The following is a 110052-nucleotide window of genomic DNA, read 5'->3' as shown; positions in this document are numbered from 1 at the left end:
CCTTCGCCGCCTACAATGCCGGCCGCGGCAGCGTGAAGAAGTGGATCGAGCGCTATGGCGACCCGCGCGATCCCAAGGTCGACGCGGTCGACTGGGTCGAGCTGATTCCGTTCTCGGAGACGCGGAACTACGTCCAGCGGATCATGGAGAACCTGCAGGTCTACCGTGCCCGCTTCGGCGGCGGCACCAGATTGCAGATCGACGCCGACCTGCGCCGCGGCGCCAGCCTGGAATGACCAGGCGCCGGCCGGTTTTCAACAGCCTAGCGAAGGGCCACGGTTAGCTCTGCGCCGACATCGGTCTAACTTATTGTTATAGCTTGCGTTTCCTGCACTCACCCGAACCATCGCACCGGAATCGGCGCGGACTATAAAGGCTCAGCGCCCGCTCCCGGGCCGCCTGCGGCGGAGCTGCCACCAAATCACCTTGCCACAAACTGAATCTGCCGCTTGCGGCTTAGCGCCCTCTCGGGCATATCGGCGCCATTGGAGACGTGGCCGAGTGGCTGAAGGCGGCGGTTTGCTAAACCGTTATAGGCTTGTAAAGGCCTATCGAGGGTTCGAATCCCTCCGTCTCCGCCAGCCAGCCTTTCGGATATTGACCAGGACGGCCCGTGCAGTGTCTGCCGATCGGCTGCCGCTGATATTCGACCTAGCTTCGTTCCATGGTTCGCTAGCCGCCAGAGCCTCCCTGGCTCGAACCGGTAGTCACCTCCGCGTGAATGAAACACCATTTCCGGTGCGTTGAAGCGAGCGCGAAACAAACAGCGCGCAGCATCCCATGAGTTTTTCATCACCTGAATATTTCCGGAGTAAAGCCATGCAGCAGGACAGTGGCATTCAATTCCAGGATATCGACCAGGTTTTGCGTAACGCCCAGCTTCGCCGATCCGCCGATCTAGGTCCCTTGTTACGGCAGCGCTTCTCATCCGAGGCAGGCAAGCTTGTCATCGCAACTTCGCTGGCTTGCATAGTAGTCGTGCTGGCGATCGCTGCCGCCCCGCGGCCCGTCTCGAGCGCTGCGCTTGGGAGCGATTGGCAATGCAGCAAGGCAGCGTTTGTCTTGACGACCTGTCGCCAAACCGATCCCGCGCGCTCATAGCAAGCGGCCTCGTCGTTCAGGGAACGTTGCCCTGAGCCCGGCGTTGCGTAGGCGGCGACGGCACGTTCGCGAGGGCAACCGGTCCCCTCGTCGACCGAACGATGTCGACGCAATGCCGCAACTGGCGAAACCATCTATCCGGCGACACCGTAGCTGGACAGCCGGCCGCATTCTTCCATTTTGGTCCTGTGGGCCGGCTGAGGCCGTTCGGTCGATCCCAGTCACGAACGGCCTCACTTTTGAGCCCATCAATGAAATGCGTCAGCGGCTACGCGATCGATAAACGAGCCTTGAGGATTGAGGTGATCGTGGCGGCTGGCGGAGCCACGGAGCCGGATGAGGGTTAGAGCCGAGGTAGAAGTCGCAGCTTCCCCTCGGCTTGATTATTTGGCATCAAACAATCATGAAGCCCGCACGAAGTATCCGCCGGCTGGTCGAGATCGGGCTGAAGGCGAAGAAATAAGATGGATGGCCCGAGTCGCGGTCTCAGGTTAGCGCTCTGCTTCGCACTGGCGATTGTCCTGCCTGCTGCTCAGACGCCGCCAACAGTGCATTCGCGGGACGCGCGTCGTGTGGTTGACAAGGAATGTCGCGATGTCTTGCCCGCGCAGGCAAAGATACAGGCATGCCTCAACCTGCTGAGCGATCGGCGGCTGTCGACTGCCTATATTGCGCCGATCAACAGCGAAATATCGAGCACCTTCCAAAGCCTGCGGGACTACGACAACGCCATCAAATACAAGAAGATCGAAATTGAACGCGCACAGAGCGCGGCGAAGCAGCCTGCTTCTTCGGCCGACGCACTTCCTGCAAGTTTCGGCGCGATGTCTCAACGTTACACGGAGCTCGGAACACTCCAGGCGCTCAATCGCCTGGCCAACATCGACAGTCGATCGGATGAAGCGCGCCGAGGCGCCACTGAGGAGCAAGGCAACTACACCCTGGCGCTTCAGTACAACCCGATGAACTACAGGGCATATCGATACCGGGCTGAAATTCACAGCCTGTTCTGCGACAGCGCGTCTGCCTCTCAGGACATGGAGGCAGCGGTCAGGTTTGCGGACGAATCCGGAGATCAGAACGCCGCTCGAGACTACAAGCGCGTCACGCTCAGCGCTTGCATTCCGGCTTGGCGCCGAGAATAGCAGGACCCATCAGACTTACGCCCCGACCGTATTCTTACGGACCCGCTCCTGGCAGGCGACTTGCGATGTATCCGTGAATAGTTCGGCGCCAGCTGTTCGCGGCGTACCGAACTCGGACATTCGGAGCACGCACATGAACATGCATCATCGTTTTGAGACAGCTCGCGCAAGCACGGGACGAGAGTCGACGGTTGCGAAGATGCTGTCCGATCTTGTCCTGGCCTGCCAGCAGATCGAAGCCGACATCGCGACCGAAGAAGCGCGCGCGGGAATCTATGACCGATCGGACGCAAGGTATCCGACCCTGGCAAGGTCGCTCAATGAGCGGTACGACAATCTCAAGGGAACCATCGCCATGCTCGAAAAGCGTGTCACTGAGCGATCTCAGCACAAGTTGGTTACCGACGGGGCATAGCGCGATCCTTCGACCAACCTTCTGTTCGATGAAAAGGCATCTCTCCGTCCCTGCCAAGCAAAGGGGCCCGCGAGAAGCACGCCCCTGCCTCCTGACTACGCCCCGAAGCACTGCCGCCTGCCGTCCGTTCGGCAGGCAGCGTGATCAACGTGATGGAGCTGCGGCGCTGACCGGCGTCAGCCGCTACCACGCGTGGATGGATCGAGATTTCGGTTCTCGCTTGGCGGGATCGGCCCGAAGCCGGGATATCTGTACCCGCCAGGCACGACCACCTCTTCGCTCGGACGGATGATGAGGTGCTGTCGCACGCGACGGTGATGCGCTGTTGCCGCGTCGGCAACCGCACTCCACAGGAACACAAGAGGCAACGTCAAGACCAAGGCAACACGCATCGCGATCACTCCGTTTCACCGAACAAGTGACCGCCGACCGCGGCGTTCTATTCTGCCCCGGCCTTTCACATGTGATCAAAACCGCGAGATCGCCGATCTAGAGCCTGCGCGTTATCACGCAGTGTGAGCCCGCCCGCCGGACGGCGTACGCTCAAGCTGGGCGACGACAATGTCCCCGCCAACGTAGTTCGCGATGAGAACCCTGTCGTAGAAGGCCGAATAGAACACGGCCGTTGGACTCCAGACAGGCAGTTAGCCCGGCGGGAAACAGATCAGACATCGCTTTGACGATAGGTCACATGCTCAGGCTGCGCTCGCAGCAGCGGCCGCGGAAGGGCCTGCGCGCAGGCGACGCCGAGCAGCGCGAGGCCGCCGCCGATGACGTGAAACGTCCTGACCGGCTCGCCCAGCATCGCGATTGCGGCCGCGGCCGTCAGCACCGGCAACAGGTTCATGAAGATCGCGCAGCGGTTCGGGCCAAGCTGCGCGACCCCGCGGATCCAGAGGAACGGCAACACCACCGAGGCCAGCCCGCCGGCATAGACGATCAACGGCCAGGTCTCCGCGTTGACCTGCCGCAACGGCGCCGGCGTCGCGAGGAACGCGGGAAACATCACGGCCAGCGCGCACAGCGCCTGCATGTAGGTCGATTGCCATCCGGTGATCGGCAGATTCCAGCGCTTCAGGAGCACGCCGTACAGCGCATAGACGATCGCGGCGAGCAGCATCAGTGCGTCGCCCGCATGCACGCCGTTCTGCAACAGCGACGACAGTTCGCCGCCGCTGACGAGATAGACGAGGCCGGCAAACGACAGCGGCGCGCCGCAGACCATGCCAAGCGTCGGCCGCTCGCCGAGCAGCGCGGCGCTGAGCGCGACCGTGAGTAGCGGCGTCAGCGCGGTGAACACGGCCATGTTGGTCGCCGTCGTGGTCTCGGCGGCGAGATATGACAGGCTCTGGAACAGGCACATCGCAAGGAAGCCGAGGATCGCGAGCGGCCCGAGATGCGGCCAGATCGCGCGGCGATTGCGCCAGGCGGCGCGTGCCACGAACGGAGACATCAGGAGCACCGCAACCAACAGGCGATAGAAGGTGATCGCCTGCGGACCGATCGTGTGGGCCGAGAGACGCGAGACAATGACGTTGCCGGCCCACAGCACGATGGCAACGAAGGGATAGAGAAGTGCAGCATTCTTCCTGAGCATGACCTGGCAGCGCATCGGTGAAGGACACACCAGCAACTACCTGTCGCGCCGAAGTCCGTCTCACGCTAGAATGACCTCGCCTAGCGAGATTGGGACATGCGAGATGAAGACGTGTTGGACGAGCTGATCACACGGCACCTCGATTATCACGCCACGGCGCGGCCGATGGCGGCGATGGAGATCGACTATCCGAGCGGCACATCGACCGGCCTGCATGCGCATCCGCGCGGCCAGCTGCTCTATGCGATCGCAGGCGTGATGATCGTGCGCTGCGCCGAGGGCACCTGGGTGGTGCCGCCCAATCGCGCGGTGTGGCTGGTGGCCGGTCTCGCGCACGAGGTCCGGATGTGCGGCGCGGTCAAGATCCGCACCGTGTTCGTGGACAGCAACGCGGCCCCCAATCTGCCGCAGACCAGCTGCGTGTTCACGGTCTCGCCACTGCTGCGCGAATTGTTCGTCGCCGCGATGGGGGTGCCGCTGGACTATGCGCCTGCGACGTCCGACGAGCGCCTGATGCGCGTGCTGCTCGACCAGCTGCGCGAAATCGATGTGCTGCCGCTGCATCTGCCGATGCCGCGCGACGAAAGGCTCGCGCGGATCTGCGCGGCGCTGGTGGCCCGCCCGGACGACGCCTCCACGGCGGAGCAATGGGCGCGCCGGCTGAAGCTGACCTCGAAGACGATCCATCGTCTGTTCTCGCGCGAAACCGGTATGTCGTTCGGCGAGTGGCGTCAGCAGGCCCGCCTGCTGTTCGCGCTGGAACGCCTCGCGCGCGGCGCGCGGGTGGTCGATGTCGCGCTCGATGCCGGCTATGCCAGCCAGAGCGCCTTCACCGCGATGTTCCGCAAGCATTTTGGCGTGCCGCCGAACGCGTTCTATCGGTAGGGTGCCGCGGCGGCGAGATAGCTAGTGGTCCCCAAGTGCCGACTGGGCCACCGGCCCCAATATCCATTCCCTGAACGCCGCGATCTTCGGGAGCCCCTGCCGGTTGTCGGGGCAGACGAGATAGTAGGCGAACTCCTCCAGATGCGCGGTCTCGAGCAGCTGGATCAGCTCGCCGCTCTCGATCTCGTTTGCGACCATCGCCGCCGGCAGCAGGCCTGCGCCCTGCCCGGTCAGCACGGCTTTCAGGAGGAGACCGCTGTCGTCGAACGAAGGGCCGCGCGGCGTGCGCACCTCCGCGATGCCGTTGGTCTGAAACCACAGGCTCCACCCTTTGCGATCGGCATCATGCACCTGCGGCCAGCCCGCAAGATCGGTTGGAGATGCCGGCCGCCCGAGACGCGCAACCAGCGATGGAGACGCAACCGCCACCATCTCGACCGTGACGACGCGATCGCTGCGCAGCCCCGGATAGCGGCCGAGGCCGTGGCGCACCGCGACGTCGATGCCGCTGCGCGAGAAATCGACCAGCGTGTTGCTGGTGACGATCTGGAGATCGATCTCGGGATGCGCGCCCTGAAACGACGCCATGCGCGGCACCAGCCAGGCCGATGCAAAGAACGGCGTGACGCTCACCGTCAGCGTACCGACATCGACTGACGCAGCGACGCGGCGCGAGGCCTCCGCGATCTGGCGAAACGCATTGCGGATCGACGGCAGATAGTCGCGCCCGGCGTCGGTGAGATAGATGCCGCGCGGCACCCGCTCGAACAGCTTGACGCCGAGATGGGCTTCCAGCGTCTTGAGCATCTGGCTGACCGCGCCCGGAGTCACGCACAGCTCCTCGGCCGCGAGCTTCACCGAGAGATGGCGGGCGGCGGACTCGAACGCCTTGAGCGCGTTCAGGGGTGGAAGCCGGCTCTCCATAATTTAGATTTTCTAATCTCAATCGCGCAGCAAATCTGGTTTGCCAACGGGGGCCTTCCGAGCGCTCAATTAGCCTATCGTAACGCTGAGAGCCGCGTCAACGCAGAGAAATCCGGGCCAACAAAGTTAGTTTTTCTAATCTTTTGGTACGGCTCGCGACAGCGGCTCCCGGTTCCCTGATGGAGCCAGGACAGGACATGACCGAGGTCCCAAACAAACTCGCCCTGCACGGGATCGGTGCAGGCAGCGATACCATCCAACGCATCGACGCGTCGCAACCCGGCAGCCTGCCCGGCCTGCTGGACCTTCAATGGCTCGAAGCCGAACGCGGCCTCATCCGCGGCCGCTTCGAGATTGCCGCGAAGCACTTCTCGCCGCACGGGCTCTTGCACGGCGCAAGCATCGTCGCGCTGGCGGATACCGCGTGCGGCTTCGGCTGCCTCGCCTCCCTGCCGGACGGCGCGATCGGCTTCGCGACCGGCGAGTTGAAGACGAACTTCATCGGCGCCGCGCGCGAAGGCGGCGTCAGCTGCGAGGCGCGCCTCGTTCATGCCGGGCGCACGACCCAGGTGTGGGATGCCGAGATCCGGAGCGAAGCGACCGACAAGGCCATCGCGCTGTTTCGCTGCACGCAGATGCTGCTCTATCCGACGGCCAACGCCGGCGGCCGCGCACCACGGGGAGAACGATCATGAGGAACGCCGTCATGCACGCCGGTTATCAGAGAGCAAAGCCGTTCCATGGCTGGTATGTCATCGCAGCAGCTTTCGTCGTGACGTTCGTCGGCTTCGGCAGCGCCTACACGTTCTCGTCCTTTGTCGAGTCGTTGCAGCGGGAGTTCGGCGCCTCGCGCGGCTCGGTCTCGCTGGTGTTCTCGTTCGCGGGCTTCCTGTATTTCGGCCTCGGCATCGTCTCCGGCCCGCTTGCCGACCGCTGGGGGGCACGCAGGCTCGCTGGCCTTGGAATGGCGTTGGTCGGTCTCGGCATGGTGCTGGCGGGACAGGCGCAGACCATCCTCCAGGTCTATGCCGCCTACAGCATCGGCATCGGTGCCGGCGTCGGCTGCGCCTACGTTCCGACCTTGGGCGCCGTGCAGCGCTGGTTCATCCGCCGGCGCGGCTTTGCGTCAGGCCTCGCCGTCAGCGGGATCGGGGTCGGGACACTGGTGATGCCGCCGCTGGCAACATGGCTGATCACGGGCCTCGGCTGGCGCGATGCTTACGTCGTGTTGGGCGTTGTCGCTGCCGTCGCCGGGATCGGAGCATCGCTCCTGATCACCGACGATCCGCGCCGCCATGGTACCGGACCGGATGGCGATCCGCTCGAAGCGGCTTCAGGCGCGCCGCTCAGCCAGGGCGTCTCGATCCCCGGCGCGGTCAAGACCGCCCGCTTCGCCGGGCTCTATGCGGCCTGCCTGATCAGCGCGTTCGGGGTATTCGTGCCCTTCGTGCACCTAGTGCCCTTTGCCGTCGACCATCAGGTAGCGCCGACGCTCGCCGTGCTGCTGCTCGGGATGATCGGCGTCGGCAGCACCGCCGGCCGGTTCTTCCTCGGCGGCATCGCCGACCGGGTCGGCCGCGATGCATTCCTGATCGCGATGTATCTCGGCATGGCCGTCTCGCTGGCGATCTGGGCGATCGCCGGCAGCTTCTGGTCGCTCACGGTCTTCGCGCTGCTGTTCGGCGTGTTCTATGGCGGCTGGGTGGCGATCCTGCCTGCTGTCGTCACCGACCATTTCGGCGGCCGCAATGTCGGCGGCATCATCGGCATCCTCTACACTAGCGTCGCTGTTGGCACGCTGCTGGGCCCGAGCGCTGCCGGCTTCGCGTTCGACGTCAGCCACAGCTACTTCATCCCGGTGGCAATCAGCGCGGCCGCGAACCTCGTCGCAGCCCTCATCGCCGTCGCGACGATGCGAACGGCCTCGCCGATGGCTTCAGTCGCGCAGCGGTGACGTCCCATGACGGTCGGTGACCCCCATGCTACGTTCGGGGATCACCCACCCATCGGTTCGAGACCTCTGTGATCACCCGGTTCGCCATGACCAATGCCTGGAACTACCGGCGCGCCGCCAACGACGACATCGTCGAGCTGGCGTCGTGGCGCGGTGCCGGCTCGCTCAGCCTCAGACCGCACTTCCATGACGAGAGCCAGATCGTGCTGGTGCTGTCGGGATCACGCGCCTTTCGCATCGACGGCGCGACCGTCACGGTGCCTGCTGGCCATGCCGCGCTGATCCCGGCGGGAATGCTGCACGCTCCGATGGCAACACCGGGCGGGGAGACGGTTTGCCTGAATGCCTATGTTCCGGCCAGCCGCGCCTGCTCGTCGCTCCGGATCATCAATGTCGGGGACCGCTGGCGGAGCATCGACGAGATATCGCCCGCGCACATCGGCGAGATCGCCAACGACATCCTGTCGCGCGAGCCGTCCCGCCCGGCCGGGTGCATCGACAGGGCGAATCTCGGCTCGGCCTTGACGAAGAGCGTCGAGCCGATCGGCGCGATTGCCGCCAGCTTTGGGCGAAGCCGCGAAGGGTTCAGCCGCATGGTGAGGCGCGAGCTCGGCGTCGCGCCGCATACCTTCCGCCTGCTCGCCCGGCTCAATCTTGCCCGGAAGTTGCTGCGCGCCGGCGAGCCTATCGCAGCCGTTGCGGCGGATGCGGGCTTCTCCGACCAGAGCCACCTCACCCGCCTGTTCCGCCGCACCTTCGGCACGACACCGGGCGTCTACTGGCGCGATTGAAGCGGCGTCACAGACGTTCCAGACCGGACGGCGCTCTGCCCGCTAGCCTGCTCACCCTGCAAGAGGGGTGAAGGATGGATACCGGAACAAGTCTTCTGCTGCTCACGGCCGGTGGCGTGGGAGGCGTCATCAACGCATTGGCGGGCGGTGCGACGCTCATCACCTTTCCGGCGATGCTCGCCGCAGGCTTGCCCGCCGTCATCGCCAATGCGTCGAATGCGGTGGCGATCTCACCGGGGCATTTGATCGCAGCCCTCGCCGATCGCGGCAAGCTCCCGCCACCGACGCGGCGCGCGATCACCTTCGTCGCCGTCTCCACGGTCGCAGGCGCGGCCGGTGCCGGCGTCCTTTTGCTGCTTCCCGAGCGGCTGTTCGTCCTGCCGGTGCCGGCCCTGATCGCATTCGCCACGCTGCTGTTTGCCTTCGCGCCACAGATCCAGGGATGGACCGTCGGACACCAGAAGGCAGCGGCTCTGCCCTCGATCGGTGCGAGCAGTGCCGTGCTTGGGTTGGCGTGTGTTTATGGAGGGTTCTTCGGTGCCGGGCTCGGCGTCATCCTGACCGCGGTGCTGTCGATCACGGAACCCAACGACATCAGGGCGGTCAAGGCATTGAAGAATCTGCTGGCGACCTGCGTGTCGCTCGCCGCCACACTGATCTTCATCGTGCAGGGAGCGGTGCGGTGGCCGGAGACCTCTGTGATGCTGCTCGGCGCCATGATCGGCGGCTATACAGGAGGCCACCTGATCCGGATCCTGCCGGCTCGCATCGTCCGGCAGTTCGTCATCGCTGCCGGCGGATTGATGACCGTGATCTACGCGGCGCGCTACTGGTTCTAGATGGAGTGAGGGAGCCGAGGCTCCCAGCTTGAGCTGTGCGTTTTCGAGCGCCGTGGACTACCGGTTCGCGTGAAGAAAACGCGTCAAAACGAAAACTTAGTGCGTCGTCATCCAGGCGCGGGCTTCGCGCTGGGCGGCAGCGATCTCGACGTCGGACATCTGCTCGGCGACTTCGCGGCGGTGCGCGATCGCGTCGGTACGTCCCTTGAGCGCCGCCAGGTTGAACCATTTGTGCGCAGCGACGAGGTTGACCACGCCGGAGCGGCCGCTCGCCCAATACAGGCCGCGCTCGAACAGCACGTCCTGGATTGCAGTCGCAGCAACCGGGATGGCGCTTTCCTGATCGATGACCCCCTGAAACATTGTCGTCATTCCCCTTCTTGTTGTTGGCCGCCCTCCCCCGAGCGCGGCCCCCGTCCACTGTTAAGCTACCCTGTCATTCCCGGGCTGATCCTTGGGATCATGCCCCGCGCTGAACCTTTGGATCACCGCGTGCCGTCTGCCGGCTTGTTGGGATGATCATGGCCCATCAAATTTGAAGAGCGGTTTAAGTATCGCGATGAACGGGATGTAAATCGGGCCCGCCCGGCACGTTCCCCGAAATCGCAGAAGCGCCTGTGCCGCAGGCATTTCCGGGTATTCGTGAACGCCGGTTTACCCTGGTGTTTCGGACAACGATAACCATCGCGGGCAATGGCCGCGGGCGCCGGCCCGGTCCCGGCCGCCGGCGCATGTGATCAATCGATGAGTTGACGGCGGGCTGGCAGGTCCGGCGGACGGTTCACGGAGCCGGGGTACGGTTGCGCGCGCAAAAGAAAGCGAGGCCGCGAGGCCCGATGTCGATCCAGAAAATGGAATGTGGAAAGTGACTGCCGGGCGCGGACTGCGCGGGCCGCCGGAACGAGGGGGTCGGCGAACACGTCAGGACCAGATTTCAGCTCGGCATTGTCGCCGGTGAAATTGCGGAACCAAGCCGGCCCCGCACCGAACGAAGAAATCTCTGTTTCTTCTGCCGGACCGCTTTTGGGAAGGTTGCCCTCTCCGAAATTCGATCCAGCCGTTTGACCTGATGTCTCGCCGACACCCTCTTTCGTCAGCCAGAGCCTTGGGCGGGATGTGCCTCTCAGCAGTCCGTCCGCTGGCTCTCGCGACGTGCCGGCATCAAGCCGCCGGCAATCCTCTCAAGGCGAGAGGCTTACTTCTTCTTGGCGACCTTGCGGGTCTTCTTCGCAGTCTTCTTCACTGCGCTCTTCGCCTTCTTCGCCTTCTTCGCCTTCTTTGCCTTCTTAGCCATGTTGCCCTCCAGTATGTGAGATGGCTCTCGCTGCGTGCACTCGGGAATCGATATGCACTACTTCCCGAATACACCAACAGACCGAAAAAAACAGTGTCCCGCTTAAGGAAGTGTTGACGCAGCGGTGGCAGTGCGCACAGCGCGCGGCGCCGATCAAATCGGCATTGCGTTCACGCGACGATGCAAGAAATGCAGCAACGGCCGACATCGGCATTTGTCAACGTTGCAGGAAACGCCTGTATTGCAGGCATTTCTTGAATTCGCATTCGAACGATCGACGGGCGATCGTCATTGCGTTGAGTCGCAAGCCGTGACGAAAAGCGGCGCGTCACGAACGCCGAGTCGTAATTTTTGGCAACGAAAAAATTTTCGTGGGTAAGACCGCTTTTGCCTCGTTTGAGGTCACCGGGACCGGATTCGCGAACGAATCGCAGCTTCGCCGATTCGGCGCGGAAGGCGTCAGCGCGACCGTCGAGGGAGGGTGTGAGGCAAGATCACGCCGCGTTCACGTGCGCGCGACGACGCCGATGGCGACGGCGCGAGAGCATGATCGGACTGGATCATGCGCCAAGGACAACACCATTGTCCTGTTCGTTTAGACGCCGAGCTTGGACTTCAAGAGCTCGTTGACCGCCTTCGGGTTCGCCTTGCCGCCCGACGACTTCATCACCTGACCGACGAACCATTGAAGGGCTGCGGGCTTCGCCTTCGCCTGCTCGACCTTGTCGGGATTGGCCACGATGATGTCGTCGACCACCTTCTCGATCGCGCCGAGGTCGGTGACCTGCTTCATGCCGCGCACCTCGACGAGCGCGCGCGGATCGCCACCCTCCCGCCAGACGATCTCAAACAAGTCCTTGGCGATCTTGCCGGAAATCGCTCCCTCACCGATCAGATCGACGATCGCGGCGAGTTGCTCCGCCGACACCGGCGAGGCTACGATCGCGACGCCTTCCTTGTTGAGACGGCCGAACAGCTCGTTGATCACCCAGTTGGCGGCGAGCTTGCCGTCACGCGCCTTGTCGGCGAGACGCGCGAGCACCGTCTCGTAGAACTCCGCGCTCTCGCGCTCGGCGACCAGCACGCTCGCATCATAGGGCGACAGGCCGAAGCCCGTAATAAAACGGGACTTCTTCTCGTCCGGCAGTTCCGGCAGCTGCGCCTTGAGTTCGTCGACGAAGGCCTGGCTGAATTCGAGCGGCAGCAGATCGGGATCGGGGAAGTAACGGTAGTCGTGCGCCTCTTCCTTGGAGCGCATCGAGCGCGTCTCGCCCTTGTTCGGGTCGAACAGCCGGGTTTCCTGGTCGATCGAGCCGCCGTCCTCGATGATCTCGATCTGGCGCCGCGCCTCGTATTCGATCGCCTGCCCGATGAAGTTGATCGAGTTCATGTTCTTGATTTCGCAGCGGGTGCCGTACGCGGTCTCGCCGTAACGGCGCACCGAGACGTTGACGTCGGCGCGCAGGCTGCCCTTCTCCATGTCGCCGTCGCAGGTGCCGAGGTAGCGCAGGATCGAGCGCAGCTTGGTCACATAAGCCTTGGCCTGCTCGGCATCGCGGATGTCGGGCTTGGAGACGATCTCCATCAGCGCGACGCCGCAGCGGTTGAGGTCGACAAAGGACATCGTCGGCGACTGATCGTGCAGCAACTTGCCGGCGTCCTGTTCCAGATGCAGCCGCTCGATCCCGATCGTGACGCTGCGGCCGCCATCGAGCTCGAGCACCACCTCGCCCTCGCCGACGATCGGCGACTTGTACTGGCTGATCTGGTAGCCCTGCGGCGAGTCCGGATAGAAATAGTTCTTGCGGTCGAACACCGAGCGCAGGTTGACCTGCGCATTCAGCCCGAGACCGGTGCGCACCGCCTGGCGGACGCACTCCTCGTTGATCACAGGCAGCATGCCCGGCATCGCGGCATCGACCAGCGAGACATGGGAGTTGGGCTCGCCGCCGAACGCGGTCGACGCGCCCGAGAAGAGCTTCGCGTTCGAGGTGACCTGGGCATGGACCTCCATGCCGATCACGACCTCCCAATCGCCGGTGGCGCTCTTGATCAGTTTGTGAGGGGCAGCGGATGCGGTCATGGATCTCGGTTTCCGGATAAAGTGATATCTGGGATGGATTGGGCTTCGCGCAACCGATCGCGCCAGTCAAGCCGCCTTGCAATCCCCTTGCAGCCCGTACCGGCGCATTGGGGCAGAGATCAGAGCCCGCGCCGGAACTGCTGATAGGCCTTGCTTGAGCGCAGCGCGTCCGCGCCGCCCGTGATCAGCTGGTCGACCTGCTCGGCCGGCAGCGAAAGCCGCGTCGGGATGGCGTTCAGGATGCCGGCGCGCTCCGGTCCGAGCCGGTCGAAGCCGAGCCGCTCGACATAGATCGCGACGTCGCCGCACTTCCAGCCGGCGCCGACGCCGAGCCTGGTGCGATCCGCCGCCGACAGGCCGCAGCGCCAGTGCTTCAACTTGCCGGACCAGTCGCTGGCGAGCGCCGTGAAGGCGGCGTAGCTCGAGCGCACGCTGGCATCGATCGCGGTGTCGGCGGCCGCGGACACCAGCTCGACACCACTCGGCCCTTCGAGCGTCTGCACGAAGTCGCCGGAGATGCCGCGGCCGGCATCGACCACCAGGAACAGGATGCGCCTGAGCTTGGCCGCCTGCCGTTCGCTCAGCGGCTCATAAGGGCGTTGCGCGGCAAGCAGTCCGATGCTCAGCCCCGACAGGCCGTAGTTATCAACGAGGCCGCCATCGAGCAGCTTGACGTAGCGCATCGAGCCGTCGCGGTAGCGCGCCTGGGCTTCGGCATAGGAGCGCAGCAGCGGCTGCGCGTTCGGATCGTTGCGCACCCGATCGAGCCAGGACGGCAGCGGCGCGGCGCAGCCGCCCGGATAGGTTTGCAACACGATCGGGGCGAAGGCCAGCGGCACCGCGGCGGACGCCGCCACCGCTTCGGCGACACGATAGGAGCGGATGTCGCTGCACAGCGCATCGAACGACGTCTTGCCGAACACGAACGGCGTGCGGTTATAGATGTCTGACGCGTTGATCCACACCCGCGGCCGGCGGTCGTCCGGCAATGCCTCGAACCGCGCGCCGTCGAACAGGTTTTGATCGAGCCAATCGGTGAACTGGCTGTCGTTGACGCCGCCGCCCAGCGCGCGCCCGATATTGCCGAGCGAGATCCTGGTCTTCAGTCCCTCCTCGGCGTTGCGCAGCAGGAAACGCTCGCGGAAATCGTCGAGCGCCGCGCGCCGCTTCAATCCGAAATAGGCCGCGGTGACCGATCCGCCGGAGACGCCGGAGACAAAGTCGACGCGGTCGAGCAGCGTCTTGGTGCCGGCGGCACTGGAGCGCACCCGGTCGAGCTCTTCCAGCACGCCGAACGAAAACGCCGCGGCGCGCGTGCCGCCGCCGGAGAACGACAGCGCAAGCAGCAGGTCATCTTCGTAAGCCGGAATATCGCTGACACCGTTGGTGTCGGCAGCCGCGGCGCCGAGCGGCACATTGCCCGGGAGATTGTAGACGGTTGCGCAGCCGGCAAGGCCCACCGCCACCGCAGCCACCAGCAATGCTGACAGCCATCCCCCTATGCCCGACCCACGCACGAATACTCTCTTTGCCGCTGGCCCCCGCCCGGTTCCACCAGCCTATCACGGCCAATCTGGGCGGCGGCATGGCGGCCGAAACAGGGTTAATGCTCGCGGTGCCTTGGCACCGGTGCTCTCTCGATCACGAGGTCAGGAGCGCGGAAACAATCCGTTCCCACTCGGCCTCAACTGTGTCGTTCGCGACGGGTTGGCCGGCCCGGCGATACCAGTAGCCGGCGTTGCCGAGATCGCCCTCGACGCGATGCAGATAGGCATGCACCCAGGCCGAATTGGCGTCGCTCTCGTCCTGCACGATCTTGTGCGCCTGGTCCCAATCTCCCTTCTTCGCCCACCACAATGCAGCGAGCGGCGGCGACAGCGCCGCATCGGGCGTAGCGTCAGCGAGACTGGCGCGGAAATCCGCCATCGCTCACCACCATTTGGGCGCCGCGAACCGGCCCGCCGCCTGCTCGATCACCTCGCCGAGCGAGAACAGCGTCTCCTCGTCGAACGGACGGCCGATCAGTTGCAGGCCGAGCGGCAGGCCTTGCGTGTCCTTGCCCGCGGGCACGGCAATGCCCGGCAGGCCCGCCATGTTCACGGTCACCGTGAAGATGTCGTTGAGATACATCTCGACCGGATCGGCGCCGCCCTTCTCGCCGATACCGAACGCCGCCGACGGCGTCGCCGGCGTCAGGATCGCATGCACGCCCTTGGCGAAGCAGTCCTCGAAGTCCTTCTTGATCAGCGTCCGCACCTTCTGCGCACGCAGATAGTAGGCATCGTAATAACCCGCCGAGAGCACGTAGGTGCCGATCAAGACGCGGCGGCGCACCTCGTCGCCGAAGCCGTCGGCGCGGGAGTTCTCGTACATCTCGATGATGTTCTTGGCCGGCTCGCGCAGCCCGTAGCGCACGCCGTCATAGCGCGCGAGGTTCGACGAGGCCTCCGCCGGCGCCACGATGTAATAGGCCGGCAGCGCGTATTTGGTGTGCGGCAGCGACACCTCGACGAGCTCGGCGCCCGCGGCCTTCAGCCATTGCGCGCCCTCGCTCCAGAGTTTTTCGATCTCGGCCGGCATGCCGTCGAGGCGATACTCCCTGGGGATGCCGATCTTCATACCCTTCACGGACTTGCCGATCGCGGCCTCGTAATCCGGCACGGCGATGTCGACCGACGTGGTGTCCTTGGGATCGTGACCGGCCATCGAGCGCATCAGGATCGCAGCATCCCGCGTCGTGCGCGCGATCGGGCCGGCCTGGTCGAGCGAGGATGCGAACGCCACGATGCCCCAGCGCGAGCAGCGGCCGTAGGTCGGCTTGATGCCCACGGTCGCGGTGAACGCCGCGGGCTGGCGGATCGAGCCGCCGGTGTCGGTCGCGGTCGCGCCCATGCAGAGCAGTGCCGCCACGGCCGAAGCCGAGCCGCCGGACGAGCCGCCCGGCACCAGCGTGGTGTTGGAGCCTTCGCGCCGCCACGGGTTGGTGACCGGGCCGAAGCACGAGGTCTCGTTCGACGAGCCCATCGCGAACTCGTCATTGTTGAGCTTGCCGAGCAGCACCGCGCCGTCGCGCCAGAGCTGCGAGGTCACCGTCGACTCGTAGGGCGGAATGAAGTTGCCGAGGATCTTCGAGCATGCCGTGGTTCGGATGTCGCGGGTCGCGAACAGATCCTTGATGCCGAGCGGAATGCCGGCCAGCGGCCCGCCCTCGCCCTTTGCAATTTTCTCGTCGGCGGCCTTGGCCATGTCGCGGGCGCGGTCCGGCGTCTCGAGCACATAGGCATTGAGCACGCGCGCGCCTTCGATGGCGGCGAGATGCGCATCGGTCAGCTCAACGGCGGTGAAAGACTTGCTCGCCAGGCCCTCGCGGGCCTCGGCGATCGTCAGCGATGTCAAATCGGTCATTTATTGATCGGGCTGCAGAAGAACGGAGACAGGGTCTTGTCGTTGGCGGGATCGTCCTGCCGGGGGTTCATATTTCTCTGGGCATTTTCCCTGGCGCGGGCGGCATCGAGCGCCTCGAGATGGTCGAGCACCGCGTCCATCGCCGCATTGGGATCGGCGACCTTCCCCTTGCGCTCCATCGCATCGAGGAAGTCCATATAGGCCTTGTAGGCCTTCTCATCGTCGCAGAGCAGACACATCGCCATCGTCCCAGAACAGAGAACTACTCGACCACCTTCGGCACCAGGAAGAAGTGGTTGGTCGTATCGGGCGCATTGCGGACGATGTCGTCGGCGATCTCGCCGTCATTGACCACGTCGGCGCGCTTCTTCATCTCCATCGGCGTCACCGAGGTCATCGGCTCGACGCCGTCGACATTCACCTCCGACAGCTGCTCGACAAAGGCCAGCATCGCGTTCAGCTCGCCCTGGAGATGGGGAACTTCGGCGTCGCTGACCGCAATCCGCGCCAGATGCGCGATGCGGCGGACGGTCGTGGCGTCGACGGACATTATATAGGGCCTCGGGGCTGAAAGGTCAGCCCGCCGTATAGCAGAGGCCGGTTTTGCGCCGCAACCGCGCGAATCCCTCAGCCCCGGGGCTTCGGCCCCCTGCCGGGCACCCGGGCGAGACATTCCGGCGCGCATTCGGGCAGCAAAAGCCTGCAACGAAACCACTTTGCGGCTGCCACGAAGTGGTGCCGAAACATTCGGGGCGCCTACTCCCTCCAAATAGAAAAGTTCGGAGTGCGTCATGCAAACGCTGGAAAACCGCCCCCGCCCGGAGGGCTGGGATCCTGCCCTGTGGTCGATCGGCACGGTGCTGGGGATCGCGATCCTTTACGTCGCCTGTCTGGTCTGAGCGAGGCGAGCGATGGCCATGTCCCAGGCAAAAGCCCTGCAGGAAAAGGCCGAGATGTTCGAGCGCCGCGCCGAGAGCGCCGCGGATCCGATCTCCCGGCAGCATTACAAGGAAATGGCCGCGCATTATCGCAGGCTCGCGACCGAGCATCTGGGGATCAGCCGGAGCGAGCCCGCGCGTCAGGCCTGAGACGGAGCGATCCGGCCTGCCACGGTCGGCTAGGCCGGCTTCGGCAGCAAGGGCCGAAAAAACGACCGTTCGTAGCGGACGAAGCAGCGCGTCTCCCTCGCGAAGGCGATCGCCTTCTGAACGTCCGGATCGAGCGCTGAGTCCTTGCGATACTGTTCGTAGGCCGCAAGGCTCGGAAAGCTGAAAATCGCCAACGCGACGTCGCTTGCCCCCTCGGACGGCAAGAAATAGCCGTGATGAGTGCCGCCAAACCGCGGCACCAACTCCAGCCACATCGCACCATAAGCCTCGAATTCGGCGAGCTTGTCCGCGCGGACTTCGTATCGCAGATAACAGGTGATCATGCCGTGGTGCTCCTGCGCCAATTGAACTGCCGTCTCTCGATACCCGGATATCGGAGGCGGCAGTCCGGGGCATACACCGAAATTGCGCAGATTGAGGTGAAATCAGCCCGCCATCTTGCCCATCCGCGCCAGCGCGGCTCCCGCCAGCGCGCGGGTCAGCTCGGCGGCCGGCATTTCCTTGCCCATCCGCACCGCCTGCCCGGCCCAGAGATTGGTGAAATCGACCTTGCCCTGTTTTTCGGCAGCCGCCTTCAGCGGCCCGAGGGCGGTCGCCGCGTGCGGGAACGCCGGCGCGTCTGGTGAGATCGGGCCGACCTCGCGCATCACGCGGTTGGCGACACCGCGCGCCGGGCGGCCGGTCATCACATTGGTGATGACGGTCGATTCATCGCTCGCCTGCGCCAGCGCCACGCGGCCCGCCGCGCTGACCTTGGATTCCGGGCAGCGCAGGAATGCGGTGCCGATCTGCACACCGGATGCGCCGAGCGCAAAGGCCGCCGCGATCCCGCGTCCGTCCGCGATGCCGCCGGCCGCGACGACCGGCACCTTCACCGCATCGACCACCTGCGGCAGCAGCGAGAACGTGCCGGGCTGCTCGGCGATATCATCGGTCAGGAACATGGCGCGATGGCCGCCGGCGTCGGCGCCTTGCGCGATGATGACGTCGGCACCGTTCTCCTCGAGCCAGATCGCCTCCTTCACGGTGGTCGCCGACGACATCACGATGGCGGCCGCTTGTTTCACCCGCTGCAACAGCTTCGGCTCCGGCAGGCCGAAATGGAAGCTGACGACCTCGGGCTTCAGCTCCTCGACCACTGCGCAGAACGCCGCGTCGAACGGCGCGCGGTTCGCCGCATTGATCGGCGCATCCGGATCAAGGCCATGTTCGCGATAGTACGGCCCCAGCCGCTGCCGCCATTGCGCCTCGCGCGCCGGATCGGCGTCGACCGCCTTGTGGCAGAAGAAGTTGAGGTTGACCGGCGCGGACACGCGCTGGCGGATGATGTTGACCTGCTCACGCGCCTTTTCGGCCGAGAGCATCGCACATGGCAGCGAGCCGAGCCCGCCGCCCTGCGCCACCGCAATCACGAGCTCCGCATCCATCACGCCGGCCATCGGCGCCAGCACGATCGGGAATTCGGTCTTGAAACGATCGATCAATCGACGGTCCGGCCACATGGTCTGTCTCGCGCTTGTTCAGGACAAAGAGGAAAGAGAATTGCGCCGGCCCTGCAACGACTGCTCGGCCTCGGCGACGATACGGCCGACGATCTCGGCCGCGGGAACGATATCATGGATCAGCCCGACGGACTCGCCGGCAAACACCGCGGCAACGTCGAAATTGGCCGCGGCCCTCGCGGCGGCGTATTCCACCGCGATCTCGTCCGCGCGCTGCATCAGCTCGATCTCGCGGCCGCTCCAGCGCCGCAGATGATCGTTGGAGAGCGAGCGCGCGGTGAACGGCGCCGGCCACATCAGCTTGCGCGACCAGTCGAACACCACGCCGCGCACCGTCTCGCCGCTCTTCGCCGCCCGGATCAGCTGCTTCGCCTGCTCGGGCGCGTCGGCTTCGACGCTGGCATAGAACCGCGTTCCCATCAGCACGCCGGATGCGCCGAGCATCATCATCGCCGCGAGGCCGCGGCCATCAGCGATGCCGCCGGCTGCGACGACAGGGACGCGCCCTGTCGCGAAATCGATGATCGCAGGCACGATGTCCAGCGTGGTGCGCGAGGCGCCGTGACCGCCCGCCTCCGTGCCCTGCGCAATCAGGATGTCGGCGCCGCAATCGAGCGCTTGCTGCGCCATGTCCTCACTCTGCACCTGGCAGATCAGGAGCGCGCCCGCAGCCTTGATCTTGGCCGCGAACGGCGCGGGATCGCCGAATGACAGCATCACCGCGCGCGGCCGCGCCTCCAGTGCGATATCGATCAGCTCGGGCTGCCTGGCGAGGCTCCAGGTGATGAAACCGATCCCGAATGGGCGGTGATATCCCCTGAGCACCGCAGTCTCCGCCTCGAGCCAGGCCCGATCTCCATAGCCGCCGCCCAGAATGCCGAGGCCGCCCGCGTCGCTCACCGCCATCACCAGCCGGCTTCCCGTGATCATCGCCATCGGCGCCAGCAGGATCGGATGCGCGATGCCCAGACGAGCCGTCAATTCGGTGCCGATCGGCATGCGTTGCTCCCTGTTCTGGACTTGCTGTTCTGGACTCGCAGCCTAAGCGGGCCTAACTTTCTCGGAAAATGAATACTAGAGAACGCTACCATCTCTAAAATGAAACGGTGGTCCCAGATGGAATTGACCGACCTCCTTACCTTTTCCACGGTCGCCCGGCTCGGCGGCATCACCCGGGCCGCCGACGAGCTGAACACCGTGCAGTCCAACGTCACCCAGCGCATCAAGGCGCTGGAGGCCGAGATCGGCACCGCACTGTTCGAGCGTCACAGCCGCGGCATGTCGTTGACCGGCGCCGGCCGCCGCCTGTTGCCGTACGCGCAGCGCATGGCGGCGCTGTCGCGCGAAGCCGTGCTCGCCGCTCGCGACGATGGCGAGCCGAAGGGGCCGTTGTCGATCGGCTCGATGGAGACTACCGCCGCGGTGCGGCTGCCGACGCTGCTTGCCGAGTTTCATCGCCGCTATCCGGCGGTGCGCCTGACCTTGCGCACCGCGCCGACCGCCGATCTCGTGGCGGCCGTGCTCGACGGCTCGCTCGACGGCGCCTTCGTCGCCGGTCCGATCGAGCACGCCGAACTGTCGGCGACATCCGCCTTCACCGAGGAACTGGTGCTCGTCACCGCGCAGCGCTGGAAATCGCTCGCCGCCTTGCGCGCCGGCACGCCGGAGTCGGGCCCGACCGCGCTCGTGTTCCGCACCGGCTGCACCTACCGGCAACGGCTCGAACAGGTGTTCACCGAATTCGGCTGGCCGTCGGCCGCCCGCTTCGAGCTCGGCACGCTCGACGGCATGGTCGGCTGTGTCGCCGCCGACATGGGCGTGACCTTGCTGCCGCGCGCGGTGGTCGAGCGCGACCACGTCCAGCGCGACATCAAGATCCACAAGCTCAATCCGCAGCATGCGCATGTCGAGACGCTGTTCATCCAGCGCCGCACCGCGCACCAGTCCAGCGCGTTGCAGGGACTTGCCGCATGCCTTTCCGGCGACGATCGGGTGATCGCCGCCTGACCGGCGTTTTCGCATGGACGGCCGCCCGCCGCCGGGCTTTGCCTCGGCGCGCGGGTGCGTGCTAAGCGCTAGCGCCATGCCCGCCCCCATCCTTCCCCTGATCGAAGCCGCGCCGCACTGGCCTGACCGCGGCGCGCTGGTCGGCCTCGACCTCGGCACCAAGACCATCGGCGTTGCCGTCTCGGATCCGGACCGGCGGCTCGCGACCGGCGTCGAGACCATCCAGCGCAAGCAGTTCAAGGTCGACGCGGCGCGGCTGTTCGCGATCGCGGCCGAGCGCAGCGCCGTCGGCTTCGTGCTGGGCCTGCCGATCAACATGGACGGCAGCGAGGGCCCGCGCGCGCAATCGACGCGGGCCTTTGCCCGCAACCTCGCGGGCCTCACCGCGCTTGCGATCGGGCTGTGGGACGAACGGCTGTCGACCGCGGCGGTGGAACGCGAATTGATCGGGATGGACGTCAGCCGCGCCCGCCGCGCCGAGGTGATCGACGAGCACGCCGCGATCTTCATCCTGCAAGGCGCGCTCGACCGGCTCGCGAAGCTGCGCGGAGACCGCTGACGATGGCCGTGGTGATCGCGGCGCTGTTGCCGGTGTTTTTGCTGATCGTGCTCGGCTTCGTCCTGAGACGCACGCTGATGCGGCTCGACACCCAATGGCACGGGCTGGAGCAGCTCACCTACTACGTGCTGTTCCCGGTGCTTTTGGTACAGACGCTGGTGAAGGCCGATCTGACCAAAGTGCCGGTCGCGGGCGTCGGCGGCGCGCTGCTGCTCGCCGCGCTCGTGATGTGCCTGCTGTGTCTTGCGCTGCGGGCCCCGCTTGCCCGCGCCGGGGTCGACGGCCCCGCCTTCTCCTCGATCTTCCAGGGCGCCACCCGCTGGCAGACCTATGTCGCGCTGTCGGTGTCGGGCAATCTTTATGGCAAGGTCGGACTTGCGCTGGCCTCGGTCGCGATGGTCGCGATCATCCCGCTGGTCAACGTCTTCAGCGTCGCCGTGCTGGCGAAATATGCCTCATCCGAGAAGCGGTCCGCCGGCGCGATCGTGATGACTGTCATGAAGAACCCACTGATCTGGGCCTGCGTCATCGGGCTCGCCATCAACGTCACGCATGTCCCGCTGCCGAAAATCTGGCACGACGTCGCCGACGCGCTCGGCGGCTCGTCACTGGCGATCGGGCTGCTCGTCACAGGCGCCGGGCTGCATCTGAAGGGCATCTTCCGCCCCAGCCTCGCCGCCAGTATCGCGTTGGTCCTGAAGCTGGTCGCGATGCCCGTGCTCACGGTCGCGCTCGCCGTGTGGTTCGGCGTCACCGGCGCCAACCTTGCCATCGTCGCGGCCTGCGCCGCGGTGCCGACCTCGCCGTCCGCCTATGTGCTGGCGCGCCAGATGGGCGGCGACGCCCCCCTGCTCGCCCAGATCATCACACTGCAAACGATTTTGGCCGCGATCACGATGCCGATCGTGATTGCCGCGGTCGGGCCGTAGCATGCGGCATGCGCTTGCGCAGGCCGGCTCGTTGCGCTGATCGTCGCTATTTTCCGGACGAACCGGTGAATGCCGTATCGAGCACATCGCCGATCGGCTGCCAGCTGCGGCCATCAAACTGAAGCAACCGCAATTGCTCGACCGGACGGAACTGGCCGCTGTTGATCTTGATGCCGGGGAGCACGGCGGATGCCTGATAATCCCTGAGCGCCGCAGCCTGCTTCATGACGTTTTCGCGCGACAGATCGTTGCCGCATTGCCTGAGCACCTGGATCATCGTTTCGGCGGCGGCATAGCCGTAGACTGCGGCAGCGTCGTCCTTGCCGCCGGCTTTCGTAAACTTGTCGAGGAAGCTGCGCCAGGCGCCCTGATCTTCCCTCCAGGCCGGATCGCTTGCATCCTTCAGGAAGGCGGCGGTGATGACGCCGGTCGCATTCTCCGTGCCGGCCGGCTTGAGCACCGTCTCGATCGATGACGCCATCTGGTTCACGATGAACACCGGCCGCCAGCCGTGCTCGGCCGCAGCCCGGATCACCTTCGAGGCATTTTCCGGCACCCCGGCAAATACAAAGACCTCCGCTCCCGATTGCTTCAGGATCGATACGTGGCCGTCCAGATGCTGATCGTCGACATCATAGGCAATGTCGACCCTGATGTTGTGGGCGACGTCACCCAGCCCTTGCACCAGCCCCTTGAACAATTCCCTCCCGAACTGGTCATTCTCCCAAAGCGCCACGATTTTCTTTCCGGGATAGAAAGCCTGGATGTAGTTGGCGTAGATCCGTCCCTCCTCGCGGTACGAGGGCTGCCAGCCCATGGTCCAGGGATAGAGAGACGGCTCGCTGAGGTCCCGATCGCCGGAGGCAACAAAGAGTTGGGGGATATTCAGTTCATTGAGATACTTCCGCACCGCGAGATTCCCCGGCGTGCCGAACGAACCGAACATCAAGAGCACATTGTCGGTCTCGACCAGGATACGCGTCAGGTCCATGGCGTTGGACGCATCCGACAGATCGTCGTAGGACATGAAACGGATCTTGCGGCCGCCGATTCCGCCGCGTTCGTTGATCATCTCGAAATAGGCGGCTTCCGCCTTGCCGATCTGGCCGAAAATCTCCAGCGCGCCGCTGTACGGCATCAGATTGCCGATGCGGATTTCGGTGTCGGTGACGCCCTGGTCGCGCACCTGCTGCGTGATGGCACCGAGAGACGCCAGCGCGACGACGCTGGCCAAGAGCGTTCGGATCAACCTAGCCATGAGAAGAACTCGCACGACGGCAGCCGCCGCTGCCTAGTTTCGGTCCGGCCCGCGCTCATTCATTGATCTAGATCATAGCACTCTGAGGGGGCCGCCTGCATCCCCTCAGTCGGGTTCCCGATGGGCGGCGACGCGCCCTGCTTGTTCCGGATCATCGCGCTGCACACTTGGCCGCGATCATCATGCCATCGTGATCGCCGCGGTGGCGCTTTAGGCGTGGAGCGTACATCAGGCCTTTTGCCAAGAAACGAATTCAGGACGAGCGCCATCGTTGACGAAGAAGTATGCGATCGCCTTGTAACACTGCTCCAGATCGATGCACCAAGAGAGCGGATGCTCATCGATCTGTCCGTTTGCCAGCCGGTAGGCGACGACCTGCCTCCCATTATCTTCGCCCTTGGTGACAAAGCCATCGTCACCGTTAAAGCGTAGATACATGAGCCAAGCATGCTCTCCGTTGCGAAGCATCGCGATGGCTGGGCCGGTGGGCGCTGATAACCACAACTCGAACTGCTGTTCCTCGTGGAACCGATCTAACGCAAGACCTAACTCCTCGACAGAGCCAACTACAGTGTCAGTCGCGTTAAAGGATGCGTTCATGAAACGTCTGTCACGTAGCAGCTAGTCTCAAGGTCGTACCGATCCAAGCTCACCGTCTGCAGACACATCGGCCAATCAGCCCGCCAGCCACCAGGTCTGCAGCGTCGCCGCAAAATTGTTCAGCCCGTGCAGCAGGATCGTCAGCCATGTCGAGCCGGTGCGGAAGCGCAAATAGCCGAACAAGAACCCGATCGACAGCACCTCGCAGAGGAAGAACCAGTCGTACTGCAAGTGCATCACGGTCCAGACGATCGACGACAGCAGGATCGCGCCATAGGGGCCGAGCCTGGATTCCGACCAGCCGCGATAGAGCCAGCCGCGCGCGAACAATTCTTCCCAGAGCGGCGCGGCCACGGCGAAGGCGATCACCAGAAGCCACAGCGCGCTGTGCTCCTGTGCCGATTTCAGCACGTCGCCCATGAAGCCCGGCGTCACCTCGCGGCCGGCGGCGCGGGACACCATGTCCCAGGCGCCGACCAGCACGATCAGCGCGACGACGCCGATGATCACGTTTTTCCACGACGTCCCGCGCAGCCCGAGGTAATCGGCGAACGGGATCCCGGTGCGGCGGATCGCGAACCACAGCACCAGCAGCACCATCGGCAGGCCCGCGAGGACCGAGAGCGAGATCGTCAGACCGTCGGCGACCACATGGGTAATGCCGGCCGCCGACAGTTCGCCGCCCTGCGCGATGATGCGGTAGACGATGACCGCGACCTGGCCGAGGAACATCGCCGCGAAGATCAAAAGCCCCCACAGCGCGGTGCCCCAGAATTTCCAGACCCGAGGGGGACGTGGCGGCGGTTCGACAGCCGACGGCGGAGTATCGGGATTGAGTGCGTCCATCAGCAAACCTTCATGGCAGCGCCCGCGCCAGCAGCGCGCGCTGATCGGCATCGGAGAGGTCCACCGCGCCGTACATGCCGGCGTGGCGTTCGGCAAGCCGTGTCGCCGCGAACAGCTCGGCATTTTTCGGCGAGACCTGGTTGAGCGCCGCGGTGGCCGCCAGCAGCGCCAGCTTCTCGACTGCAAGCCGTGCGATGCGCTCGCTGTCCGGCCGGCGGAACGATTGTCCGATCGACGCAATAGCCTCAGCGGCGCCCGGCAAGCCCTTGGTCTCGTCGGCGAGCGTACGCAGCACAGCGAGCGCGGCATCGGCCTCGCGGCCGAGCGCGCGCAACACGTCGAGGCACATCACGTTGCCTGAACCTTCCCAGATCGCGTTGACCGGCGACTCCCGGTAATGCCGCGCCAGAATGCCCTCCTCGACATAGCCATTGCCGCCGAGGCACTCCATCGCCTCATAGAGGAAGCCGGGCGCGCTCTTGCAGGTCCAGTATTTGATCGCCGGCGTCAGCAGCCGCATATAGGCGGCCTCGCCTGCATCGATGGGCGCGCGATCGAAGGCGCGGCAGAGCCGCAACACTAGCGCGATCGACGCCTCGACATGCAGCGCCATGTCTGACAGCACCGCCTGCATCAGCGGCTGATCGGCGAGATGCTTCTGGAACACGCTGCGGTGCCGCGCGTGATTGAGCGCGTGCGCCAGCCCCGAGCGCATCAGGCCTGCGGATGCGATCGCGCAATCCTGCCGCGTCAGCTGCACCATCTGGATGATGGTGCGGATGCCCTTGCCCTCCTCACCGATCAGTTCGGCATGGGCGCCGTGGAATTCGGCCTCCGAGGAGGCATTGGAGCGGTTGCCGAGCTTGTCCTTCAGCCGCTGGAAGTGGATCGCATTGACCGTGCCGTCGGGCGCAAAGCGCGGCATGAAGAAGCAGCTCAGCCCCTGCTCGGCCTGCGCCAGCACCAGGAACGCGTCGCACATCGGCGCCGACATGAACCATTTGTGCCCGGTGATGCGCCAGGCGCCACCGTCGCGCTCGGCGCGCGTCATGTTGGCGCGCACATCGGTGCCGCCCTGCTTTTCCGTCATGCCCATGCCGAGCGTCATGCCGCGCTTGGTCCACCATGGCGCAAAGCCCGGGTCGTAGGCGCGCGTGGCGATGACCGGCATCGTCTTCGCCAGAATGTCCGGCTGCGAGGCCAGCGCCGCGACCGAGGCGCGCGTCATCGTGATCGGGCAGAGATGACCGGTCTCGACCTGGGACGCGATATAGAACCTTGCCGCGCGCACCACCTCGGCCGCCCCGCCGGCCGGCTTGCCATCGGCTGACCAGGTCGAATTGTGCACGCCGGCATGGGCCGAGTGCGCCATCAGCTCGTGATAGGCCGGATGAAACTCGACCTCGTCACGGCGATTGCCCCTGGCATCGAAGGTTCGCAGTTTAGGCGTGTTCTCGTTGGCGACGCGGCCGCGCTCCGCCATGGCGGCCGATCCCCAATGCTTGCCGAAATCCGACAGTTCAGCCGTGGCCGCCGCGCCGCCATTGGCGGCGACCGCCGCGGCCAGCGGCGCGTCCGTCGCGAACAGGTCGACATCCCAAAACGGCGGCGACTGGTTGAAGACGTCGTGGGTGGCGAACGGAGCCTGCGTCATGGTCTCCTCGGCGATTGGTCGCACTGCGCGCGATGCCCGGACAACGGTCTTCGTTGGCGGCAGCAGCGCCGTAACTGGAATCGGGGGATCATAAGCCTGCAAGCCGGCACGGGGCAGCGAAAAGTATACGTCCGCTAGATGCTTCCATGCCTCGGCGCATGGCGGCCGAGCCACCGGTCGACCCAGTCATTGGCGCGGGTCCGGTTCGCCTCCCTCCTGGAAGCCTGGACCGGAAAAATGTCGCCGCTGTTCAGTTGCCGGTCATCCGGATATTCAGCCAGTTGCAGGTTCGATTCATGCGCGGCGCCGTCGACCGGAGAGATGTAGGCAAACCGGATCTCGATCTTGTGCTTGATGTCGGAGCCCTGCCATTTCGGATGGTGACGCGCCAGAAGCTCGACAAGGTCGCAAGGCAACAGATCCGAGGTCGAGCTCCGATTGTCCTCGGTCTTCTCCATATAGCATTGCTCCTTGACGCTGCTGACGCGCGCGTCGATCGGCCGGAAGTTCACCCGCTTGTCGAGCTCGCCGTAGATATAGAACCCCGCAACGCCGATCGCGATGATGCCGTAGAGCCCCAGGCGCATGGTCGAACTCCCATCCTTCCGAACCGCGGTGACGGTCAGATCGAACGTGTCGTCTCCGCCTTGGTCTTGGAGGCCAGCACCGGCAACACGTCGCCGGCGCGCAGCGGCTTGCCGTTAGGGAAATAGGACATCTGCAGGCTGGACTGGTGCGTGGCTCCATCGACCGGCGAGACATAGACGACGCGCACCTCGATCTTGTGCATCACGTGATAGCCCTGCCACTTCGGATGCTCCTTCCGCAGCAGCTCGGCGGTTTCGCAGCGAGTCAGATCGGACGTGAACGTCGTCTTGGTGATGACGCCGCGCTCGACCTTTTCCAGATAGCACTGGTCATTGACGCTGCTGATGCGCGCATCGACGCGCTGATAGTTCGCGCCCTTGTCGTACTGGTCGTAGATCGCGATGCCGAACGCACCGAAGGCAACAATGACAACAGCCCAACGCATGTTTTCTGCTCCCGCAATGCCCCACTTCATACGGCCACAATTAAGGAGTGTTGAAAGCGCATTCAGCTACTTCAGCGATGGCAAGCTTTGTGTTGCCGAGATGCCTTGAATTTGAGGAAAATCCAACCGCTAGTGCGCGCGTGTGATCGGGAAATCATAGGCCGCCCCGCCGGCTCCCGGCAGCGAGAAGTGCCACCATTCCTTTGCATAGTTGGCAAACCCCTGCCGGGCCATCGCCGCGACCAGAAGGTTGCGCCAGCGTCGCTGCGCCGGCGTGATCGAGCCAGAGGCGGTGTGGCCCTTCGCATCAGAGCAGTCATAGCCGGTGCCCATGTCGACGCTGCCCTCGGGGGCGCGCGCGGCGACCGGCGCGGTGCAATCGGCATAGTCCCTGGCCGGGTCGAACTTGCGCGAATTGTCCGCGGTCAGATCAACCAGCGTGAGATCGACCGCGGCGCCGGTCGAATGCCCCGAATGCGTGGCGATGTAGCCGAGGCGGAACAGATCCGCCTTCGAGAACGCCGGGTTGTAGCGTCGCTCGGCGGCGGTCTCCTTGCCGTTCCTCGACCACGCCACCATGTCGGCAACCGCGCGGGCCGGCCGGTAGCAATCGAACATTTTCAGTGACAGGCTTTGCCGCGCCAGTTCCTGCTGCACGGCCTTGAGCCGCAGCCCCACCTCCCGCTTCACCACGCATTCCGCCGCGCCGTAGCCCGCGATCGGCCGCCCCATGAAATTATTGGAGGTCGCGTAGCGGATGTCCTGGATGATGGTCGGATCGATGTCGCGGAGGAACACGAAGTCGCCGGGCAGGCTCTGAGCGAAGGCAGACGAGATCGACCCTGAGATCAACTCGATGGCCAGCAGTGCGATCACGGCAATTTTCACGAGTCCTCGCTCCGCTGTCCCGGCTGCATGGCCGTCCAAGGCATCACCTCGCCTCCGCTCCGGCGAAGCCCGGTCGTCCACGTCTTGTTCCGGAAAGACAAGCAAAAGCAAGGCGCGGACAGCTTGCAATAGGCCCGGGCATGATGGCGGACAAACCCAGCCCCATCTTACTCGGGGAAAACTCCTCCGGGCCCTCTTCGCGCTTGCCCCACCGGCCATCCGCGCCTATAGCTCTCGCTTTAATGACCCCATCATTAAAATCGACTTTTGTCCTCGGTCACCGGCATCTGCTGGGCATCGAGGGCCTTTCCGCTGACGACATCACGGGCCTGCTCGACCTCTCCGAGGAGTATGTCGAGCTCAACCGCCAGGTCGACAAGAAACGCGCCAGTCTGCGCGGCCGCACCCAGATCAATCTGTTCTTCGAGGCCTCGACCCGGACCCAGTCCTCGTTCGAGATCGCCGGAAAACGCCTGGGCGCCGACGTCATGAACATGTCGGTGTCATCGATGTCGACCCGCAAGGGCGAGACCTTGATGGACACCGCGGTGACGCTGAACGCGATGCACCCCGATATCCTGGTGGTGCGCCACCACGCCTCCGGTGCGGTCGAGCTCTTGGCGCGCAAGGTTGACGGTTCCGTGATCAACGCCGGCGACGGTGCCCACGAGCACCCGACCCAGGCGCTGCTCGACGCGCTGACGATCCGGCGCAACAAGGGCCGGCTCGAGGGGCTTACGATCGCGATCTGCGGCGACGTGCTGCATTCGCGCGTGGCGCGTTCCAACATCTTCCTGCTCAACACCATGGGCGCCCGCGTCCGCGTGGTGGGCCCCTCCACGCTGCTGCCGCGCGGCATCGAGCGGATGGGCGTCGAGGTCGCGCGCGACATGCGCGAGGGGCTGAACGGCGCCGATATCGTGATGATGCTGCGGCTGCAGCGCGAGCGCATGAACGGTTCCTTCGTGCCATCGAGCCAGGAGTACTTCCACTATTTCGGCCTCGACCAGAAGAAGCTCGCTTACGCCAAGCCCGATGCGCTGGTGATGCATCCGGGCCCGATGAACCGCGGTGTCGAGATCGACACCTTCGTCGCCGACGGCGCGCAGTCGCTGATCCGTGAACAAGTCGAAATGGGTGTGGCGGTGCGCATGGCAGTGCTCGAAGCGCTCGCCCGCAACCTGCCGAACGCGTGACGCCATGCTGACTGACCGCCGCCCCATCCTGCTCGCCAACGCCCGCGTCATCGATCCGTCCCGCGACTTCGACGGTCCGGGCGACGTCCTGATCGCCGACGGCGTGATCCGTGACGCCAAGCGTGGCATCGGCGCCGCCGGCGTCCCCGAAGGCACCGACATCGTCAATTGCGCCGGCAAGATCGTGGCCCCCGGCCTGATCGACATGCGCGCTTTCGTCGGCGAGCCCGGTGCCAGCCACCGCGAGACCTTTGCCTCCGCCAGCCAGGCCGCCGCCGCCGGCGGCATCACCACCATCATCTGCCAGCCCGACACCTCGCCGGTGATCGACAATTCGGCGACCGTCGACTTCGTGCTGCGCCGCGCCCGCGACACCGCGATCGTCAACATCCACCCGATGGCTGCTCTGACCAAGGGCATGCAGGGCCTGGAGATGACCGAGATCGGCCTGTTGAAGGCCGCCGGCGCCGTCGCCTTCACCGATGGCGACCGCAGCGTCACCAACGCCCAGGTGATGCGGCGCGCGCTGACCTACGCTCGCGATTTCGACGCACTGATCGTGCACCACACCGAGGACCCGAATCTGGTGGGCGAAGGCGTCATGAACGAGGGCGAGTTCGCCACGCGGCTCGGGCTCGCCGGGATTCCGACCGCCGCCGAGTCGATCATGCTCGAGCGCGACATGCGGCTCGCGGCGCTGACCGGCGGCCGCTATCACGCGGCCTCGCTGACTTCGATCGAGTCGCTGGAGATCCTCAAGCGTGCCCGCGATAATGGCCTCAAGGTCTCGGCCTCGGTCTCGATCAACCACGTGACGCTGAACGAGAACGACATCGGCCCCTACCGCACCTTCCTCAAGCTGGCGCCGCCGCTGCGCACCGAGGACGACCGCAGGGCGCTGGTCGCAGCTCTCGCCTCCGGGCTGATCGACGTCGTGATGAGTGATCACAATCCGCGGGACGTCGAGGTCAAGCGGCTGCCGTTCGCGGAAGCGGCGAGCGGCGCGGTCGGCCTGCAGACCATGCTGCCGGCGGCGCTGCGGCTGATCCACAATGGCGAGATGGAATTCAAGACGCTGATCCGGGCCATGTCGACGCGGCCGGCGGAACTGCTCGGCCTGCCCGGCGGCACGCTGCGCGCCGGGGCTCCCGCCGACGTGATCGTGATCGACGCCGACACCCCCTGGGTGCTCGACCGCGACGATCTCAAATCGCTGTGCAAGAACACGCCGTTCGACGACGCCCGCTTCTCAGGCCGCGTGACCCGGACGATCGTCGGCGGACGGACGGTGTTCGAATACGTCTAAATTGGCGTGGAACTCAGCGTACCGCGAGTTGCGACATCGCTTCCATCGTCGTTCCAACGACGATGGCCGCGACGTAAACCACAAAGAAAACCTGCTCAAGCCGCCTGCGAACAGAAGCCATGATAAGCTCCCTCATTTCCAAGGCCATGGTGCGGATTGATGGTTAATATTTCATTGACGGGATTGCCAAAAATAGACCGGATCGACCGTCCAGGGAACCACCGCGATGTCTGCTGACGCGTTGCTGCTCGCCGCCTTCCTGATCGGCTATCTCTTGGGCTCGATCCCGTTCGGCATGATCCTCACCAGGCTCGCCGGCACGCAGGATCTGCGCACCATCGGCTCGGGCAATATCGGCGCCACCAACGTGCTGCGCACCGGCCACAAGGGCCTCGCCGCGGCGACGCTGATCGGCGACATGCTCAAGGGCACCGTCGCCGTCATCATCGCGGGCTCGATCGACGGCCCGAACGCCGCGATGCTGGCGGCGCTGGGCGCGTTCCTCGGCCACCTCTTCCCGGTCTGGCTCAGGTTTCGCGGCGGCAAGGGCGTCGCCACCTATATCGGCGTGCTGCTCGGCCTGTTCTGGCCCGCGGCGCTGATCTTCGCCGTGATCTGGATCGGCACCGCCGCCACCACGCGCTACTCGTCGCTGTCAGCGTTGATCGCCGCGTTCGTGACGCCGCTGTTCCTGTGGTGGTTCGGCCACAACGCGCTCGCCTCGCTGTTCGCCGTGCTGACGCTGCTGCTGTTCTACACACACCGCGAGAACATCAAGCGGCTGCAGGCCGGCACCGAAGGCAAGATCGGCGAGAAGAAATAACTCTCTCCGTCATTCCGGGGCGCGCCTCTTGGCGCGGGCCCGGAATCCATCGAGCCCCATATTTCGCGGTGAAATGGATTCCGGGTTCGCGACTACGTCGCGCCCTCAGGTGCGCAATTGCGCACCAGGGAATGACGAGGTCCTAGGCCTTGAGCGCGTCCTCGACAAAGCTCGCCGCCGCCAACGCCTTTGCATCGCTGCCAAAACCCGCGATCACGGTCACGCCGACTGGCAATCCGCCCTCGGCAATCAGCGTCGGCACGTTGACGCAAGGCACGCCCATCAACGTCCAGAGCCGGTTGTAGCGGGGATCGCCGGTCGAGGCCAAGCCGTTCGGCGCGGCGCCCGGCGCCGACAGCGTCAGCAGCACATCGACCTCGCCAAAAATCGCTGACAGCGCCTGCCGCGCGCGCAGCGTGACGTCCATCGCCGCATCATATTCGGCGGGCGTGCCGCCCTTGCTCTCGTCGAGCCGGCCGCGCAGCAGCGGCGGCATCGCATCGTAGTTCTGGCCATACTCCCAGGCGAACGACTGATGCGCCTCGAACTCCTGCACCACCGGATGGATCCGCCACGCCTCCGCGATGATCTCGGGCATCGCGAGCTCGCGCACGGTGGCGCCCGCCCGCTCCGCCGCCCGCGCCGCCTTCTGCAATGCCTCCGCGCCGGATGGATCGGGCGCGCCGGCGAAGGCCTGCGTCACGACGCCGATGCGCGGCGCCGAGACCTCGGACGGCACGACAAGCTCGGGCCGCCTGGTCATCGCAGCGAGCCCCAGCGCGACGTCGCGCACACCGGCGCCAAACAGCCCCACCGTATCGAGCGTCCACGAAAAACACTTCACGCCGACGGTCGGCAGCAGCCGGTAGCTCGGCTTGATCGCGGCGACGCCGCAGAACGAGGCCGGCCGGATCACCGATCCACCGGTCTGCGTGCCCAGCGCCAGCGGGATCATGCCGGCCGCGACCGCGGCCGCCGAGCCCGACGACGAGCCGCCCGGCGTGTGCGCGTGATTGTGCGGATTGAGCGTTGCGGTCGGATCGTTCGCCGCGAACGCCGTCGTCGTGGTCTTGCCGATGATGGTCGCGCCGGCCTGCTTCAGCGCCATCACCACAGGCGCGTCGGCGCGCGGCTGATGGCCGCGGTAGATCGCAGCCCCCATCTCGGTCGGGAAGCCGGCGGTATCGATGATGTCCTTGATGCCGACCGCAATCCCGCGCAGCGGCCCGGCATCCTGCGCACGCGCCTTTTCGTCGTGGCGGACAAAGGCGCCGATCGCCTTCTCCTGCGCACCGATCGCCTCAAGCGATTGGCCGATGGCCGCTTCGGGCGACAGCGCGCCCCGTTCGATACGCGCTTGGAGGTCGGCAAGTGAGATCATGGGCGGCTTCCTCGAATTGGCGACCGCTTGTAGCGCGTCACGCCAATTGCGCCAATGTCGCGGTTGATCACAATCCCAGGTTGGGCGAAGCTGCACCCAGCATGCATGACCGGTCGCCCAGCACCACTGAACTTACCGACACCGAACGGCTCAACCGCCTACGGTTGATCCGCTCCGACAATGTCGGCCCGCGCACCTTTGCATCGCTGCTCCGCCATTTTGGCGATGCGGCGCACGCGCTGGAGCGCCTGCCCGATCTGGCGCGCCGTGGCGGCGCATCGGGACCCGGGCGCATCACGAGCGAGGCCGATGCAGCCGCGGAGCTCGCGGCCTGCCGCAAGCTCGGCATCGATCTCGTCGCGCCGGAGGAAGCCCACTATCCGGCGCGGCTTGCCACCATCGACGACGCGCCGCCACTGCTTGGCGTGGGTGGCGCGCGCGACACGCTGATGCGGCCGATGATCGCGATCGTCGGCTCCCGCAATGCCTCCGGCGCCGGGCTGAAATTTGCAGGCCAGCTGGCGCGCGATCTCGGCAATGCCGGCTTCGTCGTGATCTCCGGCCTCGCCCGCGGCATCGACCAGGCGGCGCATCGCGCGACCGTCGCAAGCGGGACGGTCGCCGTGCTGGCCGGCGGCCATGACCGCATCTACCCGCCGGAGCATGAGGATCTGCTGGCCGCCCTGCTCGCGCACGGCGCGGCGATTTCGGAGATGCCGCTCGGCCACGTGCCGCGGGCGCGCGACTTCCCTCGCCGCAACCGGCTGATCTCGGGCGCATCGCTCGGCGTCGTGGTGGTGGAGGCCGCGCATCGCTCCGGCTCACTGATCACGGCGCGGATGGCCGCCGAACAGGGCCGCGAGGTGTTCGCGGTGCCGGGCTCGCCGATCGATCCGCGCGCCGCCGGCGCCAACGATTTGATCAAGCAAGGCGCCACGCTGGTCACCGAAGCCGCCGACGTGATCAGCGCGGTCACGCCGATCATGGAGCGGCCCGTCATGCTGTCCGCGCGCGAAGACGACGAGCCGCTGGATTTTGCCACCGATGCGTCCGATCGCGCCCGCATCATCAATCTGCTCGGACCGAGCCCGATCAGCCTCGACGACCTGATCCGGATGGCCGATGTCTCGCCAGCCGTCGTCCGCGCGGTGCTGCTGGAGCTCGAACTCGCCGGCAGGCTCGAGCGTCACGGCGGCGGACTGGTGTCGATGATCTAGCGTGGGCGAACAAGCGGCTCACGCCAGTCTATCACCATCATCCTGAGGAGCGGCCTCTTGGCCGCGTCTCGAAGGATGCACGGCCCCGCTGGCGGCCGTCGACCCTTCGAGACGCGCGCAAGAGCGCGCTCCTCAGGGTGACGGGTCTAGATTTCAGTCGCTGTTCCGCGAGTCAAAATTGCTTCGCGCCCCTTCGATCTCCGGCAGGTGCGCGAACGCCCATTCGCCGAGCGCCTTCACCGGCGCGGCCAGACCGCGACCAAGATCCGTGAGCTCGTAATCGACCCGCGGCGGGATGGTTGGAAACACCGTGCGCGTCACCAGGCCATCGCGCTCCAGCCCGCGCAGCGTGAGCGTCAGCATCCGTTGCGAGATGCCGTTGATCATCCGCTTCAGCTCATTGAAGCGCTTCGGCCCATCGGTCAGCATCATGATCACGAACACGCTCCACTTGTCGCCGACCCGCGCCAGCACGGAGGCGACCGCACGACAATCGCTGTGGTCGGGACTCGGCCGCGGCGGAGCAGTCACATGGATGTTCTCAGGTCTCATTGCTGTGCTCGGGTTTCAAAAATGTGCGTTCTTGCGCCCATTTAGGGGGGTCACTCATATAGCGCCAGTTACAAACCTATACCAAAGGTGACTTCAGCCATGAAACTTCTGCACATCGACTCCTCGGTCCTCGGCCCCCACTCCGTCAGCCGCCAGGTTTCCGCCGCCGCCGTCGAGCGGCTGCGCCAGGCCAATCCCGGCCTGGTCGTGAGCTACCGCGATCTCACCCAGACCCCGCTCGCCCACCTCTCCGGCCTGCACCTCGCCGCCAGCCAGGGCGCGGCGCCGGACCCGTCGGTGCGCGACGACATCGCGACCGGCCAGGCCGTGCTGGACGAGTTCCTTGCCGCCGACATCGTCGTGATCGGCGCGCCGATGTACAATTTCACCATTCCCTCCCAGCTGAAGGCCTGGATCGACCGCGTCGTGGTCGCGGGAAAGACCTTCAAATACGGCGCCGGCGGCGTCGAGGGATTGGCCGGCAACAAGCGCGTCATCATCGCGATCTCGCGCGGCGGCTATTATGGTGCCGACACGCCGATGGCCGCGCTCGAGCACCTCGAGACCTATTTGCGCGGGGTGTTCGGCTTCATCGGCGTCAAGAATCTCGAGCTGATCCCCGCCGACGGCATCCAGGTCGGTCCCGAGCATCGCGAGAAGGCTGTCGCAGGCGCGCTGCAGGCCGCCGGCAGCCTGAACGCCGCCTGACGTGTCACATTCCTGCCGTCACCTCGGTGGCGGCAGGCCGCTTCGGGTGGATGAAGTCAGAACCAGGCGCCTTGAATGCCGAAGATGACGGCGACGAGCGAGATCAACAAACCGATACCTGAGAACAGCGCGACCGTCACAAACTGCGCTGAGTCTGAATTTTCATTTTCGGAGGTAGACGAAACCGGGATCGGCGTCGAAATGCGGGCTGCTTTCGGCATGAAGGAACTCCAAAATGATTCCGTGGTGAAAAAAATCCCCGCCTATTCAGGAGTCCGGCGAGTACGTCAAAGGTTCAATACGCGCGATAGTAGTCGCGCGCGAAATCGGCCGGTGTGAACTGCTTCACACCGGCCGTTCGTTACAATGCGAAACAAACTAGCCGCGATAGATCGGCGCGCCGGCGGGAGATGCCGTTGCACCGCCGTCGATGAACAGTTCCTGCCCCTGCACATGCGCCGCGTCGTCGGACGCCAGGAACAACACCGTCTTCGAGATGTGATCGGGTTCACCGATACGTCCGAGCGGCGTGGACTTTCCGATCCGCTGCTCGAACGCTTTCTCGGCCTCGGGCGTTGCGATCGCCGCGCCCCAGATCGGCGTACGCACAGCGCCCGGCGCCACCACGTTGACGCGGATGTTGCGCGGCGACAGCTCTGACGCCATTACCCGCGCCATCGCGCGCACGCCGGCCTTGCTCGCGGCATAGGCCGAATAGCCGGGATTGCCGAGCACCGAAATCACCGAGCCGTTGAGGATGATGGATGCGCCGTCGTTGAGATACGGCGCGACCGCCTGCACGGTGAAGAACACGCCGGTGAGGTTGGTGCGGATCACATTTTCGAATGCAGCGAGCGTGGTGCCGCCGACCGGCGTCTGGCCGGGAATGCCGGCATTGGCGAACAGCACGTCGTACTTGCCGAACTTCTCCGCGCCCTGCTTCACCGCGGCTTCCAGCGCCGCGACATCGGTGGCATCGGCCACCACCGCGAGCGCGTTCGGTCCGAGTTCCCGCGCCGCCGCCGCGAGCGTCTCCTTGTTGCGCCCGGTGATGACGACCTTGGCGCCCTCGGCGACGAACAGCTTTGCCGTCGCAAGCCCGATGCCGCTGTTGCCGCCGGTGATCAACGCCGTCTTGTTTGCCAGTCTCATGTCCGCCTCCAGTTGGTTGCATTATTAAACTTCGTTGCCTACCTAGGGCATGAGGTTTAATATTGCAACCACACAAGACCGTGATGGCCCAACTTTCGGAGCGTGCGTCGTGAAACGAACCAGCCTTGCAGGCGACAGTTGTCCGGTAGCGCGCGCACTCGACGTGTTCGGCGACTGGTGGTCACTGCTGATCATCCGCGACGCCAGCCTCGGCCGGCGCCGTTTCGGCGAATTCCAGGCCAGCCTCGGGCTCGCAAAGAACATCCTCGCCACACGGCTGCGCACGCTGGTCGAGCGCGGCATCCTGAAGACGGTCCCCGCCTCCGACGGCAGCGCCTATCAGGAATATGTGCTGACGCCGAAGGGCCACGGCATCTTTCCGATCCTGGTCGCGCTCCGGCAATGGACCGAGGAATTCGACGACCATCCGGACGAGATCGCGACCATCATGGTCGACCGCGACAAGGGCAAGCCGGTGAAGAAGCTCGCGCTGTTGTCGCAGGACGGTCGCGTGCTTGACGCAGCCGATACTGCGCTGAAGCCGCGGCCTGCACGGAAGACGGCGCGGCACCTGTCGGCGTGATCCTCTTCATCATCATTCGCCACGTGCGCAACTGCGCTGCCGGGGACGACGCGCAACGTCGAGCCCTGAATCCCGCGGTTTGGTGTCGGCTATCCCATGGAAACCGGCGCGAAAGCTGACGTCCAGCGAGTTCCCGCATTGGGCCAAAAGGAGACCTCAATCCGGAAGCCCTGCCTTGCTAAGGCCATGCGCAAACATGGCGAAGTCTTCCGCTCGTCGAAACGGCGCCAAGCGCTTGAGGCTGGCGAGCCGCAAGTCGGGATTAGACTCAAATGCCCGCGAAAGCACTCTTGCCGCTTCATCAAGTCGTCCCCCAAGCGCTTTGCTGGCCGCGGAGACACAAATACCCAGCAAGAAACCCGGAAGGTCGCGAGTGGCCTGATCAGCCAGCGACGACGCCTCGTCATAGCGGCGGGCCAGCAGATGAGCGTAGGCAGCTGCCGCATGAACGCCAAACATTGATGGATCCAGCGGGCTCAACCGTCGCGCGCGCGCAGCGTGGTCGATCGCGAGATCAGGTTCTCCTCGCCACACCCTGAGCCAAGCGCTCAGCATCCAGGCCGACGCATAATTGGGATTGACCGCGAGTCCCTGATCCATGAAGGCCGCAGCGTCGTCGAACTCCAGATCGATGAATGCAAGCGCATATCCACCCAAGCACATCGCCACCGGATCATCTCTGCCGATAAGGACCGCCGTGCGCGCCAGTTGTGTCGCTTCGCGGCTTTCCAATGCCGCGTCGATCATCCAGCCCTGAGCCTTCCGACGCACATAGCACCATGCAGCCAGACCATAAGCAGCGGCAAGACCCGGTTCGAGCTCGATCGCAGTTCTGAAATGCTTCAGCCCCTCACTATTTCCATCTCTGGTCCACCGATGAATACAGGCGAGCCCGCGCAGATAGCTATCGTATGCGCTAAGATTTTCGATCGGCTTCCGCAGAGCACGCTTGATCTCGGCACGCTGCAGCTTCGGCGCAATCGCGCCAACGACACTGACGGTCACCTGGTCCTGAAGATCGAACATATCTTCAAGCATTCCATCGAAGTGATTCGCCCAGAGATGCGCTCCGGTATCCGCGTCAACAAGCTGGCTCGAGATACGAACGCGAGCGTCAGCCTTTCGGACGCTTCCTTCCATTACATAGCGAACCCCCAACTCGCGGCCGACCTGCTTCACATCGACAGAGCGCCCCCTGTAGGTGAAGCTTGAGTTTCTTGCGATCACAAACAGCCAGCGAAACCGCGACAGCGCCATCGTAATGTCTTCCACGATGCCGTCGGCGAAATACTCTTGCTCAGGATCCGGACTGAGGTTTTGGAACGGCAGGACGGCGATTGAGGGCTTGTCCGGCAACGCCAAGGCAGGCCTTTGAGCCACCGCGATGGCGCGATCCCTCACCCTGAAAACACGAACGGGGCGGTCGATGTTCTTCAATCTTTGCTCGCCGCCATCCTCACAGGCGATATCGAGCTTATCCCGGACATGCCGGTGGGCATCGTCAGAAAGACAGATGCCGCCCGGCTCTGCGATGCCTTCGAGACGAACCGCCACGTTGACAACGTCTCCGAATATGTCGCCGGCGTCTTTGATGATGTCGCCGACATTGATCCCGATCCTGAATTCAATGCGCTGATTTGACGGCACGGCCGCATTGCGCTCGGCCATCCCGCGCTGAACATCGACAGCGCAACGTACAGCATCGACAACGCTGTCAAATTCAGCCAGCAAGCCATCGCCGGTGTTTTTGACGATGGTCCCGCGATGGGCAGCAATATTCGGGACAAACAAGCCCTGCAGATGTTCCCTCAGTCTGACATGAGTGCCCTCCTCGTCTGCGCCAATCAGACGGCTGTAACCAGCTGCATCGGCGGCAAAAACGGCAACGAGCCGTCGCAAGAGGTGCTCGCGAGCCAAGGACTCCTCCCGCATACTGGCGCCCCTTCCGCATGGGGGTCGCCGGGCGACACTTCGAATGTTAGTCCTGTTCGGGTCCGACTACCACCGGATCCAAAGCCAACCCGGACATCCGGCGCTCTTCCATAGCCGCCCGGACGATATGGGGACCGGGTCCGAAGCTGATGCCCCGACCCAAGGCCCCGTAGTAGCGCTCGGCGATTTCGGACGCGCCGAGGTCTTCTATTGCGCCAAACCCTGCGCTGCGCAGCAACTCGTGCAGTTCGGCAGGCTCGAAGAGACTGAGCCAAGGCTCACCTCGCGCCGCCGCTTTTTCTGCAGTTGCCATGATGCTGGCGCGGCGTTCAGCAGGATAGTTCTGAAATGGCTCTGCATAGTCGAAAACCACGAAAGCTTGCGGCAGTTCGGCCATGAACTTGAAGGTGGATGAAATTGCATCAATTGTCAGGTATGGCACCACGCCAAGCCATTGAAAAAAGGCCGGCGCGTCTATATTGAAGCCGACCCTCGACAGACCATCGGCCAGGCTTTCGCGCTCAAAATCGATCGGCGCGAAGACAAGTGATGGCGGCTCGGAAAGGCCCGCGGCACCGATCCGATCGCGCTTCCACACCTGGGTTGCCGGGTGGTCAACTTCAAAGACGCGAACACCTAATGCGGCGTAGGGATTCCGCAATGAGAACGTATCCAGGCCTGCCCCCAGGACGACGACCTGACGCACGCCGGAAGTGACGCAGTTGGCTATCGCATCTTCGGAAAGACGGCTTCGTGCGGCTATGAACAAACGCATTGGCCGCGCCGAGTCATCTGCCGCGATCTCGTTCAAGGCGGCGGCCGTCCCTTGGTCTAATATTCTCAGGGCAAACTGATCCTTGAAGATTGCCCCGCCTTCCCATGTCTGGTGAATCGCGCGATAGGCAGCCGCTCGCAGCGCCGTCTGACTTGGTTGTCCATCGCGCATGACGACCAGCCAATGATGTGTTCAGATACCCGGAAATGCCCAAACATTGATGGTGGCGGCACCCTCGCGCAGCTTTTTGATGGGTACGTAATCTGGTGAATTCCAGAAGGCGTGAATTGCCTCCATGGTGGGAAACTCGAACATCACGACTGATCTGGTGTCGTGCTCGCCTTCGAGTACATCCACCTTGGCGCCTCTTGCGGCAATTTTGCCGCCAAACGAAGCGATGAATGGAACGACCGCCTCGCGATATTTCTGATATCTGGGTTCGTCGGTAATCGTGGCTTGAACAAGAAAATATGCGGGCATAATCGATCTCTATTTTCCATTTGTGCCGAGAAACTGAAGGGTAGTCTTCCGGCGGGCAGCTGTCCACGATACCGATGCCCGAGCGGGTTGAAACTCGGCGATGCTCTCACCGAGCCGAGCGCTTGAGACCGAACGTCCATGTGTCGACGGCGCAAGGCCCCGCGACAAAAGATATTTCGCTTCATCAGAAGAGCAACTCAGTGTAAGCCTTGCCATCTCACCCGATCGAGGGGCGCTGCGCATCGTCAGGAGTGTTGCGGTGAGATGCGGTGGACGCCGACCGCGCAAATGCTGCGCGCTTCTTGCCGGCTGTCGTCCCTGCGAAAGCAGGACTCATAAGCCGCGGCGCGAATTGTGGGCTTGTCGTTTGTCGTCCTGGCGAAAGCCAGGACCCATAACCACCGCATTTGATGATGGATGGGATCGTAGCCCCGGCGTCGCGCACCAATTGATATCTGGGATAATGGGTCCTGGCTTTCGCCAGGACGACGGTGCGGATGGGTCTTGATTCAATCTGTCGAACTGCCTGTTCGGTGCCATCACCCGCATGCGCGGGTGATGACACCGAGAGCTTGGCAGCCATCGCTGTCACTCCTCGCAACGCCCTCACGACAATTTCCGCCGGCTGCGCGCGCGCAATTGCTCGTCCGCCTCCAGCCGGGCCATCGCGAGCAGATGGTCGAGGACTTCGAATTTGTGGCGCTGGGCGAGTTTGGCGAGCTCGGTCGCGGCCGCTGCGATCAAGACCAGGGCGTCATCCGGGCCGCCCTCCCTACCTGGCTCGTCCCCCTCTGGTCGCCGTCGGCCGGACGGCTTGGGCTTCCGCCCGCCCCCTGTGCTGCTCAAAAGGCCTATTCCGATTCCCACCCTATATAAAGAGATACGCCCTTTCCGGCCGCAACTCTAGGACGCATTTTTCAACCCTTGGGATCAAAACTCCACAGCTTGGGCCCTGCCTTCAATATCTGGCGATTTGACACCGACCGCCCCAGCACCCATGTTCGCCCCGACACGGCGGGCCGCGAGTCTAGCGGAACCAGCCTTCAAGTTTTCCCGTAAGCTATTGGAATGACATGAATATCGTCATTGTGGAGTCGCCTGCCAAGGCCAAGACGATCAACAAATATCTGGGGTCCTCCTACGAGGTCCTGGCGTCGTTTGGCCATGTTCGCGACCTCCCGGCCAAGAACGGTTCGGTCGATCCGGACGCCAATTTCCAGATGATCTGGGAGGTCGATGCCAAGGCCGCCGGCCGGCTGAACGACATCGCCAAGGCGCTCAAAGGGGCCGACCGCCTGATTCTGGCGACCGACCCTGATCGCGAGGGCGAGGCGATCTCCTGGCACGTGCTGGAGGTGATGAAGGAGAAGCGCGCGCTGAAGGACCAGAAGGTCGAGCGCGTCGTGTTCAATGCCATCACCAAGCAGGCGGTCACCGACGCCATGAAGGCGCCGCGCCAGATCGACGGCGCGCTGGTCGACGCCTATATGGCGCGCCGCGCGCTGGACTATCTGGTCGGCTTCACCCTCTCGCCCGTGCTGTGGCGCAAGCTGCCCGGCGCCCGCTCTGCCGGCCGCGTGCAATCGGTCGCGCTGCGGCTGGTCTGCGACCGCGAGCTCGAGATCGAGAAGTTCGTGCCGAGGGAGTACTGGTCGCTGGTCGCGACGCTGCTGACGCCGCGCGGCGAAGCCTTCGAGGCCCGGCTGGTCGGCGCCGACGGCAAGAAGATCGCACGGCTCGACATCGGCTCCGGAGCGGAAGCCGAGGACTTCAAGAAGGCGATCGAGGCCGCGCTGTTCAAGGTCGCGACCGTCGAGGCCAAGCCGGCTCGGCGCAATCCGCAGGCGCCCTTCACCACCTCGACCCTGCAGCAGGAAGCGAGCCGAAAGCTCGGCTTCGCGCCGGCGCACACCATGCGCATCGCGCAGCGGCTGTATGAGGGCATCGACATCGGCGGCGAGACCACCGGTCTCATCACCTACATGCGAACCGACGGCGTGCAGATCGATCCGTCCGCGATCACCCAGGCCCGCAAGGTGATTGGCGAGGATTACGGCAACGCCTATGTGCCGGACGCCCCGCGCCAATATCAGGCCAAGGCCAAGAACGCGCAGGAAGCGCACGAAGCGATCCGCCCGACCGATCTGTCGCGCCGTCCGGCCACCATCGGCCGAAGGCTCGATACCGATCAGGCGCGGCTCTACGAATTGATCTGGAAGCGTACCATTGCGAGCCAGATGGAATCGGCCGAGCTCGAGCGCACCACCGTCGACATCGAGGCCAAGGCCGGCGCCCGCGTGCTGGAGCTGCGCGCCTCCGGGCAGGTCATCAAGTTCGACGGCTTCCTCGCGCTCTACCAGGAAAGCCGCGACGACGAAGAAGACGAGGATTCACGCCGCCTGCCCGCGATGAGCCAGGGCGAGGCGGTGAAGCGCCAGAGCCTTGCCGTCACCCAGCACTTCACCGAGCCACCGCCGCGCTTCTCGGAAGCATCATTGGTGAAGCGGATGGAAGAGCTCGGCATCGGCCGCCCCTCGACCTACGCCTCGATCCTGCAGGTGCTGAAGGACCGCGGCTACGTCAAGCTCGAGAAGAAGCGGCTGCACGGCGAGGACAAGGGCCGCGTCGTGGTCGCGTTCCTGGAGAATTTCTTCTCGCGCTACGTGGAGTACGACTTCACGGCCGATCTGGAGGAACAGCTCGATCGCATCTCCAACAACGAGATCGCCTGGCAGCAGGTGCTGCAGGACTTCTGGCGCGGCTTCATCGGCGCGGTCAACGACATCAAGGACCTCCGCGTCGCCGAGGTGCTCGATGCGCTCGACGAGATGCTCGGTCCGCACATCTATCCGCCGCGCGCGGATGGCGGCGACGTCAGGCAGTGCCCGACCTGCGGCACCGGCCGGCTTAACCTCAAGGCCGGCAAGTTCGGCGCCTTCGTCGGCTGCTCGAACTATCCGGAATGCCGTTACACAAGGCCGCTCGCGGCCGACAGCGCCGAGAGCGCCGACCGCGTGCTCGGCACCGATCCCGACACCGGGTTCGACGTCACGGTGAAGGCCGGCCGGTTCGGCCCCTACATCCAGCTCGGCGAGCAGAAGGATTACGCCGAAGGCGAGAAGCCGAAGCGCGCCGGCATTCCAAAGGGCACCTCGCCTGCCGATGTCGATCTCCAACTGGCGCTGAAGCTGTTGTCGCTGCCGCGCGAGATCGGCAAGCATCCGGAGACCGGGCAGCCGATCACCGCCGGCCTCGGCCGGTTCGGGCCGTTCGTGAAGCACGAGAAGACCTATGCCAGCCTCGAGGCCGGCGACGAGGTCTTCGACATCGGCTTGAACCGCGCCGTCACGCTGATCGCGGAGAAGATCGCGAAGGGCCCGAGCGGCCGCCGCTTCGGCGCCGATCCGGGCAAGCCGCTTGGCGACCACCCGACGCTCGGGGCCGTCGCGCTGAAGAACGGCCGCTACGGCGCCTATGTCGCAGCCGGCGGCGTCAATGCGACGATCCCGAGCGACCGCACCCCGGACGAGATCACGCTTGCGGAAGCGATCGCGCTGATCGACGAGCGCGCGGCCAAGGGCGGCGGCAAGAAGGCCAAGAAGGCGAAGGCGGAAAAGCCCGCCAAGGCCAAGAAAGCCAAGTCCGACACGACTGAGACCAACGGCGACGCCGAGGCCAAGCCCGCCAAGAAGGCGGCGTCGAAGAAGGCCGCGGCGAAGCCGAAAACGGATGCGACCAGCAAGGCGCGCGCGCCGGTCGCCTCCGGTGCCAAGACCTCGCCTGCAAAGTCATCGGCACCAGCGAAAGCGCCCGCGAAGAAGAGCGCCGGCAAGGCAAGAGGATAAGTGAAACGAAAACCCGACCATGGCTTTCCGGGCCGGGACGCCATCGTCGCCTTCATCCGCGCCAATCCAGGCAAGGTCGGCACCCGCGAGATCGCGCGCGAGTTCGGCCTGAAGAACGCCGACCGCATCGAGTTGAAGCGGTTCCTCCGCGAACTCGCCGACGACGGCACGGTCGCCAAGCGCCGCCGCAAGATCCACGAGCCGGCGGCGCTGCCGCCGACCGTGCTCGCCGATATCACCGGCCGCGACAGCGACGGCGAGTTGATCGCCACCCCGGCCGAGTGGGACTCGGAAGACGGCACCGCCCCGAAAATCCGCATCGAGACGCCGCGGCGGCCGAAGCCCGGCACCGCCGCCGGCGTCGGCGACCGCGCGCTGCTCCACGTCGAGGTGACCGACGAGCACGACGGTACGCCCTATCGCGGCCGCGTCATCAAGGTGATCGATCACGGCCGCGCTCGCATCCTCGGCATCTTCCGCAAGAACCCTGATGGCGGCGGGCGCCTGATCCCGGTCGACAAGAAGCAGGCCGGCCGCGAGCTCAACATCGCCAAGGCCGACAGCGGCGACGCCGAGGACGGCGACCTCATCAGCGTCGATCTGATCCGCACCCGCGGCTACGGGCTCGCTTCCGCCCGGGTCAAGGAACGGCTCGGCTCGATCGCGAGCGAGAAGGCGATCAGCCTGATCGCGATCAACACCCACGACATCCCGCAGGTGTTTTCGTCCTCTGCACTGCGCGAAGCCGAAGAGGCAAAACCCGCGACGCTGCAGGGCCGCGAGGACTGGCGCGACGTGCCGCTCGTTACCATCGATCCGCCTGACGCCAAGGATCACGACGACGCCGTTCATGCCGAGGTCGACCTCGATCCGAACAACAAGGGCGGCTTCATCGTCCATGTCGCGATCGCCGACGTCGCCTACTATGTGCGGCCCGGCTCTGCGCTCGACCGCGACGCGCTCCAGCGCGGCAACTCGGTGTATTTCCCCGATCGCGTGGTGCCGATGCTGCCCGAGCGCATCTCCAACAATCTCTGCTCGCTGGTGCCGGGCGAGCCGCGCGGAGCACTGGCGGTGCGGATGGTGATCGGCTCTGACGGCCGCAAGCGCTCGCATACATTCCACCGCGTGCTGATGCGCTCGGCAGCAAAGCTCAATTACGCGCAGGCGCAGGCCGCGATCGACGGCAGGCCCGACGACACCACGGGTCCCCTGCTCGATCCGATCCTGAAGCCGCTGTGGTCGGCCTATGAGCTGGTCAAGCTCGCACGCAACGAGCGCGACCCGCTCGATCTCGATCTGCCCGAGCGCAAGATCCTCCTGAAGCCGGACGGCACCGTCGATCGGGTGATCGTGCCGCAGCGGCTTGATGCGCATCGGCTGATCGAGGAGTTCATGATCCTCGCCAACGTCGCCGCCGCCGAGATGCTGGAGAAGAAGGCGCTGCCGCTGATCTACCGCGTGCATGACGAGCCGAGCCAGGAGAAGGTCCACAACCTCCAGGAATTCCTGAAGACGCTCGACCTGCCCTTCACCAAGCAGGGCGCGCTGCGTCCCACGCAATTCAATCGCGTGCTGGCGCAGGTTGCCGGCGAGGATTACGAACCGCTGGTCAACGAGGTGGTGCTGCGTTCGCAGGCGCAGGCCGAATACTCCGCCGAGAACTACGGCCATTTCGGCTTGAACCTGCGCCGCTACGCGCACTTCACCTCGCCGATCCGCCGCTACGCCGATCTGATCGTGCATCGCGCGCTGATCCGCGCGCTCGGCCTTGGCGAAGGCGCCTTGCCGACCGACGAGAGCGTGGAGACGCTGGCCGAGATCGCCGCGCAGATTTCCGTCACCGAACGCCGCGCGATGAAGGCGGAGCGCGAGACCACCGACCGGCTGATCGCGCATTTCCTTGCCGATCGCATCGGCGCTTCGTTCCAGGGCCGCATCTCCGGCGTGACGCGAGCCGGCCTGTTCGTGAAGCTCGACGACACCGGCGCCGACGGCCTGATCCCGATCCGCACCATCGGCAGCGAGTATTTCAACTACGACGAAACCCGCCACGCACTGATCGGCACGCGCAGCGGCACCATGTATCGGCTCGGCGATGTCGTCGACGTACGCCTGGTCGAGGCCGCGCCGGTGGCGGGCGCGCTGCGTTTTGAGCTATTATCCGACGGCCAGGCAATTCCGCGCGGCAGAAAACGTGACGGCGCAGGGTCCGAGCGCCGCGTCGCAGGATTTGGCAAGGGGCCGAATGAGGGATCCAGCAAGAAGGCGCACAAGGAACGGAAGGCACGCAAGAAGGACCGCAAGCCGGCGAAGCCGAAGTCCGGCAAATCGAAGCGAGGCAAGTCATGGAAGTGACGCCGCCCACGGTGGTTTGGACCCGCGACGCAGCTGAGCCCGAGAAGCGCGACGTGTGGACCGCGATGAAGCGCGGGTTCCTTGGCCGCTGTCCGCGCTGCGGAAAAGGCAGGCTGTTCCGCAAATTTCTCAAATGCGATGGCCATTGCCCGGTCTGCGATCTCGACTTCACACCGCATCGCGCCGACGATCTACCCGCCTATCTCGTCATCGTGATTGTCGGCCATATCGTGGTACCGACCGCGCTGTGGATCGAGACCAACTATTCGCCGCCGGTGTGGCTGCAACTTGCAATCTATCTGTCGTTCACGCTGTTCGCATCGCTGGCGCTGTTGCAGCCGGTGAAGGGAGCCGTGATTGGATTGCAATGGGCCCTGCGCATGCATGGCTTTGACGAGAATCCCCCTAGCGACATCCCGCCGGTCTAGCTAAACCGGGCACCAAGAAGAAATGAAAGGGATGAAATGACTGAAGCTGCCGCCCCTGCCGCCGCCGTCCACCAGGGCGAAAAGGAAGCCGATCATCACGCATACTTCCGGCCGAAGGATGCGGCGACGCTGATCCTGATCGATCGCTCCGGCGCCAAGCCGAAGGTCTTGGTCGGCAAGCGCCACGACAAGGTCGTGTTCATGCCCGGCAAGTTCGTTTTCCCCGGCGGCCGCGTCGACAAGGCCGACAATCGCGTGCCCGTTGCAGCTCCGATCACGCCGGAACTCGAAGCCAATCTGTTGAAGGGCAGCCCGAAGATCACGCCCGGCCGCGCGCGCGCGCTCGCCAATGCCGCCATCCGCGAAGCCTGCGAAGAGACCGGGCTCTGCCTCGGCCGCAAGGTCGAGAAGGCGACGAAGCTGGACGGGCCCTGGGCGCCGTTCGCCGACGCGGGACTTCTGCCTGATCCGTCCGGCCTGTTCCTGATCGCGCGCGCGATCACGCCGCCCGGCCGCGTCCGCCGCTTCGACACGCGCTTCTTCACCGCGGATGCCTCGACGATCGCGCATCGTGTCGAAGGCGTGGTGCATGCCGATGCCGAGCTGGTGGAGCTCGTGTGGGTCGAGATCGGCTCCGAGCCGCTCGCGGACGCGCACGCCATGACCAAGAACGTGCTCGCCGAGCTCGATCGCCGCCTCGCCACCGGCCCGCTCCATCACGACGCGCCGGTGCCGTTCTTCCATTTCTACGGCGGCAAGATGCACAAGGACGTGCTGGGGGCGTGACCCCAGCAATACCGGGACACAGCGTCAGCTCAGCGCACCGCGCTCATCACCGCGGGCAGCATGTGCGCCGCGACCACCCTGTGTCCCTCCGCCGTGAAGTGAATGTGATCCGGCTGCAGATAATTGCGCAGGACCGCATTCCACCACATCGGGATCACGCGGATGTGCCGGCTGCGAAGCCGAGCTTCGATCGCAGCCAGTTCAGCATTCTGATCTTCCTGCCCGCGCCGCCGCGCATTCCAGCCGCCGCCGAAACGGTCGAGCAGCACGATCCTGGTCCCTTCGGGGACCGCGGAATCGAGCCGCGCCAGCATGCCCGCGTTGGTGTCGCCTGATATCCCCGCATTGGTCACGTGAACGCTGCGGCCCTTCGCGGCGAGCATCCCCTCAAGCTGGGCCGGCCAGGCGTCCGAACTGCTGACGCCCTTTCCCGCGACGTTGCTCGCACCGATCGCAACGATCTGCGCGCGCGCCGGGTTTCCAACACAGAGCACCATCGCGACCAGAACGCCCGCGATCAGCGACAGCCTTGCCGGATAGAACATATCCCCCTCCCCGATCACAAGGGCGCCGGATTGAAAATATCCTCTGCTCGTCGCCCAGATTGCAAGATTCTTCTTAAGGACCCTCATGGCGTTGCCGCCCGGCCTCCCTATCTGTTCCGCTAACGACAACAACGACGGAACGGGGCAATGGCGAAGCGTCAACTCAAGCTCGGCGCATTCATGCGGCCGATCAGCATCCACACCGGCGCCTGGCGCTATCCCGGGGCCTGGCCCGACGCCAATTTCAACTTCGACCACATCAAGACGCTGATCCGGAAGCTCGAGGCCGGCAAGTTCGACGCCTTCTTCATGGCCGACCATCTGGCCGTGCTGAACATGCCGATCAACGCGTTGAAGCGCAGCCACACCGTGACCTCGTTCGAGCCGTTCACGCTGCTGTCGGCACTCGCGGCCGTCACCGAGAATATCGGCCTGATCGCGACCGGCTCGACCACCTTCGACGAGCCCTATCACGTCGCCCGCCGCTTCGCCTCGCTCGATCACATCTCCGGCGGCCGCGCCGGCTGGAATATCGTCACCACGTCCAATCCGGACGCCGCGCTGAACTTCGGCCTCGACGACCACATGGAGCACGCCGAGCGCTACAAGCGCGCCCGCGAGTTCTACGATGTCGTCACCGGCCTGTGGGACTCCTTCGCCGACGATGCGTTCGTGCGCGATGTCGAGTCCGGGCTGTTCGTCGATCCCGACAAGATGCATGTGCTCAACCACAAGGGCAAATATCTCTCGGTGCGCGGCCCGCTCAACATCGCCCGCCCTGTGCAGGGCTGGCCGGTCATCGTGCAGGCCGGCGCATCCGACGACGGCAGGCAGCTTGCGGCCGAGACGGCGGAAGCCGTGTTCACCGGCGGCGGCAGCCTTGCGGACGGACAGAAGCTCTACGCCGACATCAAGGGCCGCATGGAAAAGATCGGCCGCGATCCCGAGCATCTGAAGATCCTGCCCGGCGCCTTTGTCGTGGTCGGCGACAGTGTCGACGAAGCCAAGGAGAAGCGCGCGCTGCTCGACAGCCGTGTGCATTACGACAGCGCGATCGCCTCGCTCTCGGTGATCCTCGGCACCGATGCGTCCGCCTTCGATCCCGACGGGCAATTGCCGCCGATCCCGGAAACCAATGCCAGCAAGAGCGGCCGCCAGCGCCTCGTCGATGTCGCGGCGCGCGACAAGCTCACGGTGCGCCAGCTCGCACAGCGCGTCGGCGGCTATGGCGGGCTCGCCTTCGTCGGCACGCCGCAGACCATCGCCGACCAGATGGAGGAATGGCTGACCGGCCGCGGCAGCGACGGTTTCAACATCATGTTCCCCTATCTGCCGCAAGGGCTGTTCGAGTTCGTCGACAAGGTGGTGCCGGAACTGCAAAAGCGCGGGATTTTCCGCACCGAGTACGAAGGGCGGACCCTGCGCGAGAATTTGGGCCTGCCGCGGCCCAAAAATCAGTTCTTCGGGGGGTAATCGGCCCGGATTCGGGATGGTTTTGGCTCGGAAATCCTTGACTTTGGGCGGTTTCTGGCTAGTTTCCCGGCCAAACGCGGGCCGATTTGGCCGGCTCCCGATATCCCTGCAGTTTCGAGGTTTTGCACATGGCCAAAGCGGTCACCATCAAGGTCAAGCTCGTGTCGACGGCCGATACCGGCTTCTATTACGTCGCCAAGAAGAATTCGCGCACCATGACCGACAAGCTGGTCAAGAAGAAGTACGACCCGGTCGCGCGCAAGCACGTCGAGTTCAAGGAAGCCAAGATCAAGTAAGATCGTCTACTTCCGACGTTTCGAACGGGGCCCTCGCGGCCCCGTTTTTGCTTTGTAGGCCTGCGTCATCCCGCATGATTCCCGGACAAGTCCCGGGCGCAGGGCACAGATGATCGCAAGCTTGGACGAGGGAAACGCAGGCGGCTACTCGGTCGCCTACGGCCGCGAGGACATCTACTTTCCGGTCTATGTCACGGCCGCTTTGGCCGCGATCTTCCTGACCGCGAGCTGGATCACCGGCGAGATCTATTGGCTGGCGCCGGCGGCTGCGGCGGGCGCCTTCACCTACTACAACATCCCCCTGCTGGAGGCCGGTCGTCCGACCATCGGAGCCAACCAGTACGGCATCTTCATCCAGGCCTTCGGGCTGATTCGCTGGCGCGCCATCACGCGCATCGATCTCGTCGAAATCGCCGAGCGCGCGATGACCGTTCACGAGTTGCAGATCGCGCTCAGCGGGCCGCTCGGCAGCGCGCTGGTGGCCGATTGGCGCAAGCGGCCGGCCTATCGGCTGCTGATGCGCCTGCCGTGGCGCATGGACCATCGTGGCGTGGTCCGCGTCAGTCTAGAGCCATTCGACCGGACGCCCGACGAGATCCACCGGACGTTCCTCAGGATGTGGCGCTACTACCGGAGCTAGCCTTTGAACGCCTCATCGCGCAGATGCGCGTCCGCGATCTCTGCATCCGGATTGTGTGTGATAGTCATGAACCAAATGAGGCTGAAGAACAGCGACCACGCTGTGTTCCAATAGAACCAGTTCATCGGATCACCTCGAACAGCTTTGATCCGCGCCAGCCGGCTGACATCGCCGGCTGAGCGGAACGCCGCCAAGTCTACTGCACGACCTCGCCGTGCAGTGCCAGATCCAACCCTTCGCGCTCGATGTCGCGCGTCACGCGAAGCCCGACGAAGAGATTGATCACGAACAGGATGATCAGGCTCACAACGGCATCATACACGAAAACCGTCGCGACGCCGATGCATTGATTGAGAAACTGCCCGGGATTTCCCTCCAGAACGCCGGCCGTACCACCATACTGCTCGACCGCGAATACCCCGGTCAGCAGCGCCCCGACGATGCCGCCGAGGGCATGGACGCCGAAGCAGTCCAGCGCGTCATCGTAGCTGAACAAGCGCTTCAGGCCGGTGCATCCCCAGTAGCAGCAGACGCCGGCGGCGATGCCGATGGCGAAAGCGCCGACCGGCCCGACGAAACCGGAGGCCGGCGTGATCGCAACGAGGCCGGCGACGGCACCCGAGCAGATGCCGACGACGGTCGGCTTGCCCTTCAACGCCCATTCCACCAGCATCCAGGTGAAGGCCGCCACTGCCGTGGCGATCTGGGTCACCAGCATGGCCATGCCCGCCTGCATTCCGGCCGTGACGGCGGAGCCGGCGTTGAAGCCGAACCAGCCGACCCACAGCAGCGAGGCGCCGATGAAGGTCAGCACCATATTGTGCGCCGGCCCCGTCTCGACGCGCTTGCCGAGCATGATGGCGCACATCAGGCCGGCCACGCCGGCATTGATGTGCACCACGGTGCCGCCAGCGAAATCGAGAACCTTGACATAGGCGGCGTCGTTGCCCGCCGAGAAGATCCCGTCAGGACCCCAGACCCAATGCGCGATCGGCGCATAGACGAAGATCGCCCACAGCCCGATGAACCAGAGCATCGCCGAGAACTTCATCCGCTCGGCAAACGCGCCGGCAATCAACGCCGGCGTGATGATGGCGAACGTCATCTGGAAGCAGATGTAAACCGACTCAGGGATGGTCGCGGCAAGCGGATTGGGATTGCCGATGCCACCCTTGCCGATGTCGCTCAGGATGTCCTTGAGGAACATGCGATCCAGACCGCCGATAAACGGCGTACCGGCACGAAACGCCAGGCTGTAGGTCAGGACGGCAAACAGGATCGTGACCAGGCAGGTGACGGCGAAGCTGGTCATTACGGTGTCGCCGACATTCTTCTTGCGCACCATGCCGCCATAGAACAGGCCGAGCCCCGGGATCGTCATCATCAGGACGAGCGCGACGGACGTGAGCATCCAGGCGGTGTCGCCGGAATTCGGTGTGCACTTCTCGAGAATTTTGCCGCCGCAGGCCGGCGGCGCCGCCGCATCCTCAGCCAGCGCGAGGTCGCTGAACAGCAGGCAAAGAACGGCCACTCCCAGCAAGGCAACCACGATTCTCACGAGCTTCTGGTGCGTACGTGTCCCAGACTCCATCATCGTCCTCCCTTCACAAGAAATGCTGGTGTTCGGAATGGGCGCAGCGCGCTCCGCGCGTAAGCGGCGAAGCGGCCACCTGCGCGCTCAGTTGTCGGGATATCTCGAAGTGCCGCGTTGCTGACGGTGCGATGCAGCGAAGTCGTCGCGGCATCAGGCCGGATGCGAGGCACAAGCGCTTCCTGCTCGGCGGCGCGGCGAAGGCCGTGGTGCGCGGATGGCTGGAGAATGACGGCGACTAGCCTCATCGCGGCCAGCCCTTCCCATGGGTCCCCAGGCCGGAACCGCAGCGACGGCTTCCGGCACGATTTCTAGCCAAATTCTATCAAGATTCGTGCCACCGACGCGCGCGGCGTAACACATTGAAGACGCTGCGACTTCGATCCAGATACGGAACGGCTTCGCGCTCCGCTGCACGTTCTCGTAGCAAGCGATCGATGGAAAAATAGGCAGTAACCGGCGACTGCCTTCGCACGGGGCAGTCGCCGTCTGGCCGGGATCGGAAGCTAGGCGGCCTTGAGCAGCGGCGGTTGCGCCGGCCGGATCAGCGCGAAGGCGACCTGGATGATGCCACCGGCAAGGCCGAGCGCGACGCCGATGCGCCAGGCCATGGTGTAGGAGCCGAGCGAATCGTAGATCAGCCCGCCGCCATAGGCGCCGAGGAAGCTGCCGACCTGGTGGCTCATGAAGGCAAGGCCCTGGATCATCGCCTGCCAGCGCAGCCCGAACATCTCGGCCACCGCGCCCGCGACCAGCGGACCGACGCCCATCCAGAGGAAGCCCATGATGGCGCCGAATAGCAATGTCGAGCCCGGCGTTGCCGGCAGCATGAAGTACCAGGCGAGCGCCAGCGAGCGCAGGATGTAGATGCCGCCGAGCAGCGCGAGCTTGTTCCAGCGCTGGCCGGCCCAGCCGAAGAACAGCGAGCCCAGCACGTTGAAGCCGCCGATCATGCCGAGCGTCTGCGCGCTCAGCATCGGATCCAGCCCGCAGATCGCCAGATACGACGGCAGATGCGTGGTGAGAAAGACGAGCTGCATGCCGCAGACCATGTAGGCGCAGGTCATCACCACGAAGGACGCGTTGCCGAACGCGGTCTTGGCCGCGATCGCCGCGGTGGCGTTGCCGATATCGTCGGCTGCGGGCTTCGGCAGCGGGATCCTGTCCACGCGGCCGGCGTACAGCGCGGCCGGAATCATCCCGATCGACAGGATGACGAATCCGGCAAGCCCGACCCGCCAACCGAACCCTTCATTGAGCATCTGGCCGATCGGCGCCGACAGCAATGCGCCGAGCGAGCCCGCGGCGGAGACCATGCCGAGCACCGTCGAGCGCACCGTCTCCGACACCGCGCGCGCCGCGACCGACATTGCGATCGCGTTCGCCGTGCAGGCGAGCGAAATGCCGATCAGCACACCGGCGCCGATCATGATGCTGACGAGCCCATGCGCCGTCGTCATCAGCACGAGGCCCGCGATGTAGGCCAGCGCACCGACCACCATGATCGGGCGGAAGCCGTAACGCACCGTCATCGCGCCCGCGAGCGGCTGCAGGAAACCCCAGGCGAGGTTCTGCACCGCCAGCGCCAACGTGAAATGAGACACCGAGATGCCGATGTCGTGCGTCAGCGGCTGCATGAAGATGCCAAGGCTCTGCCGCAGCCCCATGCTCAGCGTGAGCATGATGGAGGCACCGATCAGAATGGGAAGCGTGGGACGCAGGACCTGCAACAGGGGCATTGTTCTTGTTCTCCCATGACGGCCCGGCACGAGTGCCACAGCCTGCGATTCACGCATGTTTTGGTTACACAGACCTGTGTACTTAGGCTATACAGGGGGCGACCTGTCAAGCGAAGAGGATCACGGCCGGCGCATGGCTTCCCCGCCTCCCAAACAGACCATGAAAGAGCGGATCCTCGAGACCGCCGATAAGCTGTTCTACCTGCAGGGCATTCGCGCCATCGGCGTCGACACCATCGCGGCCGAGATCGGCATCAGCAAGCGCACGCTCTACAATCACTTCCCGTCGAAGGACGCGCTGATCGAGGCCTATTTGCAGCGCCGCTTCGTGCAGCCCCGCCGCTCCGACAAGCCACCGGCCGAGCAGATTCTCGCAACCTTCGATTCCCTGGAGCGGCGATTCTCGGCGAAGGATTTTCGCGGCTGTCCGTTCGTGAACGCGGTCGCCGAACTCGGGCCGGACGACGAGGACCGCACCGTCCGCAATATCGCTGTCGCCTTCAAGGAAAGCCGCCGGGTCTGGTTTCGCGATCTGCTGCGGCAGCTTGGCGTCACGGATGCCGAGGCACTTGCGACCCAGCTGACGCTCCTGGTCGACGGCTCGATCGCGCAGGACCTGGTGCGCGACGATCCGGCCATGGCGCGTGCGGCGAAGGAAGCCGCCCGCGTGCTGCTGGCGAATGCGGGCGTCAAGGTCGGCGGCCCCGCGCCCGCGGACAAGAAACGCACTGGATAAATCCGGTTGCGTACACAACTCCGGTTTGGTTGGTAGCGTTGACGGCACGCGACGGCATTCCCGATTGGATATTCCGTCCGGCGAGATTGACAGCGACCGTGCGACAACCTGCGGCACAACTGGGGAACGACCATGGAAGATCTGAAGGTGACGGCCACCGGCTACGACTTCGCGCCGGCGCGCGCCGCCATGCAGCGTTACATCGACAACAATCTGCTGTCCGGAATCTCCTGGTCGGTTCTGGTCGGGCGCGACATCGCCGACACGGGCTGCGTCGGATGGGCCGACAAGGAAGCGCAGATTCCGCTGCGCACCGACCACATCTTCCGGGTGTTCTCCAACACCAAGCTGATCACCTCCTGCGCGGCGCTATTGCTACTCGAGGATGGCCGCTTCCAGTTCGACGATCCGATCGAGAAATTCATCCCGCAGCTCCGCAACCGCAAGGTCCTGCTGAAAGGCGCGACGTCGATCGATCAAACCGAGCCCGCGAAGAGTTCGATCACCATCCGCCAATTGCTCAGCCACAGCGCCGGCTTGAGCTACGGTTTCTTCGATCCCGGCACCGTCATTTTCAAGGCGCTCAACGAGCGCGGCGTGCACAATCCCAATACGACCCTGGCTGAAATGGTCGACGTACTGGCCGATTTGCCGCTGATCTATCAACCGGGCACGTCATGGGAATACTCGCTCGCGATCGACGTGATCGCGCGTCTGGTGGAAGTCGTCAGCGGCCAGACCTTCGACAGGTTCATCAAGGCGCGCATCCTCGATCCGCTCGGCATGGTCGATACCGGCTTCGTCGTTCCGGAAATGGATCACGGGCGCCTTGTCGCGTATTATGCGGGTGCTGATCTGATTGAGCCGATGAAGCCGGGCCTCACCCGCACCGACAATGCGCCCTTCCCCGGCGCCTATCTGCGCCCGGTCGCAAGGCTCAATGGCGGCGGCGGGCTGGTGTCCACGTTGCCGGACATGGTCGCGCTGATCCGCAGCCTGCTGCCCGGCGGACCGACGCTGCTGAAGCCGGATACGATCGCAATGATGATGTCCAACCAGTTGCCCGAAGGACAATGGATCCGCTTCGCGATGATGGGCGAGCAACCCGGCAAGGCGCACGGGCTTGCCGGCGGCCTGATCCTCACCCCCTCGCCGATCGATCATCCCGATGCGGCCGGCGAATTCTACTGGGGCGGCGTTGCTGGCACGCAGTGGTGGATTTCGCCCAAAACCGGCATGGCCGGCGTCATGATGGCGCAGCGCCAGATGGCGTTCGTCCATCCGTTCTCGTTCGAGTTCAAGCGGATGGCCTACGACGCGGTGAAGCGCGGGAGATAGGTGACCCACCCTGTCGTCACCCGCGCATGCGGGTGACCCAGTATTCCAGAGGCGGTGTTGTCTGAACGAGAGGCTGCGGCGTACTGGATGCCCCGCTTTCGCGGGGTATGACGACGGATGGTGCGGAGAGCGTGTTATGCCGCGGCGGAAACCACGCGGTTGCGGCCGTCGTGCTTGGCGCGGTAGAGCGCGGTGTCGGCGCGCTTCAACACGTCGGTGACCTGCTCGCCCTTGCGCTCCAGCGTGGTGAGCCCGATCGAGATCGTGACCGTGATCCGCTTGCCGCCCTTCTCGACGGCAAACGGCTCGCCCGCGATCGAGCGGCGCAGCCGCTCGGCGACCATGCCGGCGACATGCAGGTCCGTCTCCGGCATCACGATCACGAACTCCTCGCCGCCATAGCGGCAGGCCAGATCGATGCCGCGGATCGACTTGCGGATGCGAACGGCGAATTCGCGCAGCACGTCGTCGCCGGCGTCATGGCCGTAGGTGTCGTTGATCGCCTTGAAGTAGTCGATGTCGAGGATCATCAGCGCCAGCGGCTTGCCGCGGATCGATGCCTGCTCCGCGAGGGTCGCGAGATGGCTCTCCATGTAGCGCCGGTTGTTGAGGCCGGTCAGCGCATCGGTGATCGCCATCTCGATCGAATTCTGCACGTTGTCGCGCAGATGATCGGTGTAGCGGCGGCGGCGGATCTGGGTGCGCGCCCGCGCCAGCAGTTCGTTCTTGTCGACAGGACGCAGCAGGTAGTCGTTGACGCCGATCTCGAGCCCGCGCATCAGCCGCGTGTTGTTATCGGCATCCGAAACCGCGAGGATCGGCACCTGGCGCGTACGCTCCAGCGAGCGGGCCTGGCTGCACAGCCGCAGGCCATCGAAATTGTCGAGGCTGAGCGACACGATCAGGAGATCGTAATTGCCCTCGGCAGCGTGGAACAAGGCTTCCGCCGGATTGGTTTCGACGTCGACGGTGTGCTCGACGGACAGGATCGGCGCCAGCTTCTCGTAGGACGACGGCCTATCGTCGACCAGCAGGATACGGCCGCCGGTACCCCGGTCGGCGATCGCGCTGCGCTCGGGCGCCTGCATGCCGATCTCGAGCGAGGTGATGGCGCGCATGCGCAGCTCATCGGTCATCATCTTCAGCCGCGTCAGCGAGCGCACGCGCGCGATCAGCACGACGTCGGACACCGGCTTGGTGAGGAAATCATCGGCGCCGGCTTCAAGGCCGCGCACGCGATCGGCGGGACTGTCGAGCGCAGTGACGATGACGACGGGAATGAAATGGGTCGCCGGATTCGACTTCAGCCGGCGGCAGACCTCGAATCCATCCATGTCCGGCATCATGACGTCGAGCAGGATGATGTCGCATTCCGCGCGCGTGCAGATCTCCAGCGCTTCGGTTCCGTTGGACGCGGTCAGCACATCGAAATATTCGGCTGACAAACGGGCTTCCAACAGCCTGACGTTCGCCGGAACGTCATCGACGACGAGGATACGCGCGGACATGGCACCACAACTCCCCTATCCGATAAAGCGTCGGACAGTCTCAATAAATTTGCCGACCGAGATCGGCTTGGACAGATAGGCTTCGCAGCCGCCCTCGCGGATGCGTTCTTCGTCGCCCTTCATGGCGAAGGCGGTGACCGCGACCACCGGAATCGTGCGCAGTTCGGGATCGTCCTTGATCCAGCGCGTGACCTCGAGGCCGGAAACCTGGGGCAGCTGAATATCCATCAGGATGAGGTCGGGGCGCAGCTTGCGGACGAGATCGAGCGCTTCGAAGCCATTGCTGGTGCCCGAAGTCTGATAGCCATGCGCTTCCAACAGATCGCGAAAGAGCTTCATATTGAGCTCGTTGTCCTCCACGATCAGGACGGTTTTGGCCATCCCGTCCCTCCCAGACTTAGGAAACAGGCCCGGCTGCGGCACCTCACGCACCGCGCGCGGAGCGCGTCGAAAATGTGAATTCAAACTAGCGCCAGAATCGCTCTAACCCGTTAACCCGTAGTCCAACTTCCGCAGCGTGGTTTCCGTTGCTTGAACACATGCGGAAGACTCGGGCATGATGGGCCTCTCAATAGAGACCATAAGTTAACGGAAAGGCAAACCGGCGCGTTGAAAAAGCCTGTTCACAACCCCCGGGAAGTCGCTGAAATCGTTGCGATTCAGGCGCTCGGCTTCATTGCCGGCGATCCCGAGCGGCTGGGTCTGTTCCTGGCCGAAACCGGAATCGGTCCGGAGACGCTGCGGAACGCTGCGTCCAATCCTCAATTTCTTGCGAGCGTGCTCGATTTCGTGATGCGCGACGATGCCACCGTGAAGGCGTTCGCCGCAGCCTCCGAACTGCACCCGACTAACATCGCTGCCGCCCACCAGGTGCTGGGCGACCCGAAATGGGAGCGCGACGTGCCGTGACGACGGCAGCGCCAGCTCCCGACGGCCCCCTCAGTTTCTGCCGAGACTGCCTCGGCGATCTCGAAATCAAGGTGAAGCGATGCAGCCATTGCGGTTCGCCGCGGCTGGTGCGTCATCGCACCCTGCCTGCGCTGGCGCTGGCGCATATCGATTGCGACGCGTTCTATGCCACCGTCGAGAAGCGCGACAATCCTGAGATCGCCGACCGTCCCGTCATCATCGGCGGCGGCAAGCGCGGCGTGGTATCGGCTGCCTGCTACATCGCCCGCACCTACGGCGTCCGCTCGGCGATGCCGATGTTCAAGGCGCTGGAACTCTGCCCCGACGCCACCGTGATCCCGCCCGACATGGCGAAATATGTCCGGGTCGGGCGCGAGGTGCGCCAGGCGATGCAGGCGCTGACGCCGCTGGTCGAACCGCTGTCGATCGACGAGGCCTTCCTCGATCTCTCCGGCACCCAGCGCGTCCACGGCATGATCCCGGCCAAGGTGCTCGCCAGATTCGCCCGCGACGTCGAGCGCGATATCGGCATCACGGTGTCGGTCGGGCTGTCCTGCAACAAGTTCCTCGCCAAGATCGCCTCCGACCTCGACAAGCCCAGGGGCTTCGCCGCGCTCGACCAGGACGAAGCGCGCGAGATGCTGGCCAGCAAACCGGTCGGCTTCATCTACGGCGTCGGCCCTGCGACGCAGGAGAAGCTGGTGCAGCGCGGCTTCCGCGTCATCGCCGACCTGCAGCGCGCCGACGAGAATGAGCTGATGAAGCAGTTCGCCAGCGAAGGCCGCAGGCTGTGGCGGCTGGCGCGCGGCATCGACGACCGCAGCGTGGTCCCCGATCGCGGCGCCAAGACGATCTCGAGCGAGACCACCTTCGAGACCGACATCCGCGATTTTGCAATCCTGGAAAAGCTGCTCTGGAAGCTGTCGGAGAAGACCTCGGCGCGGCTGAAGAGCAGCGACCTCTCGGGCTGCACCATCACGCTGAAGCTGAAGACCGCCGACTTCCGCCAGCGCACGCGCTCGCAATCGATCCAGACGCCGACCCAGTTGGCCGCCAAGATCTTTGCGGTGACGCGCGAGATGCTGGCCAAGGAGATCGACGGCACCGCGTTCCGCCTGATGGGCGCCGGCGTCAGCGCGCTCCGCCCGGGCGCGCAGGCCAACGATTCCGACATGCTCGACCGCCGCTCGGCGCACGCCGAACGCGCGATCGACAATCTCCGCAAGAAGTTCGGCAACGCCGCCGTGATCCGGGGCATTGCCTATGAGGGACCGGGAAAGAACGCGGAGGATTAGCTCTCAGTTGACGTCATCCCCGCGCAAAGGCTTCGCCTTTGTCGCTGGAGGTGCGAGCCTTGCGGCGCAATTGCGCCGCTGGGCGGAGCCTCGAAGGATGCGCGGAAAGACTCGGGCCGTCGCCCTTCGAGACGCGCGCGATGCGCGCTCCTCAGGGTGACGGTACCTTCAGCGTCACGATGAGCTCATCAATCCGCGACGGCCACCGCCTCGATCTCGATCAGCCATTCCGGCGCCGCGAGCGCGGTGACGCCGACGAGCGTAGAGGCCGGCGGCTCCATGCCCTCGAAGAACGCCGAGCGCGCCTTGCCGATGATCGGGCGAAGCTCCGGCCTGTAACCGACGACGAAGGTCGTGATCTTGACGATGTTGGAATAACTCGCGCCGGCGGCTTTCAACGCCATGCCGAGATTCTGCATCACCTGCGTCGTCTGCGCGGCGAGATCGCCGGCACCGACCACCCGGCCCTCCTCGTCGACCGACACCTGCCCCGAAATGTAGATCGTGCGCGCGCCCGACGCGACCACGACGTGAGAGTAAGCCGGATTGTGATGCAGGCCGCTGGGGCGCAGATGGTCTGATTTGCTCATGAAGTGCCTCCCTGACACGCGTGTTTTGGGAAGCGTACTCGTGTCGGACGGTTCCGGCCAGAGCGGTCTCAGGCTTGCTCCGCTGTCGTCTCGGCGAAAGCCGGGACGACGCCGAATGGGTAGCTCACTTGCAGGGCTTGGAATCCCTGACGTCGAACTTGTCCAGCGCACCCGAGATCACGAAGTCGTTGTAATCCAGGACCAGCGCGCGGGAGACGCCGTTCTCGTAGAGCTCGAACGACATCGCGTAGACCGGCGTCTGCTCGCCATCCTTGGCGCGCGCGTCGCTGTCGTAGTAGCTCACCGTCACCGGCCAGCGCGTCATGGTCTTCATCGCATCGCTCGCGGTCGACGGATCGGGCGATGACGGCGCGCGGTCGCCGGCGATCGGCCGGCCGATCACGGTCAGCGTATTGTAGACCTTCTCGCCATTGTCTGAGCCGTCATAGACGGTCTGTTCGAGCACCGACTTACCGTCGCGGGCGGCCGCGATGATGTGCTGGATCTGCTCGGTCGGGAACACGATCTTGCCGTCGAGATTGAACGTCTTCTTCACCGGCTGGGTCAGCTTCACGGTGATATGATCGCCCACGCGCTCGGCGATGCCGTCGACCGGCGACGAGTCACTGTCGTTCATCCGCGTATCGATCTTGAAGCGGTAGCTCTTGCCCAACGCGTCCTCCCAGGACGTGGAGCGCAGATCGGACAGCGTCACTTTGCCCTCGCCGCTGTCGAGTTCGGACACCTGGCGGAATTCGGAGGTGTAGCCTTCGCAGGAGCTGCCGGAGAAATTGTACAGGATGCGCCCGCGCGCATCGCTGACCGAATTGGAGCCGCGCGATTTCACGAGGCTCAGATCGTACAGCGCCTGATGCGCCAGAAACGGCCCGCCGGCCGCAGCAGCCGCCCCATGAACCAGACCGGTTCCTGCGGCAACGGCGATCGTGAGCACCAGGGCACGCGACGGATTCCGAAACGGCAAGGTCATGGTTTTTCCTCGAGGAGGCAGGGATTCGCCACAATAGTGACGGTGGTATTGCGCCGCAACTGGGGCAAGTCTGACAAAATAGCAATGTAACAGCGAATTTGCCGTCTTTTCCGGCAGTTCTCCGTGCGATTCCGCACGTCACGGCCGCGCCGCCCCACCTTACCGTCGCTTGCAACCGGCGGCACGATGCGCGAAACAATCGAAACAAACTTGGCCCTGACCGCGTTTCAGGCTTCGTGCAAATCCAATTGAGGGACAAAAATGGCGGGTACCGTCGAACAGAAACTGGCGTCACAGGGCATCACACTTCCGGAGCCGACCTCCCCGGTCGCGAACTATGTCCCCTTCGTCCGCAGCGGAAACCTGTTGTTCGTCTCGGGCCAGGTCTGTTTCAACGCCGAAGGCAAGCTGATCGCCAAGGGCAAGCTCGGCGCCGGCGTCACGCTCGAGCAAGGCGTCGCCGCGGCGCAGGGCTGCGCGATCAACCTCTTGGCGCAGGTCAAGGCCGCGCTCGGCGATCTCGACAAGGTCGTGCGCGTGGTGCGGCTCGGCGGCTTCATCAACTCGGCGCCGGACTTCTTCGACGGACCGAAGGTGCTGAACGGCGCTTCCGACCTGATGGTCGCGGCGTTCGGCGACAAGGGCCGCCATGCCCGCACCACCGTCGGCGTCGCCTCGCTGCCCGCCGACGCCGCGGTCGAGGTCGAAGGCGTGTTCGAAGTCGCCTGATCGATGCGCGCCCCTGATTGGCTGACCAAACGGCCGGTCGCCCATCGCGGCCTGCACGATGCCGCACGCGGCGTCATCGAGAACATGCCGGCCGCGGCCAGTGCCGCGGTCGCCGGCAATTTCGCGATCGAGTGCGATATCCAGCTCGCCGCCGACGGAGAGGCGATGGTGCATCACGACGATGCGCTCGGCCGCCTCACCGAGGGTTCCGGCCTGCTGTCGACCAAGACCGCAGCCGAGCTGAAGGCGGTGACGTTCAAGGGCACCTCCGAGCAGATGATGACACTCGGCGATCTCTGCGCGCTGGTCGCTGGCCGCGTCCCGCTGGTGGTCGAGGTGAAGAGCCATTTCGACGGCGACCGCAAGCTGGTTCGGCGGATGGCCGAGGTGCTGTCGTCCTATTCCGGCCCTGTCGTCGGCATGTCGTTCGATCCCGACCAGGTGCTGGCACTGCGCGAGACCATGCCGAACCTGCCGCGCGGCATCACCGCCCAGCGCACCTATGACGACAGTTCCTGGACCAAGCTGACGCCGGCCCAGCGCGACGGCATGCTGTATCTGCGCCACGGCTTCAAGACCGAGCCGCATTTCGTTGCCTTCTGGGTCAACCAGCTCCCGGCGCCGGCGCCCTGGATCGCCCGCAACGTGTTCGGCTGCCCGCTGCTGGCCTGGACCGTGCGGACGGCGGAACAGCGCGAGCGCGCGACCCGCTACGCCGACCAGATGATCTTTGAGGGATTTGTGCCGGGAACCTGACATGTCGTCGGCAGTCTTGAACTCGTCGCTGCGACGCACGATCTTGTCGGGAGTTGGTCGTCATCGGCGATGGCGGAATGCGGAGCATGATCCGGAAGTGGAGCCAGCTGTTCCGGAAAGATCATGCTCAAAAGAGGCACCGGTCTTCACTCTCGATGGCGTCGTCTGAAATCACCCTAGAGGCTGTGGCTGACATCGGCGGCATTCCGGCCGCCGAATGGGACGCCTGCGCCAATCCGATGGCGGATGCGGACAGCATCCACAACCTCGACACGCTGGCCTCGCCCGGCTCCGCAAGCGGTTGCCAGACGGTCGCAAGTTCGAGCTATAACCCCTTCGTCTCCCACGCCTTTTTCGCCGCCGCAGAGGCCTCCAACTCGGCCTGCCCGCGGACCGGCTGGGGGCCGCGGCATCTGATCGCAAGACTCGATGGCCGGATCGTCGGCGTCGTGCCGTGTTATCTGAAATCGCACTCGCAGGGCGAATACGTGTTCGACCGCGGCTGGGCCGAGGCCTATCACCGCGCCGGCGGCAGCTACTATCCGAAGCTGCAGGTCTCCGTCCCCTTCACGCCCGCGACCGGGCCGCGGCTCCTGATCCGCGATGGTGTCGACCGCGAGGCGATTGGCTCGGCGCTGGCGCGGGGCCTGCGGGCGCTCTGCAGCGCCACTGAAGCCTCCTCCGTGCACGTCACCTTTGCCCGCGAGGACGAGGCAAAATTCCTCGGCGCACACGGCTTCCTGCAGCGAACCGACCAGCAGTTCCACTGGCACAATCAAGGCTACAAGAGCTTCGACGATTTCCTGGGATCGCTGAACTCGCGTCACCGCAAGGGCATCAAGCGCGAACGCCGTGAGGCGGTTACCGCCGGGATCACCATCCACTGGCTGACCGGCTCGGATATTACCGAGGACGCCTGGGACGCGTTCTTCGAGTTCTACATGGAGACCGGCTCGCGCAAATGGGGCCGGCCGTATCTCACCCGAGAATTCTTCTCGCTGATCGGCGAGAGCATGAGCCGGGACGTGCTGCTGGTCATGGCCAAGCGCAACGGCCGCTGGATCGCAGGTGCGATCAACTTCATCGGCTCGGATACGCTGTTCGGCCGCAACTGGGGCGCGATCGAGCACCACCCGTTCCTGCATTTCGAAGTCTGCTACTATCAGGCGATCGATTTCGCGGTTCAGCGCGGGCTCAAGGTGGTCGAAGCCGGCGCGCAGGGCGAGCACAAGCTGGCGCGCGGCTACCTGCCGCAGACCACCTATTCGGCGCATTTCATCGCCGATCCCGGATTGCGCCGGGCGATCGCCGATTACCTTAAGCGCGAGCGCGACTATGTCGCCGAGGTCGGCCGCGAGCTGGCCGAGGCCGGTCCGTTCCGCAAGACCGTCGACGACGACGCTTGACGTTTCAGCCGCGACCGAGACATTAAGGCATGATCCGGAAAAGTGTGACGCGGTTTTCCGAAACGATCATGCCTCAACAAAGAGCTAAATCCGAGGAGCCGCCGCCATGCCCGCCGCCTATGACATCAACAACCCCTTCGCAAAAATCCTGCGCGGCGAGTTTCCCTCCTACAAGGTCTACGAGAACGAGCACGTACTCGCCTTCCTCGACATCATGCCGCGCTCGCCCGGGCATACGCTTGTCATTCCAAAGGCCCCTGCCCGCAACATCCTCGACATCAAGGCGGACGACTACGCCCATGTCGCACGCGCCGCCCACAAGATCGCGGCTGCGGCGATGAAGGCGTTCGAGGCCGACGGCATCACCGTGCAGCAATTCAATGAGCCCGCCGGCGGCCAGGTCGTGTTCCACCTGCACATGCACGTGATGCCGCGCAAGGACGGCGTTGCGCTGCTGCCGCCTGCGAGCCACAAGGAAGACGGCAAGGTGCTGGAGGCGAATGCGGCGAAGCTGATCGCGGCGTTGAAGTAACCGCGCCGCGCATCCCGCCACGTAGCCCGGATGAGCGAAGCGACATCCGGGGCCCGTCTCGCCGTTCTTCCCGGATATCGCTGCGCTCATCCGGACTACAAATCTTACTCCGTCTCGAAATCCCCGGCCTGTGGCGGGGCCAGCGGGGTGAATTCGCAGCGGTCGGGCTTGACGTCGATCAGCGGCGTCTCGTCGAGGCAGTCGAGGCCGCGCACCAGGATGACGTTGCCCTCGACACCGACCAACTTGACGATCGAGGTCCCGATCGGGTTGGGGCGCACCGGCGAGCGCAGCGAGAAGGTGCCGCGGGTGCTGCCGTTGTTTTTCGGGCTCTGCAACACGATGTCGCGGCGCGACTGGTGCAGCCAGTACAGCACTTCGAGGTTCGAATAGAAATCGACGCCCTTGATCGCGGCGACCCAGGGCTCGAAGATCTCGAGCCGGCACACCGGACCGTCATGCCGCCCCTGCCGCGGCGTCGCCAGCCGCGAGGTCCAGGGCGTGCGGATACGGCCGATGAAGACGAGCCCGGCGTCGCGTGCCGTCGGCATATCGACGGCGACCTCGCCCTGGCGCAATTCCATTTCACGTACCATGTGTCAGTCCAACGATATGTTCAGCGCCTTGACCACGCCCGCCCACCGCGCGCGATCGGCACCTACGAATTTGTCGATCTCGGCCTGGCTCTTTACGCGCAGCGGCGGAAAACCGATCCTGACCAGCGAAGCGCGAAACGCCTCATCGTTCAAGGCCCGGTCGAGGCTCGCCTTGATCTTGCCCACGATGTCGTCAGGTACTTTCGACGGCGCTGCAATACCATACCAGACGCTGACCGCATAATCGGGGTAGCCGCTCTCGGCAATCGTCGGCAGATCGGGCAAGTCGGGGATGCGCTCGGTCGAGGTGACGGCGAGTGCGCGCAGCATGCCGGACTTGACCGGCGGCAGCGCGGTGCCGAGCGTGTCGAACATCAGCTGGATGTTGCCCGACAGGAGATCGGTCAGCGCGGGTCCGGCGCCCTTGTAGGGCACGTGGGTCATCTCGACGCCGGCCATCTGCTTGAACATCTCGCCGGCGAGGTGAACGGTGCCGCCGGTGCCGGCCGATCCGAAATTGAGTTTGCCGGGATTCTTCCTGGCGTAGGCGACGAACTCCGCGATCGTCTTTGCCGGGACGGACGGATGCACCTCCATGATCATCGGCGCATCCGTGATCACGGACAGCAGGCGGAAATCCCTGGCGGGATCGTAGGGCAGCTTCTTGTAGAGCAGCGGATTGAGCACGAAGATCGAAGCCGCCGTCACGAACAGCGTGTAGCCGTCGGGATCGGAGCGCGCCACCGCCTCGGCCCCGATCGCGCCCTGCGCGCCCGCCTTGTTCTCGACCACGACCACCTGTTTGAGATCGCGCCCGAGATATTCGCCGACGATGCGGCCGAGCACGTCGGTCGGGCCGCCCGCGGCGTAGGGCACCACGAGCTTGATCGGACGCGTCGGATAATCCGCGGCACGCGCAGGCAGCGCTGCGGTCAGCATGGCAGTCAGAGCCACGATGAAGGCCGATGATGCGCGCCGCTGCATGACGTTCCCCATTATTGTTTTCTTGGAGAACGAGAGTAACGGATAATGCGGTCGCCGCAATCAGCCGAGCCAGTATTTGCCTGACAGCATGACGATTTCGCCCACGATCACGCCGGCGAAGATCGATTTCCTCGCCAGCATGAACGCCACGAAGCCTGCGGCGACGGCGCTGTAGCGCAGCCAGTCCGGCACGCTGGCGAGCGCGCCCGGCGGCTGCACCACGATCTGCGCAATGATACCGGCGAGGATCGCGGTGGCGACCGCCCTCACCCAGACCAGCAGCTCGGAGTTCTCGTCGATGCCGCCGCCGAACCACAGGCCGAGCATGCGCCAGATCTGGTTGGGGATGACGCCGGCCACGAACAGGATCGCGAGCGCGTGCCAGTCGCCGATGAAGCTGCTCATGCGCCCGCCCTCACGATGCCCGCCCTCGCCCGGTGCACGCCATAGGCGATGGTTCCCGCGACGACGCCGCTGACCAGGATGTCGACGCCGCTGTTCAGCATCGCCGCCAGCGGGAACAGCAATAGTCCAAGCACCAGCGCGATGACGTCGGCGAGCTCGCGGCAGTTGCGCGCGGTGGAGAACAGGAAGGCGAGCGGAGTCAGCATCAGCATGCCGGCGGCCAATAGCGGCGTCAGGTTGGCCGCGAGCGTGTAGCCGATCGTGTTCGCGATCAGGCAGACCGACACCAGCCCGCAGCCGAGCCCGTGGATGAAGGCGATCCGCCTGTTGCGCGGCACCTGCGGCAGGAAGCGGAAGCATTCGACCCACAGTGTCACGGCCGTGAGGTGCGCCACCAGGATCAGATGCCGCCGCTTGGTGTCCTCGGTGCGCATCATCGGCAACACCGACACCACCATCGGAAACAGCCTGATCGCGCTGACGGTGACCGCGATGGCCGATTGCAGCACCGTGGCGCCGGAGCCGAGCGTCGTGATGACGATGATCTGCGCGGGGCCAGCCCAGACGAACGCCGTGCTCGCCAGGGTCCAGCCCAGCGAGAAGCCTGAATCATGCGCCAGCGCGCCGATGCCGAGATAGGTCGCGAACAGCACCAGCGTCAGCACGGTGGCGCCGATCGACCGCGCGCCCCACAGGAAGGCGCGGAACGAGGTCTGCCATTGCGGAGAATCGAGCGGAGGAAGCGCCACGGGAAGCCGGATGGTTTTGCAATGTCGGCGGCTTAGGGCGCAGACAACGCAGGGTCAAGCAATGGACGGCGCACGGCGGGTATGCGCCACGGTAGCCCGGATGAAGCGCAGCGCAATCCGGGACAAGCTCTCACCTATTGCAAGAGCGGCCCCGGATTTCGCTTCGCTCCATCCGGGCTACAGCATCACGCCCTGTTCTTCAGCACGAAGCACGCCCCGCCCGCCTTGCGGATGCGGTTGCACAGGCCGTCGGCCTCGGGGCGCGTGTCGGCGCCGATGCGCACCTGGTAGAACATCGCGCTGCCGCGGCTGCGCAGCCGCGAGCCGAGCAGGCTCGGATCCTGATCGCCGATCACGTTCGACAGCCGCTTAATGGCACGGGCATACATCGCAAGCGCCTTGTCGCGGCTGAAGCCGGCGGCGAGCTGCACGCCCCATACCTTGGCCGCCGACAGCGTGATGTGCTGCTCGAGCCCGGCCACGAACGGATTGGGCGCGCGCTTCAACAATGCCATCAGCTCACGGCAGCTCGTGGTCGGCGCACGCTGTGGCATCTTGCCGTTGCGGCCGGCGGCAGCCCAGTCGTCGACGCTCGAGCCGGTGATCGCGGAGACGTAGTTGCGCGTCTCCTGCGGCATGTAGCCGGAGCCGGCGAGCCAGTCCTGGATCCGGCGCGGGCCGGCATTGTAGGCGGCGGCCGCGAGGCCGAGATTGCCGAACTGGTTGCGCAGCTCGCTGAGGAATTCGGCCGACTTCGGCAGCGCCTGCACCGGATCGAGCGGATCAAGCAGCCCGCGCTCGCTGGCCGTGCCCGGCATGAACTGCGCGATGCCCTGCGCGCGCTGGCCACTCCGGGTCACGGGCCCGACCGCGTCGGCCTGGAAACGGCTTTCCTGCCAGATCACACGCGCGAAGAATTCGAGCGGCAAATCGTTCGCCCGCGCCGCCGACTCGATCATCAGGCACATCGCCTCGCGGGTGTCGCTCTCGCGCGCATCGTCTGCGGGCTTGTCGGTCGCGGCTGCGGGCGTCTCGGCAGGTGGCGCGGGCGCGTCTGCCGGAGGTGCGGCAGGTTTCCCGGCTGATGGCGTGGCCTGTTCACCCGGCAGCGGCGCTGGCTGCTCCGCCGGAGCGGCCGCGGGTTTCTCGGCGGGCTTGTCCGCGGGCGGCGTTCCGGGCTGCTCGGCGCCTGGCGACGGCGGCGGAGGTGCGGCAGGCGCGTCGTCCGCGCCGGCCGGCGACACCAGCAACACAAGAATGACCCATGCGGCGCAAAGACCTGGTCGCATCGCAAATCTGTTCCCGTGCGGCGCGGCTTGACACCGCAGGCTCGTGGTCTAGCTATGGACTGAAATCATGGCGCGCAAAAGGGAGCGCAAAATGGCCGCAGCCTCCGACGATCAAACAGGCTTTGCCCCCGACGACGACGCCCCGATCGGCTACATGAAGCGGACCCGCGATTATTACGCGGCGATCGGCTACACCACCCCCTACCGCTGGGCGCACTACACCTCCGCCCCGTTCCAGCCACTGAAGAAACCGCTGAGCCAGTCCCGCGTCGCCATCATCACGACCGCGGCGCCATTCGATCCCGCCCAGGGCGACCAGGGCCCGGGCGCAAAATACAATGGCGGGGCAAAATTCTATTCGGTCTATGACGGCGACACGTCGCAGCCGCACGATTTGCGGATTTCGCACATCGCCTACGACCGCACCCACACCACGGCGACCGACAGCGGCACCTGGTTCCCGCTGGCGCAACTCAAGCGCCTCGCCGCGGAAGGCAAGATCGGCGAGGTCGCGCCGCGCTTCTTCGGCGCACCGACCAACCGCAGCCACCGCGCCACCATCGAGACCGATGCGCCCGAAATCCTCAGGCGCTGCCGCGGCGACGAGGTCGACGCCGCAGTGCTGGTGCCGAACTGCCCGGTCTGCCACCAGACGGTCAGCCTGGTCGCGCGGCATCTCGAAGCCAACGGCATCCCGACCGTCGTGATGGGCTGCGCCAAGGACATCGTCGAGCACGCCGCGGTGCCCCGCTTCCTGTTCTCGGATTTCCCCCTCGGCAATTCCGCCGGCAAGCCGCATGACGAGGCCTCGCAGGCGTTTACGCTGGAACTGGCGCTGCGTGTACTTGAGCAAGCTCCCGGTCCGCAGACCACCGTGCAATCGCCGCTGCGCTGGAGCGAGGACGCGTCGTGGAAGCGCGATTACAGCAATGCCGATGCGCTGAGCGCCGAGGAACTCGCCCGCCTGCGCCGCGAGTTCGACGCGCAGAAGGAAATCGCGAAGGGCCTGCGCGTGGCGTGAGGCTTGGCGTGAAGACCCTTCGCTCACCTCACTAACAGCGTCATCGCCCGGCTCGACCGGGCGATCCAGTATTCCAGAGACACCAGTCGTTCACGGAGAAGCCGCGGCGTACTGGGTCCCCCGGTCAAGCCGGGGGACGACAGCGAGGGCGAAATGCCTACGCGTGCACCGGGGCGGCATCACGTGATGCCCCTTCCTCAGCCCCCGCATAACGACGCGCCAGCGCGGCACAGGTCATCAGCTGGATCTGGTGAAACAGCATCAGCGGCAGCACGATCAGGCCGACCGATTGCCCGGCGAGCAGCACGCTCGCCATCGGCAATCCGCTCGCCAGACTCTTCTTCGAGCCGCAGAACATGATGGCGATGCGGTCGGCGCGGGAGAAGCCGAGCAGCCGGCTGCCGAAATTGGTGATCAGCAGCACGATCGCCAGCAGCAGCGCATCGAGGCCGAGCACGATGGCCATCTGGCTCGCATTCACCTGGTGCCAGATGCCGTGGCTGACGCCATCGCTGAACGCGGTGTAGACGATCAAGAGGATCGAGCCGCGGTCGACCAGGCCAAGCATCGCATGGTGCCGCTCGACCCAGCGGCCGATCAGCGGCCTCGACAATTGTCCCGCCACGAACGGCAGCAGCAGCTGCACGACGATGTCGAGCGCGGCATTACCCGAGAACCCGCCATGGCTGGAGAGCAGCACGCCCGCCAGGAGCGGCGTCGCAACGATGCCGAGCAGATTGGAGGCGGTCGCCGAGCACAGCGCCGCCGACACATTGCCGTGCGCGATCGAGGTGAAGGCGACCGACGACTGTACCGTCGACGGCAGGATGCAAATCAGGATCACGCCCGCCCACAGTGCCGGCGTCAGCAGATGCGGCGCCAGCGCATGGGCTGCGAGCCCGAGCAGCGGGAACAGCGCGAAGGTCGACAGGAAGATCACCAGGTGCAGCCGCCAGTGCCGGGCGCCGACCAGCGCCTCGGTCGTCGACAGCCGGGCGCCGTGCAGGAAGAACAGCAGCGCGATCGCCACCTCGGTGGCATAGCCGCCGATCACGGTGCCCTGCCCGTGCAACGGCAGCAAGGTGGCGAGGCCAACCATACCGACGATGGCGGCGATGTAGGGGTCGACAGGCACAAATGAGCGCAGGCGGCTGATGGTCATGGTGGCTTCCTTTCCTCGACTGGAAGGTGCGCATCCCCGTGCCGATTGTGAACCGCGCTTACCGGTGTTATTATCATTGCGTTACGTAATGACGGATCGCCGCCATGCTCGACCCGACCCAGCTCGAAACCTTCCTCACGGTGGTGCAGACGCAGAATTTCACCGAGGCCGGCCGCCGCCTCGGCCTGAAGCAATCGACCGTGAGCCAGCACATCCGCAAGCTCGAGGCTGCCGCCGGGCGCCGCCTGTTCGTGCGCGACACCCATTCGGTGGTGCTCACCGCCGACGGCGAGGCGATGACGGGTTTTGCGCGCCCGATCCTGGAGGCCAATGCGCGCGCCCACGATTACTTCGCGGGGTCGCAGGTGCGCGGCAAGGTCCGGTTCGGCGCCGCGGAGGATTTTGCCAGTTCGCGCCTGCCCGATTTGCTGCGCGATTTCGTCCGGCGCCATCCGCAGGTCGATCTCGAGCTGACGATCGGCCTCAGCGCCGTGCTGTACCAGCAGCTCGACGCCGGCGAGCTCGATCTCGTACTCGGCAAGCGCCGGCCCGGCGACGCGCTGGGGCAACTGGTTTGGCAGGACCACCTGGTGTGGACCGCCGCGCCGGGCATGCGGCTCGATCCCGGCGAGCCGCTGCCCCTGATCCTCTACGCGCCGCCGAGCGTCAGCCGCAGCGTGGTGCTGGAGGCGATGGAGCGGTTCGGACGGCCCTGGCGCATCGTCTGCTCCAGCGGCAGTTTGAGCGGCCTGCGCGCCGCAGCACTCGCCGGGCTCGGCATCACCCCGCAGGCGCAGGGCCTGATCCCGGATGGACTCGAAGCGATGCCGGCGTCAGGCCTGCCGCCGCTCGGCAGCGTCGAGTTCGTGGTCCGCACCGCCCGCCGGACCAGACGCGGCCCGGCGGTCGAACTGGCGCAGGCCATCACGGAACGCGGCGGCCGGCTGCGGCCTTAGAAGTTTGGCTAGAACGGTCTGACGCCGCGGCCCTTCGGCTCAAGTGCTGCGGTCTCTGGAATACTCATCACCCGCATGCGCATGCGGGTGATGACGCTGAGCAAGCTGTGGGCGCCGGTACGATTTCGGAATAATAGAATAATGCCGCTGATTTGCCCGACGAGTCAAGTTGCCGTGTCGAACGCCCGCGGCCGCTGGCCCCTTTGCATGGGGTTGTTTTCGATATTTTGAATGCAGCTTCGATGCGGCCCCTGCTCGGACCCGGCGCCCCGCGTCAGGCGGATGGCGCCGCCGCGAGTTGCACCGCGTTGAGCATGCCGGTCCGTTCGTGGCAGCCGAGGTACTCGAAGAACTGCTCGTCGGCGGCGGCAACCGTGACCTCGTGATACAGCCTGAGTTTTGCAGCCGGTCCCAACGTCGACAGATACTTCATCGCCGCGCCGAAGATCCTGACATGGGTCGGATGCGACTCCGCCCAGCGCTCCAGCGCCGCGAGACTCTTCCACCAGCTCTGGCCGTAGGACTTTTCCGTCAGTCGTCCATCCGCGTCGACGACGCGCATGTAGCGGTTGGCGTAGCAGCCGATCGGCATGCCATCGTCGCGCAGGAAATCCATGCCCTCACGCAGCACCGGCTCGACATCGTCGAGATACATCTTGCGCTCCGACGCCTCGGTGTCGCTCCAGTCCTGCCCGGAGCGGATCAGGCAGAGATTGTCCTGCGCGACCACGCGGATGCGCGCGCCGTCGCGGATCACGCGCGGCTCGCCGCCGGGCGTCATCGCGTCGGTCTGCGACAGCGGAATGCGGTCGCGCATGCCGCCCCAGTAGGCATGCTCCTGCACCTCCCCGCTCATGCCGTCGGCAAGGACCGCGACGCCCTCGGGCCGGCCGAGCGACGAGAACAACGTCTCGTAGCGCGCAACATGCGGCCGCAGCACTTCGATGAAGCGGCCGACGCCATCGGTGGCGCCACCGCCGGTCCAGGCCGCGCGCGCGCCGGCGAACCAGGCGTCGAAACGCCCGGCATCGTCCCAATAGGCGACCGAGACGACGTTGGTGAAGCCGGCCTGGTCGACATATTGCGCACGATCCCAATGCGTCGGGCCGTTCTCGCCGGCAAAGCGCGTTGCGATCGATGCCAGCGCCTCGGCCACTGCTGCGGTCGGCTCGCCGCGAACCTGCACGCCGAAATAGGCCATGATGACGCGTGCGACCGCGGGCTTGTGGCGCGCGACGAACGAGGGATAAGGCGGCGCGTAATCGTCGGGCACGCGACGATGACGGGAGCGCGCCGTTTGCAGATGGGAAGGAATCGCGGATTCCATGGCAGTCGCCTCCGGTTGGATGTTGCCCTGATACGTTAGCTCGCGGCCGCGTCGACCTCCTCAAGACTGTCGAGCGGCAGCGCGAAGTGCTCGACGCGCTTCGACGGCTTCTTGTTCAGCAGCAGACGCGTGACGTCGGGCCGCGAATAATGCCCGGCCGGATCGGCGGCGTTCTTGGCGACGCCGATCGCGCCGAGATCGATATCGGCGAGCAGCAGCCCTTCCTGATCGGGCGGCAGCTTCTCGGCGAGCGAGCTGCCGTCTGGCCCGTAGATCGCAGCGTGTCCGCCGCCGACATGCAGCAGCGCGTGCTTGTCGTCGCGGTCGCACATCTCATCGATCATCGCCTGCGAGACCGTGGCGCAGGGCGCCAGCACGAAGCACGAGCCTTCAACGGCGTAGACCCGCGAGGCCGCGTTGTTGACCTCCCAGCCGAGCGCCGGCGCGAACGGATCGTACAGCGAGAAGCTCGGCCAGGCCGCGACATGCACCTGCTCGTTCTGGGCGTACATCGCGTATTTCGACAGCGGCTGCAGATGCTCCCAGCAGCACAGCGCGCCGAGGCGGCCGATGCCGGGGCGGTCGTGCACCGCAAGGTCGCTGCCGTCGCCCTCGCCGTAGACGGTGCGCTCGGCATGGGTCGGCCGCAGCTTGCGCCGCTTGGCGATGGTCTCGCCGTCGGGCCCGATCAGCCATTGCGCCAGATAGAGGCTGCCGCCGTCGCGCTCTGACAGGCCCAGCACCGCGGTCATACCGGCCTTCTTCACCGCCAGCCGCAGCTTCTCGGCCTGCGGGCTGTCATAGCTCAGCGAGTTATCGAAATAGCGCTGCACGAAGCCGCGCCCGATCGCCCAGGCCGGCGAGTCCAGCCAGATGTACCAGGGATAACCGGGGATAAAGGCCTCGGGGAACGCGATCAGTTTTGCACCCTTCGCGGCGGCCTCCTCGATCAGCGCAATGCTCTTGGCCACGGAGGCGTCGAGGTCGAGCCAGGCAGGGGCCGCCTGCACCACCGCAACGCGATATTTCGGATGTTCGATGCCCATGATGTCCTCCTCGTGGCCGGCGACGCGGGCCGGTTCGTACTTGATCGGGCCCAGCCGCCTCTGACATCATGCTGCCCCGGGACCGGGAGCGCCGTTCGACCAGGACGGAAGGAAAATTCGACTGCGGAGGAGATTCCCCAGCCGTCCCCGGTACGAAGCTTGCTTTGTTTGCGTGGCCAGCGTTTGCACTCGTGAAGGGAGGAAATCATGCCGGCCCTGTTCACCACGGAAGGCGCGCCCACGCATCGGCGCCTCGCGCTCTGGCGGGACATCGTCTGCGACGTGTTCGTGCAACTCGACTGCAAGTCCGATCTCGGCACCGCCTTCCACGGCGCCATCACCAGCGCGCAACTCGGCGCGGTGAAATGCTCCGTCGTCTCGTCGGGCCGGCAACGGGTGCTGCGCACACCGTCACGGATCGCACGCACCAGCGAGGATTTTGTTCTGTTCGCGCTTGGCCAAAGTGGCGCGGGCGGCGTGGTGCAGGACGGCCGCGAGACCGTGATCCGGCCGGGCGAGTTTGCGTTCTACGACACCACCCGGCCGTACGAACTGCGCTTCGACGACGACTTCACGCAGACCATCTTCCAGGTGCCGCGCGCGATGCTGCACCGGCGCTTTGCCGGCACCCAAGGCCTGACGGCGACCACGTTCACATCGGATCGCCCGGTGCAGCGGCTCGCTTGGCAGTTCATCAGCGGGCTCTCCGAGATCGCCGACAAGCTCGATCCTGATAATGCGATCCGCCTCGCCGATCAGGCCGCCGACCTGCTCGCTATGGCGATCAGCGAGCGGCTCGGCGGCGCGGCGCTACCGGCTTCGACGCACCGCTCCGCCCTGCTCTACCGGCTGAAGGCGCATGTGCTCGCGCATCTGCCGAACCCCGAGCTCAGCCTCAGCGAAACCGCCGCGGCGCTCGGCATCTCGCCGCGCTACGTCAACAGCCTGCTGGCCGACGAGGACACCTCGTTCCAGCGCTTCGTGCTGGCGCAGCGGCTGGAGCGCTGCAAGCGCGACCTCGCCTCACCGGCACACGCGCATCGCCATATCGGCGAGGTCGCGTTCGCCTGGGGCTTTAACGATCTCTCGCATTTCGGCCGCGTATTCCGCGACCATTACGGCCTGTCGCCGCGTGATTGGCGGCAAAGTCGGGTGCCGAACTGACTTTTCGGATCGTTTGCGGCGCAAAATAGCCGGGAATCCTGACCTTCACAGATGCAAACAATTTACACTAACTACAACGGGTTCCGTTCGTACCCTTCTTTTCGCGGGTCCGGACCGGTACAGTCCTGCCATTCATTTAGGAGGATTTCCCATGCAGGACCGGCGCCAGAGCCCACGTGACAAGGTGTTTTACGGTGCGGTTGCGGAGATCAATGAGCGTGGCTCGACGATGGATTGCGTCGTCCGCAACATCAGCGAAGGCGGTGCCTGCGTCGAATTTGGCGATGCCACGCGGCTGCCCGAAGAGATGAATCTCAGCGTCGCGCGCAAGGGCCGCTCGTTCCTGGCGCGCATGATCTGGCGCCAGGCCAACAAGGTCGGCCTCGCGTTCCGGGTCATGACGTCGGATACCCCTGTGAGCGATCTTGACGAGCGGGTCCGCCGCAGCGAGATCAAGAAACGGCAGTTGCAGCGGCGGATCAAGGAACTGCTCGGCCAGGGCTGAGCGTCCTCCCGCAGCTCCCCGGCCGCGTTTGGATCGCGGCCGGCATCTGTCATTTCGGGGGTTGCAAAGGCCAGGTTAATCCAGCATCCGGTAACCCCGCCAATGCTGGAACCAAAGGCCATTTCACGACATGTCGTCCGCGATCATCGAGCATCCCGACGGGCTGCCGCAACCGCAGCGCAATTGGGCCATTCTCACGATCGCGCTCGGCCTCGTGATGGCGGTCGTCGACGGCTCGATCGCCAATGTTGCACTGCCGACCATCGCGCGGGATCTTGACGCCAGCCCCGCGTTCTCGATCTGGATCGTCAACGGCTATCAGCTGGCGATCACGATCTCGCTGCTGCCGCTCGCCTCGCTCGGCGAGATCGTCGGCTATCGCCGGGTCTATCTGGCGGGGCTGCTGCTGTTCACGCTGGCGTCGCTGTTCTGCGCGCTGGCGCATACGCTGCCGCTGCTGACCGTCGCCCGCATCCTGCAGGGGTTCGGCGCGGCCGGAATCCTCAGCGTCAATACTGCGCTGGTCCGCTTCATCTATCCGCATTCGCAGCTCGGCCGCGGCATCGGCGTCAACGCGCTGGTCGTCGCCGTCTCGGCTGCGGTCGGCCCGACCATCGCCTCGTTCATCCTGGCGGTCGGGACCTGGCCGTATCTGTTCGCCATCAATGTCCCGCTCGGCATCGTCACGCTGGCACTGGGCTGGCGCTTCCTGCCGCATACCAGACCCGCGGTCCACGCGTTCGACTGGCAGAGCGCCGCGATGAGCGCCATCGCATTCGGATTTGGCATCAGCGCGATCGACAGCGCCGGCCACGGCGAGGCGCTGTATCTCTGCGCGCTGGAATTCGCGATTGCCGCGGTCGCTTCCCATCTGCTGTACCGGCGGCAACAGAATCTGCCCTCGCCGCTGCTGCCCGTCGACCTCTTGCGGATCCCGATCTTCGCCCTGTCGATCGGCACGTCGATCGCCTCGTTCTGCGGGCAGATGCTGGCCTTCGTCGCGATGCCGTTCTATCTCGAGAACCACTTCGGATATTCGGCGGTGCAGATCGGCCTGCTGATCACGCCGTGGCCGATCGCAGTCGCATTCGCCGCGCCGATCGCGGGCTGGCTGGTCGAGCGTTACCCGGCCGGCCTGCTCGGCGGCATCGGCCTGCTGCTGTTCGCACTGGGTCTGGGCACGCTGGCGTTCATGCCGGCCAATTCGACGCCGATCGGCGTGATCTGGCGGATGGCGCTCGCCGGCGCAGGCTTCGGCCTGTTCCAGACCCCGAACAACCGCACCATGATCGCCGCCGCGCCGCGCGAGCGCTCCGGCGGCGCCAGCGGCATGCTCGGGACCGCGCGCCTGCTCGGACAGACCATCGGTGCCGCCTTGGTGGCGATGCTGCTGGCGCGCTATCCAGCCGACGGCACCAGGATCTCGCTGATGGTCGGCGTCGGCTTTGCCGTCGTGGGCGCTGTGCTGAGCACGCTGCGGCTGTCTTCGGCCGGCAGCCGCGGCGCCGACCAGGTGCGGGTCCATGAGGGCCAGCGCCTGAAGGGCGAGTGACGCTGCGCGGCAGAGCACCTCAGTCGCCCAACAAAAAGGCCGGCTGTTTTCAGCCGGCCCTTTCATTTGGTTGTTCGCTCGCGCCTCAGGCCTTGACCATCGGCCCCTTTGAGGCCGGCCCCTTGGTGCCGCCTCCGCCGCTCCCGCCCTTCGGCGGCTTGCGCTTGCGCGGCGGCAGGTTCTCGGGCTTCGGCGTGACCGGGCCCTCGACATATTCGAAGCCGATCTTGTCCTTGGCGGTCGCCTCGTCCTTGATCAGGACGACGCGGACGTGTCCGCCGCCCTTGAGCTGGCCGAACAGCACCTCATCCGCGAGCGGCTTCTTGATGTGCTCCTGGATGATCCGCGCCATCGGACGCGCGCCCATCTGCTCGTCATAGCCGTGCTCGATCAGCCAGGCTTTGGCGGGCTCGGACAGCTCGATCGTGACGTCGCGGTCGGCGAGTTGCGCCTCAAGCTGCAGCACGAACTTCTCGACCACCATGCCGATCACGTCGGCATTGAGGTGCGCGAAGGAGACGATCGCATCCAGCCGGTTGCGGAACTCGGGCGCGAACTGGCGGTTGATCGCCTCGTGGTCGTCACCTTCCCGCTTCGAGCGGGTGAAGCCGAAGGCCTGCCGCGCGAGGTCGGCCGCGCCCGCGTTCGTGGTCATGATCAGGATCACGTTGCGGAAGTTGACCTGTTTGCCGTTGTGGTCGGTGAGCCGGCCATGATCCATGATCTGCAGCAGCACATTGTACAGATCCGGATGCGCCTTCTCGATCTCGTCGAGCAGCACCACGCAATGCGGATGCTGGTCCACGCCATCGGTGAGCAGGCCGCCCTGGTCGAAGCCGACATAGCCGGGAGGCGCGCCGATCAGGCGCGACACAGTGTGCCGCTCCATGTATTCGGACATGTCAAAGCGGATCAGTTCGACGCCGAGCGAAGCCGCCAGCTGCTTTGCGACCTCGGTCTTGCCGACGCCGGTGGGACCCGAGAACAGATACGAGCCGATCGGCTTTTCCGGCTCGCGCAAGCCGGCTCGCGACAGCTTGATCGACGCAGCCAGCGCCTCGATCGCCTTGTCCTGGCCGAACACCGTGCGCTTCAGGGTCTGCTCGAGATGCTTCAGCACCTCGGCATCGTCCTTCGACACGCTCTTGGGCGGAATCCGCGCCATGGTCGCGATCGTGGTCTCGATCTCCTTGATGCCGATCGTCTTCTTGCGCTTGCTCTCGGCGACCAGCATCTGCGCCGCGCCGGACTCGTCGATCACGTCGATCGCCTTGTCGGGCAGCTTGCGGTCGTGGATGTAGCGCGACGACAGCTGCACCGCCGCCTCGATCGCCTCATTGGTGTATTTCAGCCGATGGTAATCCTCGAAATAGGGCTTCAGGCCCTTGAGGATCGCGATCGCGTCGTCCACCGTCGGCTCGTTGACGTCGATCTTCTGGAACCGCCGCACCAGCGCGCGGTCCTTCTCGAAGTGCTGACGATATTCCTTGTAGGTGGTCGAGCCCATGCAGCGGATCGTGCCCGAAGCCAGCGCCGGCTTCAGCAAATTGGACGCATCCATCGCGCCGCCGGAAGTGGCGCCGGCGCCGATCACGGTGTGGATCTCGTCGATGAACAGGATGGCGTTCGGATGCGCCTCGAGCTCCTTCAGGACCTGCTTCAGCCGCTCCTCGAAATCGCCGCGGTAGCGGGTACCGGCGAGCAGCGTGCCCATGTCGAGCGAGAACACGGTCGCGGCCGCCAGCACTTCCGGCACATCGCTGTCGACGATGCGCTTGGCGAGGCCTTCGGCGATCGCGGTCTTGCCGACGCCGGCTTCGCCGACGAACAGCGGGTTGTTCTTCTGACGGCGGCACAAGACCTGGATCGCACGGTTGATCTCGGCATTGCGGCCGATCACCGGATCGATCTTGCCGTCGCGCGCCTTCTTGTTGAGGTTGACGCAATAGGTGTCGAGCGCCTCGCCCTTCTTCTTGGCGTCCTCGTTGCCCTTGGTCTCGGTTTCCTCGTCGACGCCGCGCACCGGCCGCGCCTCGGAGACGCCGGGCCGCTTGGCGATGCCGTGGCTGATGTAGTTGACGGCGTCGTAGCGCGTCATGTCCTGCTCCTGCAGGAAATACGCGGCATGGCTCTCGCGCTCGGCGAAGATCGCGATCAGGACGTTGGCGCCGGTCACTTCCTCGCGACCGGACGACTGGACGTGAATCACCGCGCGCTGGATCACGCGCTGGAACCCGGCGGTCGGCTTCGCGTCGTCGGCGCCGTCCGTCACCAGGTTTTCGAATTCGGTCTCGAGATAATTGACGAGGCTGGTCCTCAGCTTGTCGAGATCGACGCTGCAGGCCCGCATCACCGCCGCCGCATCCGAGTCATCGATCAGCGACAGCAGAAGGTGTTCGAGCGTCGCGTATTGATGGTGACGCTCGTTCGCGATCGCCAATGCACGATGCAAGGATTGTTCTAGGCTTTGGGAAAAAGTAGGCATTCGCGTCCTCTATGGCCCCCGGCCATCATGATCGCCATTACCGGGTCAGGCAATAACAACCTTCGTGATCGCCATTGATATAGTTACGACGGATCGTGGCGAAAGACCGGTCCCGCGATGATGGTTTTCTTCTAAATTCGGGGCACCGGAACGTTGTCCGGCGGCGCCCCGTGATCATACGGGAACGCCGTTCGCTGCCTTCAAAAACGCGATGCAAGACCCGTTCCGCTTCCCGCGGCAGGTCAATCGTTCCCGCGAACTACTTCTTTTCCATCACACATTGCAGTGGATGCTGATGCTTGCGCGCAAAGTCCATGACTTGCGTCACCTTGGTCTCGGCGATCTCATAGGTAAACACGCCGCACTCACCGATCCCGTGATGATGAACGTGCAGCATGATCTTGGTCGCCGCCTCGGCGTCCTTGTTGAAGAATCGTTCCAGCACGTGAACCACGAACTCCATCGGCGTGTAGTCGTCGTTCAGGATCAGGACGCGATACAGGTTCGGGCGCTTGGTCTTCGGCTTGACCTTGGTGATGACCGAGGTCGATGGGCCGCTGCCCGCTCCATTGCGGTTGTCGTCATTGCTCATTTTCGGCACCGGCGCGGCGGACACCGCGGGCATGGCCGAAACCGGCTCGGAGATCGGGACTGTCAACGTGTATCGCAGCATGGCTCAGGCGTTCGAATTCCCCAGGGGAAACCGGTTGGCGATTGGAAGGTGGTCGCGATTGCCGCAAGACTGATCGCGGAACCCCCAGCAATGCTTTCCAGATTGCCGCTCCCGGTCCGATCCGGCGGCCGGATCGACCTCCCGAATATGGGCCTCACGACGCCCTGCCGCAAGCGCAGACCCGCCGCAGCCCACCGGTCCGATTCCCGGCGCGGCAACCCTCGGAAGGTTAATCATTTCTGCCTGATTTGACAAAGGACTAGGGCATCCAATTTAGCGGGCATTGAGGATAGCGCGTGCTTCTGCCCTGCTTTTGGCCGTCTGGGGGGCCGACCCGCCGGGTTTCAGTTTCCCGATTCACCATCTGTTTAGCCGCGCACGTCGAGATGGCCGCGCAATCCATTTTGACGAGAGCGCCATGCTTGGTTCAGCCATTTCCAATCGCGTCCGCGCGGCCGTCCGCCGGTTTTCCAGGGCAACCGACGGCAATGTCGCGGTGATCTTCACCTTCGCAATCCTGCCGATCCTCGCCTTCGTGGGCGCAGCGGTCGACTATACCCGCGCCAACAACGCCCGCACCGCGATGCAGTCGGCGCTCGATTCCACCGCGCTGATGCTGTCCAAGGATCTGACCATGGGCACCATCACGGCCGCGCAGATCCCGAGCAAGGCGCAGACCTATTTCAACAGCCTCTTCACCAACAAGGACGGCCAGGGCATTGCAATCTCGGCCACCTATACGACCCCGACCTCGAGCGCAGCCGCGACCATTCTCCTGAGCGGGTCCGGCTACATCAACACCTATTTCATGAAGTTTGCCGATCTGTCCGGCGGCAATTTCCAGAAAATGAACTTCGGTACCTCGACCACCACCACCTGGGGCAACGTCAAGATGCGCGTCGCGCTGGCCCTCGACAACACGGGATCGATGAGCCAGAACGGCAAGATTACCGCGCTGCGAAACGCGGTGGCCGGAACCGGCGGCCTGATCGACCAGCTCAGCGCGCTCAGCAAGAACAACGGCGACGTCTACATCTCCGTCATTCCGTTCGCCAAGGTCGTCAACCTCGGCGCCAGCAACTATACGCAGAACTACATCGACTGGACCGACTGGCTCAATCCTCCGACTGCGCAACCCAACAACGGCAGTACCCGGGCAACGCTGCCCATGAACTGGCACGCGGTGGGACCGGGTGCACGATGCCCCTGGACCAACAGCAACGGCGGCTTCACCTGCACGAAGGGCCCGACCAGTTCGTCCAACACGACCTACATCCCCTCGAGCGGGACCTATTCGGGCTACATTTGCCCGAGCGTCGATTACAATTCGCACACGAAGTACAATGGCTGCTGGGTCAGCACGCCAGCCGGCACTGGCGTATTTTGCACCGGCTCGAACTCGTGTGCATGCCCCACCGACTCCACGGGCAATCCTGTGAGTGGCTGCAGTTGCGGCACCAAGAACGGGGTCTATTCGTGCACCGGCAATCTGTATACCCATGACTGGACGCAGCCGGGCCCCAACGACACGGTCGACAACAAGAACCAGCCGCGGGTTACCGCCGTCGTCGGATGGACCAACAACCAATGGACGTCGACCAACCAGACGCCAACCGTGGTGAACAACTGGCAGCAACCCTCCACCAACCCGATCAGCACATGGACAGGCTGCATCACCGACCGCACCCAGCCGAACGATGCGACCGGCGTACTACCGAATACATCCGACGTCACCACGCTGTTTCCAGCCAACGAGTACTATGAAAACAGCACGGCCTATTGCAACAGCAGCGTCTCGACGCCGCTCGAGCCGATCATCCCGCTGAGCTACAACTGGAGCGCGCTCAAGACTGCGGTCAACGCCATGCAGCCGACCGGCGGCACCGACCAATCGGTTGGCCTCGCCTGGGCGTGGCAATCGCTTCTGGTGGGCGGTCCGCTGAACGCGCCGGCGGAGGACTCCAACACCACCTACAACCGCGTCATCATCATTCTTTCCGACGGCCTGAACACCGAGGACCGCTGGCCCGACTATGGCGACGGCAGCAGCCAGGCGTCCGGCAATCCGATCGATGCACGGCAGACCTTGCAGTGCCAGAATCTGCAGAACGCGAGGGATGCCAACGGTGCGCCGCTGTACACGATCTACGCCATCCAGGTGAACACGAGCACGCCCGCCGATCCGACCTCGACCGTCCTGAAGAACTGCGCCAGCAGCCCCGACAAGTTCTACATGCTGACCAGCTCGACCCAGATCCTGACGACGTTCAACACGATCGGAACTGCTCTCAGCAAGCTGCGGCTGGCGAAATAACCGCCCGCTTCAGGCGCAACAAAAAAGCCCGGCCGAAACGGCCGGGCTTTTCGTTTGTCTTGGTCAGTAGCGCTTACTGAGCGGGAGCGAACTTGGAGACCAGGCCCTCGTAGGGCTTGAAGGTCTGCTTGGCGCAGTCGCTGTACAGGCCGGCGATCTTCTGCGATTCCGCGACGAAGGTCTCGTAGGACGAGCGCAGGTACTCGGTTTGCGCCTCGAGCGCCTTGTCCAGCGACTTCACGCCCGACAGCTTCTCGACGAACGACTTGGTGTCCTCAAACGACTTCTTGGCGTAGTCGCCATAGGCGGTGGCGATCGCCTGGACGCCGCTCTGCAGGTTGTTCGCAGACGCAGTGACGGACTCGAAATGCTCTTTGCCGTAGTTCTGAATGTCTTCGATCTTGACCATGGATTGGAATTCCTTTTCCCAGACTTGAAGGCGCAAATTCCCATTGCCGGGAAGCTCCCGGCCCCCTGACAACGATTGGAATATCGCATTGCACAATAGAGTCAATAAATATTGTGCGACGCACAACGATATTTGCCCGAATCCTGAGCATTTGCGATAAACCCCGGGGGGCTACGCAACGGTTGCTTAATCTTTTGGAAACTCGGTCCGCCTAACCTGATTCCTGGACTTTGTTCGCCTTCCGACGGGCAGCCTTGAAAGCTGTTTGTGAACAACACCTTAGCTAGAAGAGCGACCTGAGCCGCCACGAGGGCAGATGGTTCTGCCCGAAGTGGTCTGTTGCGCAGGCAAGGATCGACGGCCGCCGGGCACAATTTCGCCTCACGAGCCAGTGATCTAGATAGAAATTGGGACGGGGAAGTAGATGCTTCGAACAACCTTGGCCTCCTCGCGGGCGCTGCGAGTTGGCGTTCTTGGGCTCGTTACCGTCACGACGGCGATCCTGATCACCAGTGATAGCGCGGAGGCGCGCCGTCACCGGCGCCACGCCGCCCGCCACCACCACAGCGAGGCCGCGCGCGAAAGCTACAGCCCGCAATTCGCGTCGATCATCGTCGACGGCAACACCGGCTCGGTGCTGACGTCGAACAGTCCCGACGGCCTGCGGCACCCCGCCTCGCTCACCAAGATCATGACGCTCTATCTGCTGTTCGAGCGCCTCGATTCCGGAAAGATGAAGCTCGACACCGAGTTGCCGGTTTCCGAGCATGCCTCCGAGCAGGACCCGACCAAGCTCGGCCTGCGACCCGGCCAGACCATCAGGGTCGAAGACGCCATCAAGGGTCTCGTCACCCGCTCCGCCAATGACGCCGCAGTCGTGATCGCCGAGGCGATCGGCGGCAGCGAAGACGACTTCGCCCGGATGATGACCCGTAAGGCCCGCGCGCTCGGCATGAGCCGGACCACCTATCGCAACGCCTCGGGTCTGCCCAACGACGAGCAGATCACCACCGCGCGCGATCAGTCGACGCTCGGTCGCGCTATCCAGGATCGTTTCCCGCGCTACTATCGCTACTTCTCGACCACGGCGTTCAATTTCCGCGGCCACACGATCACCGGTCACAATCGCCTGCTCGGCAGCGTCGAAGGCGTCGACGGCATCAAGACCGGTTACACCCGCGCCTCCGGCTTCAACCTCGTGACCTCGATCCACCGCGGCAATCGCTTCCTGGTCGGCGTGGTGCTCGGCGGCCGCAGCGGCGGCTCCCGCGACGCCATCATGCGCAACCTCCTGGCCGAGAACATCGGCAAGGGCGCGACCACCCGCACGGCCGCCGCGATCACCGAGCGCAACCCGGCCGACGCCAATGTCGAGGTTGCCGATGCCGACAACGCCCGCAGCGCGGACACCGCGCCGGTCGCGGCGTCGGAGCCCGCCGCGGCAGCCGTCGCGGTGCAGGCGCCGCGCCCGGCCAGCAAGCCCTCGCTGATGGCGGCCGTCGCCGCCGCGCTGCCGCCACCCCCGGCGAAGCCTGAGCCGCAGGCCAAGCCCGAGCCGGCCCCGCTGACCTCGGGCGTGATCCAGACCCAGCCGATCGCCGCGATCCCCGGCTCGGCCGAACCGATGAAGCCGGTCAAGGTGAAGACCGTGCAGGTCAAGGCCGGCCCGATCAAGCTTGCCGCCGCCGGCCCGGCACAGTCCGCGCCCCCGATCACCAGCACCATCCCGTCGCGCGGCGAAGTTCCCGAGACCTCCAATGCGATGATGGCGCGGGCCGCCGAGACCTCGAGGCCCGAGATGCCGCCGCAGCCGGCCAATTTCGGCACCGGCAACGGCATCCTCGGCGTGCTGCCGGCCTCGTCCGTCCATGCACCGGCCGCCGCCCCGGCACCGCAGACCGTGGCCTCGATCGAACCGACCCGCAGCCTGCAGGCCGCGCCGCAGACCAGCGTCGTCAAGCCGGGCGCCGCGCATTCCGGCTGGATCATCCAGGTTGGCGCGCTCGAGTCCGAAGGCGAGGCCAACAAGCGCATCGACCTCGCGCGCAGCTCGGCCCGCGGCCTCCTCAGCAAGGCGGACCCGTTCACCGAGGTCGTGGCCAAGGACAATCGCAAGCTCTACCGCGCCCGCTTTGCCGGCCTCGAGCGCGATCAGGCCGAAGCGGCGTGCAAGACGCTGAAGCGCGCCGAGATCTCCTGCATCACCGTTCGCAACTGATCGACAGCAACGGCTGATTTCAAAGGGCCGGCGCCGCAAGCGCCGGCCCTTTTGCTTTGCAGGCCGCCGCGTCAACGACCGGCATTTCCGCGCGCGGCGCGACCATGAAACTTCTCGTCAAGCTTTTACGGTTAAGTTTTCCCGAAAGAACGATCGGCCACGCCGGACAGCGGCGGGCCACACGGGGCATCAATCAGAAACGGAAGGCAGCTCTCGGCTGTGGCGTCAGTAGCGTAGCCGGAGTTAGAGATGCGTGCGAAGCAGAGTATCCTTGGCCTCGTTCACACGGGCAGCGAGATACGTCGAGCCCCCCTGGTCGGGATGGAGTTTCTTCATCAGGGTGCGGTGAGCCCGGCTGATGTCGTCACGCGACGCTCCCGGCTGCAGGCCAAGGATCTGATAGGCCTCCTCGTTCGTCATTTTGCCACTCGTCGCCGCGCGGCCCTGCCCCCCTGCCCGGTCGCCCTGTGCGTCCTGACGCCAGGCGGGAAAGCGGCGGTCCAGATAGCTTTCAAGTAGCGCGACGCTTTCGGCGTCGAAGCTCGGGACCATCGCCAGAAGCTGCGACAGGTCGAACTCGTCGAGCATGCGGCCGGCCTGCGGTCCCGCCACGATCTGGCCCTTGAGCACGCCGCTGTCGTGATCGAGGCTCATGTCGAGATATTGCGAGCGCACCCGCGAGCTTTGTCCCTGATTGCGCGAACCGCCGAACATGCCGCCGAAATTGGGAAAGCCGGTGCTCCCGAACGGCGACCAGCCGAGCAGTCCGGCGCCGAAGATGCCGAGCGGGATTGCGACTGCCAGTTCGCCCCGCACGCCGGTAAAGGCCGCAACGGCAAGCGCGACCACGCCGCCCACGATCTTGATCGCACGCGCAAGCACGGCCGGATTGGCCGCACGAAACATCTGCAGTGCGGAATAAAGGATGACAATTGCGACGACGCCGGCGATCAGGGTTGGCATGCGCGGAATATAGGCGGCCCGGCGGCAAAAAGCATGCGAAGCTTCGTCTCACTGGAGCGTGAAGCGCCCTCGCGTGGCGCCGCCCCCTGCGATTGAGCAGCTTGCGGCAATCGCGCTGGAGGAAGCTTGATGGCGATTGACGGACTGATCAGCCTTCGCAGCCATGTGGGGCCGAAGCAAACCGCCGACCGGCTCAAGGCCGAATTGCAGGCGCGGGGGCTGACCTTGCTCGCCCAGATCGATCATGCCGCGGGCGCCGCCGGCGCCGGCCTTGCGCTCCGTCCGACCGAGCTGTTCGTATTTGGCAACGCGAAGGGCGGCACGCCGTTGATGCAGGCTGCGCAGACGATCGGGATCGATCTGCCGCTCAAGGCTCTGGTCTGGCAGGACGAAGCCGGCGACTGCTGGCTCTCCTACAATGATCCGGCCTGGCTCGCCGAACGGCATTGCGTCGCGGAAGCGACCGGACAGGTCACGGCCAACATGTCGGCGCTGCTCGCCGCGATTGCTAAAGCCGTGACGTCGGGCGGAGCCTGACCCGCTAGGCGGCCTATTTCATCTGGCCGATCAGCCTGGCCGCGCCGCTCGTCGTCTTCGCCAGTTGCAGCAGCGCCTCGCGGCCGCCGGCAGCATAGGCTGCAGCGGCGCGCAGCAGCTCGCGGAGTTGTGCCGCCGCGCCGGGATCGAACCTGCACCATGCGCCGCCGGTCAGCCGCGCGATCTCGCGAAACGTCTGCTCGGCAGTCGCATCCGCGCCCTCCTGGAACATGAAGACCGGCACCTTGAGCAGGCCGAGCTCACCGGCGCTTGCGCACAGCGCGTCGGCGTTCTCCTCCATCGCGTCTCCCACGAACACGAGCGCGCGCACGCCTGCCGCAACCGCCTCGCGGCGGGTCTCCGACAACACCTTGCCGATCTGGGTATTGCCGCCCTGGCAGTCGATCTTGCTCATCAGCCGCGCGAGCTGCGCGCTGTCGGAGATCCAGCCCGACGCGCGACACTCGTTGAAGCCGCGATAGTAGACGAGGCGGATATCGAGGCTGCCGAGCGAGCCGGCCTCGCGGAACATGTCCGCCTGCAGCGTGCACGCCATGTCCCATGTCGGCTGCCGGCTCATCGTGGCGTCGAGCGCGAACACCAGCCTGCCGCGTGCGCCGGCGCGATGCGGCGACATCGCGCGAGCCTTCGCCACGAACGCGGCGATGTCATTGGCGCTCGACGCCGGCACGCCAGGCGAATCGACCGGGCGCACGTCGCTTCCGGATGTCGGTTTGATCGTCTTGCCAGCCATCAGCGCTTGCCTCGTACAGCAAACACTATGTGGGCCGCGGCATCGGATTGGTCAACGTGACGCGCCCGCCGGCCCGGATCGGATCCCGGGCGGCCCTGTCAGTTCGTGACCGACGGAACCTTCTTGGTCTCGGTCTTGGTCAGCGAGAGCGATTTCTTGATCTTCTCGCCGAAGGTCTGAGGCTTTTCGACCGGCACGTAGAGCGAGACGGGACCCGGCTCCAGAATCTTTGGCGGCGCATTCCTGGTGTCGACCGGTGCGACATCGCTGTCGGTGTCGGCCAGGAATTTATCGAGCATTGCCTGGATCGAGTCCTTGGCCTTCTCGGGTCCGGTGTCGCGCATGTCGTTGTGCTGGAAGTTGGTGTTCACGACGGTGATACCGGCCTTTTCGCACTGCTCCTCGTCCGGCACCACGCCGGGATCGGGCTTGAACTGCGAGTCATGCGAGCGGAACGACAGGATCTTGAACTTGCCGTCGGTCATGAACGGCACGCGCAGATTGTCCAGCGTGACGACCTTCTTGATCTCGTCCGGATACTGCTTGGCGAAATACATCGCGATGTCGCCGCCATTGGAATGGCCGACCATCGTCAGCTTGCTGTAGTCCGCGTTCGGCTGACGCTTCTTCATCTCCTCGATCGCGAATTTGATGTTGGTGATGCCGCGCTGATACTGTGGCAGGCGCCCGACATAGAGCTCGCCGACCTTGGTCACCATCGGTCCATCCGACGGCAGGTCGTTCTGAATGCTGATGGTCAGATAGCCGCGCGCCGCGAACACGTTCGCGAGGAAGGAATATTCGGTAAATTTGACGGTATTGCCATGATTGAGGATCGCAACCGGGAGCTTGATCATGCCGGCGTCGGCCTGCATCTCCTTGTCGAAGCGCACGGCGACGTCGACCGCGACCGGCCGCTCATCGCGGGTCGGATCCTTGAACATGAGAGTTTCGTGACGGATCGCCCACTTGCTCGCGGTGAAATACGCACCCGTGATCACTACGGAGAGCGAAAGCAGAACGAGAATTCCACGCTTCATGACGTCCTCGAGGTGCCCGCCTTTACAGGGCGATTTTGGCCGGAGGCTCTTCGGCCTCCTTTTGAGAATATATGTCACAGCGCCGTGACAGGAAGTCCAAATATTGTGGCTTCGGTGGCATAACGTTGTGCGCCGCACCTATAGTTTGTGCAGATGCACACGCCTTACCGCGACGGCTCGTTCTCTCCTCTGTTCGTCAACGTGAGTTCCCAAGGTGGCGTTCAAGCCCTGGATCGCCCTTGGATCCACGTTGAGGAGAAACTGGATTTCGGCTGCTTTGTTCCGGCTTTTTTGGCCCCGGTGTGGCCGAAATCACCGGAAAACCACGGATTTCAACCGATTTCGGTGGAGATGATCAGCTTCAGGCTAGGATCGTCGTTGGCCTGGAAGCTGGCGTACTCAAAATTGAGCCTGCCGCGCCTAGGGTGGCTGAGCACCTTCCGCCCGGCGATGCTGCTGCTGACATCATGGGTTCCCCACCAGGCATCGAACTCGGGACAGCCTTGGCGGAGCCTTGCCAGCAGGTCGACGAAGGCAGGATCGCGCTGATGGCGGCGTCGGGATGCAGGGGACCCGGGGCTCGACCTGCCCTACCCCTGGATCATGCGCGAATGCATCAGCATTGGCGGTGTCTGGACGTATCCGCCGGAGGCGACGTTCGGCCTTGTCAATCTCGCCCGCGCCGGGCTGTTGCGGCTCGATCAATTCGAGGTCACGACCTTCGATCTCGATCATGTCAACGATGCCGTTGCGCATGCCGCCGCCAATGGCGGGCCGAACTAGACCCGAGGCGAGATCCCTTGCAGGACGTCCCTGAAGACGCCGTACTGCAATTGAAACGCTTGCGGGCTGTAGTCCTGATAATATCCCGCGGTCACCACGACAACGAGATCGAGCTCGGGGACGATGCGGATCGACTGCCCGCCTCGCCCGAGCGCGCCAACCCAGTCGACCATACGCCCGTTGAGCCGAGACTGGCCGAGCCACCACAGGTATCCATACGATTGATGCTCCGTGGCCTTGAGTTTCGATTCCGTCGAGGTCTCGATCCATGCCTTTGGGACGATCTGGCGACCGTTCCAGCGGCCGCCTGCGAGGACAAGCTGGCCGATCTTTGCCATGTCGCGCGGTCGCAGGCGCAACCCGCCACCGGCATCGCTATCCCCTTTGACCCGGCTCCATTCGAAGCTGGTAATGCCCAGGGGCTCGAACAACGCGGTGCGCGCAAATTCGTCGAGCGGATGTCCGGTCGCCTTGCGGACGATGGCCGACACCAGCGTAAGCGCGCCGGTATTGTAGAAGAACGCCTGTCCCGGCGGGGCCGTTGCCGAAAGACCGAGGACGTAACGGCACGGATCCGACGCCCGATGCATGCGCACCTCGTCGTTGTCGTCTCCCGTCGCCGGCGTCGCCTCCACCCACGCCAATCCCATCGACATGGTGAGGGCGTGCACGAGCTGGATGCGGTCCTTTTCGGGGGACCGCAGGTCTGACAATTCGGGGAAGAAGCTGAAGATCGGTTCGTTGATGCTGCGGATCAGCCCGCGGTCGATCGCGATCCCGACGGCGAGTGAGGCGACACTCTTCGAGACCGACTTGATGTTGTGCAGCGTATCGGCATTAAACGCGACGTCTTCGACCCGGCTGCCGTAGAAGCGGCCGGGGACCTCGTCGGAACCGCTGAAGTACCGCTCGAACACCAGCTTGCCGCTTCGGACGACCAGCACCGCGTGCACATTGGCGCCCGTTGCGAGCCGGTCAGCCATCCTGCACAGCGCAGCGCGGTCGGCGAACTTGTCCTCAGTGATGGAGGCGACGGACCAGCCATCGTCCCGCGCGACCGGAACACCACAGGCGTCCGACGGGTCCGCATAGGCCGGCAAGGTGGCGAGCGGTGCCAACGCAGCTCCTCCGAGAAGGGACATGAACAGGCGCCGTTCCATTCGATCCTCCGTTCATCGCCTTCGACCGCCGCACCAATCGTTTGGAGATCCTGCCTGATGCCGGGCCGCCACCGGGATTTGCCGGCCTAGCTGCCGATGATGTCGTCGACTTCCAGCGGCTTGTCGACCTGGCTGAACCATTCGGCCCGGTTGGCGGCGCGGCGGCGGCCGCGCTCGTCGAGCGGCAGCTTGAGCTGGCGCAGCAGGCCCATCACCTCCTCGCGGGCGGTGACGTGCCCGAGGCTCGGGCGGGTGCCAAGCGTCGCCTCGTCGATGTCGTCGAGCGCCGTCAGCCCGCGCGGGAAGAATTCGCGGTAGACCACCCGCTCGGCAAAGCCGTCGACCGAACGGAACCCGAGCCGCAGCGACAGCTGCTTCAAGCCGTCGGCGACCAGCTGCTTGTTGCGCGAGCCGAGCATCGACAGCCGGTTGCGCACCACGATCCAGTCGGTCGAGGCGCCGTCGAGCTGGCGGCGCTTGCGTCTGGTGTCGCGCACCATCTCCGCGTAATGGCTCTCGCCGATCACCGCATAGGTCGCGGGATCGACGGTGCCCAGCACGTCGAAATCGAGAAAGCTGTCGTTGATCGGCGTCACCAGCGTGTCGGCCATCGAATGCGCGAGCCGCATCAGGTAGCTGTCCGAGCCCGGGGTATCGATGACGATGAAATCATAGGCACGTTCCACCGCGCTCACCGCGGCCATGAACTGCTGGAATTCGGCGTTCTCGTTCTCCTCGATCTGCATCGTCTCGCCGTACTTGATGCAATAATGCGCGGGGAGTTCGAGATCGAGCCCGGAACGCCGCGCCCAGGCCTGGCGATTGCTGATGTAGCGGGTGAAACTCTGCTGGCGGCAGTCGAGATCGATGCTGGCAACGCGCTGTCCGGCCTTCAGGAGCGCAACGGCGATATGCAGCGCGGTGGTCGACTTGCCCGAACCGCCCTTCTCGTTGCCCAGCACCACGACATGTGCGGAGCCGGATTGACCCTGACTAGCCTGCACCAACATGATTCAATCCCCGCAATGATCTTCAAATCGCGCACGGCTGCGGTCAAGTGAAATGCATCACTGCGACAGGAAATCAATTGCAGCCATCCTTAATGATGAATCGAACGCGCAAGCCGGCTGCGTCGATCGGCGGCACGAGGCCTGCGATCCATGCGCGTGCGAGATCGGGTAATGCTTGCGCGGCGGTTTGCCGATAACGGTTCGGACTTGGTAAGCTCCGCCACCTGCCGAACGCCAAACGTTCCACCTGGATTCCCCCGCCCAGCTTGCCCCACGAGTCGAGATCAGATGCCGAGAAATCCCACCGTTGTCCGTACCGTCCCCGCCCTTCGTCGCGCCGTCGACACCCTGCGCGCCAAGAAGGCGACCATCGCGTTGGTCCCGACCATGGGTGCGCTCCATGACGGCCATGTGTCGCTGGTGCGGCTCGCCAAGCGCCGCGCCAAGCGGGTCGTCGTCTCGATCTTCGTCAATCCGACCCAGTTCGCGCCGACCGAAGATTTCGGTTCGTATCCGCGCACCTGGAAGGAAGACGTCGCCAAGCTCGCCGCCGAAGGCGTCGACCTGATCTGGCACCCCGAGGTGAAGGCGATGTACCCGGACGGCTTCGCCACAAGGATCGTGCCCGAGGGACCGGCCACCGCTGGACTCGAGGATCGCTTCCGGCCGCACTTCTTCGGCGGCGTCGCCACCGTGGTCGGCAAGCTGTTCACCCAAGTCCGGCCCGATGTTGCGATCTTCGGCGAGAAGGACTTTCAGCAGCTTCGGGTCGTGACCCAGATGGCCGCGGACCTCGACCTCGGCGTCAAGGTGATCGGGTCGAAGACGGTGCGCGAACGCGACGGCCTCGCGATGTCCTCGCGCAACGTCTACCTCTCGACGGAGGAACGGCGCGCGGCTCCCGAGCTCAACCGTGTGATGAAGCAAGCGGCAGGCCGCCTGCGCGCCGGCGAGGACGCCGCGACTGCAATGGCCGACGGCGCCGCTGAGATCACCAAGGCCGGCTTCGTGCTGGATTATCTCGAGGTCCGCCACGCCGCCTCGCTGGCGCCGATCGGCTCGCTGAAGGACGGTCCGATGCGGATGCTGGTGGCGGCAAGGATCGGCAGCACGCGCCTGATCGATAACATCGCGGTCTAAGGCGGGGTCCGCACAAGTGTGAAGCGGTTCACGCGCAAACCGGATGCGAGCCTGTAATGAGGGCCCGGCCTCATTTGTGCGGCCGGGTCGTGCTTGCGCCGCGCCCATGACGCATGGATGATCGCCCCCTTCAGAGGCGATCGGAATGATCAGTCATTTCAGGCAAGGCATTGTTCTCGGCATCGCGCTGCTGGCCGCCAGCGCGGCGCATGCGCAGACCCGGCCGCCGGTCGGCGGGGTCATTTCCGCACCCGGCGCGATGATCTTCTACGTCGCGCATGGAGCGCCCGATGCCTGCGGCCCGGGCTGCTCGGAATGGATTGCCGCCGAGGGCTCGGTGCAATGGGACACCTACAAGCGCCTGCTGGCGATCCTCGACCGGCAGGGCGGACGCAAGCTCCCGGTGGTGATCAACATCAAGGGCGATTCCAACCTCAACGTCGCCTCCAGCCTCGGCCGGATCCTGCGCGACCGCGGGGTGGATACCGCGGTCGCGGCGACCGAGGTCGAGGCCTGCAACGGGAAGCCCGACGAGGAATGCTTTGCGCTCAAGCGGCCTGGCGGCCCGCTGGACGCCAAGGAAAAGCTGTCCAGCATTGCCTGCGATCTTGCCTGCGTGCTGGTGCTGTCGGGCGGCGTGCATCGCAGCCTGCCGGCGGGCAGCCGCGTGGTGCTGAGCGGCATGGCGATCCACAACCGGCTCGCGCCGAACGTCTCGGCCGAGCATCGCGAAAGCCTGACCTCGATCTTCACCGACCAGTTCCGGCGCTATCTCGGCGAGATGGGGATCGATCACGAACTGCTCGACGTTGCCGTCAGCAACGCGGGCGGCGGCCGCTATGTCGAGATCCCGGCGTCCGAATGGGGCCGGCTGCATCTCGTGACTCAGTAATTTGCGCCAGCCGCCTTCCGATTGCTCACAGCAATCGGATCGCTCACAGCAATCCGAGGTCGCGCAACTCGCGGCGCATGGGTTCCGGCATCGACGCCACGCTGGCTGCGCTCGACTTGGTGAGATCTGCGGGCGCGGAGTCCGCGGTCAGGTAGCGCCAGCCCTGGAACGGCCGCATCGGCCGCGGCGAGACGGCGATCACCTTGGGCTGCATCACCAGCCGGCAGCGTCCGATGCCGTCCTTATCGCGGAACGGCTCGATCGCGATGATCTTCTCGCGCGCGGCGATCTCGCCACGGATCACCCAATACAGCGAACCGCCGGCGAGGATCTCCTCCTCGCGCTTCGGCGTCATCCGCGTGATGTGGACGTGACGGAGCGGCAGGCCCTTTTTCTTCGCGGTCGCCATCCGTTCGGCGACCCAGCCCTTGAGTTCCTTGACCGAGTCGCAACCGACGGCAAGCTTGATGAGATGAAGCGGCATGCGCCGGATGTAGCGGCCGGCGCGCGCTTTGGAAAGGGAGCGATGTCAGCGGCAGTGGATATCGGGATTTACTGTGCGGAACGGTGCACGGACGGCGGCTCAAGCCGCCGTCGTCACACTCATTCTTGGTTCGCGGCCGCCGGGGCACTCGCCGCGGCAGGTGGCGGCGCTGGCGCTGGCGCCGCAGCCGGCGCGATCTGGACCGGACGCTTCGCTGCGGGCGGCCGCTTCGGGGCTGCGGGCGGTGCGGCGGCGGCGCGCGCGGCCGGCGGCGGTGCCGCAGCAGCCGGCTTCGCCGGTTCGGGCGTCATGATGCTGACCGGCGGTGTCGAGGACGCGCTCGGAAACTCCGCATTGGTCGGCTTGCCGGTGGGCAACGACTGCGGCAGCGCCGCGACCAGGCCGGAGGCGGCCGACGCCTGCGCGCCGCCCGGCGCGTTCCAGGACGCCGCGTAGCGCGTGACCAGGTTCTCGTAGGTCCGCTCGTTCATGTTGTTGATGATCTGATGGTTGTCGCCCAGCGAGCGGAACGCGGGGCACGCGGTCGGCGTGCAGTGGTCTCGCGCCATCAGCGCGTAGGCCACCAGACCGTAGCGGTCGTGCTCGATGGCGCGGCGCAGCGCCTGCAACTCGGTGGTGGAATTGCGCTCCGCGGTGGCGAGGTCGCCGAGCGCGGTCAGGCGCGAAATCTGCGCCGCCGCATAGCTGACCGCCGCCGCAGCCGTATCAGACGAACCGAACAGCACCTTCTCGCAGGCATTGAGCACGGCATCTCCGGCGAGGTCGTCGATGCAGGCCAGCGCCGGCGTGGTTTGGCTGGTGAATTGCGCCGTCCGTGTGTCGGCGGGCGCCGCCTGCCCGCCCGGCCCGAAGCCGCGGATCGTGGCGGCGACCGCAACCGCGATCGACAGCAGCGTGATGACGGTCAGCGCGCCGTTGGCGACGGACTTTTCCGCGCGCAGCAGCGTGACCAGAACGACAATCCCAAAGAAGCCCGCCGCGGCCAGCGTCAGCCACATCGGGAAGGTCGGTGAGCGCCAGATCTGATCCAGCGAGGAAGCCCAATTCATGCGCGATGTCCCTCAACACAGCGTAAGCACAGCCGGCGACGGCGAACGCCGCCATCCCGACGTCCAACCTTCAGCACAATGGGTCTGCGAACAGGGCCTTTTGACGGCGACGGCGCGGAACCCGCTCCAGCCACCGGCTTGCGCACAACGCGTTCAGGACAGCGCGAGCTGACTCTCCTTGGCCACCCGTTCGAAAGCTTCAGTCGAGCTCTTGATGCGATACTGGCAATCGTCACCATCGGTCGGCAGCAGGCGGATCACCTCATAGGTGCCGCTCGCAGCGGGGCGCGCCACGTTGCTGGCCGTGAAATAGACGATCTCGCCAATCGAGTACTTATGCTTCAACGCCCTCTCCATTTTCTTAGAGATTGCTGGCTGAGCTGACAGTCCCGATAGCTCAAGCCGGCATTTTGAGAACCCTGCGGCAACCTAGCACATCGCACCGCCCCAAATCCAGCAAGATTGGGGCATGGCGAAGGTGCGATTTTGCAGGTTTTTCAGGGCGATAGGCAGCAATTTGCGTGCCAGGCGAAAATTGCCCGCCGACCTCGGCTGGAACCCGGTTCCACAGCCTCAGGCGGTATGGGGCAACTTTCCGTTCGGGCTCGCGCCGTCGACCGCAGCCGGAAGTTGCTGGGCCAGCACCTTGGACAGCTGGTCGACCGGAATGTTGAACTTGGCGGCGAGTTGCTTGACGGTGTCGCTGCCCAGCACCTCCTGGAGCTGCTCGGCGGTGATCGGCAGGTTCTGTCCGGTGCCGATCCAGGATTTGACCTGTTCGCCGAGGCCGGCCTGCTCGAGTTTGGCCACGATCGCCGACAAGCCGCCCTGCCCGCCATTGCCCATCACCTGGCCCAGCACGACGGGGATGACGGCCGCCCCGAGCTGGCCAAGCATGCCCTTCAGCTCCGGTGAATTCTCCAGGGAATCGAGAATGCCCATGGTCTAAGTCCTTTCACGACTTGCAAAACCGGTCTTTTGGATTCGACGCCTTAGGCCCCGCGGCGTCAAGCCGCGATCTTTGCTGCCGCTGTCACAATTCGGCAGCGCAGAGCCGGTCAGGCGTCCTCGAATCGCTCGATCCGCAGTGTCTCGGCCAGGCCGTCGCGGGTCCATTGCTGGAACGCCGGAAGCTGCATCATGGCATCGACATAATGCTGCGCCTCGGCCTTCACCGGGATCGCGTAGGTGCGGAAGCGATGCACCACGGGCGCGTACATCGCGTCCGCCCCGGAGAATGCCCCGAACAGGAACGGACCCTGCTTGCCGTAGCGCGCGTGGCAATCGGCCCAGATCTCCTCGATCCGCGTCACATTGGCCCGCGCATCGTCCGACAGCGCGACGGCGCGGATCGGCCGGTGCAGGTTCATGCCGCATTCGCTGCGCAGCGGCACGAAGCCGGAGTGCATCTCCGCCGAGATCGCGCGGGCATGCGCGCGCGCGGCGCGATCCGACGGCCACAGCTTCGCCTCGGGAAACTTCTCGGCGAGATATTCGATGATCGCCAGCGAATCCCACACCGTGACGTCGCCGTCGATCAGCGTCGGCACCTTGCCCGCCTTGCTGAAAGAGAGGATGCGGTCCTTGTCGGCCTGGTCGGTGTAGAGCGGAACGAAGATTTCCTCGAACGGGATGTCGTTGGCGCGCAGCGCCAGCCAGGGCCGCATCGACCATGACGAATAGTTCTTGTTGCCGATGACGAGCTTGAGCATGTCTGTGAATCCTGTTGCCACGTCAGTTTGCCATAGTGCATTGCACGCGTTCAACCTGTACATGACGCAGGATGCAGCGCGGCACGGACCTGCCGCCGAGCATTGACGAAGGAAGGCACCAATGACCGGCTACTGGGTCGATATCCTGGCCGTCGGCTTCTTCGCGCTGGAATGGCTGGTCTACGCCATCACGCTGGAGCACACCGCCTACGGACGCGACAGCCTGTCGGCGCGGATGCATGTCTATCGCGAGATCTGGGTGCGGAATCTGCTCAACCGCGATGCGCGGATGGTCGACATGCAGATCATGGCCAGCCTGCAGAACGGCACTGCGTTCTTTGCCTCCACCAGCCTGATCGCGATCGGCGGCGCGCTGGCGCTGCTGCGCGCGACCAGTGACGCGCTCGCGGTGCTCGGCGCGCTGCCGGTCGACCTGACGCCCTCGCCCGCGCTGTGGGAGATCAAGTGCATCGGACTGATCCTGATCTTCATCTACACCTTCTTCAAATTCGCCTGGGCCTATCGCCTGTTCAACTATGTTGCGATCCTGTTCGGCGCGATGCCGCCGGCCGGCCAGCGCGATACGCCGGAGGCCGAGGCCCATGTGATCCGCACCACGCGGCTGTTCGAGACCGCGGGCCGGCACTTCAACCGCGGCCAGCGCGCGTTCTTCTTCGCGCTCGCCTATCTCGGCTGGTTCGTCAGCCCCTGGGTGCTGTTCGCCACCACCGCCGCGGTCGTCATCGTGATCTGGCGCCGGCAGTTCGCCTCGAATGCCTGGCAGGCGATGGGAAGCTGAAAGTTTGATCGAGCAACATGCGCGACACTCTCGCTCCCTCTCCCCGTTCTTACGGGGAGAGAGTTGGGGTGAGGGGCTGTTTCCGCATCGACCGAGACGGACTCGCGGAGACTCCCCCTCACCCGGATTGCATCTGGCGATGCAATCCGGCTTCTCCCCGCACGCGTGGCGAGGCGTAGTTCGCCGCTCGTCCCTGCCCTACGACGCAAAATCGCGCGGGGTGAAATCGAGGTCGAGCACCTTCCATTCGCCGTAGCGATCCCGCGGCAGCATCGCATAGGGCTGGCAGGCCTGCAGCGCCTCGGTCGCGCTCTTGAGCAGCAGCGGCCCCTTTTCCGATGCGGTGGCTTCGATCAGCAACGGCGCCGCGCCGAGCTTGCCGTCCGGCTTCATGAACACCCTGAGCTTGATCCTGACGTCATCGCCGGTGCTCAGCGTCGCCGGGAGCTTCATGCAGCTCTTCAGATGACGGCGGAACTCGGCGACCACGCTGGAGCCGACGTCGGCCTGCTCGGTGGCCGCGGCGTCGAAATTGTCCTTGCCGGGACCGGGGCCGTGCGGCGCGTCGGCCGGCGGCTTGATGGAGATGTCGGGCGGCAAACCGAGCATGACATTGTATTTGACGGACAGGTCCGGCTCGGGCTGCACGTAGGCGGGTGGCGACGGCGTCGCTGATTGCTGCGCCATTGGCTGAGGCATCGGCGGCGTCTGGGGTGCCGGCATCTGCGGCGCCGGCTGCGGCTCGACCGCGGCATGCTGCGGAGCCGGGCTGGGTTTGGGCGCCGGCGGCGTCGCCTGCTTCTGCGGCGGTTGCTGTTGGGCCTGCTGCGGCTGTGCTGCGGGCGCTTGCGCCGGTGGTTCGGACTTGGCGGTGTCGACCGGCTTGTCGAGCGATGGCAATTGCAGCTCGGGCGTCGGCGACGGGCTCGGCACCGGATCGGGCTTGACCTCGCTCTTGATCTCCCTCCTGGCGACCTCCTGCGGCGTCACGATCTCGACCGGCACCGTGTCAGCGGCGACCGGATCGAACTGATGCACCTCCGAATACAGGAAAATCAGCGCGAGCAGCATCAGGTGCACGAACACCGATGCCATCAGATCCGCGTTTGGCCGAAACTTCATCCCACTCGATCACGTCGTGATGTCTCCCCGCTCGGCACCATAGCGGGCAATCAGGACCGGCCTCAATCCCATTCTGATCTGAACGGCGGATCCCGGTCGGGAGCCACCGCCGACCGTCGGCGCTCCGCCACGATTCGTGCCATCATCCGGCGGTCTCCACCTCGCTTTGAAATTTACCGGACAGCCGGCGGGAAGTGACGGTGGTGATCGTCATCGCAATGTCTCAGTAGCACGCGCGGTTGCGTGACCTGCAAGGACGATTTTGGTTACCCTGGGTAGCCGCGCCCTTTTTGGCTTTGGCGCCCGGTGGATTCTGCTGCGCCACCGCTTCGGCAATGAAAAGCGGCGTCGCTACAGCACCCACGAAGAGAATACTCAAGAGAACGACAATAATTTTCATCGAAACCTCCCTTGAAAATGTCGGCCGGGAAAATGGAAAGAGAGAGATCGGCCGCTGCAAGGCGAACGGAAACGGGTTTCGAAGTCAAGCTATTTTGGAACCGGGGGAATGCAACTGGGGTCATAACCAGCCAGGCGATGCAGGCAAGCAGCCATGCGCATTCGGCCAATCATCGCGCGACGGCGCTCCCCATCGCCGAAATCGTGCGCATGTCCTCGTCCGACAGCTCGAAATCGAATATGTTCAAATTTTCCTGGAGCCGCTCGAGCTTCGAGGTGCGCGGAATCGCCGAGACATTCTGCTGCACCAGCCAGCGCAGGCAGACCTGGGCAGCCGTCTTGCGATAACGGTCGCCGATCCGCGCCAGCGCGCGGTCGCCCTTGACGCGTCCCTTCGCGATCGGGCTGTAGGCGACGAACGCCATGCCATGGCGCGCACAGGCTTCGATCACATCGGCCTGGTTCAGATAAGGATGGTACTCGACCTGATCGCAGGCGAGCGGCTCGGGGCACGCCGCCACCGCCTCCTCGATCAGCGCCACGTTGAAGTTCGAGACCCCGATATGCCGCGCCAGTCCTGCCTGCTTGACCCGCGCCAGCGCGCCAAGAGTCTCGGCAAGCGGCACGTGCGGATTCGGCCAGTGCAAGAGCAACAGATCGACCTCGGTCAGACGCAACCGCGCCAGGCTCTCTTTGGCCGAACGTTCGAGATCCTTCGCCATGAAATGCGTGGTCCAGACCTTGGTGGTCAGGAACACATCGTCGCGCTTGATACCGGAGGCGCGCAGCCCCTCGCCGACCTCGCGCTCATTGTCATAGATCTGGGCGGTGTCGATGTGCCGGTAGCCGAGCCGCAGCGCCTGCTCGACGATACGGGCGCAGGTCCGCCCGCGCAGCTCCCAGGTGCCGAGCCCGATCGCGGGAATTTTGGCGCCGTTGCCTTCGACGACATTCATGCGCCCATTATGCGCGCATGACGCGGACCTGCCAACTCACGCATGGGTTCCGCGATAAGCCGTCGCGACCGCTCACTGCTCCGTCCGGTAACCGTCGGTCAGCGTCTTCAGGAAGGCGATGATGTCGGCTTCGTCCTGCGCGGTCATCGCAGGTGTGTCGCCGAGATGGCGCTCGAACGGCGGATCGGCGACGTCGACATTGCCGTGATGCTTTTCCGGCAGATCGTCGTATTTCCGCACGGTACCGTCGGCCGCACGCGGGTAGACCTTCTCCGGATTGGTATCGCGGAAGTTATAGAAATCGAGCACCTGCTCGAGGCTCGCGAAGACGCCGTTGTGGAAGAACACGCGGCGGGTTGCGGTGTTGCGCAGGGTCGGCGTCAGAAACATCCCGCAATATTGTGTCTGCTCGGCAATATCGGTGCGATACGGGCCGCAGACCCCGAGATCGAAATAGTTGGGATCGCGATTGCTGGCGAGTGCGGAGTTGCGTGGCGCGCCAAGCGCCTCATACTGATGGTCAGTGAACAGCGGCGGCAGGCCGTCGCGGGTCGGCGACGACGTATGGCAGCCGGCGCAATTGGCCTTGTCCGGATCGTTGAACAGTTGCAAGCCGCGCAACTCGCTCTCGCTCAGCCGCGCCTTGCCTTCCAGCCAGTAGTCGAACTTGCTGCTGTAGGGATGGAAGCTCGGTTCTTCCACCTGATAGCGCGCGACCGCGAACATCGCCTCCGCGACCAGCAGCCGCGTATTGTCGAAGACCTGAGCGCCGAACAGTTCGGCAAAGCGCGGCGCATAGCTCGCCTGGCGCAGCTTCTGCGCCACCACCTCGATGCTGCCGCCGTCCATCTCATTGGGATCGAGCAGCGGGAAGATCGCCTGGTCCTGCAGCGTATCGGCGCGGCCATCCCAGAACAGTCCGCCCTGCGGCACGATGTTGACCGCCGACGCCGCGGTCCCGGTCGCGACCTTTTTCGCACGCGCAGCCTGCTGGCCTGCCGCGGCCAGTTGCGCGAAGTCGACAAGATTGTCGTCCTCGTCCTTCTCGGGTCCGATGCTGAAATTCGGCTGGCGTTCCAGATAGGTCAGGCCGGGAACGGCGCGCGTCCCCTGCCGCGATTGCGCCGGCCCGCCGAACATGACCGCCGCATCGTTGGGCGGACCGTAGGCGTGGTCCGGACTGTGGCAGGAGGCGCAGGACATTGCGCCCGACGATGACAGCGACGTGTCGAAGAAGACCTTCTGGCCGAGCTGCGCCATGCCGGACAACGGGGCGATCGGCGGACGCCTGAGCTGCACCGGATTCGGATTCGTCCCCGGAAGTCCTTGCGTCTCGGCTGCCGCAACGGCGCCGGCCATGCAGAGCAGGCCGGCGCCGAGAAGCCACAACATGCGGCCGTTCATATGACGTCCAGTGATCCCAGAGCGTTAGTGATGGTGATGATCGTCAGGCGGGCTGACGATGACCGTACCGGCCGTCGGATCGAGGAACAGCTTGTTCTGCCGATCGTCGCCGTCGTGGTCGTGATCGTGGCCATGATCGAAATCGAACATGTCCGTGATCGATTCGACGCTGTCGTCGAACGAACCGCCGCCGAGACGCTGGCCGTGCAGCCAGTTGTCTTCGATGAAGCGCACGACGGACGCCTGCGAGATGCGCGTGTGGCTGACGAAGTTCTTCTTGGCGTAAGGCGAGATCAGCAGGAACGGGATCCGCGTGCCGGGACCGCAGCGGCCGTTCACCGGCTGACCGTTCAGGCCCTTCGGCTGCGTCTGCTTGCCGATACCGCGGCCGCACTGGCCAGGACCGTTGACCTGGTCGGCGGTCGGATCATACGAGGCGCTGATCGGCGCAATGTACTGGTGGTCATACCAGCCGTCGGAGTCGTCATAGGTGATGATGACCGCGGTCTCGCGCCACTCCTTCTGCCTCTGCAGGAAGTTGATCAGCTCGACATTGCCCACCTGCTCGTCGAGCGGATCGGAGTTGCCGGGATGACCGTCCTGATAGGCCGGCATCTTGATGTAGGAGACGGCCGGGAAGTTGCCGGCCTTCACCGAGGCGTAGAAGTCCTCGAGATCGTAGGCGTGATTGGCGGGATCGAGCGTCTTGCTGCCGGGAACGTAGGTGTGGCCCACGGCGTTCACCGAGCTCGGCCGCGCATGGGTCGGGTTGGCGGTCGACTTGTAGTACTGGAACCAGGCATGGTGCGGGATGTAATCCACGATGGTGCCGTTGACGTTGCTCGAGAAGGTGCTGCGGGCGCAGTTGGTGGTACCGTTGCTGTTCTTGAGCGTCAGGTCGAAGCCGCCCATGAAGCTGCCCCAGCTGATGTGCTCGGCGTTGAGCAGGTCGCCGATGTTCTTGCTGGTCATCAGGACCTGGCTGGTCGTGCTCGAGCAGGCGTCGTAGGCAGGGTCGGTATCACCGATCAGCGTCAGGCCGCCCTGGCCGTCGGAGATCGACGATGACGTGCCGACGATGTTCTGCGCACCGTTGGTCTGGCCGGCAACCACCTCGAGCGCGCCGGGCGTCGACGGACCGAAGGTGTCGGTCCAGCTGTTGTCGCTCATCGCGAAGTTCTGCGCGTAATTCCAGAACGCGGTGACGGTGTTGCCATCGAAATACCCCATCACCTGCCCGTTGGTGCCGAAGGCGCCGACGCCGCCGGCGGTGCCGCGACCGGTGAATTTCGGAAACAGGTCTTCCTTGCCGTTGTCGACCGCCTGCTGCTCGGGCGTGTAGGCGTGGTTCTGCGAGCGCGTGTTGGCCTGCGTGCGATCGAGCCGGAACGGATTCGTCGCGCCGGTGCCGTTGGCCGGATTGGTGTTCGGGTTGTTGGTCAGCAGATTGGCGTTGGCGAGGTTGTTGACCTTCGGCGTATGCGGCTTCGCCGTGAACGGAATCGAGCCGGTCGGGTTGGCCGCATTCGGGTAGGTTGCGAAATAGTGATCGAACGAGCGGTTCTCGTTGAAGATCACGACGAGATGCTTGATCGGCGTTGCCGTGTGAATGTCGTGCGGAGGACGATGATCGTGATCTCTATCATCGTCGTGAGCGGCGGCGCTGCACACCACTGCAGCAGCAGCGACCAGACAGACTCCGACCGTCGAAAGGAATTTCGCCTTCACTTCTTGCCCCATTTTTAAGGATTTATGACGTCGACATGCGACACATTAGCCAGCGCGCGTAACAGCTCTGTGTCGGTTTTGCGATTGACGCGTCATCGCGATGTGATCGTCATGCGTTCGATGTCACGCGGCGGTTGCGGCACGCGCGAACGAATATCGCATCGATGTCATCGAATCGGTCGCGAACTCAGTGACGCCGGCACGCGCGTCATGTTGAGACCTACTTCCGCGCGTACGACGTGTTCATGTACGCACGATCCGGGACGATTCCTGTAGTCGTACAATTCAACGCGACGTATTGGGCCGAGCCAGCTAGTCCTTCATCCCGGTGATCGAGGCGCTCACCGCTCTGGGATCGCGCTGCGGCCAGCGGCCGCGTTCGACCTGCGACAGGAAATCGCCGACGATCCGGTTGTATTCGTCGGGCTCCTCGATGTTGATGGCGTGGCCGCAGTTCGGCATGACGGCGAGCGCGGCGGATGGAATGCTCTGCTTCATCAGGATGCCCGGCAGCAGGCACGGCCAATCCTCGTCGCCGGTGATGATCAGCGTCGGCACCGTGATTTGCTTCATCTCGTCGACCAGCGTGTAGAGCGAGGGACGCTCCTTCTGCACGCCCTGCTGGGTGTTGGCCGATCCCACCGCCGAATGCTCGGCCAGCATGGCCTTGAATTCGGCGTGGCCGCGCGGATCCTTGTTCTCGTACTGCACGCGTGTCGGGCCGTAGGCGTAGCGCTCGGCGAAGGCCGGCATGCCGTCCTTGCGGATCATGGCCGCGATCACGTCGGCTTCGGCGCGAAACGTCTCGCGCTTGTCGAGCTCCGCACCATAACCGCAGCCGCCGATGCACAGCGACAGCGCCCGCGACGGGTGACGCAGTCCGAAGTGCAAGGTCGCGAAGCCGCCCATCGAGAGGCCGATGATATGCGCCTTCGGCGCGCCGACGTGATCGAGCACAGCAAGAATATCGTCGGCGGCGCGCGCCTGTGAGTAGGACGAGACCTGCTCGGGCACGTCAGACGGCGGAAAGCCGCGCGCATTATAGGCGATGGTGCGGAAGCGCTTGCCGAAATGCCGCATCTGCGGCTCGTAGCTGCGCAGGTCGCCGGCGAACTCGTGGACCAGGATCACCGGATGGCCGGATCCGGTCTCCTCGAAATAGAGCCGCACGCCGTCATCTGTTGTCGCGTAGGGCATGGTGGTCTCCTGCCTTCTTGTTTCGCGGATTACTTCCTTCGCGTGTTACGGGATGGTCGCTCCCGCCGGAGGTTTGGCGCGCGGCAAGTATGTGCCGTGCTGCTTGCTGCCGACGAGGGTGCCGTCGTCGACGACCACCTTGCCGCGGACCATGGTCAGCACCGGCCAGCCGGTGACCTCGAGCCCTTCATAGGGCGTGTAGTCGGAGCCGTCATGGATCAGCTCGTGGCGGATCGTCACCTTGCGCTTGGGGTCCCACAGCGCGATGTCGGCATCGGAGCCGACCGCGATCGTGCCCTTGCGCGGATAGAGGCCGTAGATCTTGGCGTGATTGGTGGCGCTGAAGGCGACGAAGCTGTTGAGGTCGATGCGCCCCTTCACCACGCCCTCGGAGAACAGGATCGGCAGCCGCGTCGCCACCCCCGGGATGCCGTTCGGCACCCAGCGGAAGCTGGTACGCCCCTTGGGCGCGAGCTTTCCTTGCGGGTCGTCGTAGCGGAACGGACAATGGTCCGACGAGAACACCGAGAACACTTTCTGCTGCAAGCCTTCCCAGCACGCCTGCTGGCTGGCGACATCGCGCGGTGGCGGCGAGCAGACGTACTTTGCGCCTTCCATGTTGAGCTGGTCGAGATCCTTCTCGGTCAGGACAAGGTATTGCGGACAGGTTTCGCCCATCACCCGCAAGCCCCGCTGCTGCGCGCGCCGGATCTCGTCCATCGCCTCGCGGTTCGAGACATGCACGATCATGATCGGCACGTCGACCAGCTCGGACAGCGAGATCGCGCGATGGGTGGCCTCGCGCTCGACCGGGATCGGCCGCGAGGTGGCGTGGAAGCGCGGCGCGGTGTTGCCGGCGCGTTCGAGCCGGTCGGTCAGGAAGCGGATGGCGTCGAAGTTTTCCGCATGCACCATCAGCATCGCGCCGGTCTCGCGCGCGACCGACATGGTCTCGAGCAGCTCGCGATCCGACAGCGCCAGCCCCTCATAGGTCATGAAGACCTTGAGCGAGGTATAGCCGTCCTCGACCAGCGCCGGCAGCTCCTGGCCCAGCACGTGCTCGGTCGGATCGGTGACGATCAGATGGAAGGCGACGTCGACATGACATTCGCCTTCGGCCAGCGAATGGTAATGCTTGAGCGCCTCGCGCAGCGTCTGGCCCTTCTCCTGCAGGCAGAACGGCAGCACGGTGGTGTTGCCGCCGAACGCCGCCGAGCGGGTGCCGCTGGCAAAGCCGTCGGCCATCACGATGCCGTCGCCCGATGGCTGGGCGAAATGGACATGGCTGTCGATGCCGCCGGGCAGCACCAGCCGGTCGGTGGCGTCGATGATCGTGGCCGCATCGCCGAGATCGCGGCCGAGCGCCGTGATCTTGCCGTCACGGATTCCGACATCGCAGGCAAAGGTGTCGGCAGCGGTGACGACGGTGCCGCCGCGGATGATGGTGTCGAAGGACATCAGTCTGTCCCCTCTTTTGGTGAGCGATGTTCGATGATGACAGCAAGCGGCTCGGCCAGCCCGAGCGTTGGTTTCGGATCAGGCCGCCGGAAGGTGCCGGCGACCGCCTTGCGCGGCTTGAGCACGGCAAGCGTCTCCGCCTGGCGCACGGCGGCCGCGACCGGATCGACCACGGGCACCGGAATGCGGTCGCGGACCTTTGCGGCAAGGCCCGCGAGCGGCGCGCCTGACAGAATGACGACGTCGGCGCCGTCCTGTTCGACCGCCCGGTTGGCGAGCGCGACCAGCAGCTCTTCCTTCTCGGCCTGCACGTCGGAGATCGACTGGAAGCTACCATCGAGCGTGCGGATGCCGGCGCAGCGCGCAGTGAGCCCGTGCATGGCGACGCATTCCTCGTACCAGGGCGCCAGCGCGCCGGCGAAGGTCACAATGGAAAACCGCCGGCCGAGCATACAGGCGGTGAGCATCGCAGCCTCGGCCAATCCCACCACCGGAAACGCGAACAGCTCGCGCGCGCCGAACAGTCCGGGATCGCCGAACGCGGCGATGATGGCGGCATCGATGCCGCCGCCGGCCTCGGCCAGCATCTCCAGCGCGATCGCACCGCCGATCTGCGCCTCGGCACGAGTCGCGATATACGGCACGCCGCGCGCGGCGGTCGTGGGCACAAGCTCGGTGCCGGCTGAAGCCACCTTGCTGCCGGCAGCATGGAGCAGATCGGTCACTGCCGCCGTCGTGTTGGGATTGAGCAGCAGGATCTTCATGGCGCAACGTTCCTCGTCTTGCGACCGCGCGGCTTTGTGGGAGTATCCGGCACCGCGGCGTCATCCGCCTCGTTGTTCAGTGCCTTGCCATCCAGCGTCTCGGCGACGATCTCGCCGGTGCGGCGCACATGGTGAGCCAGGATCTGCCCGGCCCGCGCCGCATCGCGGCGCCTGAGCGCGGCCAGGATCTCCTGGTGCTCGCGCACCGACTCATCCCAGCGCCCGAGCACCGAGAGCGCGAAGAAGCGCGCCCGCTCGGCCCGCGCCAGCAGCGCCTCGTGCGTCGCCTTCAGCACCGCGTTGCGCGCGAAGCCGACGATCGCCGAATGGATCTGCTGGTTGGCCTGGAAGTAGTCGCGCAGCTCGCCACGGCCGTGATGCCATTCGATCTTGTCCTGCAGCGCATCGAGCCGTTCGAAGTCGGCGTCCTCCATGCGCAGCGCGGCGAGCTCCGCGGCGCAGCGCTCGATGCCGGAGACGGCCTCAAACAATTCGGTCAGCTCGGCGCGGCGGAACGGCGTCACCACCGCGCTGTGGTTAAGCCGCAGCTCGACCAGACCTTCGTTCGCCAATTGCTTCAGCGCCTCGCGCAGCGGGGTCCGCGAAACGCCGAGCGCGTCGGACAGGTCCGCCTCCCCCAGCGACTGTCCCGGCGCCAGCTCGCCGCGCACGATCATGGTGCGCAGCCGCGCAGCCGCCTGCTCGTGCAGTCCGACCCGCGGCACGCGCAGGCGGCGCCGTTGCTGCGCCGTGATCACCCGCTTCGGTTCCTTGCTCCGTCTGGTCGGCTTGGCTTCAATCTTGGCTTCAGTCACCGCACGCCCTTATCGTCATGATCGGAGATCGCGGTCGCTGCGCGCAGATCGGGGTTGGTGAACAGGCTGCCCCAGCCGCGCACGCGCGACGGATCGCAGCCCACAGCTGTGAGGCACGCCCATAGCGTCACCGCGATCGAATCCAGCACCGGCACGCCAAAACCGCGCTCCAGCCGTTCGGCGGCGCCGGCGCCGCGCATGTTGGTGCAGAGCACGACGGCGACATCGCAGCCTTCGTGCACCACTTCCTCGATCAGGTCCGCGACCTTGGCCTCGCTGACCTCGGCAAAAGAGAAATTGTCCTGCAGCGACAGATGCCGCTCGGCAAAACAATGCAGCCCCGCCGAATTCCAGTTGGCGATGATCCTGTCCTGCACATCCCTGCGATACGGCGTCACCAGACCGATGCGTTTGGCGCCGATCCGCCGCAGCAGGCCGCGATAGGCCAGCACCGTGGTGCAGGCCTTGATCCCGGTTGCCGCCGTGATCTGCTCGCACAGGCTCTCGTCGCGATCGAAGCCGAGCCAGCTTGCCGAGGTGCCGTTCCAGGCGATGACGTCGACCTTGGCATGCGCCAGCAATTCTGCCGCGCGAAGAATCTCGCTGGCGTCGAACTGGCGCAGCGCCTGCTCCGACAGCGCGATCTCCGTCACCTTGAAGCGCGAGAAATGCGCCGAAACGTCGTCGACGCCTGATAGCATCGCGCAGGTGATCGGCTCGAGTGCGGTATTCGACGACGGCGTCAGCATGCCGAGCCTGATAGGACGTGTCATTCGCTTGCCTCATCAACCGGCCAAACCCTTGGCAGGATTCGGCCGTCCTCGTTTCAGACCGGGAGCTTGCGGCTGTAATCGATCAGGGTCGAGCAGATCAACAGCGCAATGCCCGCGGCGGCAAAATACATCAGGGCCAGGAAGTAGGAGCCGGTGGCCTGCACGATGAAGCCGACGATCAAGGGCGTCGTGATGCCGGCGATATTGCCGCCGAGATTCATGCAGCCGCCGAGGAAGCCGGACTTGCCGCGGCCAGCCAACGCCGACGGGATTGCCCAGTACATGCCGCACCAGCGCAGGAAGAACAGCGTCGTCGACAGCAGCACCACGACCACGACCGCGTTGGTGACGTAGGCGACGAGGAAGATCGACACCGTCGCCATGATCGCCGCGATCCCGAACAGGGTGCGGAACACCGTGTTGGGCGCCCCGCCCCGCGCGCGCCAGCCGTCGCCGATCCAGCCGCCGACCAGTTCGCCGACGAAGCCCGCGAAGAAGATGATGAAGGATGCGCCGCCGAGCGCCTTGATGTCGAAGCCGTGCACCTTGAACAGATAGGTCGGCATCCAGGTCAACAGGCCGTAAAAGGTGGTGTTGAAGAACATCCAGCCGAGGCACATGCACCAGACCGAGCGGAAGCGGAAATAGGCCATCCCGCTCGCGCCGGACGACGGCGGCGTCGCCGCGTCCTCGATCGCATGCGCCTCCTCGAGATAGCGCGCCTCGGCGTCATTGACCGAGGGATGTTCGCGCGGCGCGTTGCGGATGTAATACCAGGCCCACAGTCCGCACAGCATGGTGCCGACGCCGGCGACGACGAAGGCGA

General features: G+C 64.9%; 113 protein-coding genes and 1 tRNA gene (2 of these 114 cut by a window edge). 46 read left to right on the top strand and 68 right to left on the bottom strand.

Going from position 1 to position 110052, the window contains the following annotated elements; all coding sequences use genetic code 11:
• The 4 genes from AC066Y_RS04055 to AC066Y_RS04040 form a co-directional block, all read left to right on the top strand.
• On the top strand, positions 1-236 hold the 3' end of the coding sequence (locus tag AC066Y_RS04055) for a lytic transglycosylase domain-containing protein (protein ID WP_478272766.1). It extends 1774 nt beyond the left edge of the window; only the last 236 of its 2010 coding nucleotides appear in the window; the start codon falls outside the window, past its left edge; it ends in the stop codon at positions 234-236.
• A 251-nt stretch (positions 237-487) separates the two neighbouring features.
• Positions 488-581, top strand: a tRNA-Ser gene (locus AC066Y_RS04050).
• Between the two features lie 1092 nt (positions 582-1673).
• Positions 1674-2246, top strand: coding sequence for a hypothetical protein (locus AC066Y_RS04045; RefSeq protein ID WP_478272765.1), 573 nt, complete (start codon positions 1674-1676; stop codon positions 2244-2246).
• A 133-nt stretch (positions 2247-2379) separates the two neighbouring features.
• The gene (locus AC066Y_RS04040) at positions 2380-2661 is read left to right on the top strand and encodes a hypothetical protein (RefSeq protein ID WP_478272764.1); all 282 of its coding nucleotides are present in this window, start codon (positions 2380-2382) and stop codon (positions 2659-2661) included.
• Between the two features lie 664 nt (positions 2662-3325).
• Here the strand turns inward: AC066Y_RS04040 and AC066Y_RS04035 are convergent.
• Positions 3326-4258 carry a DMT family transporter gene (locus tag AC066Y_RS04035; protein WP_478272763.1) on the bottom strand — a complete coding sequence of 311 codons (933 nt, stop codon included), beginning with the start codon at positions 4256-4258 and terminating at the stop codon, positions 3326-3328.
• Positions 4259-4354: 96 nt separating this feature from the next.
• On the opposite strand from AC066Y_RS04035, the gene AC066Y_RS04030 reads away from it, so the two are divergent.
• Positions 4355-5143, top strand: a complete 789-nt coding sequence (locus AC066Y_RS04030) for an AraC family transcriptional regulator (RefSeq protein ID WP_478272762.1) — start codon at positions 4355-4357, stop codon at positions 5141-5143.
• Between the two features lie 21 nt (positions 5144-5164).
• Here the strand turns inward: AC066Y_RS04030 and gcvA are convergent, their stop codons facing one another.
• Positions 5165-6067: a transcriptional regulator GcvA gene (gene gcvA, locus AC066Y_RS04025; protein ID WP_478272761.1), complete on the bottom strand. Its 903-nt coding sequence runs from the start codon at positions 6065-6067 to the stop codon at positions 5165-5167.
• Between the two features lie 197 nt (positions 6068-6264).
• On the opposite strand from gcvA, the gene AC066Y_RS04020 reads away from it, so the two are divergent.
• The 4 genes from AC066Y_RS04020 (at position 6265) to AC066Y_RS04005 (ending at position 9651) form a co-directional block, all read left to right on the top strand.
• Entirely contained in the window at positions 6265-6762 is a 498-nt protein-coding gene (locus tag AC066Y_RS04020) for a PaaI family thioesterase (protein WP_478272760.1), read from the top strand.
• Positions 6759-8021, top strand: coding sequence for an MFS transporter (locus AC066Y_RS04015; RefSeq protein WP_478272759.1), 1263 nt, complete (start codon positions 6759-6761; stop codon positions 8019-8021). Before AC066Y_RS04020 ends, AC066Y_RS04015 begins: the two co-directional genes overlap by 4 nt.
• A 68-nt stretch (positions 8022-8089) precedes the next feature.
• On the top strand, positions 8090-8812 hold the full coding sequence (locus AC066Y_RS04010; protein WP_478272758.1) for an AraC family transcriptional regulator: 723 nt from the start codon (positions 8090-8092) through the stop codon (positions 8810-8812).
• A 74-nt stretch (positions 8813-8886) separates the two neighbouring features.
• Positions 8887-9651, top strand: coding sequence for a sulfite exporter TauE/SafE family protein (locus tag AC066Y_RS04005; RefSeq protein ID WP_478272757.1), 765 nt, complete (start codon positions 8887-8889; stop codon positions 9649-9651).
• A gap of 96 nt (positions 9652-9747) precedes the next feature.
• Here the strand turns inward: AC066Y_RS04005 and AC066Y_RS04000 are convergent, their stop codons facing one another.
• The 7 genes from AC066Y_RS04000 to gatC all read right to left on the bottom strand — a co-directional run bounded on the left by AC066Y_RS04000 (position 9748) and on the right by gatC (position 16983).
• Complete coding sequence (locus AC066Y_RS04000; RefSeq protein ID WP_478272987.1) at positions 9748-10014, bottom strand: hypothetical protein; 267 nt, start codon at positions 10012-10014, stop codon at positions 9748-9750.
• 1526 nt (positions 10015-11540) lie between these two features.
• Positions 11541-13028 (bottom strand): Asp-tRNA(Asn)/Glu-tRNA(Gln) amidotransferase subunit GatB, encoded by a 1488-nt coding sequence (gatB, locus tag AC066Y_RS03995; RefSeq protein WP_478272756.1) that lies wholly within the window; start codon positions 13026-13028, stop codon positions 11541-11543.
• Positions 13029-13147: 119 nt separating this feature from the next.
• Entirely contained in the window at positions 13148-14509 is a 1362-nt protein-coding gene (locus AC066Y_RS03990; RefSeq protein ID WP_342729192.1) for a patatin-like phospholipase family protein, read from the bottom strand.
• Positions 14510-14669: 160 nt separating this feature from the next.
• Positions 14670-14954, bottom strand: coding sequence for a hypothetical protein (locus AC066Y_RS03985; protein ID WP_478272755.1), 285 nt, complete (start codon positions 14952-14954; stop codon positions 14670-14672).
• Positions 14955-14957: 3 nt separating this feature from the next.
• Positions 14958-16433 carry an Asp-tRNA(Asn)/Glu-tRNA(Gln) amidotransferase subunit GatA gene (gene gatA / locus AC066Y_RS03980; protein WP_478272754.1) on the bottom strand — a complete coding sequence of 492 codons (1476 nt, stop codon included), beginning with the start codon at positions 16431-16433 and terminating at the stop codon, positions 14958-14960.
• The gene (locus AC066Y_RS03975) at positions 16430-16672 is read right to left on the bottom strand and encodes a hypothetical protein (protein WP_207829945.1); all 243 of its coding nucleotides are present in this window, start codon (positions 16670-16672) and stop codon (positions 16430-16432) included. The genes gatA and AC066Y_RS03975 overlap by 4 nt, the downstream gene beginning before the upstream one ends.
• A gap of 23 nt (positions 16673-16695) precedes the next feature.
• Positions 16696-16983, bottom strand: coding sequence for an Asp-tRNA(Asn)/Glu-tRNA(Gln) amidotransferase subunit GatC (gene gatC, locus AC066Y_RS03970; protein WP_207829947.1), 288 nt, complete (start codon positions 16981-16983; stop codon positions 16696-16698).
• A gap of 367 nt (positions 16984-17350) precedes the next feature.
• Here gatC and AC066Y_RS03965 point away from each other — a divergent pair, with 367 nt between their 5' ends.
• On the top strand, positions 17351-17521 hold the full coding sequence (locus AC066Y_RS03965) for a hypothetical protein (RefSeq protein WP_478272753.1): 171 nt from the start codon (positions 17351-17353) through the stop codon (positions 17519-17521).
• Between the two features lie 29 nt (positions 17522-17550).
• Here AC066Y_RS03965 and AC066Y_RS03960 read toward each other — a convergent pair whose 3' ends face one another.
• The 3 genes from AC066Y_RS03960 to AC066Y_RS03950 form a co-directional block, all read right to left on the bottom strand.
• Positions 17551-17865, bottom strand: a complete 315-nt coding sequence (locus AC066Y_RS03960) for an NIPSNAP family protein (RefSeq protein WP_097673410.1) — start codon at positions 17863-17865, stop codon at positions 17551-17553.
• A 102-nt stretch (positions 17866-17967) separates the two neighbouring features.
• Positions 17968-19044 (bottom strand): NAD(P)H-dependent flavin oxidoreductase, encoded by a 1077-nt coding sequence (locus AC066Y_RS03955; RefSeq protein ID WP_478272752.1) that lies wholly within the window; start codon positions 19042-19044, stop codon positions 17968-17970.
• An 18-nt stretch (positions 19045-19062) separates the two neighbouring features.
• The gene (locus tag AC066Y_RS03950) at positions 19063-20043 is read right to left on the bottom strand and encodes an NAD(P)H-dependent flavin oxidoreductase (RefSeq protein ID WP_478272751.1); all 981 of its coding nucleotides are present in this window, start codon (positions 20041-20043) and stop codon (positions 19063-19065) included.
• Positions 20044-20160: 117 nt separating this feature from the next.
• On the opposite strand from AC066Y_RS03950, the gene AC066Y_RS03945 reads away from it, so the two are divergent.
• The 3 genes from AC066Y_RS03945 (at position 20161) to AC066Y_RS03935 (ending at position 22539) form a co-directional block, all read left to right on the top strand.
• Complete coding sequence (locus AC066Y_RS03945) at positions 20161-21051, top strand: LysR family transcriptional regulator (RefSeq protein WP_456722738.1); 891 nt, start codon at positions 20161-20163, stop codon at positions 21049-21051.
• Positions 21052-21127: 76 nt separating this feature from the next.
• Positions 21128-21610, top strand: a complete 483-nt coding sequence (gene ruvX / locus AC066Y_RS03940; protein WP_478272750.1) for a Holliday junction resolvase RuvX — start codon at positions 21128-21130, stop codon at positions 21608-21610.
• Between the two features lie 2 nt (positions 21611-21612).
• A complete protein-coding gene (locus tag AC066Y_RS03935; RefSeq protein WP_478272749.1) occupies positions 21613-22539 on the top strand; it encodes an AEC family transporter in 927 nt (308 codons plus the stop codon).
• Positions 22540-22585: 46 nt separating this feature from the next.
• Here AC066Y_RS03935 and AC066Y_RS03930 read toward each other — a convergent pair whose 3' ends face one another.
• The 7 genes from AC066Y_RS03930 to AC066Y_RS03900 all read right to left on the bottom strand — a co-directional run bounded on the left by AC066Y_RS03930 (position 22586) and on the right by AC066Y_RS03900 (position 28818).
• The gene (locus AC066Y_RS03930; RefSeq protein ID WP_092114790.1) at positions 22586-23797 is read right to left on the bottom strand and encodes an ABC transporter substrate-binding protein; all 1212 of its coding nucleotides are present in this window, start codon (positions 23795-23797) and stop codon (positions 22586-22588) included.
• Positions 23798-24025: 228 nt separating this feature from the next.
• Positions 24026-24397: an Imm1 family immunity protein gene (locus tag AC066Y_RS03925; RefSeq protein ID WP_478272748.1), complete on the bottom strand. Its 372-nt coding sequence runs from the start codon at positions 24395-24397 to the stop codon at positions 24026-24028.
• 75 nt (positions 24398-24472) lie between these two features.
• Complete coding sequence (locus AC066Y_RS03920) at positions 24473-25243, bottom strand: lysostaphin resistance A-like protein (RefSeq protein ID WP_478272747.1); 771 nt, start codon at positions 25241-25243, stop codon at positions 24473-24475.
• 10 nt (positions 25244-25253) lie between these two features.
• On the bottom strand, positions 25254-26897 hold the full coding sequence (locus tag AC066Y_RS03915; protein ID WP_478272746.1) for an acyl-CoA dehydrogenase family protein: 1644 nt from the start codon (positions 26895-26897) through the stop codon (positions 25254-25256).
• A gap of 134 nt (positions 26898-27031) precedes the next feature.
• Positions 27032-27484 carry a hypothetical protein gene (locus AC066Y_RS03910; protein WP_478272745.1) on the bottom strand — a complete coding sequence of 151 codons (453 nt, stop codon included), beginning with the start codon at positions 27482-27484 and terminating at the stop codon, positions 27032-27034.
• A gap of 35 nt (positions 27485-27519) precedes the next feature.
• Entirely contained in the window at positions 27520-27930 is a 411-nt protein-coding gene (locus AC066Y_RS03905; RefSeq protein WP_478272744.1) for a hypothetical protein, read from the bottom strand.
• Positions 27931-28059: 129 nt separating this feature from the next.
• On the bottom strand, positions 28060-28818 hold the full coding sequence (locus tag AC066Y_RS03900; RefSeq protein WP_478272743.1) for a M15 family metallopeptidase: 759 nt from the start codon (positions 28816-28818) through the stop codon (positions 28060-28062).
• 242 nt (positions 28819-29060) lie between these two features.
• Here AC066Y_RS03900 and AC066Y_RS03895 point away from each other — a divergent pair, with 242 nt between their 5' ends.
• The 3 genes from AC066Y_RS03895 (at position 29061) to plsY (ending at position 32143) form a co-directional block, all read left to right on the top strand.
• Positions 29061-30014, top strand: a complete 954-nt coding sequence (locus tag AC066Y_RS03895; RefSeq protein WP_173642499.1) for an aspartate carbamoyltransferase catalytic subunit — start codon at positions 29061-29063, stop codon at positions 30012-30014.
• A gap of 4 nt (positions 30015-30018) precedes the next feature.
• Entirely contained in the window at positions 30019-31320 is a 1302-nt protein-coding gene (locus AC066Y_RS03890; RefSeq protein WP_478272742.1) for a dihydroorotase, read from the top strand.
• 226 nt (positions 31321-31546) lie between these two features.
• The gene (plsY, locus tag AC066Y_RS03885) at positions 31547-32143 is read left to right on the top strand and encodes a glycerol-3-phosphate 1-O-acyltransferase PlsY (protein WP_092114795.1); all 597 of its coding nucleotides are present in this window, start codon (positions 31547-31549) and stop codon (positions 32141-32143) included.
• A 142-nt stretch (positions 32144-32285) separates the two neighbouring features.
• Here plsY and AC066Y_RS03880 read toward each other — a convergent pair whose 3' ends face one another.
• Positions 32286-33524: an amidase gene (locus AC066Y_RS03880; RefSeq protein WP_478272741.1), complete on the bottom strand. Its 1239-nt coding sequence runs from the start codon at positions 33522-33524 to the stop codon at positions 32286-32288.
• A 101-nt stretch (positions 33525-33625) separates the two neighbouring features.
• Here AC066Y_RS03880 and dprA point away from each other — a divergent pair, with 101 nt between their 5' ends.
• Complete coding sequence (gene dprA / locus AC066Y_RS03875; RefSeq protein WP_478272740.1) at positions 33626-34741, top strand: DNA-processing protein DprA; 1116 nt, start codon at positions 33626-33628, stop codon at positions 34739-34741.
• 153 nt (positions 34742-34894) lie between these two features.
• Here the strand turns inward: dprA and AC066Y_RS03870 are convergent, their stop codons facing one another.
• Positions 34895-35293: a winged helix-turn-helix transcriptional regulator gene (locus tag AC066Y_RS03870; RefSeq protein ID WP_478272739.1), complete on the bottom strand. Its 399-nt coding sequence runs from the start codon at positions 35291-35293 to the stop codon at positions 34895-34897.
• A gap of 99 nt (positions 35294-35392) precedes the next feature.
• On the opposite strand from AC066Y_RS03870, the gene AC066Y_RS03865 reads away from it, so the two are divergent.
• Entirely contained in the window at positions 35393-36001 is a 609-nt protein-coding gene (locus tag AC066Y_RS03865; protein WP_478272738.1) for an FMN-dependent NADH-azoreductase, read from the top strand.
• A 56-nt stretch (positions 36002-36057) separates the two neighbouring features.
• Here the strand turns inward: AC066Y_RS03865 and AC066Y_RS03860 are convergent, their stop codons facing one another.
• Together AC066Y_RS03860 and AC066Y_RS03855 are read right to left on the bottom strand one after the other, a co-directional pair.
• Positions 36058-36222: a hypothetical protein gene (locus AC066Y_RS03860; RefSeq protein WP_097673623.1), complete on the bottom strand. Its 165-nt coding sequence runs from the start codon at positions 36220-36222 to the stop codon at positions 36058-36060.
• Between the two features lie 157 nt (positions 36223-36379).
• On the bottom strand, positions 36380-37153 hold the full coding sequence (locus AC066Y_RS03855) for an SDR family NAD(P)-dependent oxidoreductase (RefSeq protein WP_171947609.1): 774 nt from the start codon (positions 37151-37153) through the stop codon (positions 36380-36382).
• A gap of 49 nt (positions 37154-37202) precedes the next feature.
• Here AC066Y_RS03855 and AC066Y_RS03850 point away from each other — a divergent pair, with 49 nt between their 5' ends.
• The gene (locus AC066Y_RS03850; RefSeq protein WP_478272737.1) at positions 37203-37736 is read left to right on the top strand and encodes a winged helix-turn-helix transcriptional regulator; all 534 of its coding nucleotides are present in this window, start codon (positions 37203-37205) and stop codon (positions 37734-37736) included.
• 156 nt (positions 37737-37892) lie between these two features.
• Here the strand turns inward: AC066Y_RS03850 and AC066Y_RS03845 are convergent, their stop codons facing one another.
• From AC066Y_RS03845 to AC066Y_RS03830, 4 genes are all read right to left on the bottom strand, one after another.
• Positions 37893-39653 (bottom strand): adenylate/guanylate cyclase domain-containing protein, encoded by a 1761-nt coding sequence (locus AC066Y_RS03845; protein ID WP_478272736.1) that lies wholly within the window; start codon positions 39651-39653, stop codon positions 37893-37895.
• Positions 39654-39714: 61 nt separating this feature from the next.
• Entirely contained in the window at positions 39715-40614 is a 900-nt protein-coding gene (locus tag AC066Y_RS03840; RefSeq protein WP_478272735.1) for a class I SAM-dependent methyltransferase, read from the bottom strand.
• 21 nt (positions 40615-40635) lie between these two features.
• Entirely contained in the window at positions 40636-40923 is a 288-nt protein-coding gene (locus AC066Y_RS03835) for a DUF1330 domain-containing protein (protein WP_207829999.1), read from the bottom strand.
• Positions 40924-41529: 606 nt separating this feature from the next.
• Positions 41530-41667: a hypothetical protein gene (locus tag AC066Y_RS03830; protein WP_478272734.1), complete on the bottom strand. Its 138-nt coding sequence runs from the start codon at positions 41665-41667 to the stop codon at positions 41530-41532.
• A gap of 329 nt (positions 41668-41996) precedes the next feature.
• Between AC066Y_RS03830 and topA the strand changes: the two genes are divergently transcribed.
• From topA to AC066Y_RS03810, 4 genes are read left to right on the top strand one after another with little or no spacing between them, the layout of a single operon-like run.
• On the top strand, positions 41997-44768 hold the full coding sequence (gene topA / locus AC066Y_RS03825) for a type I DNA topoisomerase (protein ID WP_478272733.1): 2772 nt from the start codon (positions 41997-41999) through the stop codon (positions 44766-44768).
• Entirely contained in the window at positions 44769-47126 is a 2358-nt protein-coding gene (gene rnr / locus AC066Y_RS03820; protein ID WP_478272732.1) for a ribonuclease R, read from the top strand.
• On the top strand, positions 47117-47554 hold the full coding sequence (locus AC066Y_RS03815) for a DUF983 domain-containing protein (RefSeq protein ID WP_176530854.1): 438 nt from the start codon (positions 47117-47119) through the stop codon (positions 47552-47554). Before rnr ends, AC066Y_RS03815 begins: the two co-directional genes overlap by 10 nt.
• A gap of 36 nt (positions 47555-47590) precedes the next feature.
• On the top strand, positions 47591-48340 hold the full coding sequence (locus AC066Y_RS03810) for an NUDIX hydrolase (protein WP_478272731.1): 750 nt from the start codon (positions 47591-47593) through the stop codon (positions 48338-48340).
• Between the two features lie 29 nt (positions 48341-48369).
• Here the strand turns inward: AC066Y_RS03810 and AC066Y_RS03805 are convergent, their stop codons facing one another.
• Complete coding sequence (locus AC066Y_RS03805; RefSeq protein ID WP_478272730.1) at positions 48370-48885, bottom strand: GDSL-type esterase/lipase family protein; 516 nt, start codon at positions 48883-48885, stop codon at positions 48370-48372.
• A gap of 147 nt (positions 48886-49032) precedes the next feature.
• On the opposite strand from AC066Y_RS03805, the gene AC066Y_RS03800 reads away from it, so the two are divergent.
• The 3 genes from AC066Y_RS03800 (at position 49033) to AC066Y_RS03790 (ending at position 51294) form a co-directional block, all read left to right on the top strand.
• Positions 49033-50358, top strand: coding sequence for an LLM class flavin-dependent oxidoreductase (locus tag AC066Y_RS03800; RefSeq protein WP_478272729.1), 1326 nt, complete (start codon positions 49033-49035; stop codon positions 50356-50358).
• Positions 50359-50486: 128 nt separating this feature from the next.
• Positions 50487-50654, top strand: coding sequence for a 50S ribosomal protein L33 (gene rpmG, locus AC066Y_RS03795; RefSeq protein WP_018271988.1), 168 nt, complete (start codon positions 50487-50489; stop codon positions 50652-50654).
• A gap of 109 nt (positions 50655-50763) precedes the next feature.
• The gene (locus AC066Y_RS03790) at positions 50764-51294 is read left to right on the top strand and encodes a hypothetical protein (RefSeq protein WP_478272728.1); all 531 of its coding nucleotides are present in this window, start codon (positions 50764-50766) and stop codon (positions 51292-51294) included.
• On the opposite strand, the gene AC066Y_RS03785 is transcribed toward AC066Y_RS03790, so the two are convergent.
• From AC066Y_RS03785 to AC066Y_RS03775, 3 genes are all read right to left on the bottom strand, one after another.
• Positions 51291-51488 (bottom strand): hypothetical protein, encoded by a 198-nt coding sequence (locus AC066Y_RS03785; protein ID WP_478272727.1) that lies wholly within the window; start codon positions 51486-51488, stop codon positions 51291-51293. The two genes, AC066Y_RS03790 and AC066Y_RS03785, sit on opposite strands and share 4 nt — an antisense overlap.
• 2 nt (positions 51489-51490) lie before the next feature.
• Entirely contained in the window at positions 51491-52888 is a 1398-nt protein-coding gene (locus AC066Y_RS03780; RefSeq protein ID WP_478272726.1) for an ammonium transporter, read from the bottom strand.
• A 503-nt stretch (positions 52889-53391) separates the two neighbouring features.
• Complete coding sequence (locus AC066Y_RS03775; protein ID WP_478272725.1) at positions 53392-54624, bottom strand: MFS transporter; 1233 nt, start codon at positions 54622-54624, stop codon at positions 53392-53394.
• Between the two features lie 133 nt (positions 54625-54757).
• Between AC066Y_RS03775 and AC066Y_RS03770 the strand changes: the two genes are divergently transcribed.
• Together AC066Y_RS03770 and AC066Y_RS03765 are read left to right on the top strand one after the other, a co-directional pair.
• Positions 54758-55360, top strand: coding sequence for a TetR/AcrR family transcriptional regulator (locus AC066Y_RS03770; RefSeq protein ID WP_478272724.1), 603 nt, complete (start codon positions 54758-54760; stop codon positions 55358-55360).
• A 132-nt stretch (positions 55361-55492) separates the two neighbouring features.
• The gene (locus AC066Y_RS03765) at positions 55493-56698 is read left to right on the top strand and encodes a serine hydrolase domain-containing protein (protein ID WP_478272723.1); all 1206 of its coding nucleotides are present in this window, start codon (positions 55493-55495) and stop codon (positions 56696-56698) included.
• A 134-nt stretch (positions 56699-56832) separates the two neighbouring features.
• Here AC066Y_RS03765 and AC066Y_RS03760 read toward each other — a convergent pair whose 3' ends face one another.
• Together AC066Y_RS03760 and AC066Y_RS03755 are read right to left on the bottom strand one after the other, a co-directional pair.
• Positions 56833-58206 carry a PleD family two-component system response regulator gene (locus AC066Y_RS03760; RefSeq protein ID WP_478272722.1) on the bottom strand — a complete coding sequence of 458 codons (1374 nt, stop codon included), beginning with the start codon at positions 58204-58206 and terminating at the stop codon, positions 56833-56835.
• A gap of 15 nt (positions 58207-58221) precedes the next feature.
• Positions 58222-58587 (bottom strand): response regulator, encoded by a 366-nt coding sequence (locus tag AC066Y_RS03755; protein ID WP_057845669.1) that lies wholly within the window; start codon positions 58585-58587, stop codon positions 58222-58224.
• 228 nt (positions 58588-58815) lie between these two features.
• On the opposite strand from AC066Y_RS03755, the gene AC066Y_RS03750 reads away from it, so the two are divergent.
• On the top strand, positions 58816-59115 hold the full coding sequence (locus tag AC066Y_RS03750) for a DUF3572 domain-containing protein (protein WP_050425563.1): 300 nt from the start codon (positions 58816-58818) through the stop codon (positions 59113-59115).
• A complete protein-coding gene (locus tag AC066Y_RS03745) occupies positions 59094-60410 on the top strand; it encodes a DNA polymerase IV (protein ID WP_478272721.1) in 1317 nt (438 codons plus the stop codon). The genes AC066Y_RS03750 and AC066Y_RS03745 overlap by 22 nt, the downstream gene beginning before the upstream one ends.
• A 188-nt stretch (positions 60411-60598) precedes the next feature.
• Here the strand turns inward: AC066Y_RS03745 and AC066Y_RS03740 are convergent, their stop codons facing one another.
• Both AC066Y_RS03740 and AC066Y_RS03735 read right to left on the bottom strand, forming a co-directional pair.
• A complete protein-coding gene (locus AC066Y_RS03740) occupies positions 60599-61000 on the bottom strand; it encodes a RidA family protein (RefSeq protein ID WP_212318637.1) in 402 nt (133 codons plus the stop codon).
• A 124-nt stretch (positions 61001-61124) separates the two neighbouring features.
• Positions 61125-61988 (bottom strand): cell envelope integrity EipB family protein, encoded by an 864-nt coding sequence (locus AC066Y_RS03735; protein WP_478272720.1) that lies wholly within the window; start codon positions 61986-61988, stop codon positions 61125-61127.
• 261 nt (positions 61989-62249) lie between these two features.
• On the opposite strand from AC066Y_RS03735, the gene AC066Y_RS03730 reads away from it, so the two are divergent.
• The 4 genes from AC066Y_RS03730 (at position 62250) to AC066Y_RS03715 (ending at position 65411) form a co-directional block, all read left to right on the top strand.
• Positions 62250-62717: a RidA family protein gene (locus AC066Y_RS03730; protein WP_021078295.1), complete on the top strand. Its 468-nt coding sequence runs from the start codon at positions 62250-62252 to the stop codon at positions 62715-62717.
• A 3-nt stretch (positions 62718-62720) separates the two neighbouring features.
• On the top strand, positions 62721-63473 hold the full coding sequence (locus AC066Y_RS03725; RefSeq protein WP_478272719.1) for a glycerophosphodiester phosphodiesterase: 753 nt from the start codon (positions 62721-62723) through the stop codon (positions 63471-63473).
• 155 nt (positions 63474-63628) lie between these two features.
• Positions 63629-64879, top strand: coding sequence for a GNAT family N-acetyltransferase (locus AC066Y_RS03720; RefSeq protein WP_478272718.1), 1251 nt, complete (start codon positions 63629-63631; stop codon positions 64877-64879).
• A gap of 106 nt (positions 64880-64985) precedes the next feature.
• Positions 64986-65411: an HIT domain-containing protein gene (locus AC066Y_RS03715; protein WP_478272717.1), complete on the top strand. Its 426-nt coding sequence runs from the start codon at positions 64986-64988 to the stop codon at positions 65409-65411.
• 104 nt (positions 65412-65515) lie between these two features.
• Here the strand turns inward: AC066Y_RS03715 and tsaA are convergent, their stop codons facing one another.
• The 5 genes from tsaA to AC066Y_RS03690 all read right to left on the bottom strand — a co-directional run bounded on the left by tsaA (position 65516) and on the right by AC066Y_RS03690 (position 69434).
• The gene (gene tsaA / locus AC066Y_RS03710) at positions 65516-66007 is read right to left on the bottom strand and encodes a tRNA (N6-threonylcarbamoyladenosine(37)-N6)-methyltransferase TrmO (protein ID WP_092114822.1); all 492 of its coding nucleotides are present in this window, start codon (positions 66005-66007) and stop codon (positions 65516-65518) included.
• Positions 66008-66010: 3 nt separating this feature from the next.
• Entirely contained in the window at positions 66011-66991 is a 981-nt protein-coding gene (locus AC066Y_RS03705; RefSeq protein WP_478272716.1) for a Bug family tripartite tricarboxylate transporter substrate binding protein, read from the bottom strand.
• A 60-nt stretch (positions 66992-67051) separates the two neighbouring features.
• Positions 67052-67396 (bottom strand): AzlD domain-containing protein, encoded by a 345-nt coding sequence (locus AC066Y_RS03700; protein WP_478272715.1) that lies wholly within the window; start codon positions 67394-67396, stop codon positions 67052-67054.
• On the bottom strand, positions 67393-68145 hold the full coding sequence (locus AC066Y_RS03695) for an AzlC family ABC transporter permease (RefSeq protein WP_207830035.1): 753 nt from the start codon (positions 68143-68145) through the stop codon (positions 67393-67395). The genes AC066Y_RS03700 and AC066Y_RS03695 overlap by 4 nt, the downstream gene beginning before the upstream one ends.
• A 185-nt stretch (positions 68146-68330) precedes the next feature.
• On the bottom strand, positions 68331-69434 hold the full coding sequence (locus tag AC066Y_RS03690; RefSeq protein WP_478272714.1) for a transglycosylase SLT domain-containing protein: 1104 nt from the start codon (positions 69432-69434) through the stop codon (positions 68331-68333).
• 91 nt (positions 69435-69525) lie between these two features.
• Between AC066Y_RS03690 and AC066Y_RS03685 the strand changes: the two genes are divergently transcribed.
• Positions 69526-70455, top strand: coding sequence for a glycine/sarcosine/betaine reductase selenoprotein B family protein (locus AC066Y_RS03685; protein WP_478272713.1), 930 nt, complete (start codon positions 69526-69528; stop codon positions 70453-70455).
• A gap of 157 nt (positions 70456-70612) precedes the next feature.
• Here the strand turns inward: AC066Y_RS03685 and AC066Y_RS03680 are convergent, their stop codons facing one another.
• Complete coding sequence (locus AC066Y_RS03680) at positions 70613-71617, bottom strand: bile acid:sodium symporter family protein (protein WP_478272712.1); 1005 nt, start codon at positions 71615-71617, stop codon at positions 70613-70615.
• Between the two features lie 104 nt (positions 71618-71721).
• On the opposite strand from AC066Y_RS03680, the gene AC066Y_RS03675 reads away from it, so the two are divergent.
• Positions 71722-72573 carry a LysR substrate-binding domain-containing protein gene (locus tag AC066Y_RS03675; protein ID WP_478272711.1) on the top strand — a complete coding sequence of 284 codons (852 nt, stop codon included), beginning with the start codon at positions 71722-71724 and terminating at the stop codon, positions 72571-72573.
• 274 nt (positions 72574-72847) lie between these two features.
• Here AC066Y_RS03675 and AC066Y_RS03670 read toward each other — a convergent pair whose 3' ends face one another.
• Both AC066Y_RS03670 and AC066Y_RS03665 read right to left on the bottom strand, forming a co-directional pair.
• Positions 72848-73900: a phenylacetaldoxime dehydratase family protein gene (locus tag AC066Y_RS03670; protein ID WP_478272710.1), complete on the bottom strand. Its 1053-nt coding sequence runs from the start codon at positions 73898-73900 to the stop codon at positions 72848-72850.
• Between the two features lie 35 nt (positions 73901-73935).
• The gene (locus AC066Y_RS03665; protein ID WP_478272709.1) at positions 73936-74946 is read right to left on the bottom strand and encodes a carbon-nitrogen hydrolase family protein; all 1011 of its coding nucleotides are present in this window, start codon (positions 74944-74946) and stop codon (positions 73936-73938) included.
• 207 nt (positions 74947-75153) lie between these two features.
• Here AC066Y_RS03665 and AC066Y_RS03660 point away from each other — a divergent pair, with 207 nt between their 5' ends.
• From AC066Y_RS03660 to AC066Y_RS03650, 3 genes are all read left to right on the top strand, one after another.
• Complete coding sequence (locus AC066Y_RS03660; RefSeq protein WP_478272708.1) at positions 75154-76110, top strand: AraC-like ligand-binding domain-containing protein; 957 nt, start codon at positions 75154-75156, stop codon at positions 76108-76110.
• 151 nt (positions 76111-76261) lie between these two features.
• Positions 76262-76615 (top strand): PilZ domain-containing protein, encoded by a 354-nt coding sequence (locus AC066Y_RS03655; protein WP_478272707.1) that lies wholly within the window; start codon positions 76262-76264, stop codon positions 76613-76615.
• Positions 76616-76745: 130 nt separating this feature from the next.
• Positions 76746-78167: an MFS transporter gene (locus AC066Y_RS03650; protein WP_478272706.1), complete on the top strand. Its 1422-nt coding sequence runs from the start codon at positions 76746-76748 to the stop codon at positions 78165-78167.
• Positions 78168-78252: 85 nt separating this feature from the next.
• On the opposite strand, the gene clpA is transcribed toward AC066Y_RS03650, so the two are convergent.
• Entirely contained in the window at positions 78253-80652 is a 2400-nt protein-coding gene (gene clpA / locus AC066Y_RS03645; RefSeq protein ID WP_478272705.1) for an ATP-dependent Clp protease ATP-binding subunit ClpA, read from the bottom strand.
• 259 nt (positions 80653-80911) lie between these two features.
• On the bottom strand, positions 80912-81244 hold the full coding sequence (gene clpS, locus AC066Y_RS03640; RefSeq protein WP_106318898.1) for an ATP-dependent Clp protease adapter ClpS: 333 nt from the start codon (positions 81242-81244) through the stop codon (positions 80912-80914).
• A gap of 499 nt (positions 81245-81743) precedes the next feature.
• Here clpS and AC066Y_RS03635 point away from each other — a divergent pair, with 499 nt between their 5' ends.
• Positions 81744-83639, top strand: coding sequence for a TadE/TadG family type IV pilus assembly protein (locus AC066Y_RS03635; RefSeq protein ID WP_478272704.1), 1896 nt, complete (start codon positions 81744-81746; stop codon positions 83637-83639).
• A gap of 73 nt (positions 83640-83712) precedes the next feature.
• On the opposite strand, the gene AC066Y_RS03630 is transcribed toward AC066Y_RS03635, so the two are convergent.
• Positions 83713-84048: a phasin family protein gene (locus AC066Y_RS03630; RefSeq protein ID WP_021078275.1), complete on the bottom strand. Its 336-nt coding sequence runs from the start codon at positions 84046-84048 to the stop codon at positions 83713-83715.
• A 424-nt stretch (positions 84049-84472) separates the two neighbouring features.
• On the opposite strand from AC066Y_RS03630, the gene AC066Y_RS03625 reads away from it, so the two are divergent.
• Positions 84473-86266: a serine hydrolase gene (locus AC066Y_RS03625; protein WP_478272703.1), complete on the top strand. Its 1794-nt coding sequence runs from the start codon at positions 84473-84475 to the stop codon at positions 86264-86266.
• A 243-nt stretch (positions 86267-86509) separates the two neighbouring features.
• On the opposite strand, the gene AC066Y_RS03620 is transcribed toward AC066Y_RS03625, so the two are convergent.
• The gene (locus AC066Y_RS03620; RefSeq protein ID WP_478272702.1) at positions 86510-87229 is read right to left on the bottom strand and encodes a DnaJ domain-containing protein; all 720 of its coding nucleotides are present in this window, start codon (positions 87227-87229) and stop codon (positions 86510-86512) included.
• A gap of 129 nt (positions 87230-87358) precedes the next feature.
• On the opposite strand from AC066Y_RS03620, the gene AC066Y_RS03615 reads away from it, so the two are divergent.
• Positions 87359-87766, top strand: a complete 408-nt coding sequence (locus tag AC066Y_RS03615) for a DUF302 domain-containing protein (protein ID WP_478272701.1) — start codon at positions 87359-87361, stop codon at positions 87764-87766.
• Between the two features lie 13 nt (positions 87767-87779).
• Here the strand turns inward: AC066Y_RS03615 and AC066Y_RS03610 are convergent, their stop codons facing one another.
• From AC066Y_RS03610 to AC066Y_RS03600, 3 genes are all read right to left on the bottom strand, one after another.
• Positions 87780-88520, bottom strand: a complete 741-nt coding sequence (locus tag AC066Y_RS03610) for a vWA domain-containing protein (protein WP_478272700.1) — start codon at positions 88518-88520, stop codon at positions 87780-87782.
• Between the two features lie 98 nt (positions 88521-88618).
• A complete protein-coding gene (locus AC066Y_RS03605; protein WP_478272699.1) occupies positions 88619-89560 on the bottom strand; it encodes an alpha/beta hydrolase family protein in 942 nt (313 codons plus the stop codon).
• A gap of 332 nt (positions 89561-89892) precedes the next feature.
• A complete protein-coding gene (locus AC066Y_RS03600; protein ID WP_478272986.1) occupies positions 89893-90081 on the bottom strand; it encodes an MmyB family transcriptional regulator in 189 nt (62 codons plus the stop codon).
• A gap of 82 nt (positions 90082-90163) precedes the next feature.
• On the opposite strand from AC066Y_RS03600, the gene AC066Y_RS03595 reads away from it, so the two are divergent.
• Positions 90164-90343: a hypothetical protein gene (locus AC066Y_RS03595; RefSeq protein WP_478272698.1), complete on the top strand. Its 180-nt coding sequence runs from the start codon at positions 90164-90166 to the stop codon at positions 90341-90343.
• On the opposite strand, the gene AC066Y_RS03590 is transcribed toward AC066Y_RS03595, so the two are convergent.
• Positions 90340-91503 (bottom strand): serine hydrolase domain-containing protein, encoded by a 1164-nt coding sequence (locus tag AC066Y_RS03590; protein ID WP_478272697.1) that lies wholly within the window; start codon positions 91501-91503, stop codon positions 90340-90342. The two genes, AC066Y_RS03595 and AC066Y_RS03590, sit on opposite strands and share 4 nt — an antisense overlap.
• A gap of 86 nt (positions 91504-91589) precedes the next feature.
• Complete coding sequence (locus AC066Y_RS03585) at positions 91590-92513, bottom strand: division plane positioning ATPase MipZ (protein ID WP_092114844.1); 924 nt, start codon at positions 92511-92513, stop codon at positions 91590-91592.
• A 288-nt stretch (positions 92514-92801) separates the two neighbouring features.
• Between AC066Y_RS03585 and panC the strand changes: the two genes are divergently transcribed.
• Positions 92802-93653 (top strand): pantoate--beta-alanine ligase, encoded by an 852-nt coding sequence (gene panC, locus AC066Y_RS03580; protein ID WP_478272696.1) that lies wholly within the window; start codon positions 92802-92804, stop codon positions 93651-93653.
• A 145-nt stretch (positions 93654-93798) separates the two neighbouring features.
• Positions 93799-94545, top strand: coding sequence for a hypothetical protein (locus tag AC066Y_RS03575; protein ID WP_478272695.1), 747 nt, complete (start codon positions 93799-93801; stop codon positions 94543-94545).
• A 43-nt stretch (positions 94546-94588) separates the two neighbouring features.
• On the opposite strand, the gene AC066Y_RS03570 is transcribed toward AC066Y_RS03575, so the two are convergent.
• From AC066Y_RS03570 to AC066Y_RS03550, 5 genes are all read right to left on the bottom strand, one after another.
• The gene (locus AC066Y_RS03570; RefSeq protein WP_028336418.1) at positions 94589-95029 is read right to left on the bottom strand and encodes a DUF1489 family protein; all 441 of its coding nucleotides are present in this window, start codon (positions 95027-95029) and stop codon (positions 94589-94591) included.
• 119 nt (positions 95030-95148) lie between these two features.
• Positions 95149-96099, bottom strand: coding sequence for a hypothetical protein (locus AC066Y_RS03565; protein ID WP_478272694.1), 951 nt, complete (start codon positions 96097-96099; stop codon positions 95149-95151).
• 153 nt (positions 96100-96252) lie between these two features.
• The gene (locus tag AC066Y_RS03560) at positions 96253-96456 is read right to left on the bottom strand and encodes a hypothetical protein (protein ID WP_092114848.1); all 204 of its coding nucleotides are present in this window, start codon (positions 96454-96456) and stop codon (positions 96253-96255) included.
• 216 nt (positions 96457-96672) lie between these two features.
• The gene (locus tag AC066Y_RS03555) at positions 96673-97041 is read right to left on the bottom strand and encodes a YidB family protein (protein ID WP_176530795.1); all 369 of its coding nucleotides are present in this window, start codon (positions 97039-97041) and stop codon (positions 96673-96675) included.
• Positions 97042-97157: 116 nt separating this feature from the next.
• A complete protein-coding gene (locus AC066Y_RS03550) occupies positions 97158-97811 on the bottom strand; it encodes a glutathione S-transferase family protein (RefSeq protein ID WP_478272693.1) in 654 nt (217 codons plus the stop codon).
• A 121-nt stretch (positions 97812-97932) separates the two neighbouring features.
• On the opposite strand from AC066Y_RS03550, the gene AC066Y_RS03545 reads away from it, so the two are divergent.
• Entirely contained in the window at positions 97933-98610 is a 678-nt protein-coding gene (locus AC066Y_RS03545; protein WP_478272692.1) for a DUF599 domain-containing protein, read from the top strand.
• Between the two features lie 198 nt (positions 98611-98808).
• Here AC066Y_RS03545 and AC066Y_RS03540 read toward each other — a convergent pair whose 3' ends face one another.
• The 11 genes from AC066Y_RS03540 to AC066Y_RS03490 all read right to left on the bottom strand — a co-directional run.
• Entirely contained in the window at positions 98809-99732 is a 924-nt protein-coding gene (locus tag AC066Y_RS03540) for a hypothetical protein (RefSeq protein WP_478272691.1), read from the bottom strand.
• 223 nt (positions 99733-99955) lie between these two features.
• The gene (locus AC066Y_RS03535) at positions 99956-100132 is read right to left on the bottom strand and encodes a hypothetical protein (protein WP_456762589.1); all 177 of its coding nucleotides are present in this window, start codon (positions 100130-100132) and stop codon (positions 99956-99958) included.
• 169 nt (positions 100133-100301) lie between these two features.
• Complete coding sequence (locus tag AC066Y_RS03530) at positions 100302-101087, bottom strand: aldo/keto reductase (RefSeq protein WP_478272690.1); 786 nt, start codon at positions 101085-101087, stop codon at positions 100302-100304.
• A 72-nt stretch (positions 101088-101159) separates the two neighbouring features.
• Positions 101160-102479 carry a cytochrome-c peroxidase gene (locus AC066Y_RS03525; protein ID WP_478272689.1) on the bottom strand — a complete coding sequence of 440 codons (1320 nt, stop codon included), beginning with the start codon at positions 102477-102479 and terminating at the stop codon, positions 101160-101162.
• 36 nt (positions 102480-102515) lie between these two features.
• Positions 102516-104219 carry a phospholipase C gene (locus AC066Y_RS03520; RefSeq protein WP_478272688.1) on the bottom strand — a complete coding sequence of 568 codons (1704 nt, stop codon included), beginning with the start codon at positions 104217-104219 and terminating at the stop codon, positions 102516-102518.
• A 312-nt stretch (positions 104220-104531) separates the two neighbouring features.
• A complete protein-coding gene (locus AC066Y_RS03515) occupies positions 104532-105416 on the bottom strand; it encodes an alpha/beta fold hydrolase (protein WP_478272687.1) in 885 nt (294 codons plus the stop codon).
• Positions 105417-105461: 45 nt separating this feature from the next.
• Entirely contained in the window at positions 105462-106874 is a 1413-nt protein-coding gene (gene hydA, locus AC066Y_RS03510) for a dihydropyrimidinase (RefSeq protein WP_478272686.1), read from the bottom strand.
• Positions 106874-107638 (bottom strand): aspartate/glutamate racemase family protein, encoded by a 765-nt coding sequence (locus tag AC066Y_RS03505; RefSeq protein WP_478272685.1) that lies wholly within the window; start codon positions 107636-107638, stop codon positions 106874-106876. The genes hydA and AC066Y_RS03505 overlap by 1 nt, the downstream gene beginning before the upstream one ends.
• The gene (locus AC066Y_RS03500) at positions 107635-108396 is read right to left on the bottom strand and encodes a GntR family transcriptional regulator (RefSeq protein ID WP_478272684.1); all 762 of its coding nucleotides are present in this window, start codon (positions 108394-108396) and stop codon (positions 107635-107637) included. The genes AC066Y_RS03505 and AC066Y_RS03500 overlap by 4 nt, the downstream gene beginning before the upstream one ends.
• A 53-nt stretch (positions 108397-108449) precedes the next feature.
• On the bottom strand, positions 108450-109226 hold the full coding sequence (locus tag AC066Y_RS03495; protein WP_478272683.1) for a maleate cis-trans isomerase family protein: 777 nt from the start codon (positions 109224-109226) through the stop codon (positions 108450-108452).
• Between the two features lie 53 nt (positions 109227-109279).
• A protein-coding gene (locus AC066Y_RS03490; protein ID WP_478272682.1) for an MFS transporter crosses the window boundary here: on the bottom strand, positions 109280-110052 show its 3' portion. The gene runs 532 nt beyond the window's last position; the window shows 773 of its 1305 coding nt (coding positions 533-1305); its start codon lies off the right edge, out of view; it ends in the stop codon at positions 109280-109282.

Source organism: Bradyrhizobium sp. USDA3010 (assembly GCF_056429065.1).
Note: the sequence above shows the minus strand (reverse complement) of the source record. Positions and strands in the feature narration are given on the sequence as shown.

Coding starts and splice junctions, on each gene's coding strand:
- AC066Y_RS03985 (WP_478272755.1), bottom strand. CDS start 14,954: ATGGCGGATTTCCGCGCCAGTCTCGCTGACGCTACGCCCGATGCGGCG.
- gcvA (WP_478272761.1), bottom strand. CDS start 6,067: ATGGAGAGCCGGCTTCCACCCCTGAACGCGCTCAAGGCGTTCGAGTCC.
- AC066Y_RS03605 (WP_478272699.1), bottom strand. CDS start 89,560: ATGAAGCGTGGAATTCTCGTTCTGCTTTCGCTCTCCGTAGTGATCACG.
- AC066Y_RS03725 (WP_478272719.1), top strand. CDS start 62,721: ATGCGCGCCCCTGATTGGCTGACCAAACGGCCGGTCGCCCATCGCGGC.
- AC066Y_RS03860 (WP_097673623.1), bottom strand. CDS start 36,222: ATGCCGAAAGCAGCCCGCATTTCGACGCCGATCCCGGTTTCGTCTACC.
- AC066Y_RS03790 (WP_478272728.1), top strand. CDS start 50,764: ATGATCGCAAGCTTGGACGAGGGAAACGCAGGCGGCTACTCGGTCGCC.
- clpS (WP_106318898.1), bottom strand. CDS start 81,244: ATGAGCAATGACGACAACCGCAATGGAGCGGGCAGCGGCCCATCGACC.
- AC066Y_RS03680 (WP_478272712.1), bottom strand. CDS start 71,617: ATGACCATCAGCCGCCTGCGCTCATTTGTGCCTGTCGACCCCTACATC.
- AC066Y_RS03810 (WP_478272731.1), top strand. CDS start 47,591: ATGACTGAAGCTGCCGCCCCTGCCGCCGCCGTCCACCAGGGCGAAAAG.
- AC066Y_RS04035 (WP_478272763.1), bottom strand. CDS start 4,258: ATGCTCAGGAAGAATGCTGCACTTCTCTATCCCTTCGTTGCCATCGTG.
- AC066Y_RS03910 (WP_478272745.1), bottom strand. CDS start 27,484: ATGCGCCTGGGGCTCTACGGCATCATCGCGATCGGCGTTGCGGGGTTC.
- AC066Y_RS03965 (WP_478272753.1), top strand. CDS start 17,351: ATGTCCCAGGCAAAAGCCCTGCAGGAAAAGGCCGAGATGTTCGAGCGC.
- AC066Y_RS03595 (WP_478272698.1), top strand. CDS start 90,164: ATGCGCGAATGCATCAGCATTGGCGGTGTCTGGACGTATCCGCCGGAG.
- AC066Y_RS03610 (WP_478272700.1), bottom strand. CDS start 88,520: ATGGCTGGCAAGACGATCAAACCGACATCCGGAAGCGACGTGCGCCCG.
- AC066Y_RS03550 (WP_478272693.1), bottom strand. CDS start 97,811: ATGCTCAAGCTCGTCATCGGCAACAAGAACTATTCGTCATGGTCGATG.
- AC066Y_RS03555 (WP_176530795.1), bottom strand. CDS start 97,041: ATGGGCATTCTCGATTCCCTGGAGAATTCACCGGAGCTGAAGGGCATG.
- AC066Y_RS03870 (WP_478272739.1), bottom strand. CDS start 35,293: ATGAGACCTGAGAACATCCATGTGACTGCTCCGCCGCGGCCGAGTCCC.
- AC066Y_RS03615 (WP_478272701.1), top strand. CDS start 87,359: ATGGCGATTGACGGACTGATCAGCCTTCGCAGCCATGTGGGGCCGAAG.
- AC066Y_RS03890 (WP_478272742.1), top strand. CDS start 30,019: ATGCTGACTGACCGCCGCCCCATCCTGCTCGCCAACGCCCGCGTCATC.
- AC066Y_RS03945 (WP_456722738.1), top strand. CDS start 20,161: ATGGAATTGACCGACCTCCTTACCTTTTCCACGGTCGCCCGGCTCGGC.
- AC066Y_RS03895 (WP_173642499.1), top strand. CDS start 29,061: ATGACCCCATCATTAAAATCGACTTTTGTCCTCGGTCACCGGCATCTG.
- gatA (WP_478272754.1), bottom strand. CDS start 16,433: ATGACCGATTTGACATCGCTGACGATCGCCGAGGCCCGCGAGGGCCTG.
- AC066Y_RS03720 (WP_478272718.1), top strand. CDS start 63,629: ATGGCGTCGTCTGAAATCACCCTAGAGGCTGTGGCTGACATCGGCGGC.
- tsaA (WP_092114822.1), bottom strand. CDS start 66,007: ATGGTACGTGAAATGGAATTGCGCCAGGGCGAGGTCGCCGTCGATATG.
- AC066Y_RS03930 (WP_092114790.1), bottom strand. CDS start 23,797: ATGGCTAGGTTGATCCGAACGCTCTTGGCCAGCGTCGTCGCGCTGGCG.
- AC066Y_RS03625 (WP_478272703.1), top strand. CDS start 84,473: ATGCTTCGAACAACCTTGGCCTCCTCGCGGGCGCTGCGAGTTGGCGTT.
- AC066Y_RS03655 (WP_478272707.1), top strand. CDS start 76,262: ATGCAGGACCGGCGCCAGAGCCCACGTGACAAGGTGTTTTACGGTGCG.
- AC066Y_RS03545 (WP_478272692.1), top strand. CDS start 97,933: ATGACCGGCTACTGGGTCGATATCCTGGCCGTCGGCTTCTTCGCGCTG.
- AC066Y_RS03880 (WP_478272741.1), bottom strand. CDS start 33,524: ATGATCTCACTTGCCGACCTCCAAGCGCGTATCGAACGGGGCGCGCTG.
- AC066Y_RS03685 (WP_478272713.1), top strand. CDS start 69,526: ATGGCCGCAGCCTCCGACGATCAAACAGGCTTTGCCCCCGACGACGAC.
- AC066Y_RS03620 (WP_478272702.1), bottom strand. CDS start 87,229: ATGCCAACCCTGATCGCCGGCGTCGTCGCAATTGTCATCCTTTATTCC.
- AC066Y_RS03700 (WP_478272715.1), bottom strand. CDS start 67,396: ATGAGCAGCTTCATCGGCGACTGGCACGCGCTCGCGATCCTGTTCGTG.
- AC066Y_RS03775 (WP_478272725.1), bottom strand. CDS start 54,624: ATGCCCCTGTTGCAGGTCCTGCGTCCCACGCTTCCCATTCTGATCGGT.
- AC066Y_RS03915 (WP_478272746.1), bottom strand. CDS start 26,897: ATGACGCAGGCTCCGTTCGCCACCCACGACGTCTTCAACCAGTCGCCG.
- AC066Y_RS03935 (WP_478272749.1), top strand. CDS start 21,613: ATGGCCGTGGTGATCGCGGCGCTGTTGCCGGTGTTTTTGCTGATCGTG.
- AC066Y_RS03525 (WP_478272689.1), bottom strand. CDS start 102,479: ATGTTGTGGCTTCTCGGCGCCGGCCTGCTCTGCATGGCCGGCGCCGTT.
- AC066Y_RS03505 (WP_478272685.1), bottom strand. CDS start 107,638: ATGAAGATCCTGCTGCTCAATCCCAACACGACGGCGGCAGTGACCGAT.
- ruvX (WP_478272750.1), top strand. CDS start 21,128: ATGCCCGCCCCCATCCTTCCCCTGATCGAAGCCGCGCCGCACTGGCCT.
- AC066Y_RS03770 (WP_478272724.1), top strand. CDS start 54,758: ATGGCTTCCCCGCCTCCCAAACAGACCATGAAAGAGCGGATCCTCGAG.
- AC066Y_RS04000 (WP_478272987.1), bottom strand. CDS start 10,014: ATGTTTCAGGGGGTCATCGATCAGGAAAGCGCCATCCCGGTTGCTGCG.
- AC066Y_RS03905 (WP_478272744.1), bottom strand. CDS start 27,930: ATGCGTTGGGCTGTTGTCATTGTTGCCTTCGGTGCGTTCGGCATCGCG.
- AC066Y_RS04005 (WP_478272757.1), top strand. CDS start 8,887: ATGGATACCGGAACAAGTCTTCTGCTGCTCACGGCCGGTGGCGTGGGA.
- AC066Y_RS03835 (WP_207829999.1), bottom strand. CDS start 40,923: ATGCCCGCATATTTTCTTGTTCAAGCCACGATTACCGACGAACCCAGA.
- topA (WP_478272733.1), top strand. CDS start 41,997: ATGAATATCGTCATTGTGGAGTCGCCTGCCAAGGCCAAGACGATCAAC.
- gatC (WP_207829947.1), bottom strand. CDS start 16,983: ATGTCCGTCGACGCCACGACCGTCCGCCGCATCGCGCATCTGGCGCGG.
- AC066Y_RS03780 (WP_478272726.1), bottom strand. CDS start 52,888: ATGATGGAGTCTGGGACACGTACGCACCAGAAGCTCGTGAGAATCGTG.
- AC066Y_RS04030 (WP_478272762.1), top strand. CDS start 4,355: ATGCGAGATGAAGACGTGTTGGACGAGCTGATCACACGGCACCTCGAT.
- AC066Y_RS03650 (WP_478272706.1), top strand. CDS start 76,746: ATGTCGTCCGCGATCATCGAGCATCCCGACGGGCTGCCGCAACCGCAG.
- AC066Y_RS03690 (WP_478272714.1), bottom strand. CDS start 69,434: ATGCGACCAGGTCTTTGCGCCGCATGGGTCATTCTTGTGTTGCTGGTG.
- AC066Y_RS03765 (WP_478272723.1), top strand. CDS start 55,493: ATGGAAGATCTGAAGGTGACGGCCACCGGCTACGACTTCGCGCCGGCG.
- AC066Y_RS03850 (WP_478272737.1), top strand. CDS start 37,203: ATGAGGTTTAATATTGCAACCACACAAGACCGTGATGGCCCAACTTTC.
- AC066Y_RS03635 (WP_478272704.1), top strand. CDS start 81,744: ATGCTTGGTTCAGCCATTTCCAATCGCGTCCGCGCGGCCGTCCGCCGG.
- AC066Y_RS03495 (WP_478272683.1), bottom strand. CDS start 109,226: ATGACACGTCCTATCAGGCTCGGCATGCTGACGCCGTCGTCGAATACC.
- AC066Y_RS03670 (WP_478272710.1), bottom strand. CDS start 73,900: ATGGAATCCGCGATTCCTTCCCATCTGCAAACGGCGCGCTCCCGTCAT.
- AC066Y_RS03535 (WP_456762589.1), bottom strand. CDS start 100,132: ATGAAAATTATTGTCGTTCTCTTGAGTATTCTCTTCGTGGGTGCTGTA.
- AC066Y_RS03760 (WP_478272722.1), bottom strand. CDS start 58,206: ATGTCCGCGCGTATCCTCGTCGTCGATGACGTTCCGGCGAACGTCAGG.
- AC066Y_RS03960 (WP_097673410.1), bottom strand. CDS start 17,865: ATGATCACCTGTTATCTGCGATACGAAGTCCGCGCGGACAAGCTCGCC.
- AC066Y_RS03815 (WP_176530854.1), top strand. CDS start 47,117: ATGGAAGTGACGCCGCCCACGGTGGTTTGGACCCGCGACGCAGCTGAG.
- rpmG (WP_018271988.1), top strand. CDS start 50,487: ATGGCCAAAGCGGTCACCATCAAGGTCAAGCTCGTGTCGACGGCCGAT.
- AC066Y_RS03865 (WP_478272738.1), top strand. CDS start 35,393: ATGAAACTTCTGCACATCGACTCCTCGGTCCTCGGCCCCCACTCCGTC.
- plsY (WP_092114795.1), top strand. CDS start 31,547: ATGTCTGCTGACGCGTTGCTGCTCGCCGCCTTCCTGATCGGCTATCTC.
- AC066Y_RS03975 (WP_207829945.1), bottom strand. CDS start 16,672: ATGTGTCTGCTCTGCGACGATGAGAAGGCCTACAAGGCCTATATGGAC.
- AC066Y_RS03855 (WP_171947609.1), bottom strand. CDS start 37,153: ATGAGACTGGCAAACAAGACGGCGTTGATCACCGGCGGCAACAGCGGC.
- AC066Y_RS03805 (WP_478272730.1), bottom strand. CDS start 48,885: ATGTTCTATCCGGCAAGGCTGTCGCTGATCGCGGGCGTTCTGGTCGCG.
- AC066Y_RS03630 (WP_021078275.1), bottom strand. CDS start 84,048: ATGGTCAAGATCGAAGACATTCAGAACTACGGCAAAGAGCATTTCGAG.
- AC066Y_RS03565 (WP_478272694.1), bottom strand. CDS start 96,099: ATGAATTGGGCTTCCTCGCTGGATCAGATCTGGCGCTCACCGACCTTC.
- AC066Y_RS03800 (WP_478272729.1), top strand. CDS start 49,033: ATGGCGAAGCGTCAACTCAAGCTCGGCGCATTCATGCGGCCGATCAGC.
- AC066Y_RS03925 (WP_478272748.1), bottom strand. CDS start 24,397: ATGAACGCATCCTTTAACGCGACTGACACTGTAGTTGGCTCTGTCGAG.
- AC066Y_RS03745 (WP_478272721.1), top strand. CDS start 59,094: ATGGGAGCGCGACGTGCCGTGACGACGGCAGCGCCAGCTCCCGACGGC.
- AC066Y_RS04015 (WP_478272759.1), top strand. CDS start 6,759: ATGAGGAACGCCGTCATGCACGCCGGTTATCAGAGAGCAAAGCCGTTC.
- AC066Y_RS03665 (WP_478272709.1), bottom strand. CDS start 74,946: ATGGGCATCGAACATCCGAAATATCGCGTTGCGGTGGTGCAGGCGGCC.
- AC066Y_RS03840 (WP_478272735.1), bottom strand. CDS start 40,614: ATGCGCGATGGACAACCAAGTCAGACGGCGCTGCGAGCGGCTGCCTAT.
- hydA (WP_478272686.1), bottom strand. CDS start 106,874: ATGTCCTTCGACACCATCATCCGCGGCGGCACCGTCGTCACCGCTGCC.
- AC066Y_RS03740 (WP_212318637.1), bottom strand. CDS start 61,000: ATGAGCAAATCAGACCATCTGCGCCCCAGCGGCCTGCATCACAATCCG.
- AC066Y_RS03585 (WP_092114844.1), bottom strand. CDS start 92,513: ATGTTGGTGCAGGCTAGTCAGGGTCAATCCGGCTCCGCACATGTCGTG.
- AC066Y_RS03675 (WP_478272711.1), top strand. CDS start 71,722: ATGCTCGACCCGACCCAGCTCGAAACCTTCCTCACGGTGGTGCAGACG.
- AC066Y_RS03515 (WP_478272687.1), bottom strand. CDS start 105,416: ATGCCCTACGCGACAACAGATGACGGCGTGCGGCTCTATTTCGAGGAG.
- AC066Y_RS04020 (WP_478272760.1), top strand. CDS start 6,265: ATGACCGAGGTCCCAAACAAACTCGCCCTGCACGGGATCGGTGCAGGC.
- AC066Y_RS03660 (WP_478272708.1), top strand. CDS start 75,154: ATGCCGGCCCTGTTCACCACGGAAGGCGCGCCCACGCATCGGCGCCTC.
- clpA (WP_478272705.1), bottom strand. CDS start 80,652: ATGCCTACTTTTTCCCAAAGCCTAGAACAATCCTTGCATCGTGCATTG.
- AC066Y_RS03955 (WP_478272752.1), bottom strand. CDS start 19,044: ATGTGGCCGGACCGTCGATTGATCGATCGTTTCAAGACCGAATTCCCG.
- AC066Y_RS03540 (WP_478272691.1), bottom strand. CDS start 99,732: ATGAAGTTTCGGCCAAACGCGGATCTGATGGCATCGGTGTTCGTGCAC.
- AC066Y_RS03530 (WP_478272690.1), bottom strand. CDS start 101,087: ATGAATGTCGTCGAAGGCAACGGCGCCAAAATTCCCGCGATCGGGCTC.
- AC066Y_RS03560 (WP_092114848.1), bottom strand. CDS start 96,456: ATGGAGAGGGCGTTGAAGCATAAGTACTCGATTGGCGAGATCGTCTAT.
- AC066Y_RS03730 (WP_021078295.1), top strand. CDS start 62,250: ATGGCGGGTACCGTCGAACAGAAACTGGCGTCACAGGGCATCACACTT.
- AC066Y_RS03735 (WP_478272720.1), bottom strand. CDS start 61,988: ATGACCTTGCCGTTTCGGAATCCGTCGCGTGCCCTGGTGCTCACGATC.
- dprA (WP_478272740.1), top strand. CDS start 33,626: ATGCATGACCGGTCGCCCAGCACCACTGAACTTACCGACACCGAACGG.
- AC066Y_RS03920 (WP_478272747.1), bottom strand. CDS start 25,243: ATGGACGCACTCAATCCCGATACTCCGCCGTCGGCTGTCGAACCGCCG.
- panC (WP_478272696.1), top strand. CDS start 92,802: ATGCCGAGAAATCCCACCGTTGTCCGTACCGTCCCCGCCCTTCGTCGC.
- AC066Y_RS04040 (WP_478272764.1), top strand. CDS start 2,380: ATGAACATGCATCATCGTTTTGAGACAGCTCGCGCAAGCACGGGACGA.
- AC066Y_RS03950 (WP_478272751.1), bottom strand. CDS start 20,043: ATGCCGATCGGCACCGAATTGACGGCTCGTCTGGGCATCGCGCATCCG.
- AC066Y_RS03755 (WP_057845669.1), bottom strand. CDS start 58,587: ATGGCCAAAACCGTCCTGATCGTGGAGGACAACGAGCTCAATATGAAG.
- AC066Y_RS03715 (WP_478272717.1), top strand. CDS start 64,986: ATGCCCGCCGCCTATGACATCAACAACCCCTTCGCAAAAATCCTGCGC.
- AC066Y_RS03590 (WP_478272697.1), bottom strand. CDS start 91,503: ATGGAACGGCGCCTGTTCATGTCCCTTCTCGGAGGAGCTGCGTTGGCA.
- AC066Y_RS03705 (WP_478272716.1), bottom strand. CDS start 66,991: ATGCAGCGGCGCGCATCATCGGCCTTCATCGTGGCTCTGACTGCCATG.
- AC066Y_RS03570 (WP_028336418.1), bottom strand. CDS start 95,029: ATGCCGCTTCATCTCATCAAGCTTGCCGTCGGTTGCGACTCGGTCAAG.
- gatB (WP_478272756.1), bottom strand. CDS start 13,028: ATGACCGCATCCGCTGCCCCTCACAAACTGATCAAGAGCGCCACCGGC.
- AC066Y_RS03575 (WP_478272695.1), top strand. CDS start 93,799: ATGATCAGTCATTTCAGGCAAGGCATTGTTCTCGGCATCGCGCTGCTG.